Here is a 114,153-nt window from a genome sequence, read left to right on the forward strand (position 1 = left end):
CCGGGCGGTGAAGGGCAGCCACCCGCACGAGCCGGCCGCCACCGCGATCGACAACCACGTCACCCCGCCGAGCCCGGCACCCGCGAAAGCGGCGAACAGCAGCAGCCGGGCTCCCGCTTCGGCCAGCAAGATCGCCGAGTAGCGGCCGGTCAGCCCGGCGCCGATGAACAGTCCCCGCATCGCGTACAGGGCGGGGAACGCCACGATCCCGCATCCGGCCACCAGCGCGAGTTCGCGGTGCCGGCCGAACAGCTGAGCGTTGACCACCGGCACCGCCAGCACGGCGGTGACCGCGATCGCGACGGCTTGCGTCACCGCGAAAGCCCTGACCGCACCCGAGTCCGGGCGCCGTCCCTCCGCCGCCGCCTCCGCCGTCTGCCGCGACAGCTCCTGCTCCAGCGGCGAAAGGGCACTTCCCACGCCCATCAGCAGTCCCCAGAAACCGAGGAACAGTGCGTTTTCGGCCGCGCCGAGGTATTCGGTGGCCGTGATCACGAGCAGATAGCCCATCGCCGACGTCGCGAACGCCGTCGCACCGAGGCCGCCGATGGCCGAGCGGTCTCGCCGCATCCCACAAACCCTTCTCGCCGGACGAGCACACCGGGAAACCTTTGGTGTCAAACACATTACCGCACAGGTTGACGAGTTTTCCACTGCTTTGAGCAGACGTTTCCACGCGCGCTGGTCATTAGATTTTCGTTGCCAGAAAACGAGGCGACGAGTTCGCCGCATACTTATCCGAGAGGCATACCGTGATGTCCGTATTCAAGTTCGCCGGAGCCGCTGCCGTAATCAGCGTCCTCGCGGGACTATTCGGCCTCGCCTGCCCCGCTGTCGCCAACGCTCAGACCAATCCCTCGGCGCGCGTCCAGAATTGTGGCCTGTCCCAGGGCCTCGTCCACTGGGCCTACACCAACTGCGGCAACTCGCCGGCCCTGGTGCGATTCCTGCACCAGCCACTGCACGGCCCGGAATTCACCCGGACTCAGTGCATCGGGAAGGGGCAAGTCGTCTCCGTCGGCCAGGCCGCCCTCGAGAAGGTCTCGGCGACGGAGCTCCAAGGTCCCTGCAAGCCCTGAGGTCGACGGCCCGCGATGGGAGGAAGCTGCGGTCCCGTGCGGCAGCTTCCTCCTTTCGTCAACCGTCTACCACGGATGGCCACACCATGCCGTTGCGGTAGGCGAAAATGACCACCTCGCTGCGGTTGGACGCGTCAAGCTTGCGCATCGCCCGGTGCAGATGGGTCTTCACAGTCGACTCGCTCACCACGAACAGGCGTGCGATATCGGCGTTGGTACGCCCCATGGCAACAAGCCGCACCACCTGCGCTTCGCGAGGCGTCAACCTTGCCGCCGCCGAAGCAGGTTCGCCGACCGGCAACAAGCCGCGACGGTGTGCGGCAACCAATCGTCGTACCGCCCACTGCGGCAAGCGCAGCTTTCCCCTGGCGACCTGCACGACCTCCTCGATCACCTCGCAAGTTGTAGCCTCCTTCGAAAACGAGCCCGCCGCGCCCGCGCGTACCGCGTCCAACACCAAGTCCTCGTCGCCCGGCGCCGACGTTACGACGACCTTCCTGCCACCTCCTCGGCACCCACCGAGCACCCGATCAACCAGAATGATGCCGTTGCGGCGCAGCAGTGTGGCGTCCAGAAGCACAACCTGCGGGGCACACCTGCTCAACACCACCATCAGACTGGAAGCATCGGCCGCCTCACCGACCACCTGGCACAGCCGCGAGCGCGCCAGGACGGCACGCAACCCGCTCCTCGTCAGGTCATGACTTTCAGCGACGGCAACGGTGATCAACACTGTCCAATCTCGACACCGGCTCTCGACGTACACGTCAATTGCTCAGAAGGGCAGTCACGGAGAAACGCTGACGCCGCGGGTCTGGAACGTCGCCCGGATCCGGGTTCCGCCACCGGGACGGTTGCCCACGGACAGGTCACCGCCGAAGGCCGAGCACCACCACCGCATGCTTTCCAGTCCGTACCCGGCAGCCGCGGGAGGCCGCGTCCCGGGCAGACCGCGGCCGTCGTCGGAGACCGTGATGGCGAACTGGGTGCGATCGCACGTCACCTGCACCCGGACGGTGCGCGCATCGGCGTGCTTGACGACGTTCCTCAGCGCTTCCTGGACGACGCGGTAGGCGACCGTCGCGATCTCGTCGTCGAGCCCGGCGACCGGGGCACCGGTGACTTCCACGTCGACGACCAAACCGTTGGCGGCGGCCACTTGCCGGGCCAGCTCGCGGATTCCCGCCACCACACCCACGTGCCGCAGGGTGACCGGGTGCAGGGTGCCGACGATGCCCCGCAGAACCGCCGCCTGGTCCTCGAGCACCTCCACCGCCGCGCGGGAGGCGGCGGCCAATCCTCGCGCATCGCCTCCTCGCGCGGCGGAATCCAGCCGCCTGCTGGTCATGGCCAATGCCTGCAGCACTTCGTCGTGCAGTTCGTCGGCGATCCGCGCGGCGTGGAAGTTCTGGAACCGGATCACGGCCCGGGCATTGGTCTGGTTCAGCAGCCGCCCGAGCTCCGGCCGCCCGGGCACCGCGCACAGCAACGCCAGCCCCAGGAACACCGCCGCCGCGATCCGGGCCGGCAGGCTCGGCGCCCCGCCGGCCAGGTAACCCGTCCCCACGATCAGCGCCCCGACGGCGATAAGCACCGTGCCCAGCCGAAGCCACCGGGTCCCCGGCAGCCACACAGCGAGCACGCCGGCGCCGAGCGCGATCGACAACGCCGCGATCGGGTCCGCGGGCATCGGGATCGGCGCGACCGAGTCGACGAGCACGATCAGGGAGCCGAAGCCGATGCCGGCGACGCACACCGACCGCACCACCGCACTGCGCATCGTCAGCGCCCGGCCCTGCGCGCGTACGCGACCAAGTCGGCCCGGTCCACCAAGCCCAGCCGGTTGCGCAGGCTGGCTCTGATGTTTTCGACCGTGCGGACGCTGATCGACAGCACCCCGGCCACCTGGCGATTGGTGAGACCATCGGCCAGCAGTTCGAGCACCTGCCGCTCCCGGGCGCTCAGCGACCTCCCGGCCAGCCCGGTGGCGAGGTCGGCAGCCAGAGCCGGATCGAGATAACGACGCCCGGCCGCCACGGCGCGCACCGCGGCCACGAGGACACCGACCGGCGCGGTCTTCGCCACGAACCCCAGCGCCCCGCGCGACAACGCCTCCGTGGCCAGGTCCGAGTGCATGGTGTGGACCAGCACACCGCTCCCGGTGGCGAATTCCGGCACGGCCCTCATGCCGGATTCGCGGCCCAGCCCCAGATCCAGCAGCACGACGTCCGGGTGCGACGTGGTCACCACCCGCCGCGCACCGGCGAGCGAATCCGCTTCCACCACGGCGGCGACACCGTTTTCGGCAAGGGCCGAACGAATTCCGGCCCGCACGGTGGGGTGGTCGTCGACCACCAGGACTCGAATGGTTGTCGACACCCGGCTTCCTCCCGACAAACAACTGCCGCGTCCATGAAACACCCGTTTCCGGTACTGCCGACGAAGAGGTGCGTCCTCAGGAGATGCTGATCACACGAGCTTTTCAAGCGGGGTGCGCCGTTCCGTTGACGACCTCGGTGCACCCACCGGCCATGCTGCCCACCGCGCCGGCCCCCGCGCCGATGACGGCGCCGACCGGGCCGCCCACCAACGCACCGGCTCCGGCCCCCGCGGCACCGGCGATCACCGCGTCGTGAGGCACGTTCTGACAATCGCGCGCCCGCGTCACCGGGCCGCTCACGAGACCGGCTACGAAAACCCAACCGACAAGGAAGGCCACGAGCGCCGCCCTGCGCCGATGTGCTTTCGGTGAATCACCCGCCGGAATCCGTGAACCAGCTGCCGCGTCCTGCATCCTGCTCTCTTCCGTCGATCCCCGGGGGACGACAAGAGCTTGCCTCAGCCAAGCGGTGACGTCTTCGGCAGAAAGCCGAACGAACGATGTGGTTTTCCCGCACGTCACACCGCGCCCATGCGCAGGATCACGGCGACCGCGTCCTCCGGCCGGGCGGTCGGGCTCAGGACCTCCTGCAAGAGCAGCCCCCGGATCGCGGCAACGGTTACGGTGGCCACCGTCAGCGCTTCCTCGGTGCCGTGCCCTTTGCGTTCCGCGAGCGAGGCCAGCATCCCGGTCAGGTCGTCGAGCGAGTCGATGAACTCGCGAAAGTCCTCCGGGCGGTACGCGGCGAGTCCTACGACGTGGAAGAAGCCGCGGACCCGCGACAGCCGCTCCGGGCGCGTGTAGGCCCGCCAGATCGCCACGACGAGGTCGTCGAAGGTGCCTTGCCGGGCGGTCTCGAGCAGTGCCTCGTTGTCACGGGATCGCTGCGCCTTGAGCATCGCGGCCAGGACACCGGGGAGCGACCCGAAGTGGTACCGCAAGAGGGCATGGCTGGTTCCGGCCCTGACGGCGATCTCGCGGAGCGACACCTCCGGCGAGGGCAGCCCTTCCGCGAAGGCGTCGAGAAGCCGGGCCAGGAGCCGCTCGCGCGCGTCGCCGGTGCGCTCCGTGCTTGACAGGATCACTCCCACAGTTTATCCATTGGAAAAGAGATGCGCCAGTGGAAGGAACGACTCGTGGAACGGTGTTCAGTGGTCGGCGCGACCGTCGTCGACGGATCGGGTCGCGACCCGGTCGACGTCGACGTCGGCATCGAAGACGGGCGCATAGCCCAGGTCGGCGCCTCCGGCGCAGCGGGGATGCGCCTCGATGCCGGCGGGCTGACGATGACACCCGGCCTGATCGACGCGCACGTCCACTTGGGCTTGGCGAGCCCGATCCAGCCGCAGTTCTCGTTCCGGATCAGCGCCGCCGAGCTCGCGGCGGACATCTTCGCCGCGGCCGGGGCGACGCTCGACGCCGGCTTCACCACCGTCCGGGACACCGGCGGGGTCGACGGCGGCCTCGTCACCACGATCGCGAAGGGCAAGGTCAGGGGCCCGCGCGTCCTGTCGTGCGGGCCGGTGCAGTGCCAGATCGGCGGGCACGGCTACTACGGAGCCGACTGGGAACCCACCGAGCTGTGGAGCGGCCACCACCTCCCCGGCCTGTGCGCCCTGTCCATGATGTCGGGCAACGCGGACGAGCTGCGGCGCAACGTGCGCGAGGCCTTCCGGCGCGGAGCTTCCTTCCTGAAGCTCTGCGTGACCGGCGGCGTGGTGGGCGCGCACGACCGGCTGACCGACACCCAGTTCACCGTCGAGGAGATCGCGGTCGCGGTCCAGGAAGCCGCGGCCCGGGGCACCTACGTGACGGTGCACGCCCACAACAACGACGGCATCCGCAACGCCGTCGAGGCCGGGGTGCGGTGCGTCGAGCACGGCACCGGCCTCGACGAAGCCACGGCCACCCTGATGGCCGCGCACGACGTCGCGCTCGTGCCCACGTTCGCCGTCGTCGAGCAGCTGCTGCACGACACCGCCGGAGCCGGCCTCGACGCCTCGACCCGCGACCGCGTGCTGGGTGTCCGGGAGCGGATGGCCGAAGCGCTCGCCGTCGCCAAGGAGGCCGGGGTGCGGATCGGGCTGGGCTCCGATCTCATCGGCCCGGCCCAGGACCGCCGGGGCGAAGAGCTCAGGCTGCGCGCGGAGCTCGAAACCCCGATGGCCGCGCTCGTGGCGGCCACCAGGACCAACGCCGAGATCCTCGGCCTGGCCGGCCAGGCCGGCGTCATCGCTCCCGGCGCGCGGGCAGACCTCGTGCTGTGGAACGGCAACCCGGTCGAAGACCCCGAGCTGTTCGCCGATCCCGCCAATGCCGTCCTCGTCCTCAAGGCCGGCCGAATCGTGAAGGACCTCCGATGAGCACCATGTGGCAGGGCTGCCTGGCCGACACCGACTACTTCGAGCTGCGTTCCGGCGCAGGGCACGACTACGGCGTCTGGGTCACCACGCCACCGGGCTACGACCGCGCCACGACGAAAGCGCCTGCCCTGTACGTGCTCGACGGCAACTGGGCCGTGGGCATGACGGCTCCGCTCATCGTCACCCAGAAGGACCCCATGCAGCAGATCCGGCCCTACATCCAGGTCAGCGTCGGCTACGCGGGCGAGGACGCACCGCACTGGGCACGGCTGCGCAACAGGGACCTCGTACCGCCCGGCGAGCCCATCGCCCGGGAGTTCGTCGACGCGGTCGAAACGGGAATCCGGACGGGCTCGATGACCCGCGAGGAAGCCGACGCCTACCTCGCCGAACTGAACGAAACCCACGCCGACGCGTTCCTGGACTTCCTCACCGCGGAACTGCACCCGCGGATCGAACGCGACTACGGCACGGCCGCGAGCGGTCACGGCCTCTTCGGCTACTCCTACGGCGGGCTCTTCGGCCTCTACGCCTGGCTCAGCGGCAGCACGCTCTTCGAGAGCATCGGCGCGGGCAGCCCCGGCGTCGTCGGTGAAGACAGCCAGATCTTCGCGCGGCTCGAAGAACTGGGCGACAGCCTGCCCGCCGCCAAGCTCCACCTGACCGTCAACGACCAGGAGCTGCTCGGCGACCTGGCCGTCTACCAGAACCTCGCGAAGAACGCGGCCACCGTCCTGCACCGCCTGACCGCCCGCGGCGGCGCCGTCACCAGCGCGGTGCTGCGCGAAACGCACGTGACCGGCCTGCAGGCCTCGTTCCTCAGCTACCTGAGGACCTGCCGTGCCCGGTGAGCGCTCGAGCACCGACGTGGTCGTGATCGGGGCCGGGGTGATCGGTTCGTCGATCGCCCTCGAGCTCGCCCGGGCGGGGCACCGGGTCACCGCGCTCGACCGGGCCGCCGGGCCCGGCCAGGGGTCGACCTCGGCTTCGAGTGCGGTGGTCCGGTTCAACTTCTCCACCCGCGCCGGGGTGGCGACGGCGTGGGAGGCGCACTTCGGCTGGCTCGACTGGGCCGGGCACCTCGGGCACGACGTCGGCGACCTCGCCGTGTTCCGCAAGAGCGGGCTGGTGATGCTGGACGTCGAGGCGGCTCCGCGTGCGTCGTGGCTCCCGTTGTTCGACGAGATCGGTGTCCCCTACGAGGAATGGGACAGCGCCACCTTGGCCGGGCGCGTTCCCGGTATCGACGTCGGCCGCTACTGGCCGCCGAAGCGGCTCGACGACGAGGAGTTCTGGGCGGACGCGGACGACTCGCTCGGTGGCGTGTACACCCCGGATGCCGGTTACGTCTCGGACCCGGCCCTCGCCGCCGTGAACCTCGCCGCCGCGGCCTCGGCGCGCGGGGCGGAGTTCCGCTTCCGCAGCACCGTGACGGCGGTGGAGCAGGCCGGCGGGCGCGTGACGTCGGTGCGGCTGTCGGACGGTACCCGGATTCCCTGCGCCGTCGTGGTCAACGCCGCCGGTCCGTGGTCGGGCGCGGTGAACCGGCTGGCCGGCGTGGGGGCCGACTTCACCGTCGGGGTGCGGCCGATGAGGCAGGAAGTGGCGCACGTGCCGGTCCTCGAGGGCTATCGAGGACCGGTGGTGGCGGACATGGATCTGGGCACCTACTTCCGCGGTGAAGCAGGAGGGGGCCTGCTCGTCGGCGGCACGGAACCGCAGTGCGACCCGATGCAGTGGACCGACGACCCGGACGCGGCCGACGTCCACCCGACGGCCGCGGTCTTCGAGGCCCAGGTCACGCGGGCCGCGCGCCGGCTGCCCGGCCTGGGGGTGCCCAACCGGGCGCGCGGCGTGGCGGGCGTCTACGACGTCGCCGACGACTGGACTCCGATCTACGACCGTACCGGGCTCGAGGGCTTCTACCTCGCGATCGGAACGAGCGGCAACCAGTTCAAGAACGCACCGGTCGTGGGGCAGCTGATGGCGGAGCTGATCGACCGGGTGGAGAACGGCGCCGACCACGACGCGGTGCCCGTCCGGTTCCGGGCCCCGCGCACCGGCCTGGAGATCGACCTGGGAGCGTTCTCGCGGCGGCGCAACCGGAACACCGCGAACTCGGGCACGGTGCTGGGCTGAGCCGCGGGGGTCAGCCCGGGAATTCGCCGACGCCGAGGGCGAAGTTCCCGTGGCCGACCCCGTTTCCGGCGAGGCCGACCGTGACCACGCCCATTCCTTCCAGCCAGTGGGCCATCTTCAGGGTGCCGACGTCCAGCGGGCGCAGCCCGATGCTCTCGATGAACGCGGCCACGTCCGCCTTGGCCCGCGCGTCGTCACCGGCCATGAAGACGTCGGGGCGGCCCTTCTCCAGGACCTGGCGGAAGACCGTGTTGAACGCCTTCACCACGCTGGCGCCGGCCGGGGCCACCTCGGCGATCCTTTGCGCGATCGAGGTTTCCCCGCGGTGGGCCAGGCCGTCGAAGGTCGCGTTGAAGGGGTTGCTGATGTCGACGATGACCTTGCCGGCGAGGGCGTCGCCGTATTCGGCGACGACCGGCACGACACCGCCGTGCAGCAGCGCCGTGATGACGATGTCCCCGGCCGGGACGGCGCCCCATTCGCCGGCCGACGCGCCGCCGCCCAGAGTCGCGGCCAGGTCCTCCGCCTTGGCCTGATCGCGTCCCACGACCTCGACGGCGGTGCCGCCGGCCACCGCGAGCGTGCCGATGGTGCGGGCCATGTTCCCCGTACCGATGAGGGTGATGCCGCTCATGTGTTCTTCCCTGTCCGTGAGGTGTCTCGTCCGTGCCGGGGCCGGCACGGGGTTTCAGAGAGCGGTGGTGCCGCCGTCGGCGACCAGTTCCAGGCCGTTGACGTAGCTGGAGTCGGCGGAGGCGAGGAACAGCGCGACGGTGGCGATTTCCTCGGGGCGGCCCATCTTCCCCCGCGGGATCAGGGATTCGAACGCGGACTTGGTCGTCGCGTCGAACAGTTCTTCCTGCTTGGCCGTGGCGACCTGGCCGGGGGTCAGGACGTTGACCCGGATCTTGCGGTCCTTCAGCTCGTTGAGCCACACCCGGGCCCAGGCCTGCTGCACGGCCTTGCTCCCGGCGTAGAGGCTCCAGCCGGGGAAGGCCCCGAGTGAGGCGTTGGAGCCGGTCATGAGGATCGAGGCGCCGTCGTTGAGCAGTGGCAGTGCCTTCTGCACGGTGAACAGGGTGCCGCGGGCGTTGAGCGAGAAGGTGCGTTCGAACTGTTCTTCGGTGATCTCGCCGAGCACGGCCGGTTCACCCATTCCGGCGCTGGCCCACAGCACGTCGATCGAGCCCTTTTCCCGCTCGACCGTGTCGTAGAGCCGGTCGAGGTCCGCCGGTTCGGCCGCGTCGCCCTGCACGGCGGTCACGTTCCGGCCGATCAGCCTCACGGCGTCGTCCAGCGCGTCCTGCCGCCGGGCCTGGATGAAGACGTGCGCACCCTCGGCCACGAACAGCCGGGCGCCGGCCAGCGCCATGCCGGTCGAGGCACCGGTGATCACTGCCACCTTGCCGTCGAGCTTTCCCACGAGCACTCCTTCGGTTCCGCCGGCCACCACGTTATGTACACCGATCTGTTTGGTTAACGTAGCGGACGTCCGGCCGGGCGGGCAAGTTATGTACACCGGTCGGTACTCACCTCGGCTATGCTGCGGGAATGACGGAGCTGGAGAAGGGGCCCCAAGGCCGCCGCCGGGGCCGGGGCGCGCGCGAGCGGATCCTCGGCGCGTCGCAGCACCTGTTCCGCGAGCAGGGCATCAACCGCACCGGCATGGACCAGCTCTGCGCGGAAGCCCAGGTGTCGAAGCACACCGTCTACCAGCACTTCGCCGGCAAGGACGACCTGGTCGCCGAATACCTCCGCCACTTCGATCCCGACGTCCTGCCCGGCGTGTTCGACCGCACCGACCTCACGCCCCGCGAACGGCTCCTCGCGGCCTTCGACGTGCCGGCGTCCACTCCCCTGTGCCCCTACATCGGGGCGGCCGTCGAACTCCACGACCCCCGGCACCCGGCAGCCGAATGCGCGCGCGACTACAAGAAGGCCATCGCCACGCGGCTCGCCGAAACCGCCCGCGAAGCCGGCGCCACCGACCCCGGACAGCTCGGCGAACAGCTGGCCCTGCTCATCGACGGCGCCTCCGCGCGCACCCGGGTCCTCGACAGCGACTGCTTCCCCACCGCCGCCGCCATCGCCGCCGTCCTCATCGACAACGCCATCCCGGCGGCATCGCCGGGTCCGTCGACCGGCGGCTGAGCCGGCCGCCGGAGTCCCCGGCTTCGCGGACGGCTGCCCAGCACCGACGGCCGCCGGTCACTTCCTCACGCCGGACACTCCGCCCGTTTACCGCCGGAGCGCCCGGGTAGCCCGCCGCCCTGAGCAACCGGGGCACCGGAAGTGCCGCACCCGCCAGGAGGTCGAGATGACACAGGGATCCGGCGGCCAGTCGCCGCCGTCGACGACGGACACCGCGAAGGACGAAGCCCGCGAGGTGGCCACCACGGCCGTCGATCGCGGGGGTGAGGTGGCGCAGACCGCCGCGCAGGAAGCGAAACACGTCGCGGAGCACGCTCAACGGGAAGCGCGCGACCTGCTCCGCGAAGGCCGGGAACAGCTGGAGTCCCAGGCGAAGGACGGTCAGCGGAAGGCGGTGCGAAGCCTCCACGACCTGGCCGGGCAGCTGGACCGGATGGCCGAGCAGACCGACTCCCCCGGCGTCGCCGCCGACGTCGTGCGGCAGGTGTCGGACCGCACCCGGACGGTCGCGGACTGGCTGGAGCACCGCGAACCCGGCGACCTGCTCGGCGAGGTGCGGCGGTTCGCGCGCCGTCGTCCGGGCGCGTTCCTCGTCGGCGCGGCCGTCGCGGGTGCTCTCGTCGGACGGCTCACGCGCGGGGTCGTGGCCCAGCAGCAGCAGAACTCCGGGAGCTCGCCGGACGGGCCGCCCGCCGCCGGGATCCCGCCCGTGCCCCCGGCTTCCACGCCGCAGCCGGGGGTGGCCGGCTCGCCGCCGCCGGCCGCGCCGGGCGGGTTCACCGCCCCGCAGCCGGGCGCCGGCGGGCTGAACGCGCCGCCGGGTGGCTACGCGCCCCAGCCCGGTGAGCAGACGGTTCCGGGCGGGTACGCCGCGCCGCCGGAACCGCTCCCGCAGCCCACGCGCTACTCCACGCCCGGGCAGGTGCCGTGCTGACGCAGCCTCCCGGCCCCGCGCCGCGGGCGCCCCCGCCGGTCGCGCCCCCGCCGGTCGACGTCGCCGATTCCCCGGTCGGCGAGCTGTTGTCCAACGTGATGAAGGACGTCTCCACCCTGCTGCGCCAGGAGGTTGAGCTGGCCAAGACCGAGACGAAGGCCGAAGCCGCCAAGATGGTCGTGCTGTTCCTGTCCGTCGCGCTGTGGCAGGGCCTCGAGAACGTCATGGACGGCGGCTGGGCCGCGCTGATCGTCGCGGCCGTGTGGGCGATCGCCGGCGCCGTCCTGTTCGTGACCGGGCGCAGCGAGTTCCGCCGGGTCGACCCGAAACCCGAACGCACCGTCGAGACCCTGCAACGGGTTCCGGACGCACTGAGAGGCGAGCGATCACGTCAACGCGCTCACCGAGAAGGTGAGCCCCGGCCGCATCGTGGAACGCGGGGTCGGCCGGCTGCGCACGGCGGTCGGCAGCGCGAAGGACCGGGGGATGGGCACCGCGAACGACCACGCGTCGACGGCCGGCGACAAGGCCGGCTCGGTCGCCGCCTCCGCGCAGGACAAGGTGAGCACCGCGGCCGACGCGGTGTCCGAAGTCCCGCGGCAGATCCGCCGCGGCACGCAGGGCACCCCGCTGGCCGCCGGCCTGATCGCGTTCGGTGCCGGCTGGCTCGTGTCGTCCCTGCTGCCGGCCAGCGAGCCGGAGCGCAAGCTGGCGGGCCAGGCGACCGACCTCGCACGCGAACAGCTCGCGCCGGTGGCCAAGCACGCGGCCGAAGAGGTCAAGGAGAACCTGCGCGAACCGGTGCAGCGGGCGGCCGAGTCGGTGCGCTCGGAAGCCGCGGACAGCGCGTCGACGGTCAAGGAGGAGGCGCGCTCGGCGACCGGCGACGTCACCGACCGGGCGCAGGAGGGCCGGCGGAACGTCCGTTCGTCGTGAGCTCCGGGGCACGGCGCGCGCCGCGGGGTTCGCGCCGTGCCCGTCCGGGTATCCGCACGACGTCAAGGCGCGCAGCCACCACCGACGACACGCTCACGATCCTCGCCCACCGCGGGAGCCCCCCGGCCGGCCCAGGCGCTGGTTGGCTTCCGCGGCCGCGGCGGTGATCCGGGCGAGGAACCCGATGACCACATCCAGCTCGTCCGGGTCCGCGGCCCGCAGGGTGGCCGCGATCTCGGCCCCGGCGAACGCGAGGAACTCGCGGGCGCGTTCGCGCGCGCCGGCGGACGGCCGCAGCGTGACCCGGCGGCGATCGGCGCTCTCCCGGCTGCGGTGGACGTGACCGGCCGCTTCGAGCCGGTTCAGCAGCACCGTCGTCGCTCCGGTGGTTAGGCCGATCCGCCGGGCCAGCCGCACCGGCGACAGCGGCGCGCCCGTCTCCGCGGCCCAGGTGATCTGGCCGAGGGCGTTGGCGTCCGAGCCGGGCAGGTCCAGCCACGTGGCGAAGTGCTGGTTCAGCTCGGTGAAGTCGACCACCCAGTCCCGCAGCCCGTGCATCACCGCCACCTGGGCCGGCGCCCACTCGGCGGTCAGCGGATCCGTCATGCGGACTCCTTCACAGCATAGTAGCTTTACTATAAAGCTATCTGGACGGAGCGACGATGAGCACACGACACGCGGTGATCTCCGGGGCGAGCATCGCCGGCCTCTCGGCCGCCTTCTGGCTGCGGCGGACCGGGTGGGACGTGACCGTGCTGGAGCGGGCGGAGGCCTTCCGCGACGGCGGCCAGAACGTCGACGTCCGGGGTGTCGCACGGGAAGTGCTGACGCGGATGGGGCTGACCGAGGCCGTGCGGGCGCAGAACACCACCGAAACCGGCACGGTCTTCGTCGACGAGCGGGGGCGGGTGCTCGCCGAACTGCCCTCCGGCGGCCCCGACGGCGGCGCGACCGCCGAGCTGGAAATCCTGCGCGGCGACTTCGCCCGGACGATCTTCGAGCACCTGCCCGACGGCGTCGAAGTCGCCTACGGCGAAACGATTTCCACCGTCGAGGAAGGCGAGGGCGAGGTCACCGTGACGACGGCGGCCGGCCGGACGCTGCGCGCCGACCTGCTGGTCATCGCCGAGGGCGTGCGGTCCTCGACCCGCGACCGGCTCTTCGGCGACCTCGTCGACCGCCGCGAGCTCGGCGTCACCATGGTGTTCGGCACGATCCCCCGCACCGACGCCGACGACGACCGGTGGCGGTGGTACACGACCGTCGGGGGCCGGCAGGTCCACCTGCGGCCGGACAACCACGGCACCACCCGCGCCATCCTCAGCGCCGCCCGGACGGCGGACCTCGCCCGGCTCGGCCGCGCCGAAGCCCTGCGCCGGATCCGGCAGCTGTTCGGCGACGTCGGCTGGGAAGCGCCGCGGGTGCTGGACGCCTTCGATGCCGCCGAAGACGTCTACGTCGACGACCTCACCCAGATCCGCATGCCGGCCTGGCACCGCGGCCGCGTCTGCCTGGCCGGCGACGCGGCCTGGTGCGTCACCCCGATGGGCGGGGGCGGCGCGTCGCTCGCGCTCACCAGCGGCTACGTCCTGGCCGCCTGCCTGTCCACCGCCGAACCCGAGGAGGCGCTCGCGGCCTACGAGGACTGGATGCGCCCGCTCGTCGACGACGTCCAGCACCTCCCGCGCTGGATCGTCCCGATCGCCTACCCGCGCACCCGGGCCGGCCTGCGGCTGCGGCGCCTCGGTGACAAGGTGTTCACTTCGCGGCTGTTCGCCCCCGTCGCCGCCAAGTTCACCACCGTCGCCGCCACCGAACGACCGCTGCCACCCCTCGCGGTACCCAGCTCGCCGGGAGAATGACCCGGGACCTCGAGCCCGCCGCCGCGCACAGAAGGAGCACCGCATGGACGAGACACTGCTTGACGAGCGGGACGCCGCCCGGAGAGTGGACGACGTCACCGCCGCGCTGGATCAGCTGGCCGACGCCTTCGCGGAGGAAGAGGACCTGCTGGTGGTCCTGCAGCGGGTGTGCCGGCAGGTCATGCACGCGGTGCCGGACGCGGAGATCGCCAGCATCACGCTGCTGCGCGACGGTTCCCCGTACACGGCGACAGCGACCGGGGACAGCGCGCACGTCGTCGATCAGGCGCAGTACGACGCCGGGCGGGGCCCCTGCCTGGAGGCCGCCCGGACCGGCGAGCTCCAGCGGGTCGAGGTGACCGAAGCGGCGCGGCAGTGGCCCGAGTTCGCCGCGGCCGCGGCCGGGTCCGGGATCGTCGCCTACCTCTCCGCCCCGTTGTTCGTCGACCACGAGTACCACGGCTCGCTCAACTTGTACGACACCGGCGGCAACAGCTTCGGCGCGCTGGACGCGGCACTGCTGGACTTGTACACCTCCGCCGCCGAGTCCGCGCTGCGCAGCACCCGGCGGCACCGGACCGCCCACGAGACCATGGGACAGCTGCGCAGCGCACTGACCACCCGCGCGGTGATCGACCAGGCGAAGGGCATTCTCATGGCCCTGCACTGCATCCCGCCGGAAGACGCGTTCGAGCTGCTCGTCAAGGCCTCGCAAGAGCAGAACGTGAAACTGCGCGACGTCGCCCAGGACTTCGTGACTTCCGCCACGCACCGGCAGTGACCCACCGCGGGCGGGCCGCGGCCGCCGCTACCCCCGCTCGGCGCGGCCGATCGCGCGCAGGGTGGCGATCGGATCCGCGCCCAGTGCGTGCAGGCCGACCTGGTTCGCACCCGCCGCCAGCTCGGCGCGCACGCCCGCCACGACCGCGTCCTCGTCCCCGTGCAGCACCAGCGCGTCGATCAACCGGTCGCTGAAGGGGTCGGTGAGGTCCTCGTCGGTGTACCCGATCCTCCGGAGATTGGTGGCGTAGTTGGCGATCCCGAGGATGGGCCGCACCCCGGCCCGGCCGGTTTCCCGCGCGCGGTCGACGTCGGTGTCCAGCAGCACGCCGTGGCCGGGCACCACGAGCTTGCCCGGGCCGAGGGCCTCCCGGGCCCGGCGGGTGTGTTCGGGCGTCACCTGCAGCGTGAGGGTGCCCGCGGCGCGTTCGGCCGCCAGCCGGAGCATCCTGGGGCCGAGCGCCGCCAGCAGCACGCGGTCGGCGGGGACGCCGGCCGCGGTCAGGGTGTCCAGGTAGCCCGCGGTCTTCGCGAGCGGGGACGCGTACCCGGCGTCGACTTCCCGGTGGCCGGCGCCGATGCCGACGAGCAGCCGGCCGGGGTGCTTCCCCGCGATCCGGTGGTAGGAGTCCGCGACGGTGCCGGCGTCGGTCTGCCACACGTTGAGCACGCTGGTGCCGACGACGATCCGGCGGGTGGCGTCGAGCAGCCGCTCCGCGGCGAGCAGGTCGGCGGCCGGCGACGCGGCCAGCCAGATCGCGCCGTAGCCGGCTTCCTCCAGCGCGACGGCGTCCGCCGCGGTCGCCTCCGCGGCGGTCAGGTAGGCGCCGAGCGGTCCGAGTTCGATGGTCATGATCACGACTTCAGCACCGGCCACCGCGGCGAACCAGCCCCAACCGGCACGTGCTGCGATAAGCTCGCCTTATCGTCGAGGACGGCCGGGTGGCACATGGAACTGCGGGCACTGCGGTACTTCGTCACGGTCGCCGACGAACTGCACTTCGGCCGGGCGGCCGAGCGGCTGCACGTCGCGCAGCCCGCCGTCAGCCAGCAGATCGCCCGGCTGGAGCGCGAGCTCGGGGTCCGGCTGCTCGACCGCTCCCCCCGGCGGGTCCGGCTGACCGCGGCCGGGCAGCGGGTGCTCGAAGCCGCCCGCGGCACGCTGGCCGCCGCCGGCCGGGTGCAGGCGGCGGCGAAGCCGGTCATGACGACCGTGCGGATCGGCACGGCGGCCGGCCTGACCGCGCGCCTGGAACGCGGGATCGACGCCCTCCGCGAGCGGGCGCCGGAGTTCGACGTGGTGCTGGTCGACCTGCCCCTCGAGGCCCGGCTCAACGCGCTCCGGCAGGGTGACCTCGACCTGGCGCTGACCCGGGGCGTGCGGTCCGTGCCCGGGCTCGCGGTGCTGCCGGCCTGGACCGAACGGCTGTTCGCAGTGGTGTCCCGGCGGCACCCGGCCGCCGGCCGGCCCACCGCGGGGCTCGCGGAACTGGCCGGCGACGCGCTTCGCGTCCCCTCCCGCGCGCACGACCCGTCGCTGCACGACGTCCTGGTCGACGCGCTGCGCGAGACCGGGCTGTGCCCGAAGGACGGCCGGCCGGCCGGCACCCTCCAGGACACGCTCGTCGAGGTCGGTTCGGATCCCCGCAGCTGGACGGTGCTGCCCGCCGACCAGGTCGCCGAGATCCGCTCGACCCGGGTGCGCGCGCTCCCGCTCGAGCCGGCGATCACGATCCCCGGCAGCGTCGTCGTCGCCCCGGACCAGGCGAGCAGCGGGGCCGAGTGCGCGGTGGCGGCCTTCCGTGACGAAGCGACGGACTGACCTCGACCCGGGGGCGTCAGTCGGGCGCGTCCGCTGGGGCCGGTGCCGAGACGTCCGCCGGGCGCTGAAACTGCGTCGGCGGCCTGCTCGGCGATATGCTTCGCGGGTGGTCACGCAGCCGACCATGTTCGTTCGTCCCACCGAACCGGCTTGAGCAACCAGGCCGGACGCTGTCCCGCGGTCGGTGCGTGGGGTCACGGGGCCCCGGCCGGACGAACCGTGACGGACAGGCGGACCGACGATGACCCAGCCCGGCAGTGCACCGGTGGTCCCCCGCGGGCCCTCCCCTGCCGCCGACGCGGACCTGCAGGCCCTCTTCGGGCAGTCGACGGCGGTGCTCGCGTCGCTGGCCGGCCCGGCCCACGTGCTGGAGGCCGCGAACCCCGCGTTCTCCGCCGCGATCGGCGGTGACCGGGTGCGCACCGGAGTTCCCCTGGGGCAGCTGATGCCGGAACCGGCCGCGCAAGGCCTGCTGGGCCACCTCGACCGAGTGTTCCGGACCGGAACGCCGGTCACCGGCCGCAACACCCGGGTGGTGATCGGCAGCGGCGGCGACGCCCGCGAAGCCTTCTTCGACTTCACCTGCGAGCCCCGGCGCGACGCCGCCGGCAACGTCCTGGGTGTCCAGGTGATCGGCGTCGAGACGACCCAGGTCCGGCACGCCCAGCGGCTGGCCGCCGAGCACCGGCTGCTGCTGGAGCAGATCGCCCGTCAAGCGCCCCTGGAGCGGGTACTGGACGGCATGGCCCGCACGATCGAGCAACTCGTGCCGGACGTGCTCGTGTCCGTCCTGCTCGCCGACGACGACGGCCGGCGCCTGCGCCACGGCGCCGCGCCCAGCCTGCCTGCCTTCTACAACGACGCCATCGACGGCATCACCACCGGCGACGGCGTCGGCTCCTGCGGGACCGCGGCCCACCGCCGGACCGCGGTGATCGTGACCGACATCGCCAGCGACCCGCTGTGGGACGACTTCCGCGACCTCGCCGGCCGGGCCGGCCTCGCCGCGTGCTGGTCCACCCCGATCCTCGGCCGCGACGGCCGGCTGCTGGGGACCTTCGCGATGTACCACCGGAGCCCCCGCGCGCCCAAGGACAGCGACCTCGCCCTGGCCGGGATCTTCACCAGCACCGCCGCCCTCGCCATCGAACGGCACCTGAGCGAGCAGGCGAGGGTCGCGGCCGAAGCCAAGGAAGCGGCCGCTCGCGCCGACCTGGCCTTCCTGCTGGAGGCCAGCACCGTCCTCGGCGGCACCTTCGACCACGTCCGGACGCTCGAGCACCTGGCCGCGCTCTGCGTGCCGGCCCTCGCCCCGATGTGCACCGTCGACATCGTCGAAGACGGCCACCTCCGGCGGGTCGCCACCGCCGGGACCGCCGGGAGCCGGCTTCCGCCGCCCGGCGACGACGCGACGGTCACCCGCGTCCTCGCGACCGGGACGACCGAGATCGCGCGCCGCGCCCCGGCCACGCCCGGACCGTGGGACGAACTGGGCGTCACCGGCTACGTCTGCGTCCCGCTGACCGAGCGCGACCGCACGTTCGGCGTGCTGCGCCTGCTCAGCACCGGCGACCGCGAACTCGACGGGCACGCCGTCGCCCTCACCGAAGAGGTCGCCCGCCGGGCGGCATCGGCGGCGCGCAACGCCCGCCAGTACAGCCAGCGTGCCGCCCTCGCCCGCGACTTGCAGGCCGGCCTGCTCATGCCGGATCTGCCCGACGTACCCGGCGTCGACCTCGCCACCGTCTACCACCCCGCCGGGGCGGGGCTGGAGATCGGCGGTGACTTCTACGACGTCTTCCCGCTCGCGGGCGAGGTGTGGGCGTTCATGCTCGGCGACGTCTGCGGCCGCGGCGCCACGGCGGCGACCACGACCGCGCTGGTCCGCCACACCGCGCGGGCCGTCGCGCCGCTGCTGGCCGAGCCCACCGCGATCGTCGCGGCGATCGACCGCGCGCTGGGCAACCGGCCGCACGCGCACGGCACCGACTTCGTCACCCTCGTCTACGGACACCTCAGACCCACTCCGTCCGGTGTGGACATCACCCTGGTGCGCGCCGGCCACAACTTCCCCGTGCTGCTCACGACCGACCGGCGGGCCCACGAGATCCGGGTCCCCGGCACCCTGCTCGGCGCTTCGGTCGCGGTGCACCACACCGCGTACGAGCTGCACCTGAACCCCGGTGACAGCCTGGTCCTGTACACCGACGGATTCCTCGAGGCCCGCAACGGTGCCCGCGAGGAGTTCGGCGAAGACCGCCTCCTCGAAACCCTCACCGCGGCGCCCGCGCGCCCGCGCGCGCAGGACGTCATCCGGCGCATCACCGCGGCGGTCACCGCTTTCGCGGGTGACGCCGCCGTCGACGACGACCAGGCCGCGCTCGTTCTCACCGCCGATCCCGGCGGCACCACCGCACCCGCTTGACCGGGACAGCGGTTGGGTATCTGGACGGCGATACGGCCAACGGACGCGGACTTCGACGGTGCGGGTGCTCATGCGATGACCGAAGACGACGATGGGAACGCGGCGCTGGCCGATCCCGGCCGGCTGGCGGCGCTGGCCGAAACCGGGCTGGGCGGCGAGCCGGACCCGGCGCTCGACGCGCTGGCCGAACGGGCACGCCGACGCCTCGGTGCCCCGATCGCGCTGGTCTCCCTGATCACCGACCGGGAACAGGTTTTCCCCGGCCTGGCGGGTCTCGGTGAGCCGTGGGCCCGCACCCGCCGCACGGCCCTCGACTCGTCGTTGTGCCGCCACGAGGTGGTGACCGGTGCTCCGCTGATCATCGAAGACAGCGGCGCCGATCCCCGGTCGCGGGACAACCCGCTGGTCGCGGCCCTCGCGATCGGCGCCTACGCCGGCTTCCCGCTGACCGACACCGCGGGCCGCGTCCTCGGCAGCCTGTGCGCCATCGATCACCGGCCTCGCCGGTGGCACGCGGACGAGCTCGTCGTGCTGACCGACCTCGCGCACGCCTGCTCGCTGGAACTGCGCCTGCGCATCGCCACGCGCGACGCCCAACGGGAACGAGCCCGCACCGACACGGCCGAAGCCATGCTGCGCGAGGCGTTCACCCGGTCCCAGCTGCTGCTGACCGCCTCGCAGTCCCTCGCCCACGCCGGAAACATCTCCCAGCTGCGCGAGATCGTCACCGACCTGGTCTCCGGCGACCTGAAGCCCGCCTACATCGGGCTCACCCTCGCCGAGGGCACCGGCGACCTGCACCGCATCGACGACCCCCTGCAGGCGCTCGGGCCCGAATCCGGCGACGAGCTCTCCCACGTGGAGGACGACACCCCCATCGCGCTCACCGCTCGGGAAGCGAGGCTGCAGCTCTACACCGATCCGGAAGCGATCGCCGCGGCGTTCCCCGAGACCGCTCAGCGCCGCTACGCCGAACTGCGCCTGTGTTCGATCGCGTGCGTCCCGCTGCCCGGCCCGGCCGGGGTGGCCGGTGTCCTGCTGTTCGGGTGGGACACCGCCCACGAAGTCGACGTCCACGAGCAAGCCGTGATCACGACGCTGGCCGGCTACGTCGGGCAGGCCCTGGAACGCGCCCGCTTCCTCGAAGACCGGGTGACCGTCGCACGAAAGCTGCAGGAGGCGATGCTGACCCGGCTGCCGGAGCCCGCCGGGGTGCGCCTCGCCGCGCGCTACCTCCCCGTCGGCCGGCTGGAGCAGGTCGGCGGCGACTGGTACGACGCCGTCGACCTCACCGGCGCCGGCCACGACGCCCTCGCGCTGGTCGTCGGCGACATCACCGGGCACGACATCCAGGCCACGACGCTGATGGGCCAGGTCCGCAACATGGGCAGGCAAGCGAGCTGGGAGCGACCCGCCGGACCGCCCTCGGCCGTGCTCGCCGCGGTCGAGCAGGCCTGCGCGGCCACCGGAGTCGGGGCGACCGGCACCGTGCTGCAGGCTCACCTGCGCCCCGAAACCGGGGACCGCTGGCTGATGCGCTGGGCGAGCGCCGGGCACCTCCCGCCGATCATCCGCCGCCGCGACGGCACCACGGAGGTCCTGTCAGGGGTGGACATGATGTTCGGCTACCCCGGACTGCGCAAAACCCCGCTCGTCGACCACCAGGTGCGGCTGCGGCCCGGGGACACCGTGCTGCTCTACACCGACGGCCTGGTCGAGCGCCGCCGCACCGACCTGGACGCCGGCATCCAGCGCCTGCGGGAGACCGCCGCCGCGCTGGACCCCACCGACCTGGCGCGGTTCGTCGACGACACCATCCGCCGCATGCTGGGCCGGGGCACACCGCACGACGACGACGTCGTCGTGCTCGCCGCGCACATCCCCGCCGCCGATCGGCGGTGACCGGTCGCGGGAAGTAACGTCGGCCGCACGTGGTGACAAGCCCTTGCCGGGGAGATCGCCATCCCGCACGATTCGCGGCCCGCACACCGCCGGTCACCACATCCCCGGCCCGGAACGAGGTCCTCCGTGACCACCCCGTCCTTTTTCGGCTCGATCACCCAGCGGGCGGGAGCGGTCGTGCTCGCCTTCACCGGCGAACTCGACCTCGCGACCGCCCCCGACGCCCGCACCATCGCCACGCGGGCCCACGACGAAGCCGCCGCGGCAGACCGACGGCTCGTGATCGACCTCCGCGCGGTCACCTTCCTGGCCTCGGTCGGCCTGGAGCTGCTGGCCGACCACCGCAGCAGGGCCACCGAGACCGGTGTCGCGATCGCGCTCGTCGCCACCACCCGCGCCGTCACGCGCGTGCTCGACCTGACCGGTCTGAGCGCCCAGTTCACCACCTACGCCGACATCGAACCGGCCGTCGCCGGCTAGGAGCTGTCCTGTACGTCATCGGAGCCGGAGAACGATCGCCGCGATGGTGAGCTCGGCCTGGTAGTGGACGGCGCGTCTGGCATAGCGGGTCGCCAAGTCGCGGAACTGCTTGAGCCGGTTGAAGCAAACGTTCGACCACGTTGCGCTGCTTGTAAACCTCAGCATTGAAAGCTGGTGGTCGCCCGCCGCGGGAGCCCTTGGCGCCGCGGCGGGCGATCTGATCATCCCGCTCCGGGCTGACGAAGCTGATCCGCCGGTCCCGCATCGCCCGGCGGGTCGAGGGAGGCGAATACGCCTTATCCGCGATCACCGTCTCCGGCCGGCACCGCGGACGCCCCGGCCCGATCCGGGCGACGCTGATGCCGTCCAGCAACGGCAGCAACTGCGGATTGTCCCCGGCTTGGCCCGCGGTGATCAGGAAACGCATCGGCAGGCCACGTCCGTCGACAGCCAGGTGGATCTTCGTGCTCAGTCCGCCGCGGGACCGGCCGGGTCCTTCACCGTCGAGGGCGAGGGCGTCGATTCCGTCGCCGCATCCCCTTTTTTCCGGGCGCCGGCGGAGTGCTGGTGGGCCCGGACCACGCTGGAGTCGACCGAGATGATCCACTCGAGGTCGCCGACGGCGTCGTCTTTGACGATCACCCGGTCGAGGATCTTCTCCCAGGTGCCGTCTTTGGTCCACAACCGCAGCCGCTCATGCGCAGTCTTCCAGGTGCGCAGCTTCCACAGGATCACGTTGATGACTTGGCGGTGATCCCGCCACCGCCGCCCTGCTGCGGAGGTGGCAACGGCTCGATCACCGCCCACGCCTTGTCCGTCAACTCACCGCGACCAACCACCGCGCACAGTTACCAGAGGTCCAGCTCAACCACTTAGAGGACACGCCTTAGGAGCACCCGGCAGGCCACCGGCGGCGATTGACTTCACCGCGGCCTGGGTATCGCCTGGGTGCGGACGTCTTCAGCACGGAGGACGGAAGCCCGGAAAGGGATGATCGGTCATGCCCGAAGGAAGCGTCACCGGGGGCGGGACAGCGCCGTGGTCGCTCGATCTCCGCGGCACCACGGCACCGGTCCTGGTCGAGGTCCGCCGCTGGGCCTCCCGCACGCTGGCGCAAGTGGACGATGCGCACCTGGGCGACGTGCTGCTGGTCGCCACCGAGCTGGTGACCAACGCCTACGACCACGGGCAAGGGCCGCTGCAGATCCGCGTGAGCCACACCGCGGAGCCGTGCCGGGTGCGGCTCGAAGTCGACGACAGCTCCCCGGACCTGCCCGTCGTCGCGGCACCGTCCCGCGAGCGGCTCGGCGGCCGCGGTCTGCAGATCGTCGACAAGCTCGCGGACACCTGGGGTGTGCTCGCGCACCCGGCGGGCAGCAAGACGGTGTGGGCCGAAGTGTCCTGCGCCGGTTTCGACGCGTCCCCCTGCGCTCCCTGCTGACCAGCGCCGCGCCGGCGGTGAGCGTGGCCGGCCGTTCCCGCGGCGGACGGGGCACCGAAGCGCACCACCTCGCCGACGGGAACGGCCGTCCCGCAGGCCGCGGTCACCCGGACCGAGGCACCGTCCGGCACCCGCTAGCCGCGGACCATCGGGTTGCCGTAGCCGATGACGAGGCCCGGCGTGAAGGCGGTGACACCGAAGGTCTTGTTCAGCAGCGCCGCCGCCGGTGCGGTCAGGGCCAGCGTGACGCCGTCGGGCGTCGCCGCGCCGATGGTGAACAGGTCGGCCCGGGTGCGGAAGTCGACCCGGCCGCTCAGCACGCCGCGGTCGAGGTCGATCGTGTAGCTGGTCAGGTACAGGCACTTTCCGCCGGCGCGCAGCAACAGCCCGCCGACGTGCTCGATGGTGCCGTCGGTGGGGTTGCCGACGATCGTGAACCCGAACACGGTCTTGCCGCCGGGGTGGCCGACCCGCGCCAGCACCGGCGAAACGCGCACCCCGAGCGAGGTGAGCGCACCGGCCGCCGCCGGGTCCAGCGTCAGATCCGTGCGGCCCTTACCGAAGTGGAATCCGTGACCCTGCCAGGTGTGGTGCGCCGATGCCGAGGCCCCGTGCGGCTGAGCCGCCTGGGCCGGGACCGCCGCCGCACCCGTCATGATCGCGGCCGCCGCGATCACCACTCCGAACACGCGAACACGCATGAAGGCTCCTTCTCGATGGTGGACGCTGGGGTTACGCCGGCGAGGCCGGCTTCGGATGCACCCGAGACACGGAAGACCGGGAGCTATGTGCTTCAGGTGCGATGCAAACGCGGCGATGGGGTTGCCCAGCCAGCGTCCGCCGGTTTTCCGGCCTAGATTTGCATCGATCCTGAGTCGGCACGGAAGGCGGTCCCCGAGTGGTGAGCAAACGGCGGTGCGCGGTGCTGGGCGCCACCGGGTTCGTCGGCACCGCGCTCGTGGCCGACCTGACCGCCGCCGGGCACCCGGTGGGGGTACTGGCCCGCGCGCCCCGGCACACCTTCCCCGCCGACGTCGAGGTGACGCGCGGGGACGCCGCCGACCCCGCCGCGCTGAAGGCCGTCATGGCCGGCGCCGACGTCGTCTTCCACCTGGTCCACTCCTTGCGTGAACCGGACTTCGCCGACCGCGACCGCGTCATCGCCGAACGCGTCGCGTCGGCGGCCGCGGAAGCCGGTGTCCGGCAGCTCGTCTACCTCGGCGGCCCGCGCCCGGCCGCGGAGACGTCAGCGCACCTGGCCTCGCGCTCGGAAGTCGCCGACATCCTGCTCGCCGGCCCGGTCCCGGCCCTCGTGCTGCAGGCGTCGATGATCATCGGCCGCGGCTCCGCCGGGCTCGAACTGCTGGTGCGCACGGCCCGGCTCCCGATCCGGCCACGGCCGCGGTGGACCGCCCGCCGCAGCCGCCCGGTCGCCCTCGCCGACGTCCGGCACTTCCTGCGGACAGCCGCCGACGCCGCGCCCGCGAACGGCCGGTTCGACGTGACCGGCCCGGAGCGGATCAGCTACCACGACCTGGTCCGGCGATGCGGGCGCGTCCTGCGCCGCCCCGAGGCACTCGCGGTGCCCGCCCCGCTGTGGTCGCACCCGCTCGCCGCGCTCGTGACGGGCCTGGCCACTCCCGTCCCCGCGTCGGTGGCCGCGCCGCTGTTCGCCTCGCTCGACCACGACCTGCTGCCCGCCGACACCCCGGTCGAGGCGGTCCTGCCCGCTCCGCCCGGCGGGCCGACGAGCCTCGACAACGCCCTGCGCGCCGCGCTCGACACCCCCGCGGCCGTCGCGCCCGAGGGCCGGGCCCACGTCGGCGAACACACCCGCTACACCCGCGCGAGCCCGCAGTCCGTGTGGGAGGCGATCACGCGGCTGGGCGGCGACGACGGCCGGTTCCCGCCCGGGTTCGCGTGGGCGTTGCGCGGCGTGCTGGACCACGCGCTGGGCGGCGTCGGCCTGTACCGCGGACGTTCGCCGCGGCCGGGACCGGGAGACGTGCTGGACTTCTGGACCGTCCGCCGCCGCGACGACACCCGTCGCGAACTGGTCCTGGGCGCCGAGATGCGCTTGCCCGGCGATGCCGAGCTGAGCTTGCGCGCCGAGCCCGCCGGCGCCGGAACGCGCCTGCGGCAACAGGTCCGCTTCACCCCGGCGGGCATCGTCGGCGACGTCTACTGGCACGTCCAGAAACCCGGGCACGACCTCGTGTTCGGCTTGCTCGCACGCTCGATCGTCCGCGCGGCCGAGCAACGGTGAGCGACCGACGAGTCAGGAATCTCCGGCGCTGATGGTCCCCTGCACCATGCTCGTCCCGTGTTCCTGCTGCCCGATGCGCTGAGCCGAAACATCGACCACCGGGAAAGCCTGCACCGTCACGCCACTGGGGATGGGAACGTCGGCGTACGTCCCGGCGGTGACACCGAGGGGGATCATGGTGGTTTTGCCGTCGTAGAGCCAGATTTCGTAAAGACCCGCCGGCGCCGGCATTCCGGTCAGCTCGAGTTCGAGCCGCAGCGTCCCGGAGCCGCTGTCGACGATCCGGGCTCGGCCGGCGGCGCCGGCGGGTGCGGCCGCCTGCCGGTTCAGCTGCGCTTGCGCGACCACCCGGCTCTCGTCCGGGCTGCCGGGCGTGAGAGCCACCGTCACCACGGCGGCCACGGCCGCGGCGGCCGCCGCGACCACGCCGTAGCGCGCGGCGGAACGGAAACGACGCCGCGAGACGCTCCCCCGAGCGGCGTCCACGCGCGGTCGTGCCGTCTGGTCCTGGGCCTCGTGCGGCAGGTGACCGGTCTCGGCCGCGATCCGCTCCCACACCGCCTCGGCCACCGGCGGCAGTTCCGTCTCCGCGCGGGTTTCCCGGCCCAGGCCCGCTACCGCCTGAAGCGATTCGAGCTCCTCGCGGCAGGTGGCGCAGCCGCCGAGGTGCTCGGTGTCCGCCGTGCCCGGCTCCCGGTCGTCAAGGGCGAGCAGGACGAGGTGATCGCGATCGAGGTGCGTCATCGGTCACCTCCTCCGGCACGCTGTCGAGCTCAGAGCGCAGGTTCTGCATGCCGCGGCGCAGGTGGCTCTTCACCGTGCCGAGCGGCAAGCCGGTCCGCTCGGCGATCTGGGTGTGGGTCAGGTCAGCATAGAAGGCCAGCTCGAGCAGCTCGCGCTGCGCGTCCGGCAGGCGTCGCAGGCCGTCCGCGACGAGCAGCCGGTCCACGATCCGCTCGGGGGACTCCGCCGCCGTCGCCTCGGCCGGCGCGGTCGCGGCGACGGCCTCGGTGTCGCGCTGCCGTCGGCCGCGGGCGCGCAGCAGATCGACGATGCGGCGCCGGGTGATGCCCAGCAGCCAGGCCAGCAGGCCGGCCTTGTCCGGGTCGTAGCTGTGCCGCCCGTTCCACGCGGACACGAAGGTGGCCTGCACGACGTCGTCGACGTCCGCCGGGTCGCGCAGGCTCGCGCGCACCAGCCGCTGCACGGCCGGCCCGTGCCGGTCGAACACCGCCCGCAACGCCGCCGGCTCACCGCCGGCGAACCGGCGCGCGAGCTCGTCAGCCGTCTCGGCGTCATCGGGCACGGCCGACACCCTAACCGCACGCCCGGCCGACGCAACACCTTCCACCAGCAGCATCCTCGCGCACCTCGAGTCCGGTCCTCCTCGCCGCAGCCACCCGGCGAACGGGGATACGCCCACGGCGGCCCCCGCGGATGCACCGCCGGCGGTGCATCAGTTTCCCGGCCCCGCGGCGAACCACCGGCTGCACGAGCCACCTGTCCCGGAGGAGCAGCCGATGCCCGGAACCCCGCGTTCGCTCGCCGTGGTCGTCGCACCGGCGTGCTGGCCGTGCTGCCGGCCCCGCTTCCCGCCTCCGCGGCCGCGGAGTCCGTGGTCTCGGTCGTCCACGGCATCCCCGGCCAGCCGGTCGACGTGTACGTCAACGGGAAGCAGACCCTCGGCAACTTCCAGCCCGCGAGCGTGGCGGGCCCCTTGACGCTGGCCGAAGGGAGCTACGACATCGCCCTGACCAAGCCGGCGAACCGGCTTCCAGCGCGTTGCCGGAGAACAAGAACCTCAGCCTCGTCGCCCACCTGGACACCGCGGCCAAGCCCGCGCTGACCGCGTTCGCCAACGACACGAGCCGGACCGGCCGTGGACGTGCGCGCCGGGGGCAAACCGGCCTTCACCGGGCTCACGAACCCGAAGGAGCCATGGCCGACTTCCCCGCCGGCATGGCCGGCGCCGCCACCGTCGTTCTCGGGCCGAAGGACCTCGCGGCCGGCACCGCGACGATCGCCTACGCCATCGGCTCGGACGACGCGAAGACCCTCACCCTCGCCGCGCAGACGATCAAGAACCTGGCGCCGCCCCCTCGTCCATGCCGACCGGCTCGGGTGGCCTGGCCGCCGACGACGACGCCACCGGCTGGTCCCTCCTGACCGCGGGCGGCGTGCTCGTCGCGGTCTTCGGCGCCGCCCTGCTGATCCGCCGCCGTCCGGAACCCGCGTCGCGGTGAACCGACCGGCACGACGCGGTGTGTCCCGCCCGGCCGGGACACACCGCCGCACCGGCACCGCGCTCGTCTTCGCGGGAGTCATCGCCGTCGTCACGGGCACCGTGGCCACGGCCCCTGGGCCATCGGTCGCCGGTGCGCCCCTTCGGCGACCGGACCCGCCAGCCGAGGTGACGGCATCGACCCGGGCCGCACTGCTCCCGGCCCCGGCGTCTTCTTCCGCCTATGCCGGCTCCGCCCCGGATCCCCAAGTCCGAAATAGACCTGCAGCCGTACTTCGACATCGACGGCAGTCCCCGCGTCACCCTTTTCACCTGCGGTGGCACATTCGACAAAGCATCGCGGAACTACCGGGACAACGGTTTCCCATCCGGCGGCGGTCAAATCGAGCCGGGCAGGTCAGCGCGGGGACTCGTCGGTGGGAAAGACGGCGTCGAAGAGCCACTGCAACGGCGTCCGGTGCGACTCCTCTCCGTCGGCGATTTCCTTGGCCTCCGACGGATCGGCAGCGTTGTGGACGTCCTCGACGAACCGGGCGAACCGCCGCAGATCGGCGCGTGCTCGAGTCGCGATGAGTCCCGACGCCAGCGCGATGCGCTCGCTGAGCGCGTCCAGCTCCAGTTCCAGTTCGAGGGTCACGGCAGCCGCGTCGTCGCCCGCCGGGGTCACGGTTGCGTGCCCCCGGTGGCGCGGGCCGCTCGCACTGACCCAGTCCAGCGTCCTGCGCTGCGGATCGGCGGTGACGTCGATGCTGTACCGGCGGGGAATGCCGGCGAGTGTGTACACGAACCGGAAACGCGCGGGATGCCCTTCGACCGGGAAAACCTGCTCGACCGAACGCATGAACCTCGGGTAATGGCTGAAGTCGGTGAACCACTTGAATGTGATGTCGGCCGGAACCGCCACGGCGGTTTCGACCTGAACGACGGTTCCCACGGTGCCTCCAAGGATCCGATCGGCTTGTCGTTTCGCCACCGAACCGTAGCCAGGTCCCCCTTCCGGCGCTGACCGGTTCCCGGCCGGCCTTGCACCGAAACCACGCCGTTCATGCGTCCCCACCAGCACGAATGACCCCATGATGAGGAACCGGCGACGCGCGATGCAACCACGATGCAAAACAGGCGCCGGATCGATTCTCAGCCTCGCGGGCCGACCAGTTCCGCCGCGCCGAACGACACGTTGAAGCGGTCGCACCACAGGCTCACGCTGGTGTACCCGGACAGGTCGGTACCCGCCGGAAGCGCGTAGTTCTGGTTACCCTTGTTGCCTTTGAGCTTGCCCGCGTCGAAGTGCCTGCCGTCGTCGAAGAGGGCCCAGCCGTCCTTGCCCGGTTTCACCGGCGCGTCGGTGAGCCAGACGTGCACGTCCGGGCCGCTGCTGGTGGCCAGGTCTTCCAGGCGCAGCACGAGTGATCCGTCGGCCGCGCGCAGGACCCGGACGGTGCCGCTGGTCGGGTGTTCGTGGCTGATCAGCGTGCCGGTCCCCAGTTCCACCGGCCCAGTCGGCCGCGAGACCGAACCGGGAGGCGGCGACGCGGGGAGCCGCGGTTCCGGCGCGGGGAGCCGCGGTTCCGGCGCGGGGAGCCGCGGTTCCGGCGCGGGGAGCCGCGGTTCCGGCGCGGGCAGCGGCTCCGATGCGGCGGCCGGGAAAGCATCCTGCACCGTCTCGTCGACCCAGAGCCGCCACGGCTGGAACCAGTACAGGCCCGCCGCCACCGCGACCAGCCCCGCGACCAGAAAGCCGCCGAACCAGGGCCGGGTGAACAGGCGCCGCGCGCGGTTCATCTCGTTCTCCTCCGTCGTCCGTCGATGCCGTAGTCAACCGGACGAATCACCCAGCCGCACCCCCGTGCGCGGTTACCGATCCCTTACGGGCACCTCGGCCGGAGCCAGCAGGAACATCCCGACGGCGACGCCGACCATCGTGAAAACGCCCCGCGGCCAGAAAATGTGACTGTCCACGAACGACACACTCGCGAGCAGGAGAACCACGGCACCCGGCGCCGCCCGCCACCCCACGCGCAGGGCGGCCGCGACGACGATCAGGACACTGGCGACGAGGAAGCACGCCGACCCGACGTACCCGAGCCGGTCCCCGGCCGCGAACACGGCACCGACGACCGGCGTGGCCCCGTGCTGGGCGTGCACCACCGTCCCGGCGGCAATCCCCGCGACGGCGTCGAGACCCCCGTAGAAGGCCGCGAACCCGAACGCGGCCAGCCGCCCAGGCCACCGCAGCCACGGCGGCGCGGGAGTCAGCAACGACCACTGCGCCACGGCGAGCAACGGGAAGACCGGCAGCAGGACGACGTGCAGCGCAGCCCACCAGGACGCGCTGGCCGCGTCGAGCTGCCCCGGATGCACCACACCGAACCCCGCAAGCAGCAACCCGGGCGCGGCGAGGAGCGCACGTCGCTGCCATGGTGACCTGAGCACCGGGCGACCCTAACCCCGATCACCGGGCCGGAAGATTAACGAACCCTTACGTCGCGCGTCCCCGGCCCCGCCGCACGGCCTGTTACGGCATGGAGAGCATCAGGGTTGACCAGCTTGACGCGACGGGAAGAGCGATCGGACATGACGAAGGAAATCATGGTCCGTCGCCTGTGGACCGGGGCGACGATCTGCATGCTCGCCTTGGCCGCAGCGGCCGCCGCGGTGTCCGATGCGAACGTCAAGCTAGCGTTGTCGCTTCTCGTCCTCGTCCTGCTCGCGACCGTGCTCCTGTCGGCGACGCGGAGGCTTGCGCTGCGGCGCGTTTGAACAGCGTCCCGAGTTGATCGAGCCGGGCGCGAAGGTGCGTGGCCGCCGCACGCGTTCGTCGCGTAGCAGGCCGGCGGCACACACCCCGCACACCACTGGGGCCGGACGTCCTCGGGACAGCGCGATTTTTCCCTTCCACACAACGTCTTCTGCGCAAGTCGGCTCCGACGAGTACCGCGCACCCGCTCGCCGGACTTGAGGTGGCTCAGCCGGGCAGCGGGCGAAGGCCGTCCATGAGGAGATCCAGCAGGCGACCGGCCTTGGCTTCGTGCTCGGGCCGGGGAGCCACGGTGAAAATCCCGATGAGGGAAGCCGCGATGTCGTCGGCGGTGACGTCGGAGCGGAGATCGCCCGCCGCACCGCCGGCATCCAGAATCGTGGTGATGGCCGCCAGCAGCTCGGTGCGGGTCCGGGCGTGAGCGATCTCGCCTGACTCGATCATCGCGAGCAGCGTGTCGAGCATGCCGTTCTTGGTCGCGATCCAGTCGCCGAACAAGTCCATCCAGCGCCGCATCGCCGCGGCCGGGGGCAGCCGGCCGAGCAGTTCGCGGGCGCCGGTCGTCAGGCGCACGACCTGGTCGCGGTAGACCGCGTCGACCAGCGACTCGCGGGTCGGGAAGTGCCGGTAGAGCGTGGCGATGCCGACTCCGGCCTCGCGGGCGATCGCCCGCATCGACGGCTCGGCGTCAGCCGCCACGAACATGCGGGTCGCCACCGCGAGCACCTGGTCGCGGTTGCGAGTGGCATCCGCCCGCGGTCCGCGCACCTCCACCTCAGCCAAAACGGATCACGCTCCGGTTGTGTTAGGGTCATCCGAGTAAACGGAGCATAGTCCGTTTCACGGCGTTCCCTCGACCTCAGGAGACCGGAAATCATGAGCGATCACCCGCCAGCCAGGAGCAGGGCGGCCCAGCTCGACTCCTTCGGCGGCCCGGAAGTCCTGGACGTCCGCGAGGTTCCCGCTCCGCAAGCCGGCCCGGGACAGGTCCGGGTGCGGGTCACCGCGGCCGGCCTGAACCCGATGGACTGGATCATGACCGCCGACGCGGACACCGCCGCCCGGTTCGGCTTGAGCCTCCCGGCCGGGTTCGGGACCGACTACGCGGGAGTGGTCGACCAGGTCGGCACCGGGGTGAGCGGCTTCGCCCGGGGCGACCGGGTGTTCGGCGGCGCCCTGTCTCGCGCGGTCGCCGACTTCGTGGTGGTCGACGCGACCGGCGTGACCGCGGCGAACGAGGTCCACCACACCCCCGACGACGTCGACGACCGCACCGCCGCCACCCTCACGATCGCCGGCCGCACGGCATCGGCCGCTCTCACCGTGATCGCCCCTGGCCCGGCCGACACCGTCCTGATCGGCGGCGCGGCGGGCGGGGTCGGGGTGTTCGCGGTCCAGCTGGCCCGGATCGCGGGAGCGCGCGTGCTCGGCACGGGATCGGCGGCATCGGCCGGTTTCCTTCGCGACCTCGGAGCCGAGCCGGTCGTTTACGGCGACGGCCTGGCCGACCGGGTCCGAGCCCTCGCGCCCGGCGGCATCACCGCCGCCATCGACCTGCACGGCACGGAAACAGCGCACACCGCACGGGAACTCGGCGTCCCGGGCGACCGCATCTGCACCATCGCCACGCAAATCGACGGCGTACCGGCGGCCAACGGCGCGAACGCCGAACCCGGGGCCCTGGAGGAGATCGCCCGCCTGGTCGCGCAAGGCCGGCTCCGGGTACCCATCGCGGCCGGCTTCCCGATCGACCAGATCCGCGGAGCGGCCGAACTCCAAGCCGGCCGGCACGTGCACGGCAAGGTGGTCATCGACCTCTCGCGACGGTGAACCCGACTACGTTCTCCACGCCGTCATCACCAGGGTGGCTTCACGGGTTGCGGCCACGAGCACGACCTCGGCGTCACTTCCGCTGCCAGGAAGGTAATTCTCCACACCTCCTCCACAGTGGACAGTCGAGGTCGCCGGTTACGTGTCCGCATGTGTTCCAGAACCACGCGATCATCCGGCGCAGGGCCGGACACGGCTATCGCCCGTGAGGGTCGGCGCCTCCCTACTCGGGTTCTACCGCGCCGCCGGCTCGGCGGTCTCGGCTCGCCCGGGTGCGCCCGGCTTTCCGGGAATCAGGAAGGTCGCGACGAGGCCGAGGAGCAGGAGCGCGGCGCACAGATAGCTGTTGACCCGCACCGCGTAGGTCATGGCCTGGCGAGCCGCAACGGCCGCTGCTTCGGTCGCGGGGTTCGCCGCCAGCCCGGAAATGGCGGCGCCGGCGCTGTCCGCGACCGCTCCGGCGACGCGGTCGGTGTCGGCGAATCCCGCCGCCCGCAACCGGTCCGCGGTGTCGGACCCGAGGATGCCGAAGAAGGCGGTGGTCAGGATCGCGATACCGAGCGCCGACCCCAGCTGGCGCGCCGCGCTCTGGATGCCCGAACCCTGCCCGGCCTTCCGGGGCGGCACGTCGGCCAGGACCACGTTGGTGACCTGGGCGGTCGCGAAGCCCACACCCGTCCCGTACAAGAACAGCCCGATGGCTGTGACGAACCACCCGGAGTCGTCGCGGACGAGCAGGCCGAGGAGTGCGAGACCGACGATTTCCAGCACCAGGCCGATCTGCACGAGCCGCACCGGCGGCAGCTGCTTCGCCATGCCGACGCTGGCGCCGCTGGCGGTGAAACTGCCGAGCGCCACGACGACGAGCATCAGGCCGGTCTGCAGGGTCGAGTAGCCGAGCGTGAACTGCAGCCACAAGGGCAGCACCGCCAGGATGCCGAACTCGGCAAGGCCGATGATGACCGTGGCCAGGTTGCCCGACCAGAACGACCCGATGGCGAACAAGGCCGTGTCCATCAGGGGTTCGGCCGTCGCGGAGCGGGCGAGCTGCCGCTGGCGGAGCACGAACAGGGTCAGCGAGATCACGGCGATCGCCAACGCGACGGGAACGACCGACAGCGAGCCCAGGGAGATGCCGAGCGGCCCGCTCGACCGGGTCGACTCCCACCAGCCGTAATTGCGGCCCTCCACCAGGCCGAACGCGAGCAGCCCCAGCCCCAGCGCCGACAGGACGACGCTCGGCACCTCGAGACTCGCCGGCTGCGCCGGTGACGGCGCGAGGTACCGCAGGACTCCGACGATGATCATGAGGACCACGACGATGTTGATCGCGAAGGCCCAGCGCCACGACGCTTCACCGAGCCATCCGCCCAGGAACGGGCCGACCGCGGCGGCGGCGCCGATGGTCGAACCCCAGATCGCGAACGCCTTGCCGCGGTCGCGCCCGTGGAAGGTCGAATTGAGCAGCGCCAGCGACGTCGGCAGGACGATCGCTCCGCCGATGCCCTGGAGCAGCCGCGCCCCGATCAGCATCGCACCGGTCGGCGCCAGCGCGGCCACCACGCCGGCCAAACCGAACACCACGGTGCCGATCAGGAACAGCCGGCGGGCGCCGACGACATCCGAGAGCCGTCCCGCCAGCAGCAGCAAGGCGGCCAGGGTGATCGCGTAGATCTCTTGGACCCACTGAGCTCCCAGTGACGACATTTTCAGGTCGGTCACGATGGGCGGGATGATGACGTTGACGATCGTGAAATCGACGACGACGAGCGACACGCCCAGCGAAATGGCCACGAGGCCGAGCCAGGCATTCCTTGTCGCTGCCGGAGCTGCCGGAGGTGAGGCGGACATGTTTTCTCGATTCGACGTTGTGGTGCGGCTGACTTGCCTGCCGGGTGTTCGGACCGGCGGCCCCGGCCCGGGCACACAGTCGCAAGACAACGTGACACCGGATGTCCGCTACTCCTCCTAGCCTCGAATTCATGCCCGACATCGCCGGCCGCACCCTGGCCATCCTGAGCCTGTTGCAAGCGCAGCGTGAATGGTCGGGTGACGTGCTGGCCGCGCGGCTGGGCGTCACCTCCCGCACGATCCGCCGGGACTTCACCCGGCTGCGGGAACTCGGCTACCCCGTCGAAGCCGCACGCGGCCCCGGCGGCCTGTACCGCCTCGCCCCCGGGACGCGGCTGCCTCCCCTCGTCTTCGACGACGAGCAAGCCATCTCGATCGTGCTGGCCCTGCAGACCGCCCCCAGCTCCGTGGTCGGGCTCGACGACGCCGCGGCCCGCGCCCTGCGCACGCTGAAGGACCTCATGCCACCGCGCCTGGCCCGCAGGTTGCAGACCTTCGAGGTCCATCAAATCGACAACGCGTGGGATCTCGCCCCGCCCAAGGTCCCCTCGGGAATGTTGACGTGCTTGAGCACCGCAGCGCAGCAGCTGCAGGTCGTGAGCTTCTCCTACCGCGCCTGTTCGGGTGACGCGGCCGAGGACGTCGCGGCTGTCGTCGAGCCGTACAAGCTCGTGGTCTGGTCGGGCCGCTGGAACTTCATCGGGTACGACCAGCGCGAACGGTCGTGGCTCTCCTACCGGCTCGACCGGGTGGAGAACCTCCACGTGCCGGGCTGGCGGTTCACTCCCCGGCAGTTCCCCGCCGACGACGTGACGGCGTTCATCCAGCTGCAGCCGGACCGGGGCGACGATTCCGACGCCTGGCCGTGCCGCGGCACGGTGCGCATGGACTGCCCGGTCGAGCTCGTGGCGAAATGGGCCCCCGGCGGGGCGAACTTGGCGGTGATCGACGAGTCGACCACGCGGATCACGATGGGTGCGTGGTCCTGGGCCGGGCTACTCGGGCTGCTGTGCACCTTCAGCTGCGACTTCGTGATCGAGGGCCCTCCGGAGCTCACCGCGGCGGCCGGCGAGATGTCCCGCCGCCTCGCCAGAAGTGCCAAAACCGGACCGGTCAGGAGCTGACACGCGCATGTTCGATCCCCTCGGCCGAACCGTCACCGTCATCGGCGCGAACGGCTTCCTCGGCACACCACTGGTCAACCAGCTCATCCGGCTCGGAGCCACCGTCCGGGCGTTCGACCGCTACTCCACGACACCCAGGCACGAGATGTCCGAGAACACGACCGTCTTCCAGGGCGACTTGATGAGCCGCAGCAGTCTGGCGGCCGCTGTCGCCGGAGCCCAGGACGTGTTCCACTTCCTGTCCGTCACCAGTCCTCGCGACTCAGCACACGATCCGGTCATCGACATCGCAACCAACGTGACAGCCGGCGTGGAGCTGTTCTCGCTCTGCTCCGACGCGGGAGTCGAGCGCGTCCTCTTCGCTTCCTCGGGCGGCACGGTCTACGGAACCTCCGCTCCCCCGCACGGCGAAGAGTGCCCGCGCAGTCCCGTATCGCCGCACGGCATAGGCAAGGTCTCCCTGGAGAACTACCTCCAGTACTTCCACCACCAACGGGGCCTGCCGTCGGTGTCGTTGCGGATCTCCAACCCCTACGGGCCCGGGCAGAAGCCGCGCAAGCTCCAGGGCATCATCCCCATCGCTTTGCGCGCCGCCCGCGACGGCGTGGTCCTGCCGCAGTTCGGCGACGGGAGCATGGTCCGCGACTACTTGTTCGTCGACGACCTGATGACCATGATCCTCAACGTGTGGCGCGGACACCGGCACGACGCCTACAACCTCGGCAGCGGGACCGGCACCGCGTTGCACGAGGTGTTCGAGGTCATCGAGCGCGTCACCGGCCGAACGCTGCTGCTGCGCAACGAGCCGTCCCCGCCGAGCTTCGTCCGTGCCTCCGTTCTCGACACCTCACGCTATGTCGAGGAGTTCGGCGATTCGCGGCGAACGAGCCTCGAAGACGGCATCCGGCGCACGTGGGAAGCCGTCCGCGACGAGACTCTGCCCTGACCCCTTTTTCCCTGGACGGTCAGGGCTTTCCCGGCGCGGACGAACCCTCCTCACAGCCGGACAATTCGGATTCCTCATCGAGGAAAGCGGTCAGTTCGTTGATCAGGCGTACCGATCCCACGTCGCTCGCCATGCTCAGCGCCCGCTCTGCCGCGTCCACCGCTTCCCGGGGTTTCGCCAGCGCCCGCAGCGCGACCGCCGTCTGCTGCAACACGAGGGCCCGGCCGTAGGGGGACCTGATCCGTTCCGCTTCACGCAGCGCTGCCGAGCTCGCGATCAGAGCGTCTCCGTACTGCCCGGTGCCGATCCTGCTCTCGGCCAGGGTGGCACCGGCCATGATCCGGACCCTGGGATCGATGTCGGCCACGTCCAACACCTTTCGGCACAGGCCGGCCGCGAGGTCGAACTGCCCCTCTTGCACCCGGAGAGCGGCCTCGTTCGAGTCCATCTCGAGGCTCAGGCGACGAATCTCCCGCTCATCCGCGTCGTCGCCGCATCCTTCGAGCAGCATCCTGGCGCGGGCGATGTGGCTCACTCCCGTCGTGACCTCCCGGCAGAGCCAGTTGAACGAGCTGTACCACAAAAGAGTGTGGACTCGGAGCAGATCGTCGTCGGCCCGGCGTGCTTCCTCCCACGCGCGTCGCGCGGATTTCAGGCCGGCGGCGGCGTCACCTCCGTGCCAGTGGCCGCGGGCAGCGGCCAGGAGCACCCTTCCCCGGACCAGCGGCTCGGAGTGATTCCGGGCCCCCTCGCAGGCGAGTCCCCAAACCAATTTCTGCTGTTCCGCATCGAGGTACAAGGTCAGTGGACGCTCCCACGCCAGGCAGAGCTCGGCGAAGCCGGGGAGCAGACCCAACTGGCCCGCCAGTTCGGAAGATCGCCGCACCGTCGCGAAGAGCACATCCGATCTCGGGATGGACGAGGAACTCGATCGACCGGAATCGTCCAGTCCGAAGGCGGCCCCGTAGTACGTCATGGCGTCGGCCACCACCCGGCGTTGCTCTTCCACCCGCACACGGCTGGGGATGTGCGCACGCGCCGCTTCGGCGAGTTGCGAGTGGATGCGGTAGGCGCCCGCGGCCACTCTCTGAAGCAGGGCCCGATCCGTCAGGCGCCGGCACACCCGCCGGGCGGAGTCGAGGTCCTTTCCCAGCCCGGCCGCGACCGCCGCTTCGTCGAACTCCGGCGCCGGTAGGAGGCACAACCGGAGGAACGCACCGAGATCCGTCCCGTCCAGCGAGTTCAGCGACATGTTCAAGGATTCGACGAGGCTCCGGCCAGGGACTTCGAGGTCGTCCGCCGGAGAGGCGGACTGGGCCAGGGCCAGCAACAGCTCGCTCAGCGTGCCGAATTCCCGGGTCGTCAGCCGTGCCGCCGCCAGTCGCAGCGCGAGGGGGAGGTTGCCGAAACGGCGAATGAGTTCGAGCGCCTGTTCCCGTTCCTCGTCGACGCGCCGGTCGCCCAGCATACCCCGCAACATCGCGATGCAGTCGTGGTCCGGCGGGACCTCGAGGCGCAGGTAGTGCGGCGCATCGATCGCGTGAAGGTCGACTCGTGATGTCGTGATGCACACGCTCGGCGACGCGGGGAGCAGGGACTCGACTTGTGCCGCCGACTCGGCGTCGTCAAGAACGATCAGGAGCCGCTTCCGAGCTGTCAGATCGCGCCAGCGCGCGAGACGGCCCTGCTCGGAAGGCGGGATGTCCTCGTCCGGCACACGCAGTTGGCTCAACAGGATTCCCGCGGCGTCGCGCACCGTCAAAGTCGCCGACGGCACCGAGGCACCCAAGTTGACGAACAGCTGCCCGTCGGGGAACTCCGGTGCGATCCGATGAGCGACGTGCACGGCCAGCGTCGACTTGCCGACCCCGCCCATGCCGTGCACCGTCACCAAGCCGGCGCTTGAACGAGAACCCGAGAGCCACTCGACCAGCTGGCGCACCTCGTCCGCCCTGCCGCTGAAATCACGCAAATCACGAGGGAGGCACCAGCTGCCGCCACCGCGAACGGAGGCGCGACCGAGGCCGGTCGGCCCAGTGGCTCCCGCAGACCTTTGCTCGGGAAACGTCGGCGAGTCCGCCGGCTTGTCACCCACCAACGGGTCCGGCAGATCGGCGTGGATGCGCGAAGCGGTCTGCACGACGGCCAGCAGCTCGTCGCAGCGTCCGCGCTCGCCGAAGGCCCTGAGAGTGCGGTCGAGAAGGGCACGGTGCTGCGCCAGCAGTTCCGCGATGCGGCTGTCACTTCCCCGCGGCTCGGAACCTTCGCAAGGCCTGCCCCGCCAGAGAGCAAGAGCCTTGTACGCGCGGCTGAGATCTTCATCGGTGGCCATCGGATTCGCCATCGCCTGCGCGTACAGGCGGGTGAACTGGACGACATCGGACAGCTCCGGCGGGGGCTTGAGCATGTACCCCTCGCGAAACGTGGCGATCGTGTCCCAGCCCTCCCCGAGGTTGGAGCGAAGTGTTGACACGATTTTGCGGACCTGGTGCACGGCACTGCGCGGCGGCGGACTCTCCCAACCGGCGTTGAGAAGTGTCTGTATGTCGATGAGCTCATCGGGATTGAGCGCCAGGCAAGCGATGATCGTTCTGCTTTTCAGCCCCGTGACCGGCAACAGCACATTTTCCCGGCGTATCTTCAGGGGTCCCAGCACATCGAATCGCACAGCTGTCATGAGGCGCCCAGCACCAGACGACTCGAACCAGATTCAGTAAGCTTTGGAAAATCCGAAGTCACGCTCTTCGCACGAATAGTCAATCCGTTCACCCCCCGCGAACGTCAACTCACTGTCAGCAACCGCACCCCTGCGGCGACAACAAGGGCGTTCCTAGAATAAAGCTACGCCAACTTCAGCCTGCCGACCACCGTTCCCACGCCGGCGCTCCGCACGAATATGCACGTCATCGCAGTGAAGCGTTACGTTAACGTTCACGACAAGCCGGACGTCGCAAATTACCCCGTTCGGACTAGAAAGACCTGGACCGAACGTGTTGCCCGTTGTCCACTTTTCGCCCACCCTGCCGGATTTTTGGCGCCGGCGACACGTCCAACGGAGCATGTCACCACCCCAACAGGGGACCTAGCAGCCCTCCCGTCAATGACAACGAGTAACTGATCCACCGCCCTCCGTACCACCCCGGCAACCCTGGACCTCGAATTAGGCAACTTGGTCAGTTTTTGCACTACCGAAAATCAAGGTAGATGTACGGCAATTGTTTCAGTGAAGCTGAAGCCGACCAGAAAATATCGGAGTTTCGACGAGAGAGAACACAGCTCACGGGCGGCGACTACGCCGACTCGTGCACGCGCGTCGTGGTCGTCCGGCGGGTGCGTGGCGACATCGAGGATCAACCGAGATTCGACGGACTCGCGAAACTGCGCGGCCGCCTGGTCCTCAGCCACCGCACGGCGGCAGTTCTCCATGGCGCGTCGCCCGGCCTTTCCGGGGACGGCGGAGGCGAGCACCACATCGCCGACACCATCGCGAGCACCGGCGAGCCACTCGCCGAGGTGCGGTCCTCTCTGGTGAAGAGTTCACGAACGCAGTAACAGCTCAGGTGCCTGCTGCGACGATGGGGTTGTCGTGGACGTCCGGACTCACCGACCAAGCAGGGGCCGCCGGACACGACCGTCTTGTCCGTCAGGAGTCGAGCTTTCTGGTGAGGTGTCGTGGCACATGACGGCAAGGCCGTGCACCGGTCGATCGTCGCAGTGGACATCGAGGGGTTCGGTGCCCGCAGGCGCACCGATGCCGATCGGCTCGAAGTGCGAACCGGGATGCACCAAGCCCTTCGAGAGGCGTTCGGCACCGCGGGTGCGGACTTGTCTTCATGCCACGTCGACGACAGCGGTGACGGCGTTCTGGTGCTGGTGCCGCCCGAGGTGCCCAAGTCGACGCTGGTGGACCTCCTGCCGAGAGCATTGGCCGACGCGCTCGCCCGGCACAACGAGGCTGCCGAGCCCGGTGCGGCGATGCGGATGCGGATGGCCGTGCACGCCGGCGAGGTCACTTTCGACGCCCACGGCGTGGCCGGTTCAGCAATCGTGCACGCGTTTCGGATGCTGGACGCATCGCGGGTGAGGGTGCTGCTGGCGAAATCGGATGCGTCGGTGGTGCTGGTCGTTTCGGCGTGGATCCAGGACGAGGTGGTCCGCCACCTCGAACCACGCGTCAGTGCCCGGTTCACCGCGGATGAAGTGACGGTCAAGGAGACGACAGCGCCGGTGTGGGTTCGGCTGTTCCCCGCCGAAGCGTCCGAGTCGGTGTCCCGGCGGATGCCGCAGCGGCCGGCTGCTGATTGGAGACGCCACGCCTACGTCAACCACGACAAGCTGTTCGGTGCGCGGGACACCGTCGACGCGGTGACCGCCGCGATCATGAACGAACGTGGCGACGACGTCGTGAGCGTCGTCGGCGAGGGAGGCGTCGGCAAGACCGCGATCAGCTACGAGGCGGTGCAGGCCGCCGTCGGCTCCGGCGGGTTCACCCGGGTGGCGTGGGTGTCGGCGACGAAGCCGCACAGCGGAGCGGGGAACTCCGGAAGTGAGCCCTATCGAGTCACCTATTGGTCCGATCTCCAACTGGAGATCGCCACACAGCTCGGCTTGGACCTCGGACCGAGCCGAGCGCTCTGGAGCGCGGAGTTCGGCCGGCGCGTGGCCGGACTCGACCCGGGCGAGCGGCTACTGGTCGTGGTGGACAACCTCGAGACCGTCCCGGACGCGACGGACGCGGTACAGCAGCTTCGCCGTTTCGGCATCACCAACCCGCACCGGCTGGTGGTCACCACCCGCTGGGAACTGACGCCGCACGTCGACACGGTGCGTGAGCACCGCGTTTCGCCGCTGAGTTCCGCTGATGCGCTGGCATTGGTCCGCCACATCGGGGCGAACGATCCGGGCCTGCGATCCGCCCCCGACTCGGCTCTGCAGCCGGTGCTGGACGTCACCGGTGGGACGCCGTTCCTCATCAGGCTCGCCGTCCGGCAGTACTTGTCCAGCCATCACCCGCTCGACCAGGTACTGCACCGGTTGCGCGAGCTGCGCGACGAGGCCGCGCCGGACCTGGCCGCTCAGGTTCGCTCGTACCTCTACGTCGAGTCCCTGCGCGAACTGGAACGCAGGCACGGCGAGGAGTTCGCCGACGCCCTGCTGGGTGCGTTCTGCGTCAAAGGGCGCGGTGACGCGTTCCGGTTCGCCGAGCTCGGGGAGGTTTCGGGCATCGACGACGAGGACGGGTTCGGCGCGGTTCTGTCCACCGCGTGCCAGCTGTCCCTCATCACCTCGTTCGGTGACGCATCGGAAGCCACCTTGGACCGGGGCTACACCATCCACAGCCTGCTCTACGACTTCACCTGCGGTCTGCCGTGACCGCGGCCGCCGAAGCGACGATGCGCGCTCGGCTGCGCCGGCAGGCCGACCGCTGCGCGGAGCGAGCGCTGGTCGTCTACGCCCGCGAGCTGCGCGCCTACGTGGAGAACCGGCATACACCGTTGAGCATGAACAGCTACTTCGCCGTCCTCCGCAGTGCCCACGAGCGCGACGTCGGGGTTCCGGACGGATCACTGGCGACCTTCACCGAACGACTCGTGCAGGTGGTCACCAACCTCGGACGCGACGGAGAATTTCCCGAAGACGCGCAGTTTCTCCGGCTCATCGAGCAGGTCGCCACGGTGTTGCACGATAACGGTCAATCCACTGTGGACATCCTGTTGGAGTGCGCGCGCTACAGCGCATCCGCGTCGGTCGGCAGCGCACGACGAGTCGCTCTGATCGACCGGGCCGTCACCGAGGCCAGGGACGACGACGAGCGACTTCGAGCACTTCGGGTCAAAGCACTGTTCTGCATCGACATCAGCGACTACGGCACCGCACACCTGATCCTCGACCGCTGTGACGCGATGATCGCGGGTTCGCCCCGGCATCCGTTCCGTCGGCAGCTCGCCGCGGCGCGGGGAACGGCGTACTTCTACCGCGATGAAGATCGCGCCATGGAGTGTTTCCGGCAAGCGGTGACCCCGCCGAGCGAGCTCGCATCCGCGGATGACCACCTCGCCACGGCAGTCGCTTTGCACTTCACCGGGCGGATCGAACTCTCGAGGGGCCACCACGAAAAGGCGCTCGCTTGCCTGGTGCTCGCCGAACGCATCAAGGAGGCCGTGGCGGTCGAAGGGACACAGGTCGGCTTCTTCCACCTGCGCGTCGGCGAGATCCTGGTCAGTCGCGGCGAGCGAGAGCAAGGGATGTCCCACTTCGAGGAAGCCGGACGGATCTTCCACACCGTCCGCCAGCGCAGCAGCGCCGAAGCACAACTCGACGCCGCCTTGGCCCGTCTCGCCCGCACCGACGGCGACCTCGATCGTGCCGAATTCCTGCTGAGCAGGGCGACCGAGTCGGCACGGCGGGACAACTTCGTCCGCGGTGAGCTGCTGTTCCTCAGCCAGCTGGTGATCGTGCAGCTCCGCACCAAACCATGGGCGGCCGCGCGAACGGTCATCCGTGCGGCGCGCCTGGCGACATCGCGTGAACTCGGCGGTTGGGGCTGGCTGATCCGCCAGATGCGCTCACGTGCGTCCAGCCGAGCCGCACCTCCTGCCGAGGGACCGCCCATATCCTGCCCATGCCCGCTGCACGACGCGGTACCGACCGACCGCTTGTGGAGCCGAGTCCGGCCGGCTTTTCAGGAACGCGCTTCCGAAGAACGTTCTTGAAGCAACGCCGAAGTCCGCGCGGAGGAGTCCTTCGGGCACGCGTCGAGGGCGAGTGGGGACCAGGCACGGAGCCCGAACTCAGCACCGGGTTGATCGACGACCAGGGTCGCGGGCAGGCCAAGCCAGGGCGATGCGGTCCGTTCGCCTCCTCCCCACCCACCGCTTTTCCGCGCCGGCTACTCGTCCCGGGCTCGTCATTCGTTACAGAGAGCATTATCACGCTGACACTCCCGCTTCGATCGACAAGATTGTCGTGCCGGTCCGAATCCGGCATCGAAGATCCAAGGGGGGATCGATGCGTTGTCTCAAACCCGCGCTGCTCGTCGGCGCGGTCGTCCTCGGTGGGCTCGGCACTGCCGTTCCGGCGCAGGCCGTCTCCGGAGGCGCGCCCGCCGTCGACGGTGCCTACGCCTTTGCCGCGAAGCTCACCTCGAGCAGCCGGGCCTGCAGCGGTGTGCTCGTCGCGCCGAACTGGGTGCTCACCACCGCGAGCTGCTTTCCCGGCACGGCCGACGGCGGGGCGCCGGCGACCGCCGTCACGGCGATCGTCGGCCGCACCGATCTGAACGGCACCAGCGGGTACCAGACCACGGTCTCCGCGGTCGCGGTGCGCGGCGACCGCGATCTCGCGCTCGCGAAGCTCGCCGACGCGGTCACCGACGTCGAGCCGGCCGCACTCGCCGCCACCCCGCCGGCCGCCGGTGAGAAGCTGCGCGTCGCGGGTTACGGGCGGACCGCAACCGAGTGGGTGCCCAGCAGATTGCACACCGCGACCTTCGCGGTGACGTCCGCTGCCGCCACGACGACGGCGCTCGCCGGAGACGGCGGGGCCGACACCTGCAAGGGCGACGCCGGTGGCCCGGTGGTGCGGGAGAGCGGTGGCCGGGTCGAGCTGGCTGCCGTCAGCAGCGCGTCGTGGCAGCACGGCTGCCTCGGCGAGACGGAAACCCGGCAGGGCACCACCGCTGTCCGCGTCGACGACGTGACGGGCTGGGTCGGGCAGATCACCCGCGTCACCGATGTTTCGCTGACCGGTGGCCGGATCGCCCGGCTGCAGAACGGCTCCGCGTACCTGCTGAACGACGTGAGCGACCGAGCCTGGTCCCTGCTGTGGGACGCCCGCTCCGGTGCGGTGACGAAGCTGCGCGCAGAAGGTGCCCGCATCGGCGTCCTGCTGGCGAACGGTGACCTGTGGGTCAAGGACGACAACGTGCCGGCTCTCGGCTGGGTCCGCGAATCGGACGCCGTCACCGACTTCGCCCTGTCCGGCGACCGGGTCGCCGCCGTGCGGGACGGTTCGGCGTACCTCAAGGAGGGCAACCTCCAGGGGAGCTGGACGACCGAATGGGACGCCCGGTCCGGGGCGGCCACCGCGGTCGGTGTCGACGGCGCGCGCGTCGGCGTCCTCACCGCCGACCAGCACCTGCGCGTGAGGGACGACGCTGCCCGCTCGCCGTGGACCGACCAAGCCGACCGTGTCACGGGGTTCGACCTGTCCGGGAGCCGGATCGCCGTCCTCCGCGACGGATTCGCCCTGCTGAAGGACGGCGACCTGTTCGGCGGCTGGAGCACCCAGTGGGATCCGCAGGACGGCGCGGTGACCAAGGTCGACATCGACGGCGCGCGCATCGGTCTCCTGCTGGCGAACGGCGTCGTCCAGGTCAAGGACGACCAGTCGGCGAACGCGAGCTGGTTCGCCGAGGCCGACCGGACCACGGCGTTCGGCATCACCGGCCCGAGGATCGCCGTCGTCCGAGACGGACGAATCTCGGTCAAGGACGGCAATCTGCAAGGTCCCTGGACCGAATTGAGCCAATAGCCGCGGCGATCGCAAGGGCCCGCGCCGAGCCGATGGCGCGGGCCCTTGCGATCACGGGCTACCGGCCGGAGGAGTCGCCGGGATCCGCCGTTGTGGCAGAACAGATCGGCGCCAGGAATGGCACTGTCCTCAAAGGCCGGTTCTCCGGCGGCAAGGGCCTCAACGGCCCACTCACCCTGGGGATCATCACCCTCCGAGACGGCTCTGCCGTCGAAGTGGCACAGCGATTCCGCATCACGGCAAAGTCCCCACCGGACAGACCGGCGTGTCGGTGAGCCTGACCTGACCGGGATCGGCCGCCGGGGATGAATCCCGCACGTCACGCCCGAATCGGAGCTCACCGCGCCGTCGAAGCCCCCTCCACGGGCAGCCGGCCCGACTTCCCTATCTCTTCTGGATGATTCTCGCGCTACGACCGCGCCCGCAACAACCTCGACCGGCACCCGAACTACATCCTGGCGGCGTACCTGGCGCCTCCGCGTCTTTTGGATCTCGCCGAGCCCGAAGTGGCGGGTCGTCGGGCTGTGTGGCGGCTGCACACCGACAGGCCGACACCCGCTCGTGCCGCGGAGCGGACACTGACGACTGCGGCGTCGGGGTGCCGCCACCAGTGCAGTGATCGCCTACGCCGAGGCGAGCCGCTCGGCGGCGGCCTCTCGCACGTCCGCGTTCTCAATAAGAGAATCACGCAGCCGGCCGAGCTGTCGGCGGACCTCGCCGGTGAGCGGCGCGTGTCGTGCGGCCACCACCCGGACGCCGCCCTCGCAGTCTGCGAGCGCATCGGGCAGCCATTGCCTTGTGCTGTCAGGATCCAGCGTCAGCAACGCGTTCACATAGGCGGCCCGTTCGTAAGAGTGCGGACTCTGGCGCCACAGCCAGCGAAGCCGTGGCGCGGACTCCGTGACACCCAAGCGTGCGAACCCGCGAGCCAGGTCGTCGTAGCCACACCATTCGTCTTTGTCACTGTCCAGCCGGTCGAGGGCGTCCAGTAGTGCGGGAACGTCGGCAGCATCACCGTGTTCGGTAAGCATTACCACCGCTCTCCACCACAGTGGATGGGACGGGCTGCGGGCCCATTGGCGAGCATGCCTCACGGTCTGCGGACCCAGTTTCGTGAGCGCGTGGACCGATCCGATCGCCCGGGCGTCCGGGCGGGCGGCCAACTGGTCGGCGACGTCGAGCAACCGCCGCTCCGGATCGCGGTGCCGCGCGAACTCGTGCAGCACCGCCGAGAGCGTCTCGGAGGAGGCATCCGGATCCGCGAGCAGGCTGAGCAACCCGGAGACCGGAGCGCCGCGATGGGGCAGACTCGGGCACCGCCAGTCGACCGACGGTCGGGCACGCTGGATCAGAACGTCGATCCGGCGGTCGCTGCCCGCCCACCTCGACCATGGTTCCCGACCGGGGAAGACGTCCTCCGGCGAGGCGTTCGCCGCACGGCCGGCAACGATCGGAGCGAGGTCGTCCCACCATTCGCCGGGCCAGTGGCCGGCCACGGCCTGCAGGACCTCGACCCACCGTTCACCCTCACACACGTACTGGCGCAAAGCGTCCGCCGCCGCGGTAACGCCCGTCCGGGCAAGGGCAGCCAGTACCTCGACGCTCTGGCCGAACCGGTTGCCGTCGTAGCCGGTGTTCCGCCCAGCTCGCCAGAGCTGGTCGACGATGGGGTCGATGGACACCTCGACGTCGAGGGCCAGCCGGACGAGATACACCGTCCGCTCGTCGACCTGCCGGTCCCACCGGTAGTGCCGGCGCACGCAGTCCACCACGAGTTCCGGTGCGACCGGATGAGCCGCAACCCATGCGCCGGCCGCACCACAGCCGCGTTGCAGAGCTCCCCGCAACGTCTTGGCGGGCGCGTAGTACCAGTGGTCGCTCCCCGCGTCCGTGTCGTCGGTCATCGTCCGCCAGTGTGAGCCGACGCCCGTCCTGCGGCCAGCGAATAACCCACTCTTGTGCTGCTGATCGGTCGTCCGCCGGGCGCACCGGGATGGGCGTCCGGCCGGCGGCGGGTGTTGAGCCATTGAGCCGCGACGTAGCGGTCCCCGGTGCACAGCAGCTCGCCCGGGCCGCAGGCCAGGTCGAGCACCCGAGTGCCGGGCCGCGGGCGACGCTGCGACCGGAATGGCGCCGCAGTCCGAGCAAGGCCACGTTCCCCGCGACCGGCTCGCCGCGCGTCACGTCTTGTACTGACGGAGCCGTTGCCCGCACCCGGAATTCGGCAACGGACCGGGGTGATCGAGGTAATCTGGCGACCCGTGGCCCCGATCGAGGGAGATGCCGGTGGACGTTTCCTCAGCCGTTCCCGAGGAGCTGCGCCCGGTGGTGACGACGTCGTCCGGAGCGGTGCGGCTGGTGTTCGTGCCGCGCGTCACGCGCCTGCTGACCAAGACGTGGGCCGGCAGCCTGGCCATCCCGTTCGCGGTGGCCGGCCCGCTGCTCGCCTTCGTGGTCCTGCCCGTGGTGGCCGTCTTCTTCGGGTGGACCACGATGGGGCACACCGCCCTGGTGCTCGGCGGCGTCCTCGCTGCGCTCGGTCTGGTGCTGTCGGTCGCCATGCCGTGGAGCCTGCGTTCCGACGCGCGGTGGATCGAGCTGAACCCGGCGCGGGTGCTCGTCAAGCGGCTGTCCGGGGCGACGCGAACCAGTGCGTTGCGGTCGATCGCCGTCATCGAACACGTGAAGCTCGCCGCCCCCGCCGGTGTCGAAGTGGAGGTCCGCACGGCGGACGAGACCGTCCGGGGCGCCGAGCGGATCGACGTGGACGCCCGGACCCTGGCGGAGTGGCTGAGCAGCCTGCCGGGCGTCGAGGTCGAACGCCGGAAGGTCGTCGACCGCGTCAATCCCACCCGCGACCGCTGGTGGCGGCGCACGCAAGTCGCCGCGGTGTGGGAAGTCCCCGCCGACGACGTGCCCGTGATCGCGGACGAACTCGGCGTCCGATGCGATGCCTTCGTGCCCCGGGCCGCCGCCCGGAACGGGAACACCCAAGCGATCGACGTCTACGACCCCGACGACGTCCAGGAGATCACCGACCAGCTCACCGGCGAAGCCGTCGCGGTGTTCATGCTGCGCCGGCTGACGAGCTTCACGCGTGAGGCGAGGCTGCCCGACGGCGACGACCCGCTGCTGCACCTCGTCAAGGACGCCGGACTCGCCGAGCGGTACCGCACCGCGCTGCGGCAGCTACGCGATCCCGGCCCGGAAACTCACGCCCTCGTCACGTTCGCGCAGTACTCGCTGTGCCAAGCCGCGCGCGGCGAGCCCATTCCGGCCGCAGGGCCACCGCGATGGACACCACCGCCCGACTTCGAAGCGGCACTCTCCGCCACGATGACCGCCCCGTTTCCCAGGCCGACCCGGTACGCCTGAGCGAACACTCCGCCGCCGGAAATCCGCAGGCGGACCGTGCCGCCGGGCGCTCCCGGCCATTCACCACGGGTGAGCATCCGAAGTCCTTTCAGGATCGGCGACCATCACCGGGTCCGGCGCCAGGACACCCGGTGTCACGCGCTGTGGGTGGCCCGGATGCCGGCGAGCACGACGCCGGTCACCCGGACGGCGTCGGCACGGGTGAACGCACGGGCCCCTCGGGTAACGAACAGCTGGACCGGCCCGGCGAGCAACTCGGCGACGAAGGAGCTCTCGACCGGGGGCAGCTCACCACGCTCGATCGCCACCTGCAGCCGGCGGTCGAGCGCACCGAGACGCCGTTCGAAGACCTCGTCGACGACGGCCCGCAGCTCGGGGTCTTCCCGGGCCGAGGCCACCACGGTCAGCAGAGCCCGGCCCTGCGGGCTCGCGGTCGCGGCGGCGAGAGCTTCGAGAAAGCCGGCGAGGTCGGCATCGATGTCGCCGGAATCGTGCAGCGGCGCGGCATCGGCACCGAAGGCCGCGAGCGCGTCGGTGACCAGCGCGGTCCGATCGGGCCAGTTGCGGTAGACGCTGGTCTTGTTGACCTCGGCCAGCTCGGCGACCTCGTCGTAGCGCAACCCGCCGATCCCGTCGCGGGCGATCAGCTCGGCGGTGGCCTCGAGAATCCGGTGCCGCACCCGGGCAGTGCGCCCGCCCGGACGGCGAGCCGGCTCACGCGTACATCCGTCCTCGACCACGGCCGGCAGCCTACAGCGCGCGCAGCCGGGCGTTGCGCGCCTCGATGGCCTCCCAGGTCGCGGGGACCACCAGGTCGGCCCCGCCGCGCGCGAACTCCTGGGCCGCCGCCGCGTGGGGGCGCTGACGCTGCTCGTAGGCACTGAACGCCGCCTCGACGTCGTCGCCGTGGCGACCGAGCTCCTCGGTGAGCGTCCACGCCCCGAGCAGGGCCAGCGAGGTGCCGCGCCCGGCCATCGGGGTCGCGCAGTGCGCAGCGTCCCCGATCAGCACGACCCGTCCGCGGTGCCAGCTGGGCAGGTGGATCTGCGTGAGCACGTCGAAGTAGAGCTCGGGATCGTGCTGGGCGGTCTCGAGCAGCTCGGGGACCTTCCAGTCCTCGATCCCGGCGAAGGCCCCGGCCAGGATGCGCTTCTGGGCGGCCTGGTCGTGGTGGTCGTAGTCGATCGGGCCGGACCGGAACTCGAAGATCGCCAGCGCTTTGTCGCGGTAGCGGGCCACCCCCGCGAGAAGGCCAGGCAGGTTGAGGATCTCCGTGACGCGGGTGTCGCCGGGCGTCACCTCGCCGGGCGCGTCCCCGATCGCGACGTACACCCCGAGGGGCTCGGTGAACTCCTTTTCCGGGCCGAAGACCAGCCGCCGCACCGCCGAGTGCACCCCGTCGGCGCCGACGACGATGTCGTAGGCGGCCGCGCGGCCGGAGGCGAAGGTGACCGCGACCCGGTCCCCGTCCTCGGCCAGGGCCGCGATGGACTCCTCGAAGCGCAGGTCGACTTGCTCGGGCAGCGCTTGGCGCAGGATGAGCATGAGGTCTTCGCGGGGAAGCTCGACGTCGTCGGAGCTTTCGTTGATCTCCTCCATCGCCAGGGAGGCGACGGGCGCGCCGAAGCGGTCGACGAACGTCGTGCGCTCGGTCATCGTGATCCGCCGCTCGAGCACCGCGTCCAGGATGCCCATCCGCTCGGCCGTCTCGAGCGCGTCGCCGCGCACGTCGATGGGTGAGCCGTTGACCCGCAGGTGGTTCGCCCGCTCCACGATCTCCACCACGTGCCCGGCCCGCGCGAGATCGATGCCCGCACACAGCCCAGCCGCTCCCGCACCACTGACCAGGATCTTCATCGTCTCTCCCCCGCAAGCCGGACTTAAAGCAACACAAAATTGCTTTAAGTCCACCATAGCAGCCTCCGGACGACACCTGCCCCGGTCGCTGTCAACGCGATCCCGAGCTGTCCGCCTGCGGGCGGCATCGCGCAAGCCCTTCCGCGCCCGCCGCCGAGCAGCCGTGCGCAGAGAGCCGGCGATCGCCGGGATCGACGCCACCACGCGGCCGGCCGGGGGCGAGTCGCGTGATGGCGCCGGAACTCACTCCACGCAGCCCTGCCTGGTGCAGGTCACGCCGCCGCGGTAGACGTCGCCTTCCCACAGAGCCACGTAGACGTAGGTGAGCCCGCCCGGATAGTTGCAGTCGAAGTCGACACGGAACCCGCGGTCCTCACCGGCCTGTGCCGTTCGCGTCTCCAGGGGTGTCACGCAGGAATCGGACTCACCGCGGAACCGAGCCTGCTTTTCTGAGGAGCGCGCCCGGACCTCCCCCGTGATGACGACGTCGCGGTTGTGCCACGTGATGGAGCCCTTGACGACGCTTGCCCCGTAAGGCACGAAGAATCCCGTAACCGGATAATCGGTCGCGCTTGCGTGGCCGAGGCCGGGAGCCGCGGTCGCCGTCGCACTGAGCGACATGAGTCCTGCCGCCACCACGGCGGCCACTCCGCCGATTCGGTTGACCCTCATGAAATCTCCCCTTGTTTCGCATGAATTTGTCGTAACGGGGGTCCGGACCCAGGCCGTCAATCCCCCGTTCGCGGAAATGACCGCGAGTGCGGCCGGGGCCAACGATGCCGAGGAGTCCGCGTCCGGACAACCCGCCACCGTCCCGGCATGGTCCGACATGCCCTGACCAGCCGATATCTCCCGGCGTGGGATGGCTGCCATACTGGCCCGGGACACCGGAGGCTTGGGGAGGGCTGAGTGGGGGAAAGGGGCGTGCCGGAAGGCAGAGAGCTGCTCGCGGGCCATCTCACGGCCCTCAAGCAGCGCAGTGGGCTGAGCTATGTGGAACTGGGGAAGAAGTCCCACATCAGCAGTTCCACCCTGCACCGGTACTGCTTGGGAACAACTGTTCCGCCGGACTACAAGACCGTGGTCGGTATCGCCACGGCGTGTTCGGCGAATGACGAGGAATTGATCGAACTGCTGACGGACTGGAAGTCGGCGACCGGCCGGGCCGCGGTACCGGACATCGTGCACCCGGCTGTCGCGGAAATCGTGCACCCGGTACCGCAATCCCGGCGGCTGCTCCGTCCGCGCACGGTTTCCACGGTGGCGGCCGGGCTCGTCCTGGTGCTCTTGTTCGTCCTGCTGTCCGCCGGCGGCACGGAAGTCGGGACGGTGCCCGCCCGGCAGCAGATCGCAGGCCCGTCCTGGCAGCGCGAGCTGCCCCTGACGCCGTCGCTGTTCGGCGTGACCGCGTCGTCCTCGAGCGGAGTGATGCCCTCGTTCCAGGTCGGGAGCCTGCGGTTCTGGGACAGCCGCACGCGCTGGGCGAGCCTGCAACCACGGCCGGACACCTATGACTGGCACATCCTCGACCGGCTGGTCGACGGTGCGCGGACGACGGACCTGCCCTCGACGCTCGTCCTCGGCGGCACACCGGCGTGGGCCGCGCCCGATGGCCCGAAGGCGCCCTACGACGACGGCTCCCGCAGCGCGCCGCCCGACGACCTGGCTGTGTGGGACCGGTTCGTCCGCACGCTGGCGACCCGCTACCGGGGCCGCATCAATGCCTACGAGGTGTGGGTCCACGCCAATGACCAGCGCTACTTCTCCGGCTCGACCGAGACCCTCGTCGAGATGACCCGGCTGGCCTCGCGCGCCATCAAGGCCGCCGACCCGGGGGCGGTCGTGGTGTGCCCGTCGATCGCCCGGCTGTGGACCGACGGCGGCCGAGCCGTGCTGCGCCGCTTCGCCGAGTTGCGCGGCTACGACTACTGCGACGTCGCGGGCATCAACCTGTCCCAGCAAACGGCGGCCGACCCGCCGGAGACCATGCTCGGCCGCCTGCAGCAGATCGACGGAGCCTTCCACGACGCGGGTGTCCACCCCCGCCTGTGGAACACCGGTGTCACCTACGAATACGTGCGCGACGAACGGCTGGACGAACAACGCGCGATCGACTACGCCACGCGGTTCTACCTCGTGGCGATCTACGGTTCCGACTTCGGCCTCGAACGCTCCTACTTCTACAACTGGGGCAGCGGGAACCTGCCTGTCGCGCTGCAAGCCGTCGGCGGTCCGCCCACCCGGGCCGCGCTCGCGGTGGAGGAACTGCAACGGTGGCTGACCCGCACCAGCACCCGGTCGTGCGGGCACGGCCTCGCCATCAACCTGCCGGCCACCGTGTGGCAGTGCGAGTTCACCGCGGACGACGGACGGCTGCTCACGATCCGCTGGACCCACGAGGGCACCGCGACGACGTCGGCCCCGCCACACGCCGAGGAGGTACGCGGCCTCGACGGCACCAGCCGTCCGCTACGCGCGGGCGACACCCTCACGATCTCCGGAACGCCGATCCTCATCGTCCAGCGGCCCGCAAGCTAGGGCGGTGGCAGCCCAGCCCCGCTGTCCGCGGTCAAGTCCATGGCTTCGAAGGCGAGGGTCAGGTCGCCGGCTTCCGTGCGCAGAATGGCGACCGACGTGTGGCAGGACTTGTCGTAGCCGGGGAAGTAGTCGCGCGCCGCCGGGTCCAGGAAGCCGAACCGGGCGAGGTTGGCCAGTGACGCTTCACTGGTGCGGGTGGGGCTGTCGAACACCGGCGAATACCGCGCGCGGCCCAGTGCGTTGGTCGCCAGGATGTCCGGGCGGCCGTCGCGGACGAACGCGGCCGTCGTCGTCATGCTGTCGAGGATCTGCTGCACCACCGGCCGCACCCGCTGCGGTGACCGCCGGCGCTGGGCGACGGCGGTGCGCGGACGGCCGGCGGCGATGGCGGCGAGGACTCTGTCGGAGACGCCGGCGAGATTGCCCTTTTCGACGCGGGTGTAGTAATCGGCGGAGACCCCGGCGAGCATGGCGACCTCTTCGCGGCGCAGGCCCGGCACGCGGCGGTTGCCGCCGTAGTGCCGCAGCCCGGCCTGCTCCGGGGTGAGCTTGGCCCGCCGGGTGACCAAGAAGTCGCGAACCTCGGTGCTCTTGGCGTCCACGCCTCCACCGCACGACGGCGCACATCGTCGAGGGGGGTTCTGCTGGAACCCGGAAAAACGCACCCTGCCGCGTGCACTTGTAGCGGCGTTCCATCGGGGCATGACCTCTTCCGGGAAAGCCACCACTGCGTCCCGGGTGGCCCGGCCGGCCGGCGGCAGTACTGCAGTGGGTGGTCGACGGCTACACGCTGGTGTTCGCCGCGGCGCTGCTCTCGGCCGGCTCGCTGTCCGGCCGGGCCGGCGTCAGACGGGCATTCGGTCTCGGGATCGCCGCGTTCACGGTGGCCTCGCTCGTGTGCGAGCCGGCTCCGTGGCGGCGTTGGATCTTCCTGGTGGACCTCCCGGCTGGAGCCGCGGCCCTGCTCCTGCTCCGGCAGGCCGGTCGGTCGAGCCGCCACCGGGCGGCGTCGTCCGGCCCGAACAGACCGGGCAGGCACTGGGCGAACGTGGCGAGCCGGGCGCCCGGACGACGGCGGCGTACGCTCCGAGCGACACGTTGTTGACGAACACGCGGTTTTCGACGACGCCGAGATCGACCCGGCGCTCGACGGCCTCGCCGAAGGCGTCCAGCGCGGCCGCCGGATCGTCCCGGTCCAGCCCGAGATCACGCGCGAAGTGGGTGCGAGTTCCCGCTGGAACGCAGACAAAGGGCAGTCCGTGCCGTCGGGCGACGTCGGCGACCACCGCCTGGCAGCCGTCGCCGCCGGCCACCCCGAGCACGTCTGCTCCCTCGGCCACGGCCTGCTCCGCGAGCTCGCGGAGATCCTCGTCGAGACCGCCCGGATGGCCGAGCACCCGCGCCCGCTCGCCGAGCCGGGACGAAGTGGCCGCGCCCTTGCCGGACAAGGGGTCGAGCAGGAGCACCCCGGTCCGCCGGTTCGGCGCGGCAGGTTTCGGGTGGCGGTGGGAGGTCTTGGCCCAGCACTGTCCCGGCGATCGCGAGCGACACCCAGGCGAGCGCGGCCGCGGTCGCCATCAAGGCGTAGACGTGCACACCGGGCAGCAGTACGAGCAGGACCGCGGCGACGCCCCCGAGCGCCGCCGCGGCCACCTGCGGGAAGCTCCGGCGCACCAGTGCCGCCCAGCCCCCGCCGAGCACGCCCCCGGGCAGGAGCACCGCGAGCACCAGGTGCACCGGATGGCGGATCAAGGCGCCGGACACCACGGCGAACGCCGCGAACAGCGCCACCGAAGAGATCCCCGCACCCACCCGCCGGCCGCCCGATCTGCCATCACCCGCACCTCCGCCGCCCACCTTGCGGGCCGGGCGCCCCCGCGTCGTCACCCGTGGTGGATGACCCCCGCTTCGTCCCCGGAGGACGCGGCGGCCGACCGTCCCCTCGTGCGGCAAACCGGAGCAGGCGCGAGCCGCGTTCGGCTGCAGGCTGCCCGGCGGGCTCACCCCGCACAGGTGACGCGGTCCGGCGGTCCCGCGGCAACCATGCCGACATGGCTTCCGAATCGACGTCGCCGGCACCGGCCGGCGGTGCAGTACTGGCTGTCACCTGCGTTTCGGCGCTCGTCGTGAACGCGAACACCTCGGCGGTGACCATCCTGCTGCCCGCCATCAGCCACGACGTCGGCGCCTCGGCCACGACGCTGCAGTGGGCCGTCACCGGGTACTCGCTCGTGGGCGCCGCCGTGATCGTCACGGGCGGCGCGCTCGGCGACATCGCCGGCCGGCGCCGGGTCTTCTCGGGAGCGCTGCTGCTCTTCGTGCTCTCCTGCGTCGTCGTCGGGCTCGCGGGCAGCGGCGCCGCCGTCATCGCGGGCCGGGCGATCCAGGGTGCGGCCGGGTCGACGCTGCTGGCCTGCGGCCTCAGCCTGCTTTCGGTCGCCGCGAGCGGAACCGCGCAGGTCCGTGCCGTCTCGCTCTGGGGCGCCGCCTCGGCGGTCGGCGCCGCCGCCGGACCGCTGGCCGGGGGCCTGCTCGTCGACACGACCGGGTGGCAGGGCCTCTTCTGGATCGACGCCGCGATCGCGGCCGCGTGCATCCCGCTCACCCTGGCCACCGTGCCGGAGTCGCGCGACGAGACCCGGCCGCGGTCCCTCGACCTCGCCGGGATGCTGCTCGTCGCCGCCTGCCTCGTGCCGTTGGTGCTGGCGCTCAGCCGCGGCTCGGACTGGGGCTGGCTGTCCGCGCCCACGTGGACGTGCCTGATCGTCTCCGCGGCGGCCGGCTGGGGTTTCGCCGCCGTCGAGCGCCGGGTCCGGGCGCCGCTGGTCGACTTGCGGCTCCTGCGCAACAAGGTGCTGGTCGGCTCGACGCTGGTGATCCTGATCGTCGCCGGTGCCATCAACGGCCTCATGTACGCCATGAGCCTGTTCTTCCAGGACCCCGCGGCGTTCGCGATGTCCCCGCTCCAGGCGGGCCTGGCAACCCTGCCCGCGGCGGCGGGCATCGTTGTCATCGCGCCCTTCGTCGGCAGCCTGGCGAAGAAGATCGGCTCCCGGAGCGTGATCGTCCTCGGGTTCGCGATCACGACCGGCGGCTTCGTGGCGCTGGTGTTCCTCGAAGAGAGCTGGGGCTACGGGGTGTTCGTCCTCCCACTGGTGGCCGTCGCGGCCGGCCTGGGGCTCTCCAACGGATGCGCGTCCGCCGCGGCGACGTCCTCGGTACCCGGCAACGACGTCGGCGGGGCGTCCGGGATCTCCAACATGGCCCGGTACGTCGGGGCCGCGTTGCTCACCGCCGTGACAGCGACGATCTACGGCGGCGCCGCCTCGATCGAGGGGGCGAACCGGGGCGCCGCACTCGTCGACGGCGTGGCCCGGACCGCGCTGCTCATGGCGATCGTGTCCGGGGTGGGCGTCGCGCTCGGACTGCTCTACGGGCGGTACCGCCCGGGCCCGGCGCGCCCAGGCGGCCCGACGTCCGCCGCCGCGGGCGTGGTGCACAGCGTGCCCGTCCCCGCGCCGGCGGACACGGGCCGGACCACCTCCGTCGACCTGGAGTGACGGAGGTGGTCCGGCGTCGCCCTTGCTCCCAGGGGGGCGACGCTTTCGCTGAGGGCGTGGGATTCCTCGACGCCGATGATGATCTCCGCGGCGGAGCCGACCATCGGCGGCCAGTCGATCCCGGGCACGGTGAGCGCGGGCGTGGCCGGAGCAGGTCGGCGACCCGGCCGTCGCCGAGCAGGGCGGCATCCGGGCCGGACAGCGAGTCGTGCGGTCACGCGCTGGTGAGCGCCCGGGGGGTCGGGTGGTCGAAGACGAGCGTCGCCGGCAGCCGGGTGCGTAGCCCGGGTTCACCTGCGACGCGACTCGGCAGCGCAGCGGCCCACGGTGAGCTCGTGGCTGAACTGTCCGCGGACCTGGGCCACGACTGACCCGGGCCGTGGCCCGCTGCCGGTCATCCCGTTTTGCGGGATACATCCCTCAGATCCGAAGGTTAGCGCCCGCTTACAATGAGCATGTCCCGGCCGGCCGTCGGGGCCGCCACTTGCGGTGGGGCTCTCTGGAAGGATCACCGGATGACGATGTCGCTCTCGGCCGAACTGTGGCCGGACGTGCAGCCGGAGACCGCTCGGCGGCTCATGCTCGCCGGGGTGGAGGCCTTTGCCAAGCGGGGGTACCACGCCACCACCACGAGGGACATCGCCGGGGCTGCCGGGATGTCGCCCGCCGCGCTGTACGTGCACTTTCCTTCGAAGGCCGCGCTGCTCTTCGCGATCAGCCGGTACGGGCACGAGCAGACGCTCGCGCTGGTCGAGAACGTCGTCGCGAAGGTGTCCGATCCCGTCGAGCGGATCCGGCTGATCGTCGAGGACTTCGTGGCTTGGCACGCGCGGCGGCACACCGTCGCGCGAGTCGTGCAATACGAACTGCAGGCGCTGCCCGAGCAGGAGTTCGAAGTCGTCGCCGAGCTGCGGCGGCGGATCGAGCGGATCGTGCGCAAGGTGATCGCGGACGGCGTCGAAGAGGGCGTTTTCACCGTGTCGGACCCGCACATCTCGGCGAGAGCAGTGCTCTCGCTCGGCGTCGACGTCGCCCGCTGGTACAGCGAGCGCGCCCGGCAGACGCCCACCGCGCTCGGCAAGGAGTACGGCGGGCTCGTGTTGCGGATGCTCGGCGTGACACCGGTCACAGACTGAGCGGTCGGTCAGCGGCGGCCGTGTAACGACGCGCCAGGCGCGCGAACGCTTCACGGAGCTCGGGTGGCTCGACGACCTCGATGTCCGCGTCGAAACGGCCGATCGTCGCGGCCAGGCCGATCCACGACCAGGCACCCAGCACCAGACGGCAGCGGTCCGGGCCCAGTTCCTCGACGACGCCGTCACGGGCGTACTCGGACACCACGTGCGCCGGCAGGTCGAGGAGCACTTCGCCGCGGCACGGCCAGTCCCCCGACAGGTCCTTGCCGGTGAAGCGGCTCGCGACGAAGGCCGCCACGTCGCCGCCGGGCAGCTCGCGCGGGGCGAACCGCGGGCCGGCCGGCACGCGCGGGGTGATCCGGTCGGCGCGGAAGGTGCGCCAGTCCGCGCGGTCGAGGTCCCACGCCACCAGATACCACCGGCCGCCCCAGGTGACGACGTGGTGCGGCTCGACCCGGCGCGGCGGCCCGGCGGGCACAGGTCCGACGCGCGGCTCGCCCCGGGACGGCGAGTCGGCGGCCACGGGGTCGACGTGGGGCACTTCGCGGTGCGGCGGCCCAGCGGTCCCGGAGTCCGAGCGAGGCACCTCGCTGGCCCGGGGCACCCCACCGGCCGCGGAGTTCGAACGGAGCACCTCACCGGCCTGTGGCACCCCAGCCGGTAGGGAGTCCGAGCGAGGCACCTCACCGACCCGGGGCACCCCACCGGCCGCAGAGTTCGAGCCAGGCACCGCAACCCCAGCGGCCACGGAATCGGTGCGCGGCACCTCACCCCGCACCGGCCCACCACTCACGTAGTCGAACCGCAGCACCTCCCGCGCATGCACCGCGGCACTCAACGCGGCCAGCACCGACGGGTCCACTCGCGGCCCGGCCCGGTCCGCAGCCGTCACCCGAAGCGCGTCCACCCGATGGCGCAGCCGAGCAGGCATCACCTGCCGGACCGTGTTCAACGCCCGCGCCGCCGCCTCCTCGATTCCCGCGCCACTCGCCGTCCGGAGGGCGACTGCCAGGGCCACCGCCTGGTCGTCGTCGAACAACAACGGCGGCAGCTGCGAACCCGCGTCGAGGCGGTACCCGCCGTCCGGGCCCTTCACCGCCGCGATCGGGTAGCCGAGCTCTCGCAGGCGGTCGACGTCGCGGCGTACCGTGCGCTCGCTGACCTCCAACCGCGACGCCAGCAGCGCACCAGGCCAGTCGCGGCGGGCCTGGAGGAGCGACAGCAGAGCCAGCAGCCGTCCGGAAGTTTTCGGCATGCGCCGATCTTCCCAGGAATAGCGGACACACCCTGTCCGCTACCCTTGCCAGAGTGGTCCTCGTGCAGAACGACACCGAACGCAACGACCTCATCGCCGAACTGGCGGCCGCCCGCGCCGCCCTCACCACCCCGGCGCGCGATCTCACCGACGAGCAGGCCGGCGCGCGGCCGACCGTCAGCGCGCTGTGCCTGGGCGGCCTGCTCAAGCACGTCGCCAGCATGGAAGAAAACTGGCTGCGCTTCGCCCTGGAAGGCCCTTCCGCGATGCGCTACGACCTCCCCGAGGGCGTGACCTGGGCCGACATGGCAGCCGGCACCGCTCGCGAGTTCCCGCAGTGGGCGATCGACCACCAGACCGAGTTCGCCATGCAGCCCGGCGACACCCTCGCCGGGATCCTGGCCCGCTACGAAGACGTCGCCAAGCGAAGCGAGGACATCATCACGAGCCTGCCCGACCTGTCGGTCACGCACCCACTGCCCGACGCGCCGTGGAACCAGCCGGGCACGACGTGGAGCGCGCGGCGGGCGCTGCTGCACGTCATCACCGAGACCGCGCAGCACGCCGGGCACGCGGACATCATCCGCGAGGCGCTGGACGGTCAGAAGTCGACGTGACCGTCCTGGACACGCGGGCGCTCAACCGCGCCACGCTCGCCCGTCAGCTGCTGCTCGAGCGCGCCGGACTGCCGGTGCACGACGCCGTCGCGCACCTCGGTGGCCTGCAGGCGCAGGAGCCGCAGGAGCCGTTCACCGGGTTGTGGTCGCGGCTGCGCGCCTTCGACCCGGCGGTGCTTTCGGAGCTGCTGACCGGGCGGCGCGTGGTGCGGACGCACCTGATGCGCCGCACCGTCCACCTGCTCACCGCCGAGGACGTGCTGGCGTGGCGGACGCGGTTCGACGCGATGCTGCGCCAGCGCGTCCTGGGCACCTACCGCCGCGAGCTCGCCGGGGTCGACCTCGGCGAGCTCGCGGCGGCGGGCCGCGCCGTGCTGGCCGACGGCGAGCCGCGCTCGATGGGTGACCTCGCCCGCGCGGTCGCCGGACGCTGGCCCGGCGCCGGGCCGCGGCCGCTCGGGGAAATGCTGGTCGCCGCGCTCATCCCGGTGGCCCAGCTGCCGCCGCGCGGGCTGTGGCGCGTCAAGGCCGGCGTGCGGAACCTGCCGCTGACGGCCTGGCTGGGCCGCGACGTCGACCCGCTCGCCCCGGACGACGTGGCCGGGCAGGCGCTCGTGCGGCGCTACCTCGCGGCGTACGGTCCCGCGGCGACCGCCGACCTGCGCGCGTGGAGCGGCCTGGCCGGGCTGCCCGCGGCGGTGAAGGCCGTGCGCGAGGAGCTGGTCGTGTTCCGCGACGAACGCGGGCGCGAGCTGCTGGACCTGCCCGGCGCCCCGCGCCCGGAGCCGGACACGCCGGCGCCGGTGCGGTTCCTGCCCGCGTTCGACAACGCGATCCTCGGCTACGACGACCGGAGCCGGATCATCGACGACGCCCACCGCGGGCTTTCGGTGGCCGGCGAGCGGGTGGTGCTGGTCGACGGCCGCGTGGCGGCGACGTGGCAGGTGGCGGACGGCACGGTGGTCGTGAAGCCGCTGGGGCGCCTGCCGAAAGCCGACCGGACCGCCGTCACGGCGGAAGGCGGCGAGCTGGCGTCGTTCCTCTCCGACGGCGAAAGCGATCGCGTCCGGGTCGAAGCGGGCTAACCGACCGCGCGGGCGAACCGCTCCGCCACCTCGCGCAGCAGCTCCACCAGCCCCGGCGGCGCCTCCTCCACCACGAAGTCGTACCCCCACTGCGCCAGGTAGTACGGGACCGTGTCGAGGGTGTTCGCCCCGGTCCGCACCCGGCAGCTGTGCTCGTCGATCCCCTCCACGACACCGGACGTCGGCGGGATGCGGCGCGCGAGCACCTCGGCCGGGGCGGCCACGCGCAGCACGAGCTGGTGCGGGTACGGCGCCATCGAGATCTGCTGCGAGACGTACGCCGCGAGGTCTTCGGCCGGGGGTTCGCGCGGGGTGAAGCGGAAGCTCGCCGCCGGCACCCCGGTGATCCGGTCGACCCGGAAGGTGCGCCAGCCGGCGCGGTCGAGGTCGAAGGCGACCAGGTACCAGCGCCGCCCGGTGTGGACCAGGCGCAGCGGCTCGACCAAGCGTTCCGTCTCCGCGCCGGACCGGTCGCCGTAGCCGAAGCGCAGGCGCTCGGAGTCACGGCAGGCGGCCGCGATCGCGGTCAGCACCGAGGCGTCCACCATCGGCCCGGCGCCGGGCAGCGAGACCGTCGCCGCGGCCACGGCGCCCACGCGCGGCCGCAGTCGGGCGGGCAGCACCTGCTCCAGCTTCGCCAGCGCGCGCACCGACGTCTCCTCGATGCCGCTGACCGTGCCGCTCGCCGCCGTGCGCAGGCCGACCGCGACCGCGACCGCTTCGTCGTCGTCCAGCAGCAGCGGCGGCAGCGCGGCGCCCGCGCCCAGCCGGTAGCCGCCGGCCACCCCGGGCGTCGCGTGCACCGGGTAGCCGAGGGAACGCAGCCGCTCGACGTCGCGGCGGATCGTGCGGACGTCGACGTCGAGCCGCGACGCGAGGTCCGCGCCCGGCCAGTCGCGCCGCGCCTGGAGCAGCGAGAGCAACCGGAGCAGGCGTTCCGAAGTGCCGTACATGGCACGCAGTGTGCCAGACATCGAGGACAGTTCCGGTCCTCGATCCGCCGGATGGTGCAGCCGTGCGGTCAAACACTTGCCAGGCACCGCCCCGGCCGGAAAGAGTGACGCATGCCGATCGACCCGCACGCCCTGCTCGCTGTCGCCCGCGAGGAAGCCGAGCTGGGCAAGGCCGAAGGCGGCGTGCCGATCGGGGCCGCGCTCTTCGACACCGCGGGCACCCTGCTGGGCCGCGGGCACAACCGGCGCGTGCAGGACGGCGACCCGTCGACGCACGCCGAGACAGCGGCGTTCCGCAACGCCGGCCGGCGCCCGCACTACCGCGACACGATCATGGTCACGACGCTCTCGCCGTGCTGGTACTGCTCCGGTCTCGTCCGTCAGTTCGGGATCGGGCGCGTCGTCATCGGCGAGGCCACGACGTTCCACGGCGGGCACGACTGGCTCGCCGGGCTCGGCGTGGGGATCACCGTGCTCGACGATCCCGCCTGCACCGCGCTGATGACCGAGTTCATCGCCGCGCGCCCGGACCTGTGGTTCGAGGACATCGGGGTCGAAAAGTCCGAATAGGACAGTGCTGTTGCGAGGAGCCGGTATGCCGTCATCCGTTCCGCTCGTGGACCTTTCGCCGTGGTTCGGGGGGACGTCCGAAGGCCGCGCCGACGTGGCCGGCGAGATCGACCACGCGCTGCGGGAGTCCGGTTTCCTGCTGGTCACCGGGCACGGCGTGCCGGACGAGCTGCGCCACCGGACGCGCGAGCTGGCGCGGGAGTTCTTCGCGCTGCCCGAGGACGTCAAGCAGCGCTACGCGGTCACGGTCGGCGGGCGCGGCTGGCTGCCGCCCGGCGTCGAGGCCAACGGCTACGCCGAGGGCACCGAGACCCCGCCGGACCTCAAGGAGTCCTACTCCGCCGGCGCGGACGACGGCGTGGGCGTCGCCGAGATCGACGGGTTCTGGTTCCAGCCCAACGTCTGGCCCGGCGAGGTGGCCGGCTTCGCCGAGACGGCGACGGAGTACATGCGCCGGATGCGCGCGCTGTCGGACCACCTGCTGGAGATCTTCGCCGCGGCGCTCGGCCTGGCCCAGAGCCACTTCACGCGGCACACGGCGCACCCGACGTACACGTTCAACATCAACTGGTACCCGCCGATGACGCACGTCGGCGCGCCGGAGGCGGACCAGTTCCGGATCGGCCCGCACACCGACTTCGGCACGGTGACGGTGCTCGACCGCCAGGCCGGTGTGGGCGGCCTGCAGGTCTGCACGGCCGACGGCGAGTGGAAAGACGCGCCGTTCCACCCGGACGCGTTCACGGTGAACATCGGCGACCTGATGGCGCGCTGGACCGGCGACCGCTGGCGATCGACGCGCCACCGCGTCCTCCCGCCGGCGGCCACCGCCCCGGACGAGGACCTGGTGTCGCTGATCTTCTTCTACGAGACCGACCACGACGCCCGGATCACGTCGCTCGGGCCGCCGCTGGGCAAGCGGACGTACCCCGAGGTGATCGCGGCGGAGTACCTGCGGGAGAAGCTGACCGCGATCACCGTCGGCTGAGTCGTCGTGGGTGTTCAGGGCGGTGGGAACCGCCCGGAACACTCACGAGCCGGGGTCGGCGCAGATCGTCCGGTTCCGCCCCGCCGCCTTGGCCCGCAGCAACGCCGCCTCCGCCGCCAGGAGCGCACCCGACAAGCGGCCGTCCGCCGCACACGCCGCGACCCCGATCGACGTCGTCACACCGACGAACTGGGGGCCGTCGGCCGAGGACTTCAGCGCCACCAGGGTCGAGGCGATGCGCAGGCGGATGCGTTCGGCGATGGCCATCGCGTCGAAGCGGCCGGCGCCGGCCAGCAGGACCGCGAACTCCTCGCCGCCGGAGCGGCCCACCAGGTCGGCCGAACGGACCTCGTCGCGCAGGGTGTCGGCCACCGCGCGCAGGACCGCGTCGCCGATGCGGGCGCCGTAGCGGTCGTTGAGGCGGCGGAAGTGGTCGAGGTCGAGCAGCAGCACCGCCGGGCCGGGGCCGGCTCCGGCGAGGCGGTCCAGCCGGGCTTCGGCGGCGCCGCGCCACGACGCCGCGGTCAGCACGCCGGTGCCGGGGTCGAGGGTGACGTGGTCGCGGCGGCCGAGGCCGAGGCCGCCGCGGTGGAGCACCACCGTGGCGCCGGCCAGCACCGGCACCAGGAGCGGGGCCGCCGCGGTGGCCCAGGCCAGCGGCAGCCCGAACGCGGCCATCGCGGCGTCGAAAGCGTGGCCCGGCGCGGCTTCGCGCGGGCGGCGGGGGCCGTCGGCGGCGGTCACGAGCGCGGCGTTCACCGCGAGGAAGACCAGGACGGCAGCGGTGAGCAGGAGGACGGTGCGGGAGCCGAGGACCGCGCCCAGCGGGCGGACGCCGGTCGCGGTGAGGAACGCGCCCGCGACGAGCCCGGCCAGCGCCGTCGACGCGGCACCGAACACCTGCCGGTACACGGGTCTTCTGCGGACCCGGAACCACTGGTGCGCGGCCGACAGCACGACCAGGGCGACCGCGAGGCCGGGCCGGAGCACCAGCACGCCGGCGAAGATCCACGGGGTGTCGACGCCGGGGCCGAGCAGGGTGTCCTCGCGGTGGCGCTCCACCGGCCGCGCGAGCTCGGCGGACACCAGCAGCCCGCCCAGGAGCAGCGCGAACGGCCCCAGCATCGCGGGCAGGGGCGGGAACCGGACGGCGGCGAGCGCGACCGCGGCGACGGCGAGGACGTCGACCGCGACGAGGTAGAGCACCTGACCGCGGCGCGGCAGCCGCCACAGGGCCCAGCGCGCCAGCACGACGGCGGGCAGGAACCGGCCCGGGCGGCGTCCTCCGCCGGCGGCGACCGAATCCCCCACCATTTCGGCAAAGTAGCCGGAATGCCCGGCCCTGTCGATCCGCCTTCAGGGGAATCTCACACCCGCCGACGCTCGGGAGCCGCGCGCGCACCGTGCGTCATTTTCCGGCCGAAGGAGGGTTGACACACAACATTGGTCTAGTCCACTGTGGGGTGGCACACAACGCTCCTCCCGGGATGATCCCGCCGCCTCAAACCGGAGGTGCTCCAACCTGCTCGTTTGGAGGACCCCTATGAAATCCCTGCGCCGTCTGGTGACCCTCGCGGTCGCGGCCGGAGCCGCGATGGCGACGGCGGTCGGTCTCGCCCCGCAGGCCATGGCCGCGGTGGACCCGGTGCTCGCTTCCCCGTACCTGTACCAGTGGGGCGGGCAGACCAGCCCGACCGCGGCGATGTCCGCGACCGGCGTGAAAGCGTTTACCCTCGCCTTCGTCCTGTCGGACGGCACCTGCAACCCGAAGTGGGACGGCAGCCGTTCGCTGACCGGCTCCGACAAGACGATGATCCAGAACATCCGCAGCGCGGGCGGGGACGTGATCCCCTCCTTCGGCGGCTGGTCCGGCACCAAGCTGGGCTCGAAGTGCACGTCGGCCTCGGCGCTCGCGGGTGCGTACCAGAAGGTGATCGACGCCTACGGCCTCAAGGCGATCGACCTCGACATCGAAAACACCGACGAGTTCCAGAACAACACGGTGCAGGACCGCATCCTCAACGCGGTCAAGCTGACCAAGCAGAAGAACCCGGACCTGAAGGTCGTCATCACCATCGGCACCACCACGACCGGCCCCGACTCGTGGGGCAAGCGCCTGATCAACCAGGCCAAGGCGATCGGCGCCGGCGTCGACGTCTGGTCGGTCATGCCGTTCGACTTCTCCAGCGGCGGCGACATGGCCGCCCTGACGAAGTCCGCGGTCGACGGGCTGAAGAACCAGCTCAAGACCACGTTCGGCTGGAACGACGACACCGCCTACCGGCACAGCGGCCTTTCCTCGATGAACGGCAAGACCGACAACGCGGGCGAGACCGTCACGGTCGCGAACTTCACCTCCATCCGCGGCTACGCGACGAGCCACCACCTGGCCCGCTTCACCTTCTGGGCCACCAACCGCGACTGCAGCGGCGGCGGCGAATGCAGCGGCATCACGCAGGACAAGTACGCGTTCACCAAGATCGTCGCCGGCTACACCGGCTGACACCGGCCCGTAGTGGGGCTGTCGGAGGCCCTCTCACCGGCATCGGGGCCGGTGAGGGGGCCTTCGCGGGGCTTGGGACGGCACAGCCGGGTGCCGGTCAGCGGGAACCGCGAAACCGTCACACCGGCGCAATGTCGGGCGCCTACCGTCTTCCCATGACGAAGAACTACGGCGACAAGGTGGTGGCCGTCGAGCCGGGCGGGGTCGAGCCCGTCGCCGACGCCGACCGGCACGGGACGCCGCGGCAACTGGCCTGGACCTGGGCCTCCCCCAACCTCGAGTTCGCCACCGTCTTCGTCGGCGTCCTCGCCGTCACGGCGTTCGGGCTGACGTTCTGGCAGGCCGCGCTCGCCGTCGTCGCCGGGAACGGGCTGGGCGCGCTCGCGCACGGCGTCCTGTCCGCGCGCGGACCGCGCTACGGCGTGCCGCAGATGGTGCTCGGGCGGGCCGCGTTCGGCTACCGCGGCAACCTCCTGCCCGCCGCGCTGATGTCGGTGATGGCGGGCATCGGGTGGTTCGCCGTCAACAGCGTCAGCGGCGCCTTCGCCCTCGCCGGCCTCACCGGCCTGCCGGCGCTCGCCTGCCTCGTGCTCGTCGTCGCGCTGCAGATCGTCATCGCCTTCTTCGGGCACAACCTCGTGCAGGCCTACGAAAAGTACGTCTTCGCCGTCCTCGCCGTCGTGTTCGCCGCGGCGAGCGTGGTCGTGTTCACGAAGTCGGGCGCCACGCCGAACACCGGGAGCGTCGGCGGGTTCCTGCTCACCGTCGGCACCGCGTTCGGCTACACCGCGGGCTGGAACCCCTACGCCGCCGACTACACGCGCTACCTGCCGAAGACCGCGTCGACACGCGCGATCGGCCGCTACGCCGGGCTCGGGCTGTTCCTGTCCACCACCGTGCTGATGCTCGCCGGCGCCGCGTCGACGACCATCGGCGGCCCGGCCGACGCCAACCCGGCGACGGCGTTCACCGGGCACCTGCCCGGGTTCCTCGCCGCGGCGACGCTGCTGGCCATCACGCTCGGCGCGGTCGCGGCGAACGTCCTGAACGTCTACTCGGGAGCGCTTGCCTTCCTCGCCCTCGGCGTCCGGCTGCCGCTGGCCTGGCGCCGCGCGGCCGTCGCGCTCGCCTTCGGCGCGGTCGGGTTCGTGCTCGCCTGGCTCGGGCTCGGCGACGCCGGGCACGCCTACGAGAACTTCCTGCTGGTCATCGCCTACTGGATCGGCCCGTGGCTCGGCGTGCTGCTGGCCGACCACCACCTGCGCCGCGGCACCGACTTCGGCGCGCTGCTCGCCGACGAGAACCACCGCAACGTCGCCGGGTTCACCGCGTTCCTGGTCGGCCTGGTGGTCTCCGTCGGCCTCTTCGCGAACCAGGCGCTCTACACCGCGCCGATCCCGGAAGCCGTGCCCGGCACCGGTGATCTGACGTTCGCGGCCGGGTTCGTGCTCGCCGCCGGGACCTACCTGCTGCTGCGCCGTCAGCGCACCGGCGTGCCGTCGCGGCGGCAGCCGTAGGGCGAGCACCGGCCCCAGTCGTACGTCGGCGGCGGGAGGGTGACCGTGGCCGTCGAAGGCGGGGGCAGCTCCACCGTCACGGTCGGCGCCGGCGTGGCGGTCGGCGTCCTGCGCGCGTGCATCACCACCGGGGACGGCGTGGTCGTGCTCGTCGGCGCGGCGACCGCGCTCGACGACGGGGCGCCGGTGGCCGGCTGCAGCTGCGGGAACTGCGTCGACCCGGGCACGGGTTCCGGCCGCGTCGCCAGCGCGAGCACCAGCCCGCCCAGCACGACGAAAACCGCCGCCGCCAGCGCGAACCGGCCGCCCGACCCGCGCGGCCCGGGCTCGGTGCCGCGCCGCGCCGCCGTTTCGGCCGAGCGCGAACCGGGTTTGCGCGGCCGCGCACCCGCCGCCCGCAGCAGTTCGTCGACCGTGACCCGATCCCGCCGCCTGCGCGCACTGCGCGTCATGCACGACCTCCGCCCCGTAGCTGCACCGGGTGGATCGTAGGAAGCCGCGCCGGAATTGTAAACGCGCTGATCGCAGCGGTCTCGTAATCGTTCCGAGACATCCGGATCGCCTTCCCGGCCGTAGTCGTCAACGAGGCGCGAACCGCCGCAGGAGAGCGCCCACGCGCCGGGTCACGGGGGTGAACTCCGGGAGCTTCAGCAGCGCCAGCAACCCGAACGGCACGGCCATCCCGAGCAAGGTCTGGACCGGCAGTTTCACCCACGCGGCGGGGATCGGGCCGAGCGAGCCGGGCACGGCGTAGCCGGCCAGCACCGCGGCCCCGACGCCGAGGGCGCTGACCCCCAGCACGATCAGGCCGACCCGCAGCGACCGCTTGCTGCGCAGGTGCCCGAGCCGGACCCACAGCCAGACCTGGCCGAGCACGGCGCCGACCACGAACCCGGCGCCGTTGACGAGCATCACGCCGTAGACGATGTGCTCGCCGTCGAGCAATCCCCGGCAGAGCAGCAGCAGCGGGATCTTCACCGCGGTCATCACGAGCATGATCAGCGTCGGCGTCCGGGCGTCCTTCATCGCGTAGAACACCCGCAGCTGCAACATGACCAGCGCGAACGGCAGCAGCCCGACGGCCGAGACGGCGAGGGTCTGGCCGAGCCGCTCGGCGTCTTCGAGCGTGCCGCGGCCCCAGGTGAAGATCGCGACGCCGATCGGGGTGCCGACCACGGCCAGCACCGCCGAGATGGGCACGAAGAGCACCGTGGACATCCGGGACGCGAGCGAAAGGTCGCCGACGAGCGAACCCGTGTCGCCGTCCGCGGCCGCGCGGCTCATCCGCGGCATCAGCGCGGTCAGCAGCGAAACGCCGAGGATCCCGTACGGCAGCTGGAAGAGCAGCGACGCGTAGCTGTAGGCGGTGACCCCGCCGCTGGTGCCGCCGGTCAGCACCCGGGTGGTGACGACGAACCCGACGTGGCTCACCACGACGTAGCCGAGGATCCACGCGGCGAGCCCGCCGAACTCCTTGATCCGCGGGTCGAAGCCCCAGCGCCAGCGGAACCGGAACCCGGTGCGCAGCAACGCCGGGATCAGCACGACGGCCTGCGCGACGATGCCGAGCGTGGTGCCCAGGCCGAGCACGAGCAGCTTCGGGTCGCTCATCCGGGCCGGGTCGAGGACCAGCTCGCCGGGCACCACGGCGAACACCACGAGCGTGCCGGTGACGACGACGTTGTTGAGCACGGGCGCCCACGCCGGCGGACCGAAGACGTTCTGCGCGTTGAGGATCGCCGACAGCAGCGCGAAGAGGCCGTAGAAGAGGATCTGCGGCAGCAGCAGGTACGCGAGCGCCGTGGTCAGCCCCGGGTTGGCGGTCGCGGACGATTTGTCGACGTAGAGCGCGGTGAACACCGGGGCGATCGCCACCGCGACCGCCGTGCCGACGGTGAGCAGCACCAGCGCCATCGTGATCAGCCGCTGCGTGTACGCGCGGCCGCCGTCCGGATCGTCGTGGGAGCGCACGAGCAGCGGCACGACGACACTGGCGAGCACGCCGCCGAAGAGCAGTTCGAAGACGATGTTGGGCAGCGTGTTCGCGACGGTGAAGGAGTCGTTGACGACCCCGGTCCCGACCACGGCGGCCAGCAGCAGCTTGGCGACGAACCCGGTGACCCGGCTGACCGCGGACGCGACCGCCATCCGCCCGCTCGAGCGGGCCAGCGACGACCCGGCGCCCTCGCCGCGCCCGGCGCTGACCGGGGACGCGGGCGGGCGCGCGACGATCTGGGTGGCGAACTCGTCGTAGGGCCGGTGCGAGACGTCGAGGTCGCGGGTCGGCCAATGCGGGCCGCGCAGCTCGCTGGGGAGGAAGACCGTCGCGTCGTCGTCGACCGGTGGTGGGGGTTCCGCCATGGCCCAAGCCTGCCAGGTCGGGCGGGTTTTCGTCCCCATTCCGGACCCGACTGGTATTTCTATACCGGAAACGTGCTACCGTTCCGGTATAACTATACCGACTCTGGTAACGCGAGGTTTTCGTGATCGAACTGAAGACGCCTGCGGAAGTCGACCGCATGCACGTCGCCGGGCGCTTCGTCGCCGAGATCCTGACCGAGGTCGGCCGGCTCGCCGACGTGGGCGTCAACCTCATGGACCTCGAGCACCACGCGCGCGGCATGATCAAGCGGCGCGGGGCGGAATCGTGCTACTGGGACTACGCGCCGTCCTTCGGCGAGGGCCCGTTCCGCAACGTCATCTGCCTGTCGGTCAACGACGCCGTCCTGCACGGCCTGCCGCACGACTACGTGCTGCGCGACGGTGACGTGGTCACCGCCGACCTCGCGGTCAGCATCGACGGCTGGGCGGCCGACTCGGCACGCACGGTGATCGTCGGCACCCCCGCCGAGGCGGACCTGCGGATCATCCGGGCGACGGAGGTGGCACTGGAAGCGGCGATCGACGCGGCGCGCCCCGGCAACCGGCTGGGCGACATCTCGGCGGCGATCGGGGCGGTGGCCCGCGAGTACGGCTACCCGGTCAACACCGAGTTCGGCGGGCACGGCATCGGCCGCACCATGCACGAGGACCTGCACGTCCCCAACCAGGGCACGGCCGGGCGCGGGATGAAGCTGCGGCCGGGGCTGACCCTCGCGCTGGAGCCGTGGTTCGCGGCCACGACCGACCGGATCGTCTTCGATCCCGACGGCTGGACGATCCGCTCGGCCGACGGTTCCCGCACGGCCCACTCCGAGCACACGATCGCCGTCACCGAGGGCGCTCCCCTGGTGCTCACCCGGCGCGAAGCGGAACTCGCCGACGGGAACGGATGAGCGAACCGGCGACGCTCGGTGACGTCGCTCAGGCGGCGACGACGATCTCCAGCGCGGCCCGGCCGGCCTCGGTGAGCTCGGCCGGAACGCGCCCGGTGGCGGCTTCGGCGGCGGGCCGCAGGTAGCCGCCGTGGGCGAGTGCGTGCGCGGTCATCTGATCGCAGCAGGCGAATCCGTCGATGAAGAGGTCGGGCTCGCAGCTGCACGACATCTGCGCGCGTCCCGCCGCCACCGCCCTCAGCATCGCCATGGCGCGGTGGGTGAGCTCGACTCCTGAACCGGACACCGGACTGCCTTTCTCCTCGGAACCACTACGCATAGTCATTCGCCCGTTGGGCTGATTGTGTTACTTACGGCACTATGACGTTTCGGGTGCCGGTGCGGTTCCGCCGGGTCGTGCACGCCGGAGGGGGCGGGGTCCGGTGTCCCGGTCCCCGCCCCCTCCTTCACCGCTCCAGCGCCCGCCGGGCGTTGGCCAGCCGCGCCCGCAGCGCCTGCGCCAGCGCGTCGAACTCGCCGCGCCGGTCCGCGATCGCCCGCTGCTGGTAGGCGGTTTCCACCGCCAGCCACGTCCCGGGCAACGCGGTCCGCGTCCGGCACGCCAGGTCCGCCTTCGCGACCGCGATCTCCGCCGGGGCCGGCGCGGGGCCGCTCCACCGGACGTCGTCGTTGGCCGCCCACACGTCGGCGTACCGCTCCCCCGCTTCCGCCATGCAGGCACGCCAGCCGGCCATCGCCGCCTGAACCCGCGGATCAGCCTGAGCCGTCAGGTAGAGCTCGCGGTCGAGCTCCGCGAACGCCTCCCCCGGCAAGGCCGCCGGCACGCCCTCCTCGAGCCGGCGGCGGGCCTCCCCGACGCAGCCGCCCTCGGGGACCGGCCGGCCCCGCACCTCCGACGTGCCCTTGCCGGTGTAGACCACCAGCACGTCCAGCGGGGGCTGCGCCTGCGCCACGCGGTCCGGCGGCTGCGCCGCGTGGTAGCCGAGGCGGGCGACCTCGGCGGCGTCCACGATCCCGTAGCGGCCCCCCGCCGCCGGCCGGGACGTGTCCACCGCGGCGATCGACGGCGGCGTCCAGTCGTACCCGAAGCGCGCCAGGCACTTGCCCGCCAGCGCGGCGGTGGCCCGCTCGATCACGTTGACCTCGGCGGCGGGGTGCCGGTAGGCGTCGAACGGCAGCACGACGTCCGCGCCCGACACCACCGGTCGCACCGGCCCGATCGGCGGCGGCCCGGGCTCCGCGGCGTCGCCCGCCGACAGGGCGACGCCGCACCCGAGCGCCGCGACGGCGACCGCCGCGGCGATCCGCGCCGCCCTCACCCGTAGTACGTGCCGCACGCGATGTTGAAGTGGTGGGAGTTCATCACGTCGTTGGCCACCCAGCCGTCGTGGTTGTCCCCGGAGAGCCGGACGTTCGCGAAGTTCCGCACCGTGCCGCTCGACCGGATCGTGAAGCACGACCCCCGGTACTGGGAGTTGTAGTAGACGGCGATCGGCGAGTTGGTGTCCTTGTTCTCCATCGAGCTGACGTTGTTGTACGTGCCGTCGCCCGCCCACAGCGGGATGCTGGTGCCGGCGTACCGCAGGCTCCCCCAGTTGGCCTGGCTGTTGAAGTTCTCGAACTTGTAGCCGCCCAGATCGGAGTTCGAGTACATGCACGCGTACTGCGCCTGGCACGCGGCCTCGGCCGGCCCGGCGGCGCCGACCCCCACCGTCGCCGCCACGGCCACCGCGGCCACCACTGCTGCTGCTCTCATGGTTTCCTCCCTCGTTCCGTTCCGGTCCGCCCCCCGCGGACCGGGCTTGCTACCCCAGGTCTAGGGCCTCGGCGTTGTCCGGCGCCGGGGCCGCGGCCGCCGGACGACAAAGGTCCGGACAACGATCGGCGCGCGGCAGGGCGACCGGACCGCAGACCGGCTGGCCGCCGAGCCCGGCCGCCGCGGAGAGGACGCACAGGGCCGCGAGCAGCGCGGCCAGCCATCCCCGGCGCCGGGGGCGCGTCTCGGCGGCGGTACTGGCGTCGAGATAGGCCCGCTCGTGGACGGTGAGATGCCGCGGGTGCCGGGCCCACGCACGAACGGCCGCGAGGTGAGCGCCGCGCAGGAGCAGGCTCGGGTCCCGGTCGTGGCGGCGCCAGGTGGCGGCCGCCTGGGTGAGTTCGCGGTGGGTGCGCCGCTCCGCGCCGTCCTCTTCCAGCCACGCGGCCAGGCGCGGCCAGGCACCCAGCAGCGTCTCGTGGGCCGGCCGGAGCCGGTGGGCGTCGCGCACGAGCACCCGCGCCCGGACGAACCGCTCGACGACGCCGGCGGCGAGCGGGGTGTCGTCGAGTTCGTCGGCGCTGACGGCCCTGGCGCCTTCCCCGGGGTCGGCGAGCCGGCGGAACAGGTCGCGGGCGACGGCCCGCCCGGGTGGCCCGAGCGCGTCGAACACGGCCTCCGCCGCGCCGGCCGCCGGTCCGCCGAACTCCCCCGCCGCCTGGAAACCGGCGAGGGTCAGCCGGGTGCCGCTGCGCCGCCGCCACGTCTCGAGCAGCGCGTGCGACAGCCACGGCAGCGCGCCGGGCCGCCCGTGGGCGAGGGCGACGGCCGTGGTCAGCAGCGGCGTCTCGACCAGGCAGCGGGCGCGCGCGGCCGGGGCGGTGATCGCCTGCCGCAGTTCGTCGGCGGTCATCGGCCCGACCTCGACGCGGGCCGGCGTCTCGCGCGGGCCGGCCAGTTCCGCGCAGCGGTCCGCGACGTCCGCGCGCACGGCGAGCACGACCCGCGGCCCGCCCGTGCGCAGCGCGGCGGCGAACCGTGCCCGGTCGTCGTCGCGGCCGGGTGCGAAGAGCTCTTCGCACTGGTCGACGACGACCAGCGCGTCCCCCTCGGGCAGCCGGTCCCCCGCGGTCGTGAAGACGACCGCGCCGCTCAAGCGCGGCAGCAGGCCGGCGCGCAGGAGCGACGTCTTCCCGGCGCCCGACGGACCGGTCACGACCACGCAGCGGTGGGCCGCGACGGCGGCGATCAGGGTGTCGACGAGCCGGTCCCGGCCGAAGAACAGGCCGGCGTCCTCGCGGTCGTAGGCGTCGAGCCCGCGGTAGGGAGCGGTGGCCTCGGCCGGGGCCGGGGTCGTCAGCTCGGCCGCCGTCGCGCGCCAGCGGCGTTCCCACTCGCCGGCGTCACCGTCGCAGGCGCGGACGTACGCCAGGGTCACCGCCAGGCTCGGCAGCCGGCGCCCGCCCGCCGCGTCGGACAGCGTGGTGGCGGAGAAGTGCGCCCGGCGCGCCAGTTCGCGGTAGGAGGGGTTCCCCGCGTTCTCCCGCAGCGCCCGCAGGCCGGCCGCGAACTCGGTCAGCGCGGAGCCGTCCGGCGCCAAGGGCTTCTCAGCGCGCGGCATGACCCACCGCCATCCCGGGCGAGCCGCTCGCGGTGGCGGTGGGCGCCTGCCAGGCCGAGGCGAGGCAGAACCCGCTGACCAGCCCCGCGAACAGGAGGACGGCGGCCAGCTTGCAGGCGAGCGAGACCGGTAGGTGCACACACATCGCGGACCCTTTTCGTCGTTTCGACATTAAGTGGACTCAGGTTAGAGCCCGAGCCGACTTTGCGTCAAGCTGACATGAAGCTAGGCTTGCGGCGTGGCCCAGGACACGACATGGCAGATCCCCAAGGTCGCGGTCGCCGTCGACCTCGCGATCCTCACCGTCCGCGAAGAGCGGCTGAACATCCTGCTCGTCGAGCGCGCGGAAGCGCCCTACCGCGGGCAGCTCGCGCTCCCGGGCGGGTTCATCGCCTCCGAGGACGAGGACATCGACGTCGCGGCCGCCCGCGAGCTGGCCGAGGAGACCGGCCTGGCGGCCGATCGGCTGCATCTGGAACAGTTGCGGACCTACGGCGGGCCGGACCGTGATCCTCGGGGGAGGGTGGTGACCGTGTGCTACCTGGCGCTGGTGCCCGACCTGCCCATCCCGGCGGCGGGCGGGGACGCGCGCGCCGCGCGCTGGGAAGCGGTCGCCGACGTCGAGGGCACGGACGCGCCGGTCGCCTTCGACCACCGGGCGATCATCGCCGACGCGGTGGAGCGGGCGCGCGGCAAGCTCGAGTACACGACCCTCGCCACGGCGTTCTGCGCGGCCGAGTTCACGATCAGCGAGCTGCGGCGCGTCTACGAAATCGTCTGGGGCCACCGGCTCGACCACCGCAACTTCCACCGCAAGATCACCGGGGTGACCGGCTTCCTGGTACCCACCGGCGACCGGACGGCCCGGGACGGCGGCCGGCCCGCCGCGCTCTACCGGCGTGGCCCGGCGACGGTCCTGCACCCGCCGATCCTGCGCGGGCACAACCTGAACGACGCAGAAAGCGAGATCGCGTGAACGACGTTCCGGAACCCACGATCGTGGTGCTGACCGCGCTGGAGGTGGAGTACGCGGCCGTGCGGGCGCTGCTGGCCGGGCGCCGGGTGGAGACCCACCGCTCGGGCACCCGGTTCGAGGTGGGCCGCCCGCCGCGCGGCCGGGGCTCGGCCGTCCTCGCGCTGACCGGCCAGGGCAACCAGGCGGCGGCCATCCTCACCGAACGCGCGATCGCCACCTACGACCCGCGGGCGCTGCTGTTCGTCGGCGTCGCCGGTGCCCTGCACGACGACCTCGAGCCCGGCGACGTCGTCGTGGGCACCAAGGTCTACGGCTACCACGGCGGCAAAGACGAGGATTCCGGCTTCCGCGCCCGGCCGCAGGCGTGGGAGATCCCCTACGAGCTCGACCAGATCGCCCGGCACGTCGCCCGCGAGGAGGACTGGCTCCCCGAGGGGCGCCGTCCGTCGGTGCACTTCCGGCCGATCGCCGCCGGGGAGGTCGTGCTCAACTCGCGCACCACTCCCCTGGCCGAGCAGCTGCGCACGAACTACGACGACGCCGCCGCGATCGAGATGGAAAGCGCCGGCGTCGCCAAGGCGGGTCACCTCAACCGGAACCTGCCGGTGGTCGCCGTCCGGGGCATCAGCGACAAGGCCGACGGCCACAAGCACGCTGCCGACCAGGCCGGCTGGCAGCCCGTCGCGGCGGCGAACGCGGCGGCCTTCGCCTTCGCCCTCGCCGCCGAGCTCCCGTGACCGCCACGGTCGTGGTACTGACCGCCCTCGAAACGGAATACGCGGCCGTGCGGGCGGTGCTGGGCGACCGCCGCGTCACGGCGCACCCGTCGGGCACGCGGTTCGAGGTGGGCGTGCCGCCCGCCGGCGGGGCCACGATCGTCCTCGCGCTCACCGGCCAGGGCAACCAGGGCGCCGCCGTCCTGACCGAACGCGCGATCGCGACCTTCGCGCCCAGCGCGCTGCTGTTCGTCGGCATCGCCGGGGCGCTCCACGACGACCTCGGCCCCGGCGACGTCGTCGTGGCGACCAAGGTCTACGGCTACCACGGCGGCAAGGACGAGGACGACGGCTTCCGGAACCGGCCGCAGGCCTGGGAAATCCCGCACGAGCTCGACCAGATCGCCCGGCACGTCGCCCGCGAAGGGCGCTGGCTCCCGGACTCCCCCGGACCCCCGCCGCCGGTGCACTTCCGGCCGATCGCCGCCGGCGAAGTCGTGCTCGGCTCCCGCACCGCTCCCCTGGCCGCCCGGCTGCGCACCGCCTACGACGACGCGGCCGCGATCGAAATGGAAAGCGCGGGCGTCGCCAAAGCGGGTCACCTCAACCACGGCCTGCCGGTGCTGACCGTCCGGGGCATCGGCGACGACGGCGCCGAAGTGACCGCGGCCGCGCACGCCGCCGCGTTCGCGCTGGCCCTCGCCGTCGAAGTCCCGGCCCGGCCGGGCGGGGTGACGACGGGCGTGCACTGGCCGCACCGGGCCGGCGTGGTGCCCGCCCGCGCGGACGGCTTCCAGGACCGCGAAGTCACGCTCGACGCCATCACGGTGCTGTCCGGACTGGGCGGCGTCGGGAAGACGCAGCTGGCCGCGGACTTCGCCGAACGGGCGTGGGCCGCCCGCGAAGTCGACCTGCTGGCCTGGATCACCGCGGAGTCCCGCGACGCGATCCTGACGGCCTACGCGCAGCTGGCGAAGACGCTCACCGGCATCGACGACGCCGACCCGGAGCAGGGCGCACGCCGCCTCCTGGAGTGGCTCGCCTCGACCCCGAAGCGCTGGCTGCTGGTGCTCGACGACGTGCAGCACCCCGCGGACCTGCACGGCCTCTGGCCGCCGGCCGCCGGGCGGGTGGTCCTCACGACCCGGCGGCGCGACGCCGCACTCGCCGGCGACCGGCGGCGGATCGTCGACGTCGGCCAGTTCACCGCCGCGGAGTCGCGGGCGTACCTGAACCGCAAGCTCGCCGCCCGCCCGCACCTGGCCGACGACGTCGCCGGGCTGGCCGACGACCTCGGGCACCTGCCGCTGGCGCTCGCCCAGGCCGCGGCGTACGTCCTCGACCGCGAGCTGCCCTGTTCGGCGTACCGGCAGCGGTTCCGGGAACGCAAGCTGGCGGCGGTCCTGCCCGACGACCACCAGGCCACGGTGACGGCGACCTGGGCGTTGTCGATCGCCCACGCCGACCGGCTCGAACCCGCGGGCCTGGCCGGCCCGCTGCTGCGGTTCCTGAGCGTCCTCGATCCCCACGGCATCCCCCATTCCGTGCTCACCGCGCCGGCCGCGCTGGACTTCCTGCGCAAAGCGACCCGCCGGCGCCCGACCGCGGAAGACGCCCGCGACGCACTGGGCTGCCTGCACCGCCTGAACCTCGTCAGCCTCGACCCGCACGCGGTCCGCGTCCACGCCCTGGTGCAGCGCGCGAGCCGGGACGACCTGCGCCCCAAGGACTTCGCGCGGATCACGCGGGCGGCCGCGGACGCGCTGGTGCAGGCGTGGCCGCCGGTGGAGTCGGATCGGACGCTGGTGCAAGCGTTGCGGCGCAGCACTTTCGCCCTGCAGGCCACCGGTGACGTCGAGCAGCTCTGGCGCCGGGGGTGTCACGTGGCGCTCTTCCAAGCGGGCCGGAGCCTTCGCGAGAACGGGCAGCCCGGCGCGGCGATCACGTACTTCGGGCAGCTCGGCCGCACCGCGGCGGACCGACTCGGCGGCACCCACCTCGACACTTCGATCGCACGTTTCGACCTGGCGGTTTCCCTGGGAGACTCCGGCGACCCGCGCGGAGCTGTCGAGGCGCTGAGCGGCCTCCTCGCGAATCTGGACCGGGTCCCCGGGCGGACGCACGAGCTGACGTTGACCGCGCGCAGCACCTTGGCCAGTTACCTCGGCCAGACGGGGAACTTCGCCGGGGCGGTGGCGGTGTACGAGAGCCTCCTGCCGGACCTGGAGCGGGTGCTCGGGGCCGAGCACCAAGCCACCTCGGCCAGCCGGCAGAACCTCGCGATCATGCGGGACGCCGCCGGCGACCCGTCCGGCGTGGCCGAGGTCGAGCGGTCGGTCGAGGAGCGGCGTCGCGCGCTCGGCCCGGATCACCCCGACACCTTGAGCGCCCGCGTCGCCGCGGCCAGGCTTCGGGGCGCCACCGGGGACCTCGCCGGCGGCATGGCCGCCTACGAGAGTCTCCTGCCGGACCTGGAACGGGTGTTCGGGCCGGAGCACGCCGCCACCTTGACCACCCGCAGGGCCGCGGCCGGCTTGCGGGGCGAGTCGGGTGACCTCGCCGGAGCGGTGGCCCACCTCGAACCGTTGCTGGCCGACCAGCGACGCGTGCTCGGCCCCGACCACCCCGACGTGCTGAACACGCGCCTCGGCCTCGCCTGGTTCCGCGGCCTCGCCGGCGAACCGGCACCGGCCGAGTACGAGGCACTGATCCAGGACCAGCGGCGGGTCCTCGGCCCGGATCACCCCGACACCTTCACCGCCCGGCACAACCTCGCCGCGTTGCGGGCCAGAGCCGGAGATCCGGCCGGCGCGGCGGCCGTCGTCGAGGGATTGCTGCCGGACCTGAGCCGCGTGTTCGGGCCGGGCAGCCCGAACGTGCTGACCACCCGCCACAACCTCGCGCGCTTCCGCGGCTGGGCGGGAGATCCGGCGGGAGCCGTGGCAGCGCTGGAAAACCTCGTGCCGGACCTCGACCGCGTCCTCGGGCCGCAGCACCCCACCACGTTGACGGCTCGCCACACCCTCGCCACCTTGCGCGGCGAGACCGGGGACCCGTCCGGAGCCGTGGCGGCACTGGAGGAGTTGATCCCGGTCATGGACCGCGTCCTCGGACCGGAGCACCCCGAAACCACGGGCGCCCTCAAGGACCTCAAGCGCTTCCGGTGACCGCGATCCGCAGCTCCAGCGTCCGCGCCCACTCGCGCACGATCTGCTTGCGCCGCTTGGTGTCGTCGGTCAGCAGGTTCGCCAGCCCGAGCCCGCGGCCCAGGTCCAAAGTGGCCTGGACGAGCTCGCGCACCCCGGGCCGGGACTCGTCGACGCCGAGCAGTTCCACCGCCACGCGGTGCGCCTCGCGGCCGACCCGGGCCTCCAGGGGCACCAGCACGTCGCGCAGGGCGTCGTCGGTCGCCGCGACCGCCCACAGTTGCAGAGCCGCGCGGAACAGCGGGCCGGTGTAGAGGTTCAGCACCATCTCGACGACGCGCTCGATCCGGGACGCGCCGGTCGGCAGGTCCGCCGCCTGGGCACGAAGCTCGTCGATCTGGGACTGGCCGAGCAGGTCGACCGCCGCCACCACGAGGTCCTCGCGGGCCGGGAAGTGGTGCTGGGCCGCGCCGCGGGAAACGCCCGCCCGCTCGGCGATCCCGGCCACCGTCACGCCGTGCCAGCCGCGCTCGCCGAAGCTGTCGAGCGCGGCCTCGATCAGCCGCCGCCGCGTGGTGCGGCTGCGTTCCTGCTGGGGTTCGCGGACGCCGGTCAAGCCGGGTCCACCCAGAAGTCGAGCTGCAGGTCTTCCTCCGCGGTGTCGCCGGCGCGGTACTTCGCGAAGTCGGTGACGCCCTCCGCGCGCAGCACTTCGTCGTCCAGGAAGAAGTTCCCGGTGGCCTCGCCGCTCGGCTTCGTCAGGATCGCGTACGCGGCGTCGGCCATGATCTCCGGCGTGCGGCTGCGCGAAGCCAGTTCGGCGCCGACGACGTTGCGGATCGCCGCGGTGTCGATCGTCGTGCGCGGCCACAGCGAGTTGACCGAGACGCCGTCGCCCTTCAGCTCCGCCGCCAGCCCGACGGTCACCAGGCTCATCGAGTACTTCGCGATGCTGTAGGCGAGGTGCCCGGCGGTGAACCACTTCTCGTCGAGGCTGATCGGCGGCGACAGCGTCAGGATGTGGGCGTTCTCCGAAGCGCGCAGGTGCGGAATGGCCAGTTTGGACAGCAGGAACGTGCCGCGCGCGTTGATGTCCTGCATCAGGTCGTAGCGCTTCATGCCGACCTGCTCGGTCGGCGTCAGGTCGATCGCGCTGGCGTTGTTCACCACGACGTCGATGCCGCCGAACTGCTCGGCGGTCTTCGCCACGGCGGCCGCGACACCCTCGTCGTCGCGGACGTCGCCGAGGATCGGCAGCGCGTGCCCGCCGGCCTTCTCGATCGCTTCCGCCGCCGTGTAGATCGTGCCGGGCAGCTTCGGGTGCGGCTCGGCGGTCTTGGCCAGCAGCGCCACGTTCGCGCCATCCTTCGCGGCCCGCAGCGCGATCGCTTCACCGATCCCCCGGCTGCCGCCGGACATGATGATCGTCCTGCCGTCCAAACCAGCCATGTGAAACCTCCGTGAAGAAGCGGCACTTTCACGTGAAAGTGCCGCCTCGGGTCAGTAGGACTTGGGCAGGCCGAGGCTGTGCTGGCCGACGAAGTTGAGCACCATCTCGCGGCTGACCGGGGCGATCCGGCCCAGGCGCACCGCCGTGACCAGGGTGCCGAGGCCGTATTCGGTGGCGAGGCCGTTGCCGCCGTGGGTCTGCACGGCCTGGTCGGTCGCGCGGATGGCGACCTCGGCGGCGGCGTACTTGGCCATGTTGGCCGACTCCCCCGCGCCGAAGTCGTCGCCGGAGTCGTAGAGCGACGCCGCCTTCTGCGTCATCAGCTTCGCCAGCTCCAGCTCGATCTTGATCTCGGCCAGCGGGTGCGCGAGGCCCTGGTGGGAGCCGATCGGGGTGCCCCAGACCTGCCGCTGGTTCGCGTAGCCGACAGCCTTGCTCAACGCGTAGCGCGCGATGCCGAGGGAGAACGACGCACCCATGATGCGTTCGGGGTTGAGGCCCGCGAACAGCTGCGCGATGGCCGCGTCCTCTTCGCCGACCAGCGCCTCGGCCGGGAGCTTGACGTCGTCGAGGAACAGCGAGAACTGGTTCTCCGGCGCGATGATGTCCATCGGGATCTTCGTGTACTCGAAGCCGTCGGTGCCGGTCGGCAGGATGAACAGCGCCGGCTTGAGCTTGCCGGTCTTCGAGTCCTCCATGCGCCCGACGACGAGCACCGCGTCGGCCTCGTCGACGCCGGAGATGTAGACCTTGCGTCCACTGAGGACCCAGCCGTCGCCGTCGCGCTTGGCGGTGGTGGTGATCTTGTGCGAGTTCGACCCGGCGTCGGGCTCGGTGATCGCGAAGACCATCCGCTTGCTGCCGTCGGCGATCCCGGGCAGCCACTGCTTCTTCTGCTCGTCGGTGCCGAACCGGGAGATCACGGTGCCGCAGATGGCCGGCGAGACGACCATGAGCAGCAGCGGCGAGCCCGCCGCGGCGAGTTCTTCGAGCACCGCGGCGAGGTCGGCGATGCCCGCGCCCCCGCCGCCGTACTCCTCGGGGATGTTGACGCCGAGGTAGCCCAGCCGGCCGGCCTCGTCCCACAGCTCGTGGGTTTTCTCGTCCGCCCGCGCCTTGCGCGCGTAGTACTCGTGCCCGTACTTGGTGCCCAGTTCGGCGACGGCCTTGCGAAGCGCGATCCGCTCCTCCGGCTCGATGAAGTTCATGGCGTTCATGCTTCTTCTCCTACCACCGCGAGGATCGTGCCCACTTCGACCTGCTGTCCGACCGTCACCGGAAGTTCCGTCACCACGCCGTCGGCGGGGGCGGCGATCCGGTGTTCCATCTTCATCGCCTCGAGCCAGAGCAGCGGATCGCCGGCCTTGACCGGGTCCCCGGCCTGCACGGCCAGCCGGACGACGGTGCCCGGCATCGGCGCCACCAGCGACCCGGCGGCCAGCGCGGCGTCCGGGTCGGCGAACCGCGGCGCCGCCGTCAGCGCGACCGAGCCGAGCGCGGAGTCCACGTAGGACACGCCGTCGTGGCGGGCGACGTCGAAGGTGCGCCGCACTCCGGCGACGTCCAGGACGACCCGGCCGGGTTCGGCGGTGACCAGCTCGGCCTCGAAACCGTCGGCCTTCAGACCGTCCCGCGTCAGCGAGTAGACGATCTCGTATTCGTGGTCGGCCACCGTGAAGACCTTGCGCTGCCCGGCCGAGCGGACGTTGCGCCAGCCGCTGGGCAGCCGGCCCTGCGTGGTCGCCGACGCCCGGTTACCCGCCGCGTCCGCGAGGGCCGCGGCCAGCGCCGAGAGCCGTTCGGTGTCCACAGTGGCCAGCGGAGCGGCCAGGGTGTCGAGGCCGTGGCTGTCGAAGAACGCCGTATCGGTCTCGCCCGCCAGGAAGGCTTCGTGCCGGAGGATGGTCACCAGGAGGTCGCGGTTGGTGACGACGCCGTGGATCTTCGCCGCAGCCAAGGCCTTGGCGAGCCGGCGGGCGGCCTCGGCGCGGGTCGGGGCCCAGGTGATCACCTTGGCCAGCATCGGGTCGTAGTGGACGCCCACCACGGACCCGCTCTCGAACCCGGAGTCCAGCCTGAGCCCGGGACCGTGCCCGAAGCGCCGGTCCACGTCGGGCACGTCCAGGGTGTGCAGGGTGCCGCTCTGCGGCTGCCAGTTCGCGGCCGGGTCTTCGGCGTAGAGCCGGACCTCGATGGAGTGCCCGACGGTCGGCGGCGGGTCGGCGGGCAGCCGTTCCCCTTCCGCGACGCGCAGCTGCAACGCGACCAGATCCAGCCCCGTGACGTTCTCGGTGACCGGGTGCTCGACCTGCAGCCGGGTGTTCATCTCGAGGAAGTAGAACCGCCCGTCCGGCCCGGCGAGGAACTCGACCGTGCCCGCGCCGACGTAGTCGATCGCCTGGGCGGCCTTGCGCGCGGCGTCGAAGAGCTCCGCGCGCATCGCGTCGTCGACGAACGGCGAAGGTGCCTCTTCGACGACCTTCTGGTGGCGGCGCTGGATCGAGCACTCCCGCTCGCCCACCGCCCACACCGTGCCGAACCGGTCGGCCATGACCTGGACCTCGATGTGCCGCCCGGTCTCCAGGTACCGCTCGCAGAAGACGGTCGGGTCGCCGAACGCGGACCCCGCCTCGGCGCTCGCGCCTTCCACCGCTTCGGCCAGCTCACCGAGTTCGCGGACCACGCGCATCCCGCGCCCGCCACCCCCGGCGGACGCCTTGACCAGCAACGGCAAGTCGGCTTCGGTCACCGACGCCGGGTCCAGTTCGGACAGCACGGGCACGCCGGCGGCGGCCATCAGCCGCTTGGACTCCACTTTGGAGCCCATGGTCTCGATGGCTTCGGGCGGCGGCCCGACCCAGGTGAGACCCGCGTCGAGCACAGCCCGCGCGAAGGCCGCGTTCTCGGACAGGAAGCCGTAGCCCGGGTGGACGGCGTCGGCGCCGGTGTCGGCCGCGGCCTTCACCAGCAGCTCGGCCCGCAGGTACGTCTCGCTCGGCGCGTTGCCGGGCAGCCGGACGGCCGCGTCGGCTTCGAGGGCGTGCGGGGCGGCGGCATCGGCGTCGGAGAACACGGCGACCGTGCCGATCCCGGCGTCGCGGCAGCTACGGAAGACGCGGCGGGCGATCTCGCCGCGGTTGGCGACCAGCAGGTTCTGGATCATCGCTCACTCACATCCGGAAGACGCCGAAGCCCTCGGCGCCCTTCACTGGTCCATTGTGGATCGCGGACAGGCTCAGCCCCAGCACGGTGCGGGTGTCGCGCGGGTCGATGATGCCGTCGTCGTAGAGCATGCCGGAGAGGAACATCGGCATCGACTCGGCCTCGATCTGGCCTTCCACCATGGCGCGCATGGCCTTGTCGTGCTCCTCGTTGTACTCCTGGCCGCGGCTTTCGGCGGCCGCGCGGGCCACGATGGACAGCACGCCGGCCAGCTGGGCCGGGCCCATCACCGCGGACTTCGCGCTCGGCCACGCGAACAGGAAGCGGGGATCGTAGGCCCGGCCGCACATCCCGTAGTGCCCGGCGCCGTAGGACGCTCCCATGAGGACGGACAGGTGCGGCACCTTCGAGTTCGACACGGCGTTGATCATCATCGCGCCGTGCTTGATGATGCCGCTCTGCTCGTACTCCTTGCCGACCATGTACCCGGTCGTGTTGTGCAGGAACACCAGCGGCGTGTGGATCTGGTTGGCCAGCTGGATGAACTGCGCGGCCTTCTGCGACTCCTCGCCGAACAGCACGCCCTGGGCGTTGGCGAGGACGCCGACCGGGTAGCCGTGGATGCTCGCCCAGCCCGTGACCAGCGAAGAGCCGTACAGCGGCTTGAACTCGTCGAAGTCGGAGCCGTCGACGACCCGGGCGATGACCTCGCGCGGGTCGAAGGGCACCTTGAGGTCGGTCGGCACGATGCCGAGCAGGTCCTCGGTGTCGTACAGCGGCTCGGCGTAGTCCGGCTTCGGCGTCGGCCCCTGCTTGGTCCAGTTGAGCCGCTTGACGATGTTCCGCCCGAGCCGGATCGCGTCCTGCTCGTCGACGGCGAGGTAGTCGGCCAGGCCGGACGTCCGCGCGTGCATCTCGGCGCCGCCGAGCGACTCGTCGTCGGACTCTTCACCGGTCGCCATCTTGACCAGCGGCGGCCCGCCGAGGAACACCTTCGCGCGTTCCTTGACCATCACGACGTAGTCCGACATGCCCGGCAGGTACGCCCCGCCGGCGGTGGAGTTGCCGAAGACGAGCGCGACCGTCGGGCAGCCCGCGGCCGAAGCCCTGGTGATGTCGCGGAAGATCCGGCCGCCCGGGATGAAGATTTCCTTCTGCGTGGGCAGGTCCGCGCCGCCGGACTCGACGAGGTTGATCGACGGCAGCCGGTTCTGCGCGGCGATGTCCGCCGCCCGGAAGGACTTCTTCGTCGTCCAGGGGTTGCTCGCGCCGCCCTTGACCGTCGGGTCGCTGGCCGAGATCAGGCACTCGACGCCTTCGACGACCCCGATGCCGGTGACCAGGCTCGCGCCGACGCGGTAGTCGGTGCCCCACGCGGCCAGCGGCGAGAGCTCCAGGAACGGCGAGTCCTGGTCGAGCAGCAGCTCGATCCGCTCACGGGCCAGGAGCTTGCCGCGCTTGCGGTGGCGCTCGATGTACTTCTCGCCGCCACCGGCCACGGCCTTGGCCTGTTCGGTGTCGATCTCGGCGAGCTTCTCCAGCATCGCCTCGCGGTTGGCGCCGAACTCGGCGGCCCGCGTGTCCACTGTGGACCTCAAGGTAGTCACGAGGTGTATCCCAATCGCTTCGCGGCCAGGCCGGTGAGGATCTCGTTGGTACCGCCGCCGATGCCGAGGATCCGGACGTCGCGGTAGTGCCGTTCCACCTCGGCCTCGCGCATGTAGCCGAGCCCGCCGTGCAGCTGGACGGCTTCGTTGACCACCCACTCGGCGGCCTCGACGGCGGTGTTCTTGGCGAAACAAGCCTCGGCGATGACCTCTTCGCCCGAGACGTGCCGGATCGCGGCCTGCCGGGTGTAGGTCCGGGCGACGTCGACCTTGCGCGCCATCTCGGTGAGCTTGTGCTGCACGACCTGCCGGGAGATGAGCGGGCGGCCGAACGTCTCGCGCAGCCGGCACCAGTCCAGCGTCAGGTCGAGGGCCCGCTGGGCGTGCGCATATGCCTGCACGGCCAGCGAAAGCCGCTCGGTGACGAACTGGGTGGCCACCTGCGCGAAGCCGCTGTTCTCGGTGCCCACCAGGTTCTCCACCGGCACCCGGACGTCCGCGTAGGACAGTTCGGCGGTGTCGGAGCAGAGCCAGCCCATCTTTTCGAGCTTGCGGGACACGGTGAACCCGGGCGTCCCGCGCTCGACGACGATCAGCGACAGCCCGTGCGCGCCGTCGCCGCCGGTGCGCACGACCGTCGTGACGAAGTCCGCGCGGCAGCCGGAGGTGATGTAGGTCTTGGCGCCGTTGACGACGTATTCGTCGCCCTCGCGCACGGCGGTGGTCCGGATCCCGGCGACGTCCGACCCGCCGTCCGGCTCGGTGACGGCCAGCGAGCCGATCTTGTCGCCGGCCAGGGTCGGGCGGACCCAGCGTTCGAGCTGCACGGGATCGGCGGCCTCGGCGATGTGCGGGACGGCGATGCCGCAGGTGAACAGCGACGCGAAGAGCCCGCCGGAGCCGCCCGCGTAGTGCATCTCCTCGGCGACGACCAGCGCGTCGAGGTAGTTGCCGTCGCCGCCGCCGATCTCCTCGGGGAAGGCGACACCGAGCAGGCCCAGCGCACCGGCCTTGCGGTGCAGGTCGCGGGGCAGTTCGCCGGCGCGCTCCCAGTCGTCGAGGTGCGGCAGGACCTCCTGCTCGACGAACTTGCGGACGGTCTTGCGCAGCTCGGACCGCTCGGAGGTCCGGAACGGGTCGGTCACAGGAGCACCTCGGGAACGTCGATCTCGCGGGAGCGCAGCCATTCGCCGAACGCCTTGGCCTGCGGGTCGAACCGCGCCTGCGACGCGACCCCCTGCCCGAGGATGCCCTCGACGACGAAGTTCATCGCCCACAGGTTCGGCAGGAGGTAGCGGGTCACGGGCAGGTCGGCGGTCTCGGGCAGCAGCAGCTTGAACTCCGTGACGGTCAACCGGTGCACGAGCCAGCGCCACGCCGCTTCGGAGCGCACCCAGACCCCGAGGTTGGCGTTGCCGCCCTTGTCCCCGCTGCGGGCCCCGGCGATCGTGCCCAGCGGGACGCGCCGCACCGGTCCGTGGGCCAAGGGCTCGGGCAGCGCGGGCTCGTCCACTTCGGACAGTTCCTGAGTGGACAGCGCGGGCGCGATGTCGACCCGCATCCCGTCCGGCAGCACGGCGACGTGGGGCACCTGGTCCGCGGGCACGTAAGCCGCGGTGTAGACCCCGAAGGGCGAAGCGTCCGAAGGCGGTGCGGTGACGTGGAAGCCCGGGTAGCTGGCCAGCGCCAGCTCGACCGCGGCGCCGGTGAACGCGCGGCCGGCCACCTTCGGGTCGGCGTCCTTCACGGCCACGTGCAGCAGCGCGCTCGCGGTCTGCTCGGTGTCGGCGTCGGCGTGGTCGGTGCGCGCGAGGGTCCAGCGGACGTCGGCGGGCGGCCGGTCCTTCAAGGACGCTTCGAGCTGTTCTCGCACCAGCGCGGCTTTCGCCTCGATGTCGAGTCCGGTGAGGACGAACGTCGTCTCGTTGCGGAACCCGCCGAGCGTGTTCAGCGCGACCTTGAGCGTCGGCGGCGGAGCTTCCCCGCGGACGCCGGAGATGCGCACGCGGTCGGGGCCGTCTTCGGTCAGCGAGAGCTTGTCGAAGCGGGTCGTGACGTCCGGGCCGGCGTACCGCGCGCCGGTGATTTCGTACAGCAGCTGCGCTTTGACCGTCCCGGTGTTCACCACGCCCCCGGTGCCGGGGTGCTTGGTGATGACACTGGTGCCGTCGGCCTCGATCTCGGCGATCGGGAAGCCCGGCACGCCCAGGATGTGCTCGGTGAAGAAGGCGTAGTTGCCGCCGGTGGCCTGGGCGCCGCATTCGATGACGTGCCCGGCCGCGACCGCGCCGGCCAGCGCGTCGAAGTCGTCGCGGGCCCAGCCGTAGTGCGCGGCGGCCGGGCCGACGATGACGGAGGCGTCGGTGACGCGCCCCGTGACGACGACGTCGGCGCCCGCGTTCAGGCACTCGACGATGCCCCACGCGCCGAGGTAGGCGTTGGCGGTCAGCGGTTTCCCGAGGTCCAGCTCGTCCGCGCGGGCCACCAGGTCGTCACCTTCGACGTGGGCGATCCGGACGTCGAGCCCGAGCTTCGCGGCCAGCTCACGCAGGGCGTCCGCGAGCCCGGCGGGGTTGAGCCCGCCGGCGTTGGCGACGATCTTGACGCCCTTTTCCCGCGCCAGGCCGAGGTTTTCCTCCATCTGGCGCAGGAACGTCTTGGCGTAGCCGCGATGGGCGTCCTTCATCCGGTCGCGGCCGAGGATGAGCATGGTCAGCTCGGCCAGGTAGTCGCCGGTGAGGACGTCGAGGGGCCCGCCGGTGAGCATTTCGCGGACCGCGGAGAACCGGTCGCCGTAGAACCCCGACGCGTTGCCGATGCGGTAGGTCATGCGAACTGCCCCGGCTTCCGCCCTTCGCCAGGGGGCCCGGCGAAGGCCTGCGCGATGGTCAGCCACTCTTCGACGCCGGCGCCGTGGGCCACTAGATCGGTGTCGGCCGGGTGGCGCCGCTGCGTGACGACCAGGCAGAAGTCCAGCGCGCTGCCGGTCAGCTTCTGCTCGGCGTCCTCCGGGCCGAACGTCCAGGTCGTGCCGTCGGGCGCGCCCAGTTCGACGCGGAACTCCTCGGCCGGCGGCGCGAGCGAGTGGACCTTGTAGGCGAAGTCGCGGGTGCGGGTGCCGAAGCGGGCGATGTGCCACAGCCGCGCGGTCGGCTCGCGGACCAGCCCGAGCGCGTCGAAGACGTCCTGCCCGTGCGCCCAGGTCTCCATCAGCCGCGCGGTCGCCATCGAGGCGGCGCTCATCGGCGGCCCGTACCAGGGCACCTTCTGCCCTGCCGGCACCGCGGCGAGCGCCTCGGCCAGCGCCGAGCGCCCGGCCCGCCAGTCTTCGAGGACCTCCCGGGGCGGCCGTTCGGCCCCCGCGGCGGCGCCGTCGTCGACGTAGGTCTCCCCCGCCTTGAGCAGCTCCTCGACCTCGGCCGGCCAGTTCTCCGGGTGCGCGGCCGCGATGAGGGCCTTGCGATCGGTCCAGGCCAGGTGCGCGATCTGGTGCGCGACGGTCCACCCCGCCGCCGGGGTCGCCCGCGCCCAGTCCGCCGCCGGCAGGTCCGCCACCACGTCGTCGATCGTCCGTGTCTCCGCGTCGAGATCCCCGAGGATCACGCCGAGATCCGCCATCAGCCGCCTCCTTGCGTCCTGGCGCCCAGCGTCGCACCGGCCAGCAGAAAAATCAAGCACGCCTGATTGTTTCGCCCGGCACGCTGCGGACACACTATTGACATCTTGCCAGTAGCGTCGGCCTGCAATACTTTTGTCGCCATGGCCGACTACGCCGAGATCACCTACGCCGTCGCGGACCGGATCGCGACCGTGACGCTGAACCGCCCCGAAGCGCGCAACGGCTACACGATCCGGATGGCCGACGAGCTCGGTGCGGCGATGGATCGCGCCGACCGCGACGAGGACGTCCGCGTGGTCGTGCTCACCGGCGCCGGCAAGGACTTCTGCGTGGGCGCCGACCTCTCCCAGGGCGGCTTCGACTTCGACCCGTCGACCGGCCCCGACGCGGCGTGGCAGGAGCCCGCCGGCCGGTGCTCGAAGCGGATCTTCACGATGAACAAGCCGGTGATCGCCGCCCTGCACGGCGCCGCGGTCGGCGGCGGCGTCACGATCACGCTGTCGTGCGACTACCGGCTCGCCGCCGAGGACTCGCGCTTCGGCTTCGTGTTCACGCGCCGCGGGATCTACCCCGAAGGCGCGTCCGCGTGGTTCCTCCCCCGGCTCGTCGGCATGGGCACCGCACTCGACTGGATGGTCAGCGGCCGGGTGTTCACCGCCGCCGAAGCCCTCGAAAAAGGCCTGGTGCACAAGGTCTTCCCGGCCGGCACCGTGCTCGACGAGGCGTACGCGCTGGCCCGCGAGATCGTCTCGACGACGGCGCCGGTGTCGGTCGCGGTGACCCGTCAGCTGCTCTACCGGATGGCGGGCGCCGAGTCGCCGTTCCCCGTGCACGCACTCGACTCGAAGCTGATCGGCGGGCTCGGCGCGAGCCCCGACGCCGTCGAAGGCGTCATGTCGTTCCTGCAGAAGCGCCCGCCGGAGTTCGGCATGCGCGTCGAGAAGGACCTGCCCCCGTACCTCCCCTGGTTGGACGCATGAGCCTCTACCCGCCACAGCCCTGGCACCTGACCGCCGACGCGCGCGTCTCGATCTGGCGCGTGCCGCCCGCCGCACTCCCGGCCTTGCCCGCGGGTGCCGAACCGCTGCTGGTCGCCGGGCGGGCGTCGGTGTTCACGGCGTGGATCGACTACACCCCGCCCGGGCAGCTGGCGTACCACGAACTGCTGGCCGCGGTGTCGGTCAAGGCACGCCGGGTCTCCTGCTCGATCACCGGGATCTGGGTCGACAGCGAAGCCTCGATGGCCGGCGGCCGCGAGCTGTGGGCCATCCCGAAGGGCCTGGCCACCCTGGACTTCACGAGCGGCCCCACCTTCACCGCCACCGCGGCGACGGCCGAGCACTGGATCGCGACGGCGGCCTTCAAGCGCCGCCCCGCGTTGCCGGTCAGGCTGCCGACGTCGTTCGAGGTCGTCCAGGAGCGCGACGGCCTGCTGCGGACCCCGGTGGGCGCGAAGGTCCGCCCGCGCCCGGCGTCGGCGGACTGGAGCTTCAACCCGGACGGCCCGCTCGGCTACCTCGACGGCCGCCGCCCGGTGGCGAGCCTCGAACTTCCTTCTTCGACGTTGCGCTTCGGCGCCTGAACGGCTGCGAAACCTACCCGCGAGACCCCGCGATCGCGCGGTGAAGTGCTTCTCTGGGTGATCACGCAATCCCGTCAGAGTGAACTCGCGACACGCCATCTGGGGGCCCGTGCGGGCAAGCACCCCTACATGTAGTCTCTGAGAACCGGCAGGCCCCAGCGACGGGGAGACCGCTGCGCAAGACCTGCCAAGCAGCCTGGAGAAAGACCTGCGCACGGCCTCGTGAGGCCGTGTGGCGATCCAACGCGCCCAAATTTGGAGACACGCATGTCAGTCGAAACCGGTCAGCGGCCTGCCGCCGCCGACACGCCCACCGCGATCCGGGTCATCCGGCGGGACGGCAGCGTGTCGCCGTTCGACGCCGGGAAGATCTCGGTCGCGCTGACGAAGGCGTTCCTCGCGGTCGAGGGTGGCGACGCCGCCGCGTCCTCCCGCGTGCACCACGTCGTCGCGGAGCTGACCCAGCAGGTGGAGGCCACCCTGCTGCGCCACGCCGGCCCCGAGACCGCCCTGCACATCGAGCAGATCCAGGACATCGTCGAGCTCGCCCTCATGCGCGGCGAGCACCACAAGGTCGCCCGCGCCTACGTCCTCTACCGCGACGAGCGCAGCAAGGCCCGCGAGGCCGCCAAGCCCGCCACCACCGAAGCCACGCTGAACGTCAAGGGCGCCGACGGCGTCCTGCGCCCGCTCGACTGGGCGCGCGTGTCCCACGTCGTGGGCGAAGCCGTCGCCGGCCTCGAAGACGTCTCCGCCGAGCCGGTGCTGGCCGAGGCCAAGCGCAACCTCTACGACGGCATCAGCGCCGACGAGCTGGCCCTGGCCCAGGTCCTGGCCGCCCGCGTGCTGGTCGAGCAGGAGCCGAACTATTCCTTCGTCTCCGCCCGCCTGCTGCTGGACAAGCTGCGCGGCGAGGCGCTGAGCTACCTGGCGAAGAAGCCGCGCCAGGCCAGCCAGGACGAGATGACCACCGAGTACGCGCCGTACTTCCGCGCCTACCTGCGCCGCGCGGTCGAGCTGGAGCTGGTCGACGCCGAGCTGCTGCGCTTCGACCTGGACAAGATCACCGCCGCGATCCGGCCCGAGCGCGACCTCGACTTCGGCTTCCTCGGCCTGCAGACGCTGTACGACCGGTACTTCCAGCACCACGAGGGCACCCGCTTCGAGCTGCCGCAGGCGTTCTTCATGCGCGTCGCGATGGGCCTGGCCATCCGCGAGGCCGACAAGGAAGCCCGCGCGATCGAGTTTTACGAGCTGCTCTCGAGCTTCCACTTCATGGCGTCCACGCCGACGCTGTTCAACTCGGGCACCACGCGCCCGCAGCTGTCGTCCTGCTTCCTGACCACGGTGGACGACGACCTGGACTCGATCTTCCAGGCGTACAAGAACAACGCGCTGCTGGCGAAGTACTCGGGCGGCCTCGGCAACGACTGGACCCCGGTCCGCGGCCTCGGCGCGCACATCAAGGGCACCAACGGCCAGTCCCAGGGTGTCGTGCCGTTCCTCAAGATCGCCAACGACACCGCCGTCGCGGTCAACCAGGGCGGCAAGCGCAAGGGCGCGGCGTGCGCGTACCTCGAGACGTGGCACGTGGACATCGAGGAGTTCCTCGACCTGCGCAAGAACACCGGTGACGACCGCCGCCGCACCCACGACATGAACACCGCGAACTGGGTGCCCGACGAGTTCCTCCGCCGCGTCGAGGCCAACGCCGAGTGGACGCTGTTCTCGCCGAACGAGACGCCGGACCTGCACGACCTCTACGGCAACGAGTTCGCCGCCCGCTACCGCGAGTACGAGGCGAAGGCCGAGCGCGGCGAGATCAAGGTCTTCCGCAAGATCCGCGCGGTGGAGCTGTGGCGCCGCATGCTGACCATGCTGTTCGAGACCGGCCACCCGTGGATCACGTTCAAGGACCCGTGCAACCTGCGCTCGCCGCAGCAGCACGTCGGCGTCGTGCACTCGTCCAACCTGTGCACCGAGATCACGCTGAACACCAACAGCGAAGAGGTCGCGGTCTGCAACCTCGGCTCGGTGAACCTGCTCAAGCACGTCACCCCGTCCGGTCTGGACACCGAGCGCCTCGAGAAGACCGTGCGCACGGCCGTCCGCATGCTGGACAACGTGATCGACATCAACTTCTACACGATCCCGGAGGCGCGCCGCTCCAACCTGCGTCACCGCCCGGTCGGCCTGGGCATCATGGGCTTCCAGGACGCGCTGTTCGAGATCGGCGTCCCGTTCGCCTCGGACGAGGCCGTGAAGTTCGCCGACGTCTCGATGGAGCACCTGTCCTACTACGCGATCTCGGCGTCGACCGACCTCGCCGAGGAGCGCGGCCAGTACCAGTCGTTCGAGGGATCGCTGTGGAGCAAGGGCATCCTGCCCATCGACTCGCTGCAGCTGCTCATCGACGCGCGCCAGGGTGACGCCCTCGACGTCGACACCTCGTCCACTTTGGACTGGGCGCCGCTGCGCGAGCGCGTCAAGACCGTCGGCATGCGCAACTCCAACGTGATGGCGATCGCGCCGACCGCGACGATCTCCAACATCTCCGGGGTCGGGCAGTCGATCGAGCCGCTGTTCCAGAACCTGTTCGTCAAGTCGAACATGTCCGGCGACTTCACCGTGGTCAACCCGCACCTGGTCCGCTCGCTCAAGCAGCGCGGGCTGTGGGACGAGGTCATGGTGTCGGACCTGAAGTACTTCGACGGCAGCCTCGGCCAGATCGACCGCGTGCCGGACGACCTGAAGGCGTTGTACGCCACGGCGTTCGAGATCGAGTCGAAGTGGATCGTCGACGCCGGTTCGGTGCGCCAGAAGTGGATCGACCAGGCGCAGTCGCTGAACCTCTACATCGCGGCGCCGAGCGGCCGCAAGCTCGACCAGCTGTACCGCTACGCGTGGCACAAGGGCCTCAAGACCACGTACTACCTGCGCGCGCAGTCGGCGACGCACGTGGAGAAGAGCACCCTGCGCGGCACCGACGGCAAGCTGAACGCCGTCTCGGCCACCCCGGCCCCCGCAGCTCCTGCGGCGGCTACGGCTCCCGCGGCCTCGGTTCCGGCGATTCCGGTGACCCCGCCGGCCGCGAAGCCGGAGTCCAAGGAACTGCCGAAGACCGACGTCGACTTCGTCGCCACCGAAGGCGCCGCCTGCCGCATCGACGACCCCGACTGCGAATCCTGCCAGTAAGGAACCCTGGAACATGACCAACGTGGAGACGACGGGCGCCACCGGCCTCGGGGAGATCGAGGTCGGCGCCGCCCGGATCAACGTCGACGACAAGCGCATGATCAACGCGCGCGCCGACGTCAACCAGCTGCTGCCGATGAAGTACACGTGGGCCTGGGAGAAGTACCTGGCCGGCTGCAACAACCACTGGATGCCGACCGAGGTCGCCATGCAGGCCGACATCGCGCTGTGGAAGTCGAAGGACGGCCTCACCGAGGACGAGCGGCAGATGCTCAAGCGCAACCTGGGCTTCTTCGCGACCGCGGAGTCCCTGGTGGCCAACAACATCGTGCTCGCGGTGTACCGCCAGATCACCAACCCCGAGTGCCGCCAGTACCTGCTGCGCCAGGCGTTCGAGGAGGCCGTGCACACGCACACCTTCCAGTACATCTGCGAAAGCCTCGGCCTGGTCGAGGGCGAGCTGTTCAACATGTACCGCGAGGTTCCGTCCATTTCGGACAAGGACGCGTGGGCGCTGAAGTACACGCAGCACCTCGAGGACCCGGACTTCGAGACCGGCACACCGGAAGCCGACACGGCGTTCCTGCGTGACCTCGTGGCGTTCTACGTGATCTTCGAGGGCATGTGGTTCTACACCGGTTTCGCGCAGATCCTGTCGCTGGGCCGCCGCAACAAGATGGTCGGCATCGCCGAGCAGTACCAGTACATCCTGCGCGACGAGTCGATCCACCTGAACTTCGGCATCGACTGCATCAACCAGATCAAGATCGAGAACCCGCACCTGTGGACCCCCGAGTTCCAGGAAGAGATCCGCGGCATGCTGAAGGAGGCGTGCGAGCTCGAGGTCAAGTACGCCCGCGACACGATGCCGCGCGGCATGCTCGGCCTGTCGGCGCAGCTGTGCGAGCAGTACATGCACTTCATCACCGACCGCCGCGCGCAGCAGATCGGGCTCGCCCCGATCTTCGGTGAGACCGAGAACCCGTTCCCGTGGATGTCCGAGGCGATGGACCTGAAGAAGGAGAAGAACTTCTTCGAGACCCGCGTCATCGAGTACCAGTCGGGCGGCGCTCTCGACTGGGACTGAGTTTTCCCGCTAGGCTCGGCCACGCCACTGGTTCGCCCGTGGCGTGGCCGGGCTTTTTTGTGCGCCGGGTCACGTCCCGGTCGAGGCAACAGGGAACCCGGTGCGAATCCGGGACTGCCCCGCAGCGGTGAGTGGGAACGAAAGCCGTCATGAAGCACTGAGCGCGAGCTTGGGAAGCGACGGCCGGTAGGACTGCGCAGTGCGCCCACGAGTCCGAAGACCTGCCCGTGGTGCGGACGCCGACGGCGTGCGCGAGTCCGGGCCACGCGGGATGGGCACGACCGAAACGCTCGCCTTCGCGCGCGTCCGGGCTCTTCGGACTAGCTCGCGAGGAGAGAGCTGTGACCATCGGCACCACTGTGCTCGGCTACCCCCGGATCGGCCCGGACCGGGAGCTCAAACGCGCCCTCGAGCGCTACTGGGCGGGCAAGATCGACGCGGCCGCGTTGCTCGCCACCGGCCGGGACCTGCGCGAACGCACCTGGCGCGAACTGCGCGACGCCGGGCTGGACTCGATCCCGTCCAACACGTTCTCGCACTACGACCACGTGCTCGACACCGCCGAACTGTTCGGCGCGCTGCCCGCCCGGCCGGGGCTTTCGCCGCTCGACACCTACTTCGCCGCGGCGCGGGGTGTGCAGGACGCGCCGGCGCTGGAAATGACGAAGTGGTTCGACACGAACTACCACTACCTCGTCCCCGAACTGGGCCCGGACACCGAGTTCACGCTCGCCGGCACCAAACCCCTCGACGAGTACCGGGAGGCCCGCGCCCTCGGGATCGAGACGCGGCCGGTGCTCGTCGGCCCGGTCACGTTCCTGCTGCTGAGCAAGGGAACCGGCGGGTTCGCCCCGCTGGAACTGCTCGACGCGCTGCTCCCCCGCTACGCCGACCTGCTCGCGAAGCTGCACGACGAGGGCGCGGAGTGGGTCCAGCTCGACGAACCCGCGTTCGCCGCCGACCGCACCGAGGCCGAGCTGAACGCGCTGATCCGCGCGTACCACTGGCTCGGGAAGGCGACGGCCCGGCCGAAGCTGCTGGTGGCCGGCTACTTCGGCGGGCTGGGCCGCGGGCTCGGCGTGCTGGCCCGCGCGCCCATCGACGCGCTGGCCGTCGACCTCGTCAGCGATGAGTCCTTTGTGGATGCTGTCGCGGCCGAGCCCGCCTTGCGGGACAAGGAGGTCGTGGCCGGGGTCGTCGACGGGCGCAACGTCTGGCGGACCGACCCGCACCGGGCGCTGAGCAAGGCCGCGACGCTGCTCGGCGTCGCGAAGTCCGTGAGCGTCTCGACGTCGTGCTCGCTGCTGCACGTGCCCTACGACGTCTCGCGCGAAGACCTGCACCCGCGGCTGAAGAGCTGGCTCGCGTTCGCGCGGCAGAAAGTCGACGAGGTCGTGCTGCTCGGGCGGGCGCTGCGGGGCGGCTCGCCGGACCTGGCCGCGGCGCGGGCGGCGGTCGCGGACCGGGCTTCGGCGGCCGAGCTGGCCGATCCGGGCGTCCGCGCCCGGCTGGCCGCGCTCGAGGAGGACGTCCGGGCGCCCTACGAGCAGCGCGCCGCCGCCCAGCAGGCCGCGCTCGGGCTGCCGCCGCTGCCGACCACGACGATCGGCTCGTTCCCGCAGACCGCCGAGGTGCGCCGGGCGCGGGCGGCGCACCGGGCCGGGACGCTCGACGACGCCGGTTACGACGCCGCGATGCGCCGCGAAGTCGAGCGGGTCGTCCGGCTGCAGGAGGAGCTCGGGCTGGACGTGCTGGTGCACGGCGAGCCGGAGCGCAACGACATGGTGCAGTACTTCGCCGAGCAGCTGGGCGGATTCGCCGCGACGGCGCACGGCTGGGTGCAGTCGTACGGCTCGCGCTGCGTCCGCCCGCCGATCCTCTACGGCGACGTCTCGCGCCCGGCGCCGATGACCGTGGCGTGGGCCCGGTACGCGCAGGGCCTGACGCGCAAGCCGGTCAAGGGGATGCTGACCGGCCCGGTGACGATCCTGGCGTGGTCGTTCGTCCGCGACGACCAGCCACTGGCCGAGACCGCAAGGCAAGTGGCGCTGGCGATCCGCGACGAGGTCCGCGACCTGGAGGCGGCGGGCATCCGGATCGTCCAGGTCGACGAGCCGGCGCTGCGGGAACTGCTGCCGCTGCGGCGTTCCGCGCACGCGGAGTACTTCGCGTGGGCCGTTTCGGCGTTCCGGCTGGCGACGTCGGGGATCGCCGACACGACCCAGATCCACACCCACATGTGCTATTCGGAGTTCGGCGAGGTCCTGCCGGCGATCGACGCGCTGGACGCGGACGTCACGTCGATCGAGGCGGCCCGCTCGAAGATGGAGGTGCTGGCCGACCTCGACACGGCCGGCTTCGCCCGCGGCGTGGGCCCGGGGGTGTACGACATCCACTCGCCGCGGGTGCCACCGGTGTCCGAGGTGGCGGAGTCGCTGCGGACGGCGGTGGGCGCGGTGCCGGCTTCGCGGGTGTGGGTGAACCCGGACTGCGGCCTGAAGACACGCGGCTACGCGGAGGTGGAACCGGCCCTGCGAAACCTGGTCGCCGCGGCGGCGGAGGTGCGGGCGGAGCTGGCGTGACGGGCTGCGCCCCCCGGTCTCCAGTTTAGCCGCGGGGTCCGACAGTTCCCGGCGCCGGAAGCCGTGGATGCCACCTTGGGGAACTTCAGGTTCCTCAAGGCGGCATCCACCGCCTTCGGCCCACGGAACCCAGGCCGCGGCGGTCGGCGCCTGCTCGGCGGCGGTCCGAGCCCGGCTGGAGGACCGCGGCCGAGCCATCCGATCCGGCCCTCGGCCGCGACCACACCAGACTCGGCCACCGCACGCGGCTGAGCCAGCCACCCGAGACGGCCGCGCCCGACCAAGCCTTGCGCGGGCGTCGCCGAACCAGTGCCCAACGGTCCGGAGCCGCCAGGAAGACCGCGGCCGACTTCGCGTTCCTCAAGGTGGCTTACGGGCAGGTCGTGAGCCGGACCCCGCGGTGGACGGGCCAGCCGCAGGTCAGGGGCTCGGGCGGTCGCCTGGCCGCGGAGCCGGTCGGGGAACATTTCCCACGCGGCCCGGCGGAGAAAGCTCCTGCGACCCGCGACGCGACGGGGAGCGGTCTCCGCCGACCGGGCCGGAACTGCTCCGCGTGGGAAGAAACGTGGGAACAGCTCCCGAAATCCGCGATTTCGGCCCTTCCGGGTTCAGTACTCGTAGCGGCGCACCTGCTCCGGGTGCAGCACCAGCCGGAGCTGCTCCGCGGCCAGGATCTCCTTCAGGTCCGCCGCCCGGGCAGGGTCGGACAGGTCCCAGTAGCGGGCCGCCAGGCGCTCCGCGAGGTCGTGGGCGCCGTCGGTCTCGAACGAAACCCCGCCCGAGACCGAAATCCACCGTTCGCGCTCGCCCACGGGGGCCGCCACCACGATCGACGCCCGGGGGTCTCGGCGGAGGCGGCGGACCTTGGGTGCGTCCGGCTCCGAGAACAGCTGGAGCGTGCCGTCCGGAGTGGCCTCGAACCAGACCGGGCGCGGCTGTCCTCCCGCCACCGTCAGAAAACCGTGCAGCGGGCGCCGGAGGAACTCGAGGTCCGAAGGGGTCAAGGTGTCCATGTCCCTGATTCAACCCGCCCGGCTCGGACGATCCCATGGGTGAAAAACCGGACTACCTGTGCGATCGTCCAGGCATGGACGTTCTGGGTGACCTCTTCCGCGACGTGCGGGCGCACGGCTCGCTCTTCGGCAGCTCCGCGCTCTCCCCGCCCTGGTCGCTGCACTTCGTCGACGGGGCGCCGCTCACCCTCTGCACCGTCCTCGACGGCGCGGGCTGGATCGTGCCCGAAGACGGCCCGCCGGTGCCGCTGCGCGCCTACGAGACCGTCGTCGTGCGCGGGCCCGGGACCTTCCGGTTCGTCGATGACCCCGGTACCCGCGCCGAAACCGTTGCCTGCGGGGAATTCTGCGCCGAGCCGGACCAGGGCGGGACCCGGCACCGGCGGGGGTGGTACGACCCCGGGACCGGCGCCACGACCCTGATCGTCGGGGCCTACCCCGTCGGCGGGGAGCTCAGCCGCCCGCTGCTGGACGCCCTGCCCGTCGTGCTGCGCGTGGCCGGCGGGGGCACCGGGGACGCCGTGCTCGACCACCTCGCCGCCGAAGTCGCCGCCGACACGCCGGGGCAGCAGGTCGTCCTGGACCGGCTGCTCGACTGGATGCTCGTCTGCACGCTGCGCGAGTGGTTCGACCGGCCCGGCGGCGAGCCCCCGGCCTGGTGGACCGCCCAGCGCGACCCCGTCGTCGGCCACGCGCTGCGGCTGCTGCACGACGAGCCCGCGGCGCCGTGGACGGTGGGCGCGCTGGCCGGCCGGGCCGGCGTGTCGCGGTCGACGCTCGCCAAGCGCTTCGCCGACCTCGTGGGCGAACCGCCGCTGACCTACCTCACCCGCCGCCGGATGACGCTCGCCGCCGACCGCCTCCTCGACGGCGCCAGCGTGGCGACGGTCGCGCGCGAAGCCGGGTACGCCGACCCCTTCGCGTTCAGCGCCGCCTTCAAGCGCGTGCGCGGGGTCAACCCGAGCGGGTTCCGGAAGCACCGACCACCCGAAAAGACGGCGACCCAGGTGTTGTCAGACCGTCAACAAGGGTGCATCGTGGAGGGGTAGCCGATCTCAGCGGGGAGATGGTCACTTTGCCGGGCACCGTGAGCCGAGCCACCGAAGCACTGCGTGAACGCGTGCCGCCCTTGACGGCGCTCCCCCTCCCCCGCGGGGTCGACGAACGCTGGCTGCGGTCGCGCTGGCCGGTCAAGGAACTCGCGGCACCGCCCGCGGGCAGCGGCCTCAAGCCCGTGCTCGGCGACGAAGGCCCGCCGGTGGTCGGGCACATGCTCGAGATGATGCGCTTCGGCCCCGCGTTCGGCCTCCGCCGCCACGAGCTCTACGGCCCGGTGTCGTGGACCGCCGGCTTCGGGCGGCGGATCGTCGCGCTGTCCGGGCCGGAAGCCACGCAGATCGCGCTCGTCAACAAGGACAAGGCGTTCTCGCAGGAGGGCTGGAAGTTCTTCATCGAGAAGTTCTTCGAACGCGGCCTGATGCTGATGGACTTCGGCGAGCACCACCTGCACCGCCGGATCATGCAGGAGGCGTTCACCCGGCAGCGGCTGACCGGCTACGTCAACGAGATGGGTCCCGCGCTGCGCGAAGGCGTCGCGAGCTGGGAGTCGAGCGGGCGGCCGCGGCTGTACTGGTCGCTCAAGCAGCTGACCCTCGACGTCGCGACGCGCGTGTTCATGGGCATGCGCAGCGGCGCCGACGCGCACCGGATCAACCGCGCGTTCGTCAACTCCGTGCGCGCCGGCACCGCGTTCGTGCGCTTCCCGGTGCCGGGCGGGCGCTGGGCGGCCGGCCTGCACGGGCGGCGCGTCCTCGAGCGCTACTTCGGCGAGAACCTCCCGGCCAAGCGGGCTTCCGACGGCGACGACCTGTTCTCCGCGCTCTGCCACGCCACCACCGAGGACGGCGACCGGTTCAGCGACACCGACATCGTCAACCACATGATCTTCCTGATGATGGCCGCGCACGACACGACGACCATCACCAGCAGCGCCATGGCGTACTACCTGGCCAAGCACCCGGAGTGGCAGGAGCGCGCCCGCGCGGAGTCGCTCGCGCTGGGCGAGGACGTCCTCGACATCGACGCCGTCGACAAGCTCGAGACGCTCGACCTGGTCATGAAGGAGGCGCTGCGGCTGGTCGCGCCGGTGCCGTCGCTGACCCGCCAGACCGTCAAGGACACCGAGGTGCTCGGGCACTACATCCCGGCGGGCACGCTGGTCGGCGTCTCGCCCACGATCAACCACTTCACGCCGGAGTGCTGGACGAACCCCTTCGAGTTCGACCCCGAGCGGTTCGCCGAGCCGCGCCGCGAGGACAAGTCGCACCGGATGGCGTGGATGCCCTTCGGCGGCGGCGCGCACAAGTGCATCGGGCTCCACTTCGGCGGCCTCGAGGTGAAGTTGCTGATGCACGAAATGCTGCGCGCCTACCGCTGGTCGGTTCCGGAGAGTTACACCGCGAAGTGGGATTACGTCTCGTTGCCGGTCCCGGCCGACGGCCTGCCGGTCCGGCTGACGCCTCGCTGACGCGGCCGCCGTCTACCACGGCATACAGGCCGTGACAAGATGTCACCTCATGTGGACACTCGTTCACTCGTTCAGCCGGTAGACACCCCGTGACCCGCATGATGGCGTGGCATCGGTCGCGGGCGAGGGGTACCCAGTGTTTCCCCATGCCCGCCGACACCCCGTCTGAACTGGCCTGACCTGTGCGTGAAGAGGTGGAGTGTGCCTGAACCCGGAGCCGCGCCAGGACTGCTGGACGTGGCCCGCCGGTGGGCGGCGACGTTGGCCGACACCAAAGGAGTAACACTTCCCCCGGAGGAGCTCGAACCCCTCCTGCTCGAGGTCGCGACCGAGGCCGCCGACCACGCCGGCTCGCGCCACGACGGCGCGCTGCAGCGGTTCTCCGCGCTCTACGCCGCGTCCCCGATGGGGATCGCGCTGGCCGACCCGGACGGCGACATCGTGGAGGCCAACCTCGCGCTCGGTCAGCTGCTCGGCTGCTCGCCGGAGAAGCTGCGCGGCAAGCACCTCACCGACCTCGGCTCGACCGACCACGATGTCTCGCGGCTCAAGGCCGGGCTCGAGCAGGTGCGCACCGCGCGCGAGCGGTACCAGGAGCGGATGCTGCTCGACCACGCCGAGGACGGGCAGCTCTGGACCGACGTCACGGTCGCCCGGCTGCCCGGCGACCGGCCGGGGTCGGTGTACCCGGTGCTGATGGTCTCCGACGCGAACGAGCTGCACCTGCTGCAGGAACGGCTGCTGCACCAGAACGTGCACGACCCGCTGACCGGGCTGCCGAACGCGTCGTCGTTCACCACCACGCTGGAAGCGGCGCTCGGCGCCGGTGCGCACGACGACATCGCGCTGATCTACCTCGACGTCGACGGCTTCAAGGTGATCAACGACGGCCTCGGCGCCGGCGTCGGCGACCAGGTGCTGCGCGGGGTGGCGGGCAAGCTGTCGGCGGTCTTCACCGGCCACCACGGCGGGTTCGTCGCGCGGCTGTCCGGCGACGGCTTCGCGGTGCTGCTGCGCGGCGAGCTCTCGGCCACCGAGGTCGTCGAGCTGGTCGAGCGCGCGCTGGAGGACCTCAACGAGCCGATCTACCTGGGCGGGCACGGCATCGGCGTCAGCGCGAGCGCGGGCATCGTGGTGCGCGCGGCCGTCGAGGGCGGCGCGGCGGAGCTGCTGCGGGCGGCGGAAATCGCGCTGCACCGCGCCAAGGAGGCCGGCAAGGCGCAGTGGATGCTGTTCGACCCGGAGCTGGACGCCCGCGACCGCGGCCGCTACCAGCTCGGCGCGGTGATCGCGGGCGCGCTGGAGAACGGCGAGTTCTCGCTCGTCTACCAGCCGACGGTCCGGCTCGCCCGCCCGGCCGAGCTCGCCGCCGTCAACGCCGGGCTGCGGTGGAACCACCCGGAGAAGGGCGAGCTGAGCTCCGACGAGTTCTACCCGCTCGCCCAGACGACGGGCATGACGGTGCCGCTCGGCCGCTGGCTCCTGGCCGAGTCCCTGGCGGCGACGGCCCGCTGGCGCACCCGCTTCGGCGAGGCGGCGCCCGACGTCTGCGTCCGCCTCCCGGCGCGCCTGGCCATCGACCCGGACCTGGTCCTGCTGGTGAAGGAGCAGCTGGACAAGCACGAGCTGCCGGCGAAGGCCCTGCGCCTGTGCACCGACCGCGACTCGGTCCTCGACCCGGGCGGCGAGGTCCTGGAGTCGTTCGCGGTGCTGTCCGACCTCGGCGCCCAGCTGGTCCTGACGATTTCGGGCTCGGCGGACCTGGAGCTGATCCCCCAGCACGACCTCCCGATCCGCCACGTGATCCTGTCCGGCCCGGTGATCGACGCGCTCGACGCCCCGGAGCCGGCGGAGGCGGACGTCCGCCACCTGACCCAGCTGATCACCCGCGCCCGCGAGCTGGAGCTGCGCGTCGGCGCGGAGGGCGTCCGCACGCACGAGCAGGCGACCCGGCTGCGGCAGCTGGGCGTCCTGGCGGCGAGGGGCCCGTTCGTGACGGATTCGGCGACGGGCGACGAGGTCGACGAGCTGATCGCGCGGCACCCGGGCTGAGCCGGCCGGCGACCAAGCCGATGGCGGGCCGGCTCCGAAGGACCGGCAGGATGGTTCTGCCGCCGACGAAAGGACGTCCATGGACGCCGGAGACCTCGCCCCCGACTTCACGCTGCCCGACGACCGGGGGGCCGACCGCACGCTGTCGGACTTCCTGGCCACCGGGCCGGTCGTGCTGTTCTTCTACCCCGCCGCCATGACCGGGGGCTGCACCGCCGAGAGCTGCCACTTCCGCGACCTCGCCGCGGAGTTCGCCGAGGTGGGCGCGCACCGGATCGGGATCAGCCCGGACGGTGTCACCAAGCAGCGGCAGTTCTCCGAAGCCAACGGCTTCGACTACCCGCTGCTGTCCGATGTGGACGGCGAGGTCGCGAAGCAGTTCGGCGTCTGGCGGAAACTCCTGCCGCTGCACGCCAAGCGCGCCACGTTCGTGATCGGCGAGGACCGGAAGGTGCTCGAGAAGATCAAGAGTGAGCTGAACTTCACGGTCCACGCCGACCAGGCGCTCAAGGTGCTGCGGGAGCGCAACAAGGTGTCCTGAGCGGTCAGCGGCGCCACCCGCGCGGCGGCCACCCCGGCGGCCGGCGGACACCGGCCGCCGGCCACCCCCGCGGCCGGTCGCGCCGGCGCCGCCGGAGCGCGTACTCGTGGGCGTCGGCCCGGTTCCCGCGCCGCTCGGCCCGGCTCGCGACCTCGCGGCGCTCGCACAGCCACCGATCGCTCACATATCCCCAGTTCACGGCCTCTCCCTCCGCCAGACGTGGTTGGTGCCCGCGCACGACGGAGCGAGCGGCTTCTCCACGGGTTCCTCGCGCACCTTGGTGAACCCGAGGCGCTCGGGCACCGCTCCACTTCGGACGTTCAGCTCGTCGTGCTTGATCTCGACGTAGCCCGCGCCGAGCCGGAACGCTTCCGCCGTCAGGAACCCGGCGGCCCGGGTGATCAGGCCGCGCCCGGTGTAGCCGTCCGCGAGCCAGTAGCCGATCTCGACGCCGCCGTCCCGGGCCATCGTGCCGATGGCGCCCGCGATCGCGCCGCCGACGCGGATCGCGAAGTCGTGGGTTTCGCCGGTCTCCCAGTTCGCCCTGGTGCGGCGCAGGAACTCGGCGGAGTCGTCGGCGGAGTACCCGCCGGTCGCCCAGATCATCCACGCGCCGATGTGGTCGAGGGACCCGCCGACGGTCGCGGTGAGTTCGGGCCCGTCGGCGAACTGCCAGCGGGCCAAGGTGAATTCGTCCACGCGATACGACTCGGCCGGGGTCTCCATGGCTCCCATGGTGCCCCGGCCGGGAAAAGATCGCGCGCGATTTTCCGGCTCGGCCGCTGCCGGCGGAGCGCGTGGCCCCCTCACACCACCGGACGGCGGCCGGAAATCGACTGGCGCGTCGAGCACGTCGTTTCACGGGTAGTACTCGAGAACTTCGCCGCACCCGGCAGGCGAAGCGCCGGATGGCACTGACTCCCTTCGGCCTCTCACGGGGCCGCGAACTCAAGGATCCGGGTGTCCGCGGGTGCGGAAAGATCCCCGATTTCGTCCTGTTCGCGTCCGCGTCCGCAGAAAAGATGGCATAGCGCTCCACTTGGTCCGCAGCCCCCGCTACCTCGAGGTCCACCAACGAAGCGCCGAAGAAAGCGCACAGGTCGTCTAGCAGGAAACACCGTATCGGCACGAACACTTGCTGCGTGGGGAGTTCCGAGCAAGGCACGGCATCGACACCCGATCCCCCGAAGCTCTGCGAACGCTTCTCAAGCAATCGTTCGACGACTGGTCGGAGCTTCAGAAGACCGGAAAGCCGGCCCGCGCCTCGATCGCGCACGCCAAGCGATTCGTCTGGTACCGCCCCGACAGCGACCTCGGCACTTTCGTGGAAGCCGCGCGGTCGGAGCTTCGCCTCCCACTGCCACGATGACGAACGCTCGAAGCCGGCCAAGCGGCGGCGGGGCCTGCACCCGCGCAACGGCCGGTGCAGGCCCCGCCAAGCCCGAAGCCGGACGGCTCAGTTGACGATGACGCTGTCCGGCACCGCCGAGTCGTTCTTCAGCGCGTCGAACAGCTGCTTCGACTTGTTCTTGTCCCAGTTCTCCGCCGACCCGCTCGTCACCGGCACCGTCGTCGTCACCACGCCGCCCGAAGAAATGCCGCGCATCGCGATCGCCAGGCCCGCCAGGTTGTGGACGTGGTCGCTCGAATCCATCGTCAGCGCGTCCGGGGCCGAGGACAGCAGGGGGAAGAAGTCGAACGGGTTGAGCAGCGTGCCCGGGCTCGCGATCTGGCTGACCAGCGCGCCGATGAACTTGCGCTGGTTGGCGACGCGGTCGAGGTCCGAGCGCGGGGTCGCGTCGCTGTGGCGCATGCGGACGAAGCCCAGCGCGGAGCGGCCGTCGAGGGACTGGCAGCCGGCCTTGATGCTGATGCCGGTCATCGTGTCGTTCATGTCTTTGTCGATGCACATGTCGACGCCGCCGATCGCGTCGACGATCTTGGCGAAGCCGCCGAAGCCGATCTCCGCGTAGTGGTCGAGGTGCAGGCCGGTGGCGCCTTCGACGGTCTGCGCGAGCAGCTTCGGGCCGCCGAGGGAGAAGGCCGCGTTGATCTTGTTCGTGCCGTGGCCCGGGATCTTCACCTGGGAGTCGCGCGGCAGCGACAGCAGCGTCGGCTTCGTGTCGTTGTCCGGGATGTGCGCGACCATGATCGTGTCGGTGCGCTGCCCGCCGCCCGCCGCGGCGACGTCGCCGGTGGCCAGCCGCTCCTCGTCCTCGGCCGTGAGGCCTTCGCGGCTGTCCGAGCCGACGATCAGCCAGTTGGTGCCGGACTCGGCGACCGGGCGGCCGGAGTAGTCGGCGAGCGCGTCGACGCGCTTGATCGAGAACTCCAGGTAGACCCAGATGCCGGCGAGGAAGACGACGAAGACCAGCACCAGCGTGCCCAGGACCTTGCCGAAGCTCCACCGGCGCCGCCGCGGCGGGCGGGACGGCGGGTAGTCGTCGGCCGGGCGCGGGGGCTCGCGGCGCGGGGGCGGGGGCGGCGCGTACTGGGGCTCGGGCTCCCCCATCGGGCGGGTGCGCTCGTCGTACGGGCTCCGGCCGCGCCCGGGCAGCGGCATCATCTGCGCGCGCTGGTGCTCCCGGGAGCGCCCGGCGGGCGGCCGGGGCGGCGGCATCCGGCGCCCGCCGTCGTCGCCTCGGTACGTCATCGCCATCACCCAATCCCGATCCGGACAAACCTGTCTTCGTCAGTACACCGCACATGTCCGCTAGGAGGACGTCCGGCACCGGGGTGGGGTTGCGACGCGGGGCTACTCGCCGGTCGCCTCGTAGCCGAACTGGTGGACCTTGAGGTACCCGGAGCGGAACCCGGCCTCCGAATAGGCCAGGTAGAACTCCCACATCCGGCGGAAGACGTCGTCGAACCCGAACCCGGCGATGTCGGTCCAGCGGTGCAGGAACCGTTCGCGCCACAACCGTAACGTGCGCGCGTAGTCCTGGCCGAACTCGCGCATCCCGGCCAGCTTGAGCCGGGTGTTCGCCTTGACGCCCTCCTCGATCGAGCGCACCGACGGGATGATGCCGCCCGGGAAGATGTACTTGTGGATCCAGGTGTAGGCGCGCGACGACGCCAGCATCCGGTCGTGGTCCATGGTGATGGCCTGCAGGCCGAAGCGCCCGCCGGGGCGCAGCCGCTCGCCGATCGTCTCGTAGAACGCCGGCCAGTAGGACGCGCCGACGGCCTCGATCATCTCGACGCTGACCACGGCGTCGTACTGGCCGCTCGACTCCCGGTAGTCGCACAGCTTCACGTCGACGCGGTCGGAGAAGCCGGCCGCCGCGATCCGCTCGGTCGCCAGCGCGCGCTGTTCTTCCGAGATGGTCAGTGACGTCACGCGCGCGCCGCGGGCGGCGGCGCGGATGGCGAGTTCACCCCATCCGGTACCGATTTCGAGGACTTCGCTGCCGTCGCGGACGCCCGCGTAGTCGAGGACGCTGTCGATCTTGCGGTGCTGGGCCGCGGTGAGGTCGTCGCCGGGGCCGAACAGCGCCGAGGAGTACATCATCGACCCGTCGAGGAAGGCCCCGAACAGGTCGTTCGACAGGTCGTAGTGCCGGTGGATGTTGGCCCGCGCGCCTTCGAGGCTGTTCTCCTCCGACGGCGGCTGGGTGCGCTCGGCGATCCGCCGGAACTTCTGCAGCGCCGGCGGGACCAGGGTGCCCATCCGCTCGGCGAACGGCGTCAGCACCTCGGCCAGGTCGGACGCGGTCCAGTCACCGGCCATGTAGGACTCGCCGAAGCCGATCTTGGCGTCGGCGCCGAGGCGGTGGAAGAAGGATTCGGGGCGCAGAATCCGCATTTCGGGTGAACCCGGGCCGCCGGCGCCGAGCACCGTGCCGTCCGGGAACGTCACCCGCACGTCGAGCGGGCGGACCGCGCGGCGGAACAGCGCGGCGGCGATGCGCGCGCGCACCGGTGAGTGCGGCGGGCTGGCCAGGCCCGGCCAGCGGGACTCCTCAGGCACGTCCTCCGCCGATACCCGGTCAACGCTCGAAGTCGTCACGGTCGCTCCCTCCGGCCGGCATCGCCGGTGATCGATCTTAATCGCGCACCCCGCAGGGCGCTTCGCCGAATGCCCTGTTCGGGGCGGTCTCACACGGGTATTCGGAGCCGCTCGGGCCCCGGTGCGGCCCACGCGCCGCGCAACTCGTCACCGACGTCCCCGGCGAGCACTTCCAGTGTGAAAGCAATCGTCAGCCGGGTCCACACGGACGAGCGGCGCAGCATCGCGTGGCCCTCGTTGGCGATCTCGAACCGCGCGACGCGGGCGGCGACGCCTTCGGCGCGTTCGGCGAAGGCGTGCGACTCCGCCGGGCTGGTCATCCGGTCGCGGGTGCCGTGCACGATGAGCACGGACCGCCCGGCGACGGCCCCGACCGGCTCGCCGCGCGGCGTCCACGGCGCCAGCGCGCAGATCCCGCGCACGGCGGGGTCGTCGGCGACGCGCAGCGCCACCCGGCCGCCCATGGAGTGCCCGACGAGCACGACCGGGACGCCGGGGTGGTCGGCGCGGATCCGCTCGAGGGCCCAGCGGGCGTCGTCGAGGGGGTGCATGGCGGGCGCGTTCCAGCCGTAGCGGCGGTTGCGCAGCAGCCGCACCTCGACGCCGCGGCGCCGGCCGGCCCGGTGCAGGGCGCGCGCGATCGGGACCATCCTCAGGTAGGCGAGCTTCCAGGGCGGCACCGCGCCCAGGCCGCGTTCCGCGCCGCCGTGCAGCACGAGCACGACCGCCTCGGTCCGCCCGCGCGCCGGCCGCACGGACACCGCCGGTTCCGCCTCGCTCACCCGCGTCCTCCTCGTCGCCCGCATTCGGGTCAACTCGATCGTCCACCCGGCTGTTCCCCCGCGCACCACCATCTTCGCGGTAGATTCGGCGCCCGATCCCCGACGGAAGGGTGGGTGTGGTGAGCGCCACGGACATCTCCGGCAGTGTCGCCAAGCAACTGGCGGACGTCGAGCAGGCCAACGCCGAGGCAGTGCGCGAAGCGGCGGAACTGGTCCTGGGGGTGATCCGGGCCGACGCACTGGTCTACACCGCGGGCGCCGGGCACTCGCTGGCCGCCGTCGCCGAGACGTTCTACCGGGCCGGCGGGCTGGCGTGCGTCTACCCGCTCTACCACCCGGACCTGCTGCCGCTGCACGGCGCGGTGAGCAGCACGCAGACCGAGCGGCGCACCGGGCTGGCCGCGGAGGTGCTGGCCGAGCGCGCCCCGGGCCCGGCCGACGTGCTGGTGGTCTTCTCGACGTCCGGCTCGAACCCGTACCCGGTCGAGCTGTGCATCGAAGCGCGCGAGCGCGGCGCGGCGGTCATCGCGGTGACGTCTCGGGCGTGCGTGGCGGCGGCGCCGAAGCGGTCGTCGAGCAACCTGGTCGAGCAGGGCACGGTGGTGCTGGACTCGCTGGTCATCCCCGGCGACGCGAGCTACCCGCCGGACGCCCCGCGCACCGCGCCGCTGTCCACTGTGGTCAACGCGTTCCTGTGGAACCTGGTGCTCGCGCAGGTGTACGACCGCGGCGCGGCCGAGGGTCTCGACGTCCCGCTGTGGCGCAGCTCCAATGTGGAGGGCGGCGACGAGGCGAACGCGGCCCTGCTGGAGAAGTACAGCGCGATCGTCCCCCGGCTGCGCTAGCCCGGACGTCCGCCCCAGTCCGTGAAAAAGCACCGGCCGGGCACGTCTTGACGGGCGTGCCCGGCCGCTTTAGCTTCGACATACCGACTGGTCGGTGTGGACCGGTCGCGCCCCGAGGAGGTCCGATGGACAGCGCCATGGCGACCGTGCACGGCGAGTGCGCGCCCGGTTTCGAACCGGTGCGCGAGGCCTTCGAAGAGAACTTCCGATCCCGCGGTGAGCTGGGCGCGGCGTTCACCGCCACCCGGCACGGCGAGGTCGTGGCCGACCTGTGGGGCGGCTGGACCGGGCCGGAGCGCGACGCACCCTGGCAGCCGGACACGCTCGCCAACGTGTGGTCGACGACCAAGGGCATGACCGCGCTCTGCGCGCACCGGCTCGCCGACGCCGGCGAGCTGGACATCGACGCCCCGGTCGCGAAGTACTGGCCGGAGTTCGCCGCGGCGGGCAAGGCCGAGGTGCCGGTGCGGTGGCTGCTCTCGCACCGCTCCGGCGTGCCCGGCATCGGCCTCGGCCGGCCCGTCCGGGTCGACGAGCTGTACGACTGGGACCTGATGACGTCGCTGCTGGCGGCCCAGGAACCGCTCTGCGAGCCCGGTTCCGCGGGCGGCTACCACGCGCTGGCGTACGGGTGGCTCGTCGGCGAGGTCGTGCGGCGGGTCGCCGGGCAGGGCATCCGGGAGTTCTTCGCCGAGCAGGTCGCCACCCCGCTCGGCGCCGACTTCTCGATCGGCCTGGCCGACGACGCCGACCTGGCCCGGTGCGCGACCCTCGTGGATCCGGTGCTGACCGAGGAGGTGGCGAACGCGCTGGCCGCCGCGTTCGCGAGCGCCGGACCGGTCGCGCGGGCCGCGCTGGCCAACCCGCGCCTGTCCGGCCACGACGCGAACGAGCCGGCCTTCCGCCGCGCGGTCATGCCGGCGCTGAACGGCCACGGCACGGCCCGCGCGATCGCGACGATCTACGGCACACTGGCCACCGGCGGGCTGCTGTCCGCACCGGCGCTGGCGAAGGCCCGCGAGAGCCAGGGCAAGGAGATCGACGCGGTCCTGGGCCTGCCGAACGAGTGGGGCCTGGGCTTCTACCTGGGCAGCGACGCCCACGGCTTCGGCCCGAACCCGACGGCCTTCGGCCACGACGGCCTCGGCGGTTCGACCGGCGGCGCCGACCCGGAGAACGGCATCTCGTTCGGCTACACGCTCAACCAGCTGGGGCCGCTGATCCGCGACGATCCCCGGAAGATGGCCCTGGTCCAGGCGGTGTACGCGAGCCTGGACGACCAGAACGCCTGACGGACGGGGCCGGCGAGGGTTCGGGGCGATACCCGCACCCGCCGCCAGGTGTGCTGGGCCCAGCACGCGGGCCGGGCCGCGACAACCGCAGCCCGCAGCGTGATCGCGAAGAGCGGCCCAGCTCGGACAGGCCCCTCGGCCAGGCGCAGCTGCCCCGGCGCGCGAGGCCGGGCCCCCGCAGCACGCACCGGGGCCCAGCGCGGGAAGGCCATGCCACCGGCGGCGGCCAGAGCGCACGGGTCGGCGCCCGCAGGTCGGCCGCAGCACCCACCGGACCCGGCACGCGGGCGGCCCCGCGCGCCGGGGCTCGGCTCACACCGCCGCCGGCTCCTCGTCCGCGAACTGCGTCGCGTGCAACGTCGCGTACCGGCCGCCGCGGGCCAGCAGCTCGTCGTGCGTGCCGCGTTCGACGATCTCGCCGTGCTCCAGCACCAGGATCTGGTCCGCCGCCCGGACCGTCGACAGCCGGTGCGCGATCACCAGCGCCGTCCGGCCGGCCAGTGCGTGGGTCAACGCTTCGCCGACCGCCGCCTCGGACTCCGAGTCCAGGTGGGCCGTCGCCTCGTCGAGGATCACCACCTTGGGCTGGGCCAGCAGCAGCCGCGCGATCGTCAGCCGCTGGCGTTCGCCGCCCGAAAGGCGGTAACCGCGCTCGCCCACCGTCGTCTCGAGGCCATCCGGCAGCGAATGGACCAGCTCGCCCAGCCGGGCCCGGTCCAGCGCTTCCCAGATCTCGTCGTCGGTAACACCCGGCCGCGCGTAAGCCAGGTTCGCGCGGATCGTGTCGTGGAAGAGGTGCCCGTCCTGGGTCACCACGCCCACGGTTTGCCGCAGGGAAGCGAAACTCAGGTCGCGAACGTCCACATCGGACAGCCGCACCGCACCCGAGTCGACGTCGTACAGGCGCGGCAGCAGGGACGCGATCGTCGACTTCCCCGCCCCGGACGACCCGACCAGCGCGACCATCTGGCCCGGCTCGGCGCGGAACGAGATGCCGTGCAGCACCTCCTCGCCACCGCGGTGGTCGAGCGTCGCGACGTCTTCCAGCGACGCCAGCGAATACCGGTCCGCCGCCGGGTAGCCGAAGCGGACGTCGGCGAACTCGACCGCGACCCCGTCGGACGGCGGCAACGCGCGCGCCGACGGCTTCTCCTTGATCATCGGCTCGAGGTCGAGGACCTCGAAGACGCGCTCGAACGACACCAGCGCGGTCATGACGTCGACGCGCACGTTGGCCAGCGCGGTCAGCGGCGCGTACAACCTGGTCAGCAGCAGCGCCAGCGCGACCACCGTGCCCGGCGCGAGCTTGCCGGTCAGCGCGAGGTAGCCGCCGAGGCCGTAGACCAGCGCCTGCGCCAGCGCCGACACCAGGGTCAGGCTCGTCATGAACCAGCGGGTCAGCATCGCGGTGCGCACGCCGATGTCGCGCACGCGCCCGGCCCGCACCCCGAAGTCGTCCGCCTCCTGCACCGGGCGGCCGAAGAGCTTCACCAGCGTCGCGCCCGGTGCGGAGAAGCGCTCGGTCATCTGCGTGGTCATGCCGGCGTTGAGGTTCGCGGCCTCCCGCTGCAGCCCGGCCATCCGGCGGCCGAGCCGGCGCGCGGGGATGACGAAGATCGGCAGCAGCACCAGCGCGATCACCGTGACCTGCCAGGACAGCGTGAGCATCACCGCCAGCGACAGCGCCAGCTGGATGGTGTTGGTGACCAGCCCGGACAGCGTCGCGGTGAACGTCCGCTGCGCGCCGATGACGTCGTTGTTGAGCCGCGAAACGAGCGCGCCCGTGCGGGTGCGGGTGAAGAACGCGACCGGCATCCGCTGCACGTGCTCGAACACCGCGCGGCGCAGGTCGAAGATGATGCCCTCGCCGATGCGTGCGGACTGCCACCGCTCGATCAGGCCGAACCCGGCGTCCGCGATCGCCAGCGCGGCGATGACGACGGCGAGCCAGACGACCACCGGCAGGTCGTGGCCGCCGACGATCGCGTCGACCACCTTGCCCGCCAGCACCGGCGTCGTCACGGCCAGGACGGCCGAGACGACCGTCAGGACCAGGAACGCCAGCAGGCGCCGCCAATGCGGCCGGGCGAACCGCGCGATGCGCTTGAGCGTGCCGCGGCTGAGCCCCTTCGGCACGTCGTCGGCGCGCATCGCCGAACTCCACAGTCCCCACATGTTGTCCATGGGAAAACCCCCAGTCTCTAAACCTCTACCTTAGCTGAGGTTTTCTCCGGATATGACCTGGACAACGCCACCATCGCCCGTTTCCTTCCCGCAGCCGCTCACCCCGCGCGAACAACCCGCTCCAGCGCGCTCCGCAGCCCTTCGGCGTCCTCGGCGGCCAACGGTGCCAGCAACAGTGCCTCAGCCCGCCGCGTGGCCGCTTCTCCCGCTTCGCGGACCCGCTCCCCGTCACCCGTCAGCGTCACCAGGCGCTTGCGGCGGTCACCCGGCGCGACCTCGCGCCGGACCAGGCCCTTGGCCTCGAGCTCGTCGACGAGCGCGACCATCGTCGTCCGGTCGACGCCGAGCCGCGCCGCACCGTCCTGTTGCGACCGACCCGGCCCGTCGCCGAAGAGGGCCAGCAGCGCGAGCTGCCGCCCGGTGACGCCGAGCGGCTCGTACAGCGGCTCGGCCAGCTCGGCGAGCCGCGCCTGGGCGTGCTTGAGCAGGTAACCGAGCCGCCGGGTGACGGCCGGGGGTGCTTCGAGGTCGCTGGACACGAGAGGACTCTACCTCTACGCTGATCGTCAGTTTTACTGACGATTTGTAATACTGATAATCAGGAGACCACCGTGACCACGATCGGGCTGAAGCCACCCCAGCAGCACCTCGGCATCCGAGAGCTCCGCGAGACCTGGGCGATCGCCGACGACGCCGGCTTCGACGGCTGCTGGGTGTTCGACCACCTCGCCCCGATGGGCCCGGACCGCACCGGCGACGTCTTCGACGGCTGGAGCCTCCTGGCCGCGATGGCCGAAGCGACGGAACGCGTGCGCATCGGATGTCTGGTGGCCGGGAACACCAACCGGCACCCGGGCACGTTCGCGAAGATCGCGGCCACCGTCGACCACCTCTCCGGCGGCCGCCTCGACGTCGGGCTCGGCGCGGGCGGCGACACCCGCACCGACGCGATGATGGGCACACCGACCCCGCCGGCTGTCGAACGCGTCGAAAGACTCGCCGAGGCCTGCGAAATCCTCCGTCTGCTGTGGACTTTGCCGTCGACGGACTTCCCCGGCCGCCACTACACGCTGACCGGCGCGGTGAGCGATCCGAAGCCGTGCCAAGCGAAACCGCCGCTGTGGCTGGGCAGCAGCGGCGAGAAGCGCGGGCTGCGGGTGGTCGCCGAGCACGCCGACGTCTGGCTCAACGCGGCCCTGCCCGGCACCGCGATCGCCGAGCTGCACCGGCTTTCCCGGGTCCTCGACGAGCACTGCGCCGCCGTCGGCCGCGACCCCGCGACGATCCGCCGTGCCGTGCAGTTCCGGCTGCCCGCCGACGCGGACGCGGCGCTGCGGCTGGCGCGGGACTACGTCGAGGCGGGCTTCACCGAGCTGGTCCTGATGCCCGGCGGACCGGACAGCGTCGTCGCGGCCTGCGAAACGGCGGCGAAGCTCCTCCCCCGCCTGCGAGACGTCGGCTGAACCGGGCGGCGGGCCCCTCGGTAGCCTGACCGGGTGGGAACGGAGGTGGGCCGGGCGCCCGCATGGCGGCGCGCGGCACGGCTCTTCACCGCACCGGCGCGCACGCTCGACGTCGCCGCGGTGCGCTGGGACCTGGGGTTCTACCTCGTCTGCCTGGCTTTCGCACTGCCGACCGCGCTCAAGTCCGAGTTCTACGGCTACCGCGTCTGGGGCAACTTCGCGACGGTCGCTTACGGCTTCGGCGTGCTGCACAGCGGGTGGCTGCTGTGGTCCGCGCACCGGGGCCGCGCACCGCGCGGCGTGCTCGGTTCACGCTGGTGCGGCATCGCCGCCGTCGGCTTGTTGGCCATGATCCTTCCGTTGGCGCTTCTGGTGATTCGCCGCCTGACCGGAGTGGACTGGCTGATCACGCCGTTCTCATGGGCCGCGCAGCCCGAGGTCTGGGTGATCGAGCGGTCCGCGGATCTGCTGCTGCACCACGGAACCCCGTACGTCGACGTCACCGCGCTCGGCCGGCCCCCCGAGGTAAACGATTACACGCCCTACGGTCCGGTGATGGCGCTGTTCGGCCTGCCGCGGGCGGTGTTCGGCGGCTCACCGGTGGCGGACGCGCTCACCGACGCCCGCTGGGTGTTCGCCCTGGCCGCCTGCGGCTGTGTGCTGGGCACGCTCAAGCTGCTGAAGTGGCCGAAGGTGCCGGTCGGGGCCGCGCAGCTCGCGCTCGCCTGCCCGCTCACCGCGCTCACCTGGGCCGTCGCCGGCCCGGACCTCGCGATCGTCGGCCTGCTGGTGCTGGCCTGCGCGCTCGCCGCCACCGGGCGGGTCGCGTGGTCGGGACTCGTGCTGGCGCTGGTGATCAGCGCGAAGCTCATCGTCGCGCCCGCGGCCGCGGTGCTGGCGGTGTTCGTGCTGGTACGCCGGGGAAAGCCCGCGCTGGCCCGGTTCCTCGCCGCGCTGGTCGCGACGACGGCCGCGCTGCACCTGCCCGTGTACCTCGTGGACCCGGCCGCGTTCGTCGAACACGTCTTCCGGTTCCCCCTCGGGATGGGCGCCGTGCGGTCGCCCGCGGCGAGCCCGTTGCCGGGCCACCTGATCGCCGGTCTCGGCGTGGTGGGCCAGGTGACGGCGTTCGTGCTGGTGGGCGCCGCCGCCGTGGCCGTGCTGGTCTGGCTGGTGCGCCGGCCCCCCGCGAACGGCTCCGACGCGCTCCTGCGCGTCGCCGTCGGACTCGGCGCGTTGATCCTGCTGACCCCGGCCACCCGCTACGGCTACCTGGTGTACCCGCTGGTCCTGCTCGGGGCCCACCTGGTGTTCCGCGTGGCCGAAGATCCCGCTGCGCCCCCCGCGCAGCAGTCCGCGACTACTTCTTCTTGACCCTGGTGGCCCCGCCGCGCCCCCGCAGCTGGACTCCGGACTCCGACAGCACCCGGTGCACGAACCCGTAGGACCGGCCCGTCGACTCCGCGAGGGCCCG

103 protein-coding genes, 2 pseudogenes and 1 riboswitch (2 of these 106 only partly in view) are annotated in these 114,153 nt (G+C 71.8%); of the genes and pseudogenes, 52 read left to right on the forward strand and 53 right to left on the reverse strand.

The window, feature by feature from the left end; genetic code table 11:
- From MUY14_RS21430 to MUY14_RS21455, 6 genes are all read right to left on the reverse strand, one after another.
- Nucleotides 1-570 carry the start of a hypothetical protein gene (locus MUY14_RS21430; RefSeq protein ID WP_247024957.1) on the reverse strand. Its footprint begins 711 nt before the window's first position, so the window shows 570 of its 1,281 coding nt (coding positions 1-570); the start codon lies at nt 568-570; its stop codon lies beyond the left edge, outside the window.
- A gap of 567 nt (nt 571-1,137) precedes the next feature.
- Nucleotides 1,138-1,812, reverse strand: a complete 675-nt coding sequence (locus MUY14_RS21435; RefSeq protein WP_247024958.1) for a LuxR C-terminal-related transcriptional regulator — start codon at nt 1,810-1,812, stop codon at nt 1,138-1,140.
- A 54-nt stretch (nt 1,813-1,866) separates the two neighbouring features.
- Nucleotides 1,867-2,859: a sensor histidine kinase gene (locus MUY14_RS21440; RefSeq protein ID WP_247024959.1), complete on the reverse strand. Its 993-nt coding sequence runs from the start codon at nt 2,857-2,859 to the stop codon at nt 1,867-1,869.
- Between the two features lie 2 nt (nt 2,860-2,861).
- Nucleotides 2,862-3,434 carry a response regulator transcription factor gene (locus MUY14_RS21445; RefSeq protein ID WP_247024960.1) on the reverse strand — a complete coding sequence of 191 codons (573 nt, stop codon included), beginning with the start codon at nt 3,432-3,434 and terminating at the stop codon, nt 2,862-2,864.
- Between the two features lie 127 nt (nt 3,435-3,561).
- Nucleotides 3,562-3,720 (reverse strand): hypothetical protein, encoded by a 159-nt coding sequence (locus MUY14_RS21450; RefSeq protein WP_247024961.1) that lies wholly within the window; start codon nt 3,718-3,720, stop codon nt 3,562-3,564.
- 257 nt (nt 3,721-3,977) lie between these two features.
- On the reverse strand, nt 3,978-4,544 hold the full coding sequence (locus tag MUY14_RS21455; RefSeq protein ID WP_247024962.1) for a TetR/AcrR family transcriptional regulator: 567 nt from the start codon (nt 4,542-4,544) through the stop codon (nt 3,978-3,980).
- A 51-nt stretch (nt 4,545-4,595) separates the two neighbouring features.
- On the opposite strand from MUY14_RS21455, the gene MUY14_RS21460 reads away from it, so the two are divergent.
- The 3 genes from MUY14_RS21460 to MUY14_RS21470 are packed head-to-tail and all read left to right on the forward strand — an operon-like array spanning nt 4,596 to nt 7,961.
- Complete coding sequence (locus MUY14_RS21460; RefSeq protein ID WP_247024963.1) at nt 4,596-5,822, forward strand: amidohydrolase family protein; 1,227 nt, start codon at nt 4,596-4,598, stop codon at nt 5,820-5,822.
- Nucleotides 5,819-6,673, forward strand: a complete 855-nt coding sequence (locus tag MUY14_RS21465; protein WP_247024964.1) for an alpha/beta hydrolase — start codon at nt 5,819-5,821, stop codon at nt 6,671-6,673. Before MUY14_RS21460 ends, MUY14_RS21465 begins: the two co-directional genes overlap by 4 nt.
- A complete protein-coding gene (locus MUY14_RS21470; RefSeq protein ID WP_247024965.1) occupies nt 6,663-7,961 on the forward strand; it encodes an FAD-binding oxidoreductase in 1,299 nt (432 codons plus the stop codon). Before MUY14_RS21465 ends, MUY14_RS21470 begins: the two co-directional genes overlap by 11 nt.
- 10 nt (nt 7,962-7,971) lie before the next feature.
- On the opposite strand, the gene MUY14_RS21475 is transcribed toward MUY14_RS21470, so the two are convergent.
- The gene (locus tag MUY14_RS21475; protein ID WP_247024966.1) at nt 7,972-8,595 is read right to left on the reverse strand and encodes an NADPH-dependent F420 reductase; all 624 of its coding nucleotides are present in this window, start codon (nt 8,593-8,595) and stop codon (nt 7,972-7,974) included.
- Nucleotides 8,596-8,649: 54 nt separating this feature from the next.
- Nucleotides 8,650-9,384 (reverse strand): SDR family NAD(P)-dependent oxidoreductase, encoded by a 735-nt coding sequence (locus MUY14_RS21480; RefSeq protein WP_247024967.1) that lies wholly within the window; start codon nt 9,382-9,384, stop codon nt 8,650-8,652.
- Between the two features lie 128 nt (nt 9,385-9,512).
- Between MUY14_RS21480 and MUY14_RS21485 the strand changes: the two genes are divergently transcribed.
- The 4 genes and pseudogenes from MUY14_RS21485 (at nt 9,513) to MUY14_RS21500 (ending at nt 11,982) form a co-directional block, all read left to right on the forward strand.
- A complete protein-coding gene (locus MUY14_RS21485; protein ID WP_247024968.1) occupies nt 9,513-10,112 on the forward strand; it encodes a TetR/AcrR family transcriptional regulator in 600 nt (199 codons plus the stop codon).
- Between the two features lie 166 nt (nt 10,113-10,278).
- On the forward strand, nt 10,279-11,046 hold the full coding sequence (locus MUY14_RS21490) for a hypothetical protein (protein WP_247024969.1): 768 nt from the start codon (nt 10,279-10,281) through the stop codon (nt 11,044-11,046).
- Nucleotides 11,047-11,219: 173 nt separating this feature from the next.
- Nucleotides 11,220-11,411 (forward strand): annotated as a pseudogene (locus MUY14_RS46955) (phage holin family protein); the annotation flags it as partial.
- Between the two features lie 46 nt (nt 11,412-11,457).
- Nucleotides 11,458-11,982: a DUF3618 domain-containing protein gene (locus MUY14_RS21500; protein ID WP_247024970.1), complete on the forward strand. Its 525-nt coding sequence runs from the start codon at nt 11,458-11,460 to the stop codon at nt 11,980-11,982.
- Between the two features lie 93 nt (nt 11,983-12,075).
- Here MUY14_RS21500 and MUY14_RS21505 read toward each other — a convergent pair whose 3' ends face one another.
- Nucleotides 12,076-12,588 carry a MarR family winged helix-turn-helix transcriptional regulator gene (locus tag MUY14_RS21505; protein ID WP_247024971.1) on the reverse strand — a complete coding sequence of 171 codons (513 nt, stop codon included), beginning with the start codon at nt 12,586-12,588 and terminating at the stop codon, nt 12,076-12,078.
- A 56-nt stretch (nt 12,589-12,644) separates the two neighbouring features.
- On the opposite strand from MUY14_RS21505, the gene MUY14_RS21510 reads away from it, so the two are divergent.
- Both MUY14_RS21510 and MUY14_RS21515 read left to right on the forward strand, forming a co-directional pair.
- The gene (locus MUY14_RS21510; RefSeq protein WP_247024972.1) at nt 12,645-13,844 is read left to right on the forward strand and encodes an FAD-dependent monooxygenase; all 1,200 of its coding nucleotides are present in this window, start codon (nt 12,645-12,647) and stop codon (nt 13,842-13,844) included.
- A gap of 43 nt (nt 13,845-13,887) precedes the next feature.
- Entirely contained in the window at nt 13,888-14,625 is a 738-nt protein-coding gene (locus MUY14_RS21515; protein WP_247024973.1) for a GAF and ANTAR domain-containing protein, read from the forward strand.
- A 27-nt stretch (nt 14,626-14,652) separates the two neighbouring features.
- Here MUY14_RS21515 and MUY14_RS21520 read toward each other — a convergent pair whose 3' ends face one another.
- Entirely contained in the window at nt 14,653-15,477 is an 825-nt protein-coding gene (locus MUY14_RS21520; RefSeq protein WP_247024974.1) for a TIGR03620 family F420-dependent LLM class oxidoreductase, read from the reverse strand.
- A 96-nt stretch (nt 15,478-15,573) separates the two neighbouring features.
- Here MUY14_RS21520 and MUY14_RS21525 point away from each other — a divergent pair, with 96 nt between their 5' ends.
- The 4 genes from MUY14_RS21525 to MUY14_RS21540 all read left to right on the forward strand — a co-directional run bounded on the left by MUY14_RS21525 (nt 15,574) and on the right by MUY14_RS21540 (nt 21,253).
- Entirely contained in the window at nt 15,574-16,446 is an 873-nt protein-coding gene (locus MUY14_RS21525; protein ID WP_247024975.1) for a LysR family transcriptional regulator, read from the forward strand.
- A gap of 241 nt (nt 16,447-16,687) precedes the next feature.
- Nucleotides 16,688-18,871 carry a SpoIIE family protein phosphatase gene (locus tag MUY14_RS21530; RefSeq protein WP_247024976.1) on the forward strand — a complete coding sequence of 728 codons (2,184 nt, stop codon included), beginning with the start codon at nt 16,688-16,690 and terminating at the stop codon, nt 18,869-18,871.
- A gap of 75 nt (nt 18,872-18,946) precedes the next feature.
- On the forward strand, nt 18,947-20,773 hold the full coding sequence (locus MUY14_RS21535) for a GAF domain-containing SpoIIE family protein phosphatase (protein ID WP_247024977.1): 1,827 nt from the start codon (nt 18,947-18,949) through the stop codon (nt 20,771-20,773).
- 126 nt (nt 20,774-20,899) lie between these two features.
- Entirely contained in the window at nt 20,900-21,253 is a 354-nt protein-coding gene (locus MUY14_RS21540) for an STAS domain-containing protein (protein ID WP_247024978.1), read from the forward strand.
- 15 nt (nt 21,254-21,268) lie between these two features.
- Here MUY14_RS21540 and MUY14_RS21545 read toward each other — a convergent pair.
- Nucleotides 21,269-22,092: pseudogene (locus MUY14_RS21545) on the reverse strand (IS5 family transposase).
- Nucleotides 22,093-22,253: 161 nt separating this feature from the next.
- Between MUY14_RS21545 and MUY14_RS21550 the strand changes: the two are divergent.
- Nucleotides 22,254-22,694 (forward strand): ATP-binding protein, encoded by a 441-nt coding sequence (locus MUY14_RS21550; protein ID WP_247024979.1) that lies wholly within the window; start codon nt 22,254-22,256, stop codon nt 22,692-22,694.
- 134 nt (nt 22,695-22,828) lie between these two features.
- Here the strand turns inward: MUY14_RS21550 and MUY14_RS21555 are convergent, their stop codons facing one another.
- Complete coding sequence (locus tag MUY14_RS21555; RefSeq protein ID WP_247024980.1) at nt 22,829-23,395, reverse strand: hypothetical protein; 567 nt, start codon at nt 23,393-23,395, stop codon at nt 22,829-22,831.
- 200 nt (nt 23,396-23,595) lie between these two features.
- Here MUY14_RS21555 and MUY14_RS21560 point away from each other — a divergent pair, with 200 nt between their 5' ends.
- Nucleotides 23,596-24,960: a DUF2867 domain-containing protein gene (locus MUY14_RS21560; protein WP_247024981.1), complete on the forward strand. Its 1,365-nt coding sequence runs from the start codon at nt 23,596-23,598 to the stop codon at nt 24,958-24,960.
- Between the two features lie 12 nt (nt 24,961-24,972).
- Here the strand turns inward: MUY14_RS21560 and MUY14_RS21565 are convergent, their stop codons facing one another.
- Together MUY14_RS21565 and MUY14_RS21570 are read right to left on the reverse strand one after the other, a co-directional pair.
- The gene (locus MUY14_RS21565) at nt 24,973-25,704 is read right to left on the reverse strand and encodes an anti-sigma factor domain-containing protein (RefSeq protein ID WP_247024982.1); all 732 of its coding nucleotides are present in this window, start codon (nt 25,702-25,704) and stop codon (nt 24,973-24,975) included.
- A complete protein-coding gene (locus MUY14_RS21570) occupies nt 25,661-26,266 on the reverse strand; it encodes an RNA polymerase sigma factor (RefSeq protein WP_247024983.1) in 606 nt (201 codons plus the stop codon). The genes MUY14_RS21565 and MUY14_RS21570 overlap by 44 nt, the downstream gene beginning before the upstream one ends.
- Before the next feature lie 309 nt (nt 26,267-26,575).
- On the opposite strand from MUY14_RS21570, the gene MUY14_RS47345 reads away from it, so the two are divergent.
- Both MUY14_RS47345 and MUY14_RS21575 read left to right on the forward strand, forming a co-directional pair.
- Entirely contained in the window at nt 26,576-26,806 is a 231-nt protein-coding gene (locus MUY14_RS47345; protein ID WP_396126863.1) for a DUF4397 domain-containing protein, read from the forward strand.
- A gap of 92 nt (nt 26,807-26,898) precedes the next feature.
- Nucleotides 26,899-27,126, forward strand: coding sequence for a hypothetical protein (locus MUY14_RS21575; RefSeq protein ID WP_247024984.1), 228 nt, complete (start codon nt 26,899-26,901; stop codon nt 27,124-27,126).
- Nucleotides 27,127-27,599: 473 nt separating this feature from the next.
- On the opposite strand, the gene MUY14_RS21580 is transcribed toward MUY14_RS21575, so the two are convergent.
- The 3 genes from MUY14_RS21580 to MUY14_RS21590 form a co-directional block, all read right to left on the reverse strand.
- Nucleotides 27,600-28,136 (reverse strand): SRPBCC family protein, encoded by a 537-nt coding sequence (locus MUY14_RS21580; protein WP_247024985.1) that lies wholly within the window; start codon nt 28,134-28,136, stop codon nt 27,600-27,602.
- 200 nt (nt 28,137-28,336) lie between these two features.
- On the reverse strand, nt 28,337-28,984 hold the full coding sequence (locus tag MUY14_RS21585) for a DM13 domain-containing protein (RefSeq protein ID WP_247024986.1): 648 nt from the start codon (nt 28,982-28,984) through the stop codon (nt 28,337-28,339).
- Between the two features lie 72 nt (nt 28,985-29,056).
- The gene (locus tag MUY14_RS21590; RefSeq protein ID WP_247024987.1) at nt 29,057-29,635 is read right to left on the reverse strand and encodes a hypothetical protein; all 579 of its coding nucleotides are present in this window, start codon (nt 29,633-29,635) and stop codon (nt 29,057-29,059) included.
- 141 nt (nt 29,636-29,776) lie between these two features.
- On the opposite strand from MUY14_RS21590, the gene MUY14_RS21595 reads away from it, so the two are divergent.
- Complete coding sequence (locus MUY14_RS21595) at nt 29,777-29,962, forward strand: hypothetical protein (RefSeq protein ID WP_247024988.1); 186 nt, start codon at nt 29,777-29,779, stop codon at nt 29,960-29,962.
- A gap of 205 nt (nt 29,963-30,167) precedes the next feature.
- On the opposite strand, the gene MUY14_RS21600 is transcribed toward MUY14_RS21595, so the two are convergent.
- Nucleotides 30,168-30,743 (reverse strand): TetR/AcrR family transcriptional regulator, encoded by a 576-nt coding sequence (locus tag MUY14_RS21600; RefSeq protein ID WP_247024989.1) that lies wholly within the window; start codon nt 30,741-30,743, stop codon nt 30,168-30,170.
- 93 nt (nt 30,744-30,836) lie between these two features.
- Between MUY14_RS21600 and MUY14_RS21605 the strand changes: the two genes are divergently transcribed.
- Entirely contained in the window at nt 30,837-31,790 is a 954-nt protein-coding gene (locus tag MUY14_RS21605) for an NADP-dependent oxidoreductase (protein ID WP_247024990.1), read from the forward strand.
- A gap of 234 nt (nt 31,791-32,024) precedes the next feature.
- Here MUY14_RS21605 and MUY14_RS21610 read toward each other — a convergent pair whose 3' ends face one another.
- Complete coding sequence (locus MUY14_RS21610; RefSeq protein ID WP_247024991.1) at nt 32,025-33,716, reverse strand: MFS transporter; 1,692 nt, start codon at nt 33,714-33,716, stop codon at nt 32,025-32,027.
- Between the two features lie 56 nt (nt 33,717-33,772).
- Between MUY14_RS21610 and MUY14_RS21615 the strand changes: the two genes are divergently transcribed.
- Both MUY14_RS21615 and MUY14_RS21620 read left to right on the forward strand, forming a co-directional pair.
- Entirely contained in the window at nt 33,773-34,765 is a 993-nt protein-coding gene (locus MUY14_RS21615; RefSeq protein ID WP_247024992.1) for a YafY family protein, read from the forward strand.
- 7 nt (nt 34,766-34,772) lie between these two features.
- On the forward strand, nt 34,773-35,711 hold the full coding sequence (locus MUY14_RS21620) for an NAD-dependent epimerase/dehydratase family protein (RefSeq protein ID WP_247024993.1): 939 nt from the start codon (nt 34,773-34,775) through the stop codon (nt 35,709-35,711).
- Nucleotides 35,712-35,730: 19 nt separating this feature from the next.
- On the opposite strand, the gene MUY14_RS21625 is transcribed toward MUY14_RS21620, so the two are convergent.
- The gene (locus MUY14_RS21625) at nt 35,731-38,379 is read right to left on the reverse strand and encodes an NB-ARC domain-containing protein (protein ID WP_247024994.1); all 2,649 of its coding nucleotides are present in this window, start codon (nt 38,377-38,379) and stop codon (nt 35,731-35,733) included.
- Nucleotides 38,380-38,915: 536 nt separating this feature from the next.
- On the opposite strand from MUY14_RS21625, the gene MUY14_RS21630 reads away from it, so the two are divergent.
- The 4 genes from MUY14_RS21630 (at nt 38,916) to MUY14_RS21645 (ending at nt 44,243) form a co-directional block, all read left to right on the forward strand.
- Nucleotides 38,916-39,263, forward strand: a complete 348-nt coding sequence (locus MUY14_RS21630) for a hypothetical protein (protein ID WP_247024995.1) — start codon at nt 38,916-38,918, stop codon at nt 39,261-39,263.
- A 120-nt stretch (nt 39,264-39,383) separates the two neighbouring features.
- Nucleotides 39,384-41,084 (forward strand): NB-ARC domain-containing protein, encoded by a 1,701-nt coding sequence (locus tag MUY14_RS21635; RefSeq protein ID WP_247024996.1) that lies wholly within the window; start codon nt 39,384-39,386, stop codon nt 41,082-41,084.
- On the forward strand, nt 41,081-42,424 hold the full coding sequence (locus MUY14_RS21640) for a lipopolysaccharide assembly protein LapB (protein WP_247024997.1): 1,344 nt from the start codon (nt 41,081-41,083) through the stop codon (nt 42,422-42,424). Before MUY14_RS21635 ends, MUY14_RS21640 begins: the two co-directional genes overlap by 4 nt.
- Before the next feature lie 295 nt (nt 42,425-42,719).
- Nucleotides 42,720-44,243, forward strand: coding sequence for a trypsin-like serine protease (locus MUY14_RS21645; protein WP_247024998.1), 1,524 nt, complete (start codon nt 42,720-42,722; stop codon nt 44,241-44,243).
- A gap of 623 nt (nt 44,244-44,866) precedes the next feature.
- Here the strand turns inward: MUY14_RS21645 and MUY14_RS21650 are convergent.
- On the reverse strand, nt 44,867-46,147 hold the full coding sequence (locus MUY14_RS21650; RefSeq protein WP_247024999.1) for a hypothetical protein: 1,281 nt from the start codon (nt 46,145-46,147) through the stop codon (nt 44,867-44,869).
- Nucleotides 46,148-46,529: 382 nt separating this feature from the next.
- Between MUY14_RS21650 and MUY14_RS21655 the strand changes: the two genes are divergently transcribed.
- On the forward strand, nt 46,530-47,618 hold the full coding sequence (locus MUY14_RS21655) for a hypothetical protein (protein WP_247025000.1): 1,089 nt from the start codon (nt 46,530-46,532) through the stop codon (nt 47,616-47,618).
- A 134-nt stretch (nt 47,619-47,752) separates the two neighbouring features.
- Here the strand turns inward: MUY14_RS21655 and MUY14_RS21660 are convergent, their stop codons facing one another.
- The 3 genes from MUY14_RS21660 to MUY14_RS21670 all read right to left on the reverse strand — a co-directional run bounded on the left by MUY14_RS21660 (nt 47,753) and on the right by MUY14_RS21670 (nt 50,147).
- Complete coding sequence (locus MUY14_RS21660; protein ID WP_247025001.1) at nt 47,753-48,298, reverse strand: TetR/AcrR family transcriptional regulator; 546 nt, start codon at nt 48,296-48,298, stop codon at nt 47,753-47,755.
- A 70-nt stretch (nt 48,299-48,368) separates the two neighbouring features.
- A complete protein-coding gene (locus MUY14_RS21665; protein ID WP_247025002.1) occupies nt 48,369-49,475 on the reverse strand; it encodes an FAD-dependent monooxygenase in 1,107 nt (368 codons plus the stop codon).
- 243 nt (nt 49,476-49,718) lie between these two features.
- On the reverse strand, nt 49,719-50,147 hold the full coding sequence (locus tag MUY14_RS21670; protein ID WP_247025003.1) for a hypothetical protein: 429 nt from the start codon (nt 50,145-50,147) through the stop codon (nt 49,719-49,721).
- 252 nt (nt 50,148-50,399) lie between these two features.
- On the opposite strand from MUY14_RS21670, the gene MUY14_RS21675 reads away from it, so the two are divergent.
- Nucleotides 50,400-52,013 (forward strand): helix-turn-helix domain-containing protein, encoded by a 1,614-nt coding sequence (locus MUY14_RS21675; protein ID WP_247025004.1) that lies wholly within the window; start codon nt 50,400-50,402, stop codon nt 52,011-52,013.
- Here MUY14_RS21675 and MUY14_RS21680 read toward each other — a convergent pair.
- Both MUY14_RS21680 and MUY14_RS21685 read right to left on the reverse strand, forming a co-directional pair.
- Nucleotides 52,010-52,615 carry a helix-turn-helix domain-containing protein gene (locus tag MUY14_RS21680; RefSeq protein ID WP_247025005.1) on the reverse strand — a complete coding sequence of 202 codons (606 nt, stop codon included), beginning with the start codon at nt 52,613-52,615 and terminating at the stop codon, nt 52,010-52,012. The genes MUY14_RS21675 and MUY14_RS21680 overlap by 4 nt on opposite strands.
- Nucleotides 52,616-52,891: 276 nt before the next feature.
- Nucleotides 52,892-53,479 (reverse strand): diacylglycerol kinase family protein, encoded by a 588-nt coding sequence (locus tag MUY14_RS21685; RefSeq protein WP_247025006.1) that lies wholly within the window; start codon nt 53,477-53,479, stop codon nt 52,892-52,894.
- A gap of 585 nt (nt 53,480-54,064) precedes the next feature.
- On the opposite strand from MUY14_RS21685, the gene MUY14_RS21690 reads away from it, so the two are divergent.
- Together MUY14_RS21690 and MUY14_RS21695 are read left to right on the forward strand one after the other, a co-directional pair.
- Nucleotides 54,065-55,573, forward strand: coding sequence for an MFS transporter (locus MUY14_RS21690; protein WP_247025007.1), 1,509 nt, complete (start codon nt 54,065-54,067; stop codon nt 55,571-55,573).
- Nucleotides 55,574-56,088: 515 nt separating this feature from the next.
- Nucleotides 56,089-56,709 (forward strand): TetR/AcrR family transcriptional regulator, encoded by a 621-nt coding sequence (locus MUY14_RS21695; protein WP_247025008.1) that lies wholly within the window; start codon nt 56,089-56,091, stop codon nt 56,707-56,709.
- Here the strand turns inward: MUY14_RS21695 and MUY14_RS21700 are convergent.
- Nucleotides 56,699-57,964 (reverse strand): YafY family protein, encoded by a 1,266-nt coding sequence (locus tag MUY14_RS21700; RefSeq protein WP_247025009.1) that lies wholly within the window; start codon nt 57,962-57,964, stop codon nt 56,699-56,701. The two genes, MUY14_RS21695 and MUY14_RS21700, sit on opposite strands and share 11 nt — an antisense overlap.
- A 53-nt stretch (nt 57,965-58,017) precedes the next feature.
- On the opposite strand from MUY14_RS21700, the gene MUY14_RS21705 reads away from it, so the two are divergent.
- Together MUY14_RS21705 and MUY14_RS21710 are read left to right on the forward strand one after the other, a co-directional pair.
- Nucleotides 58,018-58,581 carry a DinB family protein gene (locus MUY14_RS21705; protein ID WP_247025010.1) on the forward strand — a complete coding sequence of 188 codons (564 nt, stop codon included), beginning with the start codon at nt 58,018-58,020 and terminating at the stop codon, nt 58,579-58,581.
- On the forward strand, nt 58,578-59,666 hold the full coding sequence (locus tag MUY14_RS21710; protein WP_247025011.1) for a winged helix DNA-binding domain-containing protein: 1,089 nt from the start codon (nt 58,578-58,580) through the stop codon (nt 59,664-59,666). Before MUY14_RS21705 ends, MUY14_RS21710 begins: the two co-directional genes overlap by 4 nt.
- On the opposite strand, the gene MUY14_RS21715 is transcribed toward MUY14_RS21710, so the two are convergent.
- Entirely contained in the window at nt 59,663-60,619 is a 957-nt protein-coding gene (locus MUY14_RS21715) for a YafY family protein (protein ID WP_247025012.1), read from the reverse strand. The genes MUY14_RS21710 and MUY14_RS21715 overlap by 4 nt on opposite strands.
- A gap of 111 nt (nt 60,620-60,730) precedes the next feature.
- Here MUY14_RS21715 and MUY14_RS21720 point away from each other — a divergent pair, with 111 nt between their 5' ends.
- On the forward strand, nt 60,731-61,189 hold the full coding sequence (locus MUY14_RS21720) for a nucleoside deaminase (RefSeq protein WP_247025013.1): 459 nt from the start codon (nt 60,731-60,733) through the stop codon (nt 61,187-61,189).
- A 25-nt stretch (nt 61,190-61,214) separates the two neighbouring features.
- Nucleotides 61,215-62,177, forward strand: a complete 963-nt coding sequence (locus MUY14_RS21725) for an isopenicillin N synthase family oxygenase (protein WP_247025014.1) — start codon at nt 61,215-61,217, stop codon at nt 62,175-62,177.
- A 42-nt stretch (nt 62,178-62,219) separates the two neighbouring features.
- Here MUY14_RS21725 and MUY14_RS21730 read toward each other — a convergent pair whose 3' ends face one another.
- Nucleotides 62,220-63,491: a diguanylate cyclase gene (locus tag MUY14_RS21730; RefSeq protein ID WP_247025015.1), complete on the reverse strand. Its 1,272-nt coding sequence runs from the start codon at nt 63,489-63,491 to the stop codon at nt 62,220-62,222.
- Nucleotides 63,492-63,720: 229 nt separating this feature from the next.
- Between MUY14_RS21730 and MUY14_RS21735 the strand changes: the two genes are divergently transcribed.
- Nucleotides 63,721-64,680 (forward strand): chitinase, encoded by a 960-nt coding sequence (locus MUY14_RS21735; RefSeq protein WP_247025016.1) that lies wholly within the window; start codon nt 63,721-63,723, stop codon nt 64,678-64,680.
- Between the two features lie 155 nt (nt 64,681-64,835).
- Nucleotides 64,836-66,197: a cytosine permease gene (locus MUY14_RS21740; RefSeq protein ID WP_247025017.1), complete on the forward strand. Its 1,362-nt coding sequence runs from the start codon at nt 64,836-64,838 to the stop codon at nt 66,195-66,197.
- Here the strand turns inward: MUY14_RS21740 and MUY14_RS21745 are convergent.
- Nucleotides 66,161-66,649 carry a hypothetical protein gene (locus MUY14_RS21745; RefSeq protein ID WP_247025018.1) on the reverse strand — a complete coding sequence of 163 codons (489 nt, stop codon included), beginning with the start codon at nt 66,647-66,649 and terminating at the stop codon, nt 66,161-66,163. The two genes, MUY14_RS21740 and MUY14_RS21745, sit on opposite strands and share 37 nt — an antisense overlap.
- A gap of 127 nt (nt 66,650-66,776) precedes the next feature.
- Entirely contained in the window at nt 66,777-68,558 is a 1,782-nt protein-coding gene (gene murJ, locus MUY14_RS21750) for a murein biosynthesis integral membrane protein MurJ (protein WP_247025019.1), read from the reverse strand.
- Between the two features lie 122 nt (nt 68,559-68,680).
- Here murJ and map point away from each other — a divergent pair, with 122 nt between their 5' ends.
- Complete coding sequence (gene map, locus MUY14_RS21755) at nt 68,681-69,472, forward strand: type I methionyl aminopeptidase (RefSeq protein WP_247025020.1); 792 nt, start codon at nt 68,681-68,683, stop codon at nt 69,470-69,472.
- A 28-nt stretch (nt 69,473-69,500) separates the two neighbouring features.
- Here the strand turns inward: map and MUY14_RS21760 are convergent, their stop codons facing one another.
- The 5 genes from MUY14_RS21760 to MUY14_RS21780 form a co-directional block, all read right to left on the reverse strand.
- Entirely contained in the window at nt 69,501-69,758 is a 258-nt protein-coding gene (locus MUY14_RS21760; protein ID WP_247025021.1) for a hypothetical protein, read from the reverse strand.
- Nucleotides 69,759-69,918: 160 nt separating this feature from the next.
- Complete coding sequence (locus MUY14_RS21765; RefSeq protein WP_247025022.1) at nt 69,919-70,791, reverse strand: hypothetical protein; 873 nt, start codon at nt 70,789-70,791, stop codon at nt 69,919-69,921.
- Nucleotides 70,788-71,228, reverse strand: a complete 441-nt coding sequence (locus MUY14_RS21770) for a peptidase inhibitor family I36 protein (protein WP_247025023.1) — start codon at nt 71,226-71,228, stop codon at nt 70,788-70,790. Before MUY14_RS21770 ends, MUY14_RS21765 begins: the two co-directional genes overlap by 4 nt.
- A gap of 49 nt (nt 71,229-71,277) precedes the next feature.
- Nucleotides 71,278-72,849: an XRE family transcriptional regulator gene (locus MUY14_RS21775; RefSeq protein WP_247025024.1), complete on the reverse strand. Its 1,572-nt coding sequence runs from the start codon at nt 72,847-72,849 to the stop codon at nt 71,278-71,280.
- A complete protein-coding gene (locus MUY14_RS21780) occupies nt 72,836-72,994 on the reverse strand; it encodes a hypothetical protein (RefSeq protein WP_247011379.1) in 159 nt (52 codons plus the stop codon). The genes MUY14_RS21775 and MUY14_RS21780 overlap by 14 nt, the downstream gene beginning before the upstream one ends.
- Before the next feature lie 93 nt (nt 72,995-73,087).
- On the opposite strand from MUY14_RS21780, the gene MUY14_RS21785 reads away from it, so the two are divergent.
- From MUY14_RS21785 to fxsT, 3 genes are read left to right on the forward strand one after another with little or no spacing between them, the layout of a single operon-like run.
- Nucleotides 73,088-73,825, forward strand: a complete 738-nt coding sequence (locus MUY14_RS21785; protein ID WP_247011381.1) for an NUDIX domain-containing protein — start codon at nt 73,088-73,090, stop codon at nt 73,823-73,825.
- On the forward strand, nt 73,822-74,562 hold the full coding sequence (locus MUY14_RS21790) for a 5'-methylthioadenosine/S-adenosylhomocysteine nucleosidase (RefSeq protein ID WP_247011382.1): 741 nt from the start codon (nt 73,822-73,824) through the stop codon (nt 74,560-74,562). The genes MUY14_RS21785 and MUY14_RS21790 overlap by 4 nt, the downstream gene beginning before the upstream one ends.
- A complete protein-coding gene (gene fxsT, locus MUY14_RS21795) occupies nt 74,559-77,708 on the forward strand; it encodes an FxSxx-COOH system tetratricopeptide repeat protein (RefSeq protein ID WP_247011383.1) in 3,150 nt (1,049 codons plus the stop codon). The genes MUY14_RS21790 and fxsT overlap by 4 nt, the downstream gene beginning before the upstream one ends.
- Here the strand turns inward: fxsT and MUY14_RS21800 are convergent.
- From MUY14_RS21800 to MUY14_RS21835, 8 genes are read right to left on the reverse strand one after another with little or no spacing between them, the layout of a single operon-like run.
- Nucleotides 77,692-78,303, reverse strand: a complete 612-nt coding sequence (locus MUY14_RS21800; protein ID WP_247011384.1) for a TetR/AcrR family transcriptional regulator — start codon at nt 78,301-78,303, stop codon at nt 77,692-77,694. The genes fxsT and MUY14_RS21800 overlap by 17 nt on opposite strands.
- Entirely contained in the window at nt 78,300-79,136 is an 837-nt protein-coding gene (locus tag MUY14_RS21805) for an NAD(P)-dependent oxidoreductase (protein ID WP_247011385.1), read from the reverse strand. Before MUY14_RS21805 ends, MUY14_RS21800 begins: the two co-directional genes overlap by 4 nt.
- 51 nt (nt 79,137-79,187) lie before the next feature.
- Nucleotides 79,188-80,354: an acyl-CoA dehydrogenase family protein gene (locus MUY14_RS21810; protein WP_247011386.1), complete on the reverse strand. Its 1,167-nt coding sequence runs from the start codon at nt 80,352-80,354 to the stop codon at nt 79,188-79,190.
- Nucleotides 80,351-82,300 (reverse strand): biotin carboxylase N-terminal domain-containing protein, encoded by a 1,950-nt coding sequence (locus MUY14_RS21815; protein ID WP_247011388.1) that lies wholly within the window; start codon nt 82,298-82,300, stop codon nt 80,351-80,353. Before MUY14_RS21815 ends, MUY14_RS21810 begins: the two co-directional genes overlap by 4 nt.
- 7 nt (nt 82,301-82,307) lie before the next feature.
- Complete coding sequence (locus tag MUY14_RS21820; protein ID WP_247011390.1) at nt 82,308-83,906, reverse strand: acyl-CoA carboxylase subunit beta; 1,599 nt, start codon at nt 83,904-83,906, stop codon at nt 82,308-82,310.
- Entirely contained in the window at nt 83,903-85,051 is a 1,149-nt protein-coding gene (locus MUY14_RS21825) for an acyl-CoA dehydrogenase family protein (RefSeq protein WP_247011391.1), read from the reverse strand. Before MUY14_RS21825 ends, MUY14_RS21820 begins: the two co-directional genes overlap by 4 nt.
- The gene (locus tag MUY14_RS21830) at nt 85,048-86,736 is read right to left on the reverse strand and encodes an acyclic terpene utilization AtuA family protein (RefSeq protein WP_247011392.1); all 1,689 of its coding nucleotides are present in this window, start codon (nt 86,734-86,736) and stop codon (nt 85,048-85,050) included. Before MUY14_RS21830 ends, MUY14_RS21825 begins: the two co-directional genes overlap by 4 nt.
- On the reverse strand, nt 86,733-87,524 hold the full coding sequence (locus MUY14_RS21835) for a TIGR03084 family metal-binding protein (protein WP_247011397.1): 792 nt from the start codon (nt 87,522-87,524) through the stop codon (nt 86,733-86,735). The genes MUY14_RS21830 and MUY14_RS21835 overlap by 4 nt, the downstream gene beginning before the upstream one ends.
- Nucleotides 87,525-87,665: 141 nt before the next feature.
- On the opposite strand from MUY14_RS21835, the gene MUY14_RS21840 reads away from it, so the two are divergent.
- The 5 genes from MUY14_RS21840 (at nt 87,666) to metE (ending at nt 95,971) form a co-directional block, all read left to right on the forward strand.
- A complete protein-coding gene (locus MUY14_RS21840; RefSeq protein WP_247011398.1) occupies nt 87,666-88,505 on the forward strand; it encodes an enoyl-CoA hydratase-related protein in 840 nt (279 codons plus the stop codon).
- Nucleotides 88,502-89,107, forward strand: coding sequence for an acetoacetate decarboxylase family protein (locus MUY14_RS21845; protein WP_247011399.1), 606 nt, complete (start codon nt 88,502-88,504; stop codon nt 89,105-89,107). The genes MUY14_RS21840 and MUY14_RS21845 overlap by 4 nt, the downstream gene beginning before the upstream one ends.
- Before the next feature lie 267 nt (nt 89,108-89,374).
- Nucleotides 89,375-92,302, forward strand: coding sequence for a ribonucleoside-diphosphate reductase subunit alpha (locus tag MUY14_RS21850; protein ID WP_247011400.1), 2,928 nt, complete (start codon nt 89,375-89,377; stop codon nt 92,300-92,302).
- A gap of 13 nt (nt 92,303-92,315) precedes the next feature.
- Nucleotides 92,316-93,389 carry a ribonucleotide-diphosphate reductase subunit beta gene (locus MUY14_RS21855; protein ID WP_247011401.1) on the forward strand — a complete coding sequence of 358 codons (1,074 nt, stop codon included), beginning with the start codon at nt 92,316-92,318 and terminating at the stop codon, nt 93,387-93,389.
- Between the two features lie 49 nt (nt 93,390-93,438).
- Nucleotides 93,439-93,633: riboswitch (cobalamin riboswitch) on the forward strand.
- 97 nt (nt 93,634-93,730) lie between these two features.
- Nucleotides 93,731-95,971 carry a 5-methyltetrahydropteroyltriglutamate--homocysteine S-methyltransferase gene (metE, locus tag MUY14_RS21860; protein ID WP_247011402.1) on the forward strand — a complete coding sequence of 747 codons (2,241 nt, stop codon included), beginning with the start codon at nt 93,731-93,733 and terminating at the stop codon, nt 95,969-95,971.
- A gap of 608 nt (nt 95,972-96,579) precedes the next feature.
- Here metE and MUY14_RS21865 read toward each other — a convergent pair.
- A complete protein-coding gene (locus MUY14_RS21865; protein ID WP_247011403.1) occupies nt 96,580-96,984 on the reverse strand; it encodes a pyridoxamine 5'-phosphate oxidase family protein in 405 nt (134 codons plus the stop codon).
- Nucleotides 96,985-97,058: 74 nt separating this feature from the next.
- On the opposite strand from MUY14_RS21865, the gene MUY14_RS21870 reads away from it, so the two are divergent.
- The 4 genes from MUY14_RS21870 (at nt 97,059) to MUY14_RS21885 (ending at nt 102,104) form a co-directional block, all read left to right on the forward strand.
- Nucleotides 97,059-98,033 carry an AraC family transcriptional regulator gene (locus MUY14_RS21870; RefSeq protein WP_247011405.1) on the forward strand — a complete coding sequence of 325 codons (975 nt, stop codon included), beginning with the start codon at nt 97,059-97,061 and terminating at the stop codon, nt 98,031-98,033.
- Nucleotides 98,034-98,050: 17 nt separating this feature from the next.
- Nucleotides 98,051-99,511 (forward strand): cytochrome P450, encoded by a 1,461-nt coding sequence (locus MUY14_RS21875; RefSeq protein WP_247011407.1) that lies wholly within the window; start codon nt 98,051-98,053, stop codon nt 99,509-99,511.
- A gap of 237 nt (nt 99,512-99,748) precedes the next feature.
- Complete coding sequence (locus MUY14_RS21880) at nt 99,749-101,563, forward strand: diguanylate cyclase domain-containing protein (protein ID WP_247025197.1); 1,815 nt, start codon at nt 99,749-99,751, stop codon at nt 101,561-101,563.
- A 79-nt stretch (nt 101,564-101,642) separates the two neighbouring features.
- A complete protein-coding gene (locus tag MUY14_RS21885; protein WP_247011409.1) occupies nt 101,643-102,104 on the forward strand; it encodes a peroxiredoxin in 462 nt (153 codons plus the stop codon).
- Between the two features lie 4 nt (nt 102,105-102,108).
- Here the strand turns inward: MUY14_RS21885 and MUY14_RS21890 are convergent, their stop codons facing one another.
- The 5 genes from MUY14_RS21890 to MUY14_RS21910 all read right to left on the reverse strand — a co-directional run bounded on the left by MUY14_RS21890 (nt 102,109) and on the right by MUY14_RS21910 (nt 106,895).
- On the reverse strand, nt 102,109-102,303 hold the full coding sequence (locus MUY14_RS21890) for a hypothetical protein (protein WP_247011411.1): 195 nt from the start codon (nt 102,301-102,303) through the stop codon (nt 102,109-102,111).
- The gene (locus tag MUY14_RS21895; protein ID WP_247011412.1) at nt 102,300-102,830 is read right to left on the reverse strand and encodes a GNAT family N-acetyltransferase; all 531 of its coding nucleotides are present in this window, start codon (nt 102,828-102,830) and stop codon (nt 102,300-102,302) included. Before MUY14_RS21895 ends, MUY14_RS21890 begins: the two co-directional genes overlap by 4 nt.
- Nucleotides 102,831-103,560: 730 nt before the next feature.
- Nucleotides 103,561-104,763: an LCP family protein gene (locus MUY14_RS21900; protein WP_247011413.1), complete on the reverse strand. Its 1,203-nt coding sequence runs from the start codon at nt 104,761-104,763 to the stop codon at nt 103,561-103,563.
- Nucleotides 104,764-104,859: 96 nt separating this feature from the next.
- Nucleotides 104,860-106,113, reverse strand: a complete 1,254-nt coding sequence (locus MUY14_RS21905) for a cyclopropane-fatty-acyl-phospholipid synthase family protein (protein ID WP_247011414.1) — start codon at nt 106,111-106,113, stop codon at nt 104,860-104,862.
- An 89-nt stretch (nt 106,114-106,202) separates the two neighbouring features.
- Nucleotides 106,203-106,895, reverse strand: coding sequence for an alpha/beta hydrolase (locus MUY14_RS21910; RefSeq protein WP_247011415.1), 693 nt, complete (start codon nt 106,893-106,895; stop codon nt 106,203-106,205).
- A 116-nt stretch (nt 106,896-107,011) separates the two neighbouring features.
- Here MUY14_RS21910 and MUY14_RS21915 point away from each other — a divergent pair, with 116 nt between their 5' ends.
- Nucleotides 107,012-107,740, forward strand: a complete 729-nt coding sequence (locus MUY14_RS21915; protein WP_247011416.1) for an SIS domain-containing protein — start codon at nt 107,012-107,014, stop codon at nt 107,738-107,740.
- 125 nt (nt 107,741-107,865) lie between these two features.
- A complete protein-coding gene (locus tag MUY14_RS21920) occupies nt 107,866-109,032 on the forward strand; it encodes a serine hydrolase domain-containing protein (RefSeq protein ID WP_247011417.1) in 1,167 nt (388 codons plus the stop codon).
- A 312-nt stretch (nt 109,033-109,344) separates the two neighbouring features.
- Here MUY14_RS21920 and MUY14_RS21925 read toward each other — a convergent pair whose 3' ends face one another.
- A complete protein-coding gene (locus tag MUY14_RS21925; protein ID WP_247011419.1) occupies nt 109,345-111,216 on the reverse strand; it encodes an ABC transporter ATP-binding protein in 1,872 nt (623 codons plus the stop codon).
- 98 nt (nt 111,217-111,314) lie between these two features.
- Nucleotides 111,315-111,755: a MarR family winged helix-turn-helix transcriptional regulator gene (locus MUY14_RS21930; protein ID WP_247011421.1), complete on the reverse strand. Its 441-nt coding sequence runs from the start codon at nt 111,753-111,755 to the stop codon at nt 111,315-111,317.
- A gap of 72 nt (nt 111,756-111,827) precedes the next feature.
- On the opposite strand from MUY14_RS21930, the gene MUY14_RS21935 reads away from it, so the two are divergent.
- Nucleotides 111,828-112,679 carry an LLM class flavin-dependent oxidoreductase gene (locus MUY14_RS21935; RefSeq protein WP_247011422.1) on the forward strand — a complete coding sequence of 284 codons (852 nt, stop codon included), beginning with the start codon at nt 111,828-111,830 and terminating at the stop codon, nt 112,677-112,679.
- 33 nt (nt 112,680-112,712) lie between these two features.
- The gene (locus MUY14_RS21940; protein WP_247011424.1) at nt 112,713-114,053 is read left to right on the forward strand and encodes a glycosyltransferase 87 family protein; all 1,341 of its coding nucleotides are present in this window, start codon (nt 112,713-112,715) and stop codon (nt 114,051-114,053) included.
- Here MUY14_RS21940 and MUY14_RS21945 read toward each other — a convergent pair.
- Nucleotides 114,040-114,153, reverse strand: the 3' portion of a protein-coding gene (locus tag MUY14_RS21945) for a helix-turn-helix domain-containing protein (protein ID WP_003071237.1). The gene runs 96 nt beyond the window's last position; the window shows 114 of its 210 coding nt (coding positions 97-210); its start codon lies off the right edge, out of view; the stop codon is at nt 114,040-114,042. The genes MUY14_RS21940 and MUY14_RS21945 overlap by 14 nt on opposite strands.

Source organism: Amycolatopsis sp. FBCC-B4732 (assembly GCF_023008405.1).
Taxonomy (GTDB): Bacteria; Actinomycetota; Actinomycetes; order Mycobacteriales; family Pseudonocardiaceae; genus Amycolatopsis; species Amycolatopsis pretoriensis_A.

Coding starts and splice junctions, on each gene's coding strand:
- MUY14_RS21440 (WP_247024959.1), bottom strand. CDS start 2,859: ATGCGCAGTGCGGTGGTGCGGTCGGTGTGCGTCGCCGGCATCGGCTTC.
- MUY14_RS21465 (WP_247024964.1), top strand. CDS start 5,819: ATGAGCACCATGTGGCAGGGCTGCCTGGCCGACACCGACTACTTCGAG.
- MUY14_RS21475 (WP_247024966.1), bottom strand. CDS start 8,595: ATGAGCGGCATCACCCTCATCGGTACGGGGAACATGGCCCGCACCATC.
- MUY14_RS21485 (WP_247024968.1), top strand. CDS start 9,513: ATGACGGAGCTGGAGAAGGGGCCCCAAGGCCGCCGCCGGGGCCGGGGC.
- MUY14_RS21490 (WP_247024969.1), top strand. CDS start 10,279: ATGACACAGGGATCCGGCGGCCAGTCGCCGCCGTCGACGACGGACACC.
- MUY14_RS21505 (WP_247024971.1), bottom strand. CDS start 12,588: ATGACGGATCCGCTGACCGCCGAGTGGGCGCCGGCCCAGGTGGCGGTG.
- MUY14_RS21510 (WP_247024972.1), top strand. CDS start 12,645: ATGAGCACACGACACGCGGTGATCTCCGGGGCGAGCATCGCCGGCCTC.
- MUY14_RS21515 (WP_247024973.1), top strand. CDS start 13,888: ATGGACGAGACACTGCTTGACGAGCGGGACGCCGCCCGGAGAGTGGAC.
- MUY14_RS21520 (WP_247024974.1), bottom strand. CDS start 15,477: ATGACCATCGAACTCGGACCGCTCGGCGCCTACCTGACCGCCGCGGAG.
- MUY14_RS21525 (WP_247024975.1), top strand. CDS start 15,574: ATGGAACTGCGGGCACTGCGGTACTTCGTCACGGTCGCCGACGAACTG.
- MUY14_RS21530 (WP_247024976.1), top strand. CDS start 16,688: ATGACCCAGCCCGGCAGTGCACCGGTGGTCCCCCGCGGGCCCTCCCCT.
- MUY14_RS21535 (WP_247024977.1), top strand. CDS start 18,947: ATGACCGAAGACGACGATGGGAACGCGGCGCTGGCCGATCCCGGCCGG.
- MUY14_RS21550 (WP_247024979.1), top strand. CDS start 22,254: ATGCCCGAAGGAAGCGTCACCGGGGGCGGGACAGCGCCGTGGTCGCTC.
- MUY14_RS21555 (WP_247024980.1), bottom strand. CDS start 23,395: ATGCGTGTTCGCGTGTTCGGAGTGGTGATCGCGGCGGCCGCGATCATG.
- MUY14_RS21565 (WP_247024982.1), bottom strand. CDS start 25,704: ATGACGCACCTCGATCGCGATCACCTCGTCCTGCTCGCCCTTGACGAC.
- MUY14_RS21575 (WP_247024984.1), top strand. CDS start 26,899: ATGGCCGACTTCCCCGCCGGCATGGCCGGCGCCGCCACCGTCGTTCTC.
- MUY14_RS21585 (WP_247024986.1), bottom strand. CDS start 28,984: ATGAACCGCGCGCGGCGCCTGTTCACCCGGCCCTGGTTCGGCGGCTTT.
- MUY14_RS21595 (WP_247024988.1), top strand. CDS start 29,777: ATGACGAAGGAAATCATGGTCCGTCGCCTGTGGACCGGGGCGACGATC.
- MUY14_RS21605 (WP_247024990.1), top strand. CDS start 30,837: ATGAGCGATCACCCGCCAGCCAGGAGCAGGGCGGCCCAGCTCGACTCC.
- MUY14_RS21615 (WP_247024992.1), top strand. CDS start 33,773: ATGCCCGACATCGCCGGCCGCACCCTGGCCATCCTGAGCCTGTTGCAA.
- MUY14_RS21620 (WP_247024993.1), top strand. CDS start 34,773: ATGTTCGATCCCCTCGGCCGAACCGTCACCGTCATCGGCGCGAACGGC.
- MUY14_RS21630 (WP_247024995.1), top strand. CDS start 38,916: ATGTACGGCAATTGTTTCAGTGAAGCTGAAGCCGACCAGAAAATATCG.
- MUY14_RS21645 (WP_247024998.1), top strand. CDS start 42,720: ATGCGTTGTCTCAAACCCGCGCTGCTCGTCGGCGCGGTCGTCCTCGGT.
- MUY14_RS21650 (WP_247024999.1), bottom strand. CDS start 46,147: ATGACCGACGACACGGACGCGGGGAGCGACCACTGGTACTACGCGCCC.
- MUY14_RS21665 (WP_247025002.1), bottom strand. CDS start 49,475: ATGAAGATCCTGGTCAGTGGTGCGGGAGCGGCTGGGCTGTGTGCGGGC.
- MUY14_RS21670 (WP_247025003.1), bottom strand. CDS start 50,147: ATGAGGGTCAACCGAATCGGCGGAGTGGCCGCCGTGGTGGCGGCAGGA.
- MUY14_RS21690 (WP_247025007.1), top strand. CDS start 54,065: ATGGCTTCCGAATCGACGTCGCCGGCACCGGCCGGCGGTGCAGTACTG.
- MUY14_RS21695 (WP_247025008.1), top strand. CDS start 56,089: ATGACGATGTCGCTCTCGGCCGAACTGTGGCCGGACGTGCAGCCGGAG.
- MUY14_RS21700 (WP_247025009.1), bottom strand. CDS start 57,964: ATGCCGAAAACTTCCGGACGGCTGCTGGCTCTGCTGTCGCTCCTCCAG.
- MUY14_RS21715 (WP_247025012.1), bottom strand. CDS start 60,619: ATGTACGGCACTTCGGAACGCCTGCTCCGGTTGCTCTCGCTGCTCCAG.
- MUY14_RS21720 (WP_247025013.1), top strand. CDS start 60,731: ATGCCGATCGACCCGCACGCCCTGCTCGCTGTCGCCCGCGAGGAAGCC.
- MUY14_RS21725 (WP_247025014.1), top strand. CDS start 61,215: ATGCCGTCATCCGTTCCGCTCGTGGACCTTTCGCCGTGGTTCGGGGGG.
- MUY14_RS21730 (WP_247025015.1), bottom strand. CDS start 63,491: ATGGTGGGGGATTCGGTCGCCGCCGGCGGAGGACGCCGCCCGGGCCGG.
- MUY14_RS21735 (WP_247025016.1), top strand. CDS start 63,721: ATGAAATCCCTGCGCCGTCTGGTGACCCTCGCGGTCGCGGCCGGAGCC.
- MUY14_RS21740 (WP_247025017.1), top strand. CDS start 64,836: ATGACGAAGAACTACGGCGACAAGGTGGTGGCCGTCGAGCCGGGCGGG.
- MUY14_RS21745 (WP_247025018.1), bottom strand. CDS start 66,649: ATGACGCGCAGTGCGCGCAGGCGGCGGGATCGGGTCACGGTCGACGAA.
- murJ (WP_247025019.1), bottom strand. CDS start 68,558: ATGGCGGAACCCCCACCACCGGTCGACGACGACGCGACGGTCTTCCTC.
- MUY14_RS21770 (WP_247025023.1), bottom strand. CDS start 71,228: ATGAGAGCAGCAGCAGTGGTGGCCGCGGTGGCCGTGGCGGCGACGGTG.
- MUY14_RS21775 (WP_247025024.1), bottom strand. CDS start 72,849: ATGCCGCGCGCTGAGAAGCCCTTGGCGCCGGACGGCTCCGCGCTGACC.
- MUY14_RS21780 (WP_247011379.1), bottom strand. CDS start 72,994: ATGTGTGTGCACCTACCGGTCTCGCTCGCCTGCAAGCTGGCCGCCGTC.
- MUY14_RS21805 (WP_247011385.1), bottom strand. CDS start 79,136: ATGGCTGGTTTGGACGGCAGGACGATCATCATGTCCGGCGGCAGCCGG.
- MUY14_RS21810 (WP_247011386.1), bottom strand. CDS start 80,354: ATGAACGCCATGAACTTCATCGAGCCGGAGGAGCGGATCGCGCTTCGC.
- MUY14_RS21815 (WP_247011388.1), bottom strand. CDS start 82,300: ATGATCCAGAACCTGCTGGTCGCCAACCGCGGCGAGATCGCCCGCCGC.
- MUY14_RS21830 (WP_247011392.1), bottom strand. CDS start 86,736: ATGACCTACCGCATCGGCAACGCGTCGGGGTTCTACGGCGACCGGTTC.
- MUY14_RS21835 (WP_247011397.1), bottom strand. CDS start 87,524: ATGGCGGATCTCGGCGTGATCCTCGGGGATCTCGACGCGGAGACACGG.
- MUY14_RS21840 (WP_247011398.1), top strand. CDS start 87,666: ATGGCCGACTACGCCGAGATCACCTACGCCGTCGCGGACCGGATCGCG.
- MUY14_RS21845 (WP_247011399.1), top strand. CDS start 88,502: ATGAGCCTCTACCCGCCACAGCCCTGGCACCTGACCGCCGACGCGCGC.
- MUY14_RS21850 (WP_247011400.1), top strand. CDS start 89,375: ATGTCAGTCGAAACCGGTCAGCGGCCTGCCGCCGCCGACACGCCCACC.
- MUY14_RS21855 (WP_247011401.1), top strand. CDS start 92,316: ATGACCAACGTGGAGACGACGGGCGCCACCGGCCTCGGGGAGATCGAG.
- MUY14_RS21865 (WP_247011403.1), bottom strand. CDS start 96,984: ATGGACACCTTGACCCCTTCGGACCTCGAGTTCCTCCGGCGCCCGCTG.
- MUY14_RS21870 (WP_247011405.1), top strand. CDS start 97,059: ATGGACGTTCTGGGTGACCTCTTCCGCGACGTGCGGGCGCACGGCTCG.
- MUY14_RS21875 (WP_247011407.1), top strand. CDS start 98,051: ATGGTCACTTTGCCGGGCACCGTGAGCCGAGCCACCGAAGCACTGCGT.
- MUY14_RS21885 (WP_247011409.1), top strand. CDS start 101,643: ATGGACGCCGGAGACCTCGCCCCCGACTTCACGCTGCCCGACGACCGG.
- MUY14_RS21895 (WP_247011412.1), bottom strand. CDS start 102,830: ATGGAGACCCCGGCCGAGTCGTATCGCGTGGACGAATTCACCTTGGCC.
- MUY14_RS21900 (WP_247011413.1), bottom strand. CDS start 104,763: ATGGCGATGACGTACCGAGGCGACGACGGCGGGCGCCGGATGCCGCCG.
- MUY14_RS21920 (WP_247011417.1), top strand. CDS start 107,866: ATGGACAGCGCCATGGCGACCGTGCACGGCGAGTGCGCGCCCGGTTTC.
- MUY14_RS21925 (WP_247011419.1), bottom strand. CDS start 111,216: ATGGACAACATGTGGGGACTGTGGAGTTCGGCGATGCGCGCCGACGAC.